We start from the raw sequence: 108,037 nt of genomic DNA, 5'->3' as shown, positions 1-108,037 counted from the left end.
GCCCATAGAGTTAGCTGCTTCAGGTATGGAGTACCCTTGATCAAGAACCAAACTTACAGCATCTAGTTTAAACTCAGTAGAAAATGTACGTCGTTGTCGTTTTGTCATTGAACACCTCATTTATGGTGGAGACTTTACCACCTAATTTGGTGTCCGGGATCATTAGACCACTACAATTGTTTGTAGATGTAGGTGAGTTTTGGGGTAGACAGGGAAGCGATTTTCCAGAATTCGAGGATGTGACAAATTTTATGAAAGCCATGGCGCGTGAATAAACTTAATCCCGAGTGTTGAACAAGTCTGATTCTTCTATATGAAATTATGCGATCATATTTAGTGGTAACTTCGCCTTAGCTATATTCTTAAAGCAAGTGTCATCATTAGACTGTGTAAGTGATTAGCCCGGTTCTGGGTAGGTCGAAAAACGAGTAAAACTTCATTTGCCATACTTGAAGTTATTCATGGGTTGCTAATATTCAATTTTCCGAAACTGATTTATGTCCAACTACGAGTTAGCCTTTGCAGCTCATTTATCCAATATCAACCGCTTTACTCAGTACAGATGTAATGTTGGAAGATGGAAACGACAACGACTTAACCACGCTCCCAGCGTCGTTAAGTCGTTATTGGTTTAAGGGCAGAGACTAGTTGAGTGCTTTGATCAGAGTGATTTCGCGTTTGATTTGCTTACTCTCTTGCTCAGTTGCCTGTGCTAGTTTCTTTTCGCGTGTGGTTATGGCTGCTTGTTTGGCTTCGTCAGATTTGAACATCAGCTCTTTTACGTTGATAGAAGCGATGTTTGTGTAGCGGCCATCGTCACTGGTTGGGATTGATATGGTTTCATCATTAATCAATGACTTTACGATCTCACGCTGTTCGTTGTAGCGGCTTTCTAAACCAGAAAGTGCCCAACGCTGCTGAGGTTTGCCTTCATACTGGCCGTTCTTTTCTTCTTTAAGATACTTGATGGTCATGTTACGGATTGTGCCTGCTTCTTCTCCATACTCGGCTTCAGTATCAAAGAGTACAGGGAACGATTCACCCTCTAGCACGCCGCCTTTCTTGGTTAGATGACCCATTCGATAGCTATTCATACCAATGCGGATTTCTGTTTCATCTTTTACCGGTGTGCCATCAGCAAACGCGAGGTTGGTGATGCGTGTACCTGCAGGCTGAGTGAGGTCGATGGTATAAGTTACGCCCGCGAAGAAGTCATTGGTCGAATATTTTGAAGCTCTACGTTCAGGGTTAAAGCTGTAGGTCACATCGCCAGGTTGTACTGAGTTGAAGTAGCCCGCAGACCATTCCATGTAGGTTCTTAACTCTTTGCCTGTCATCTGGTAGACAGTGATTTCGCCACCTGCGTATTGGTAGTTGTACGCGATGTCTTTGGCTTTGATTGGGCCAACATCAAGCTCTGCATTATCGTTGTCTATTTGAAGTGCGATGACATTGGCTTTGGGTGCATAGAAGAAGCTCGCTTCTTGGTATAGCGCACTGATGCCTGTGTCTTGAACATGGACTTGAGGGATACCGCGGATTTCGTTTTCAGGGACTAAATCAACGCCGGTAAGCTGAGCGACAGGTCTGTTCGCCATTTCTCGGAGTTTTTTATGATAAGGCTGGTATAGCTCGTCCATATTCTCATCAGAATCGATACCTTTGATTTTATAAGTGAAGCTGTCTTTGTTGACGAGAGTGAATGTGCCATCGCGCTCTTCAAATTGAAGATCGATACGAGATAGGGCTCGGCCATATTTGTCGGGCTCAGTAATAATAACGCCATTCACAACGGCCTTATCGATGCGAGTGTGCATGTGACCAGCGACGATGGCATCAAGCTCTGGGTTTGCATTGGCAATGTCGGTGACACCGGTGTCGGCAATGTCATTCTCGTTCTCAATCCCCATATGGGCAACCAATACGATAGCATCCACTTTATCATCAATCTCTTTGACGATTTTCTTCACTTCCAAGGTTGGATTAGTGAAAGTGACGCCTTCTAAACGGTTTGTACCTTGCGCAAAGACCTCCGTCATTGGGGTATCCATTCCGATCACGCCGATCTTAATGCCACCGCGTTCTAGAATGGTGTAACCCGGTAAGAATGGATTTCCGTTTTTGTTCTTGATGTTGCCACCGAGAGACTGCCCTTTAAATTGGGTAACGGCTCTGTTGAGCGTTTTAAGGCCAAAGTCGAATTCGTGGTTACCTAAAACCCATACATCGTATTTCATGTGATTAAAGCCCAGCATCATTGGATCAACGGGTTCGTCTTTGAAGGTTTCAACGAAGTTGCCTTGGATGGTGTCGCCAGCATCGACAAGGATAATGTTAGATTGCTCTTTGCGGATCTCACCAACCTTGGTCGCGATTTGGCTCAAGCTACCACGAGTGTTGAGTTTATCTGCCGCGTAATCCCACGCCATAAAATGACCGTGGATATCTGAAGTACCCAGTATCGTGACATCGTGTATGTCGCCATCAGCTGCAAAGGTGGGAAAGGCTAGAGAGAGTAGGATGGCGCTTGATAGTATGTGTCTTTTCATAAGTATGTTCACATCGTGGTTTTAAGTATGACGCTACCATATAGAATCGAGATTACCTTATGGGTGAACAGTGTCATATTTACAGTGATATAACTTACTGATGTTTCAAATAAATGTGATTCATGACCATCTCGTAACCACTTAAGTTATGGAGAAACGCATTACAACTCTTTACTGCGTTCTCAATACTCAATTCCTTGAATCAAACTTCCTAAGCGAATCATTTTCCGTAAACACTTCTGCCTTTGTTCAAGGTGATTGGGTTATCCCGCTATTTCCAATGCTTCTTAGCGCGGTCTTAATATTTCTATTATTAACTATATCCTTAACTTATTGTTATGTTATAACATAATAATAAGTGTTGTTTTTGGATGCTCGGTGGGAATTTGAATAAACCTGTATTGTCTGTGCGCGGGCTCTGCGCTGATGGTTTGGCTAACTGGAGAGCCGTCTCCGACGTGACATTTGATGTGAACGATGGTGAATGCGTTGCCATCATTGGGCCCAATGGAAGTGGAAAGTCCAGTTTGCTGAAAGGCATTACAGGCGAATATAAAACCGTCGCGGGTGAGTTGATGTTGTCTGGTATTGCGCTTGGAAGTCTTGAGCGGCAGCAGGTAGCCAAGCAAGTCGCGGTGGTTACTCAGCATGAGCATGTTGACCCTCGTTTGAGTGTTGCTGAGTATGTTGGCTTAGGCCGTACTCCTCATACGTTTTGTTGTAGCGCAAAAGAGCACAAACGAGCGGTTCAGCAGGCGATGCAAGATGTCGGACTTCTTCACAAAAGCCAGCGGTGCTTTGGTGAGCTATCCGGTGGTGAACAGCAACGTGCAAGTATTGCTCGCGCCTTCACACAAGAGCCGAGGCTTTTACTCTTAGATGAACCCACAAACCACCTTGATCCTCTCGCTCGCCTTGAACTTCTGAGCCTAATTAAACAACGTGGCATTGCGTCTGTTGTTGTGTTGCACGATTTACCTTTGGTGGCGCCATTCGCTGATAAAGTCCTGTTGATGTCAGGCCAAAAAATGGTGGCGTTCTCTGCCCCAGATACGGTGATGCAAGACCGATACATGATCCCTGTTTTTGGATTGCGCGTTCTTACGTTCAACCATCCTGTTATATGCAGCACCATCCATCATTTTGAAGCTGCATCAACTTACTCAACTCACTTAACTCTCTCTAATCACTCTTTAATAGGAGCAGCCCAATGAAGTGGCCTGTAATTTCCAGTCTTTTGTTTCTTTTACCTTTCTCTTTTGCGCATGCGACAAGCACTCAATACCCAGTGACGGTTGATAATTGCGGGAGCCCACTGACCATTGAAAAGCGCCCCTCGCGTACGGTTGTGCACGACACCAATATGACCGAGATGGCGTTTGCTCTTGGTCTTCAAAAGGAGATGGTGGGCGTTACAGGTATTACTGGTTGGTACAAGATGTCGAGTTTGTTCGAAGAACGTTTAGGAGACATTCCTGAGCTAGCACCTAAGTATCCTTCATTAGAAACATTGATTGCTGCTGATGCTGACTTCTTTTTCGCTGGCTGGAATTACGGAATGAAAGTGGGTGGTGAAGTGACACCTCAAACACTGAAGCCATACGGGATTGATACCTTGGTACTTTCTGAAAGCTGTATTCATACCCAGAGTCAAAAGGAAGGCGCGACAATGGATCTGCTTTATGGCGACATGCAAAAGCTAGGCGTTATTTTCGACAAGCAAGCAGAAGCCGAGGCTTTGGTAAGCAGCTGGAAAGAGAGAGTTGAAAAAGTAGCAGAAAAGCAGAAAGCATCAGGTAAGCCGAGCCCAAAAGTGTTCTTGTTTGATTCGGGTGAAGACAAGCCTTTCACCGCGGGTAAGTACGGAATGCCAAACGCAATGATTGAAGCAGCTGGTGGTCAAAATATCACAGGCAATATGGAAGCTAGTTGGGCTCGAACCTCTTGGGAGAATGTCGCTCGTGAAAACCCAGATGTGATTATCCTTCTGGATTACCAATCGGCGAGTGGTGCCGATTCGTTGCAACGTTTCCTCGAAGCCCATCCGTTAATGAAATACACCAATGCGGTCACTTCTGGTCGCTATGTCAAACTGCGTTATGAGCAACTCACCCCTGGGCCTGCCAATATCGATGCTATTGAGAAACTTGCAGAGGCGTTCGTTTCTGAGTGATCGGGAAGGTTGTTATATGAAATCTTGTTATTGATAAGAGTAGTAGTCCGTTGATTTTATTTGATAAATATCGAGCAGCATGGCTAACAGGTATCACTGCCATGCTGCTCGCCTTCATGATGAGTTTACAATTTGGCTCAGTCCCTTTGTCTTTTAAGGAAGTGATTGTAGGGCTGAGCTCTTTCACTGATCCAACGCCGGATATGACCAGTCGAATACTGATCGATCTAAGGTTACCTAGAGCATTGTTAGCGGTTATCGCGGGTGCAGGGCTGGCGATGGTTGGGGCGTTGCTTCAAACCTCGACACGAAATGATCTGGCGGATCCGTTTCTGTTTGGCTTGTCATCTGGCGCGTCTGCTGGTGCGGTGTTGGTGATCACCAAAGTGGGAGACGCTCTGGGTGTTTGGTCACTCCCACTGGCTGCATTCTCGGGTGGTATTGTGTCGGCGACGGCCGTTCTGATTCTGTTTTCGATGCAGAAGAAAAAAGGTAATGACAACTTGATCTTGTGTGGTTTGGCGATCTCATTTCTATTCGGAGCCATCACGAGTTTTTTGATTTATTCAGGCGACCAGAGAGCGGCGAGTTCGATTTTGTTCTGGACGATGGGAGGCTTAGGGCTCGCACGTTGGGATAATTTGATTTTTGCCTTGGCGGGCGTGTTGTGTCTTATTGCGTTGATTTTCAAACGTTATCGCGAGCTCGATACTTTGTTGGTGAGTGAACAGACGACAAGCTCATTGGGGATCAATGTGCACCGCCTACAAAGCGAGATTTTTCTTTGTTGTGCGTTTTGCACTGCGTCGATTGTATCGATGACCGGAGTGGTCGGTTTTATTGGCTTGATGGTACCCCACTTAGTTCGACCATTTTCAGGTGTCACTCACAAGCGAGCTCTGCCTTTGGTTGCCTTATGGGGCGCGGTTCTTTTACTGTTTGGGGATGTGATTAGCCGAACCATATTAGCGCCACAAGAACTGCCTGTAGGGATTGTGACGGCAGCTCTTGGCGGGTTGTTCGTTTTGTATCTTGTTTGGCGTAAATAGTGTGTGCTCAATTCCACCAAACTACACAGGCAGTAAGATGATCTTGCCGTTCAAGCGTGTGGTTTTCGATTCAATGAGATCAATCGCGGTTTGCACTTCATCGAATGGCAGATAGCGGTCGACGTCGAGCTGAATGTCGTTTGTGATGAAGTGATCTAGCATGCTTGTGAATTTAGCACGGCGAACATCTTTACCTTCGGCTTCTTCCCAATAGCGTAAGAAGAAGGTGCTGAAATCGATGCCTTGGCTTTTCGCGTGCTTAAAAAAGCGTGGTTCGTAAAAATCCAGCGACAGCGTTCCATAGTTGATAAAGCGCCCATTGTTGCCAAGGGTGTGAATAAGATCGGTTCCGGGTGAACCGCCAATCGCATCAAAGGCAACGGTTGGCATAGGCAAGCCTAACTCCTTGATTTGAGAAACTAGATCAGCGTTCGAATCTAACGCCCAACTAGAAGTGGCTGGGTATTGTTCCGGCTGTGATGTAACGACAATGATTTTGAAGCCGAGTGATGCTGATAACTGGGAAAAGATCTTACCGATGGCAGAGCTGCCTGCGTTGATGATCAACACATCTTCTTGGGTTAGCTTCGCTACTTCTGTCGTCAATACCCATGCGGTTAGCGCATTAATGTACAACTGACAGGCGTAGCCATTATCTAGATGCTGAGGAATTTGGAACAGGTCATCTGGTGATACATCGACGTAGTTCTGCCATGTTCCACTGGTTGCTACGAGCACTCGCTGATCCATTGCAAACTCAGCATTGCAGGACTCTACAACCCTTCCTACCGCTTCAAATCCCGGTACTCTCGGCGGCTGGTGGCTATGTTTGTATTGGCCCACACCATAAATCGACAACAGATCACTAGGGTTGATGTTAGTCGCTTTAATTTGTACGCGAACTTTATCTTTGTCTAGTGCCCCTAAAGCGACATGTTCTAACTTGAGAGATTCTTTTGGCTGACCGAAACGGAACTGGCTAATTCGGGCATTTTGCTTAGTGTCAGTCATAGTTCGGATACCTTTATGGGTTATGAGTACTGCATTGATTTTAAGTGTAGCGTGTTCATAAACAATCTTGGGTCGCTAATATTGCTCAACATAGCTGGTGTTGGTAAACAGTCGTCATCAACGTAGTCGACATAGTCTGCCGCCGAATCGAAGATCAAAATATCCAAAGCCAAACGATCCAAGCCATAACGGCCTCGGTGGATCATATCCGCTGAAAACACCAATAAGTCCCCGGCTGCTAATGGTATTTGCTTACCGCCAGATATGTCATCGCTGCTCACTTTGCCGTTTTCTTCTTGGCGAACATTGTACTCTTCTTCGTTGTCCCAGCGTTTGTGAGTGCCGGGGATAAGCTCCATACCGGGCTCGTCAAAAATAGGGATTCGCAGGTGCAATATTTGGGTTTCCATGATGACTTTCATCTGGTCATCAATGTCATAGTCGTATTGACAGTCGCGATGCCAGAAGTCTTTTTGTTGCGGGTTCACAGGGTTGAAGAACAGCTGCGTGTTCATGAATGCCGGTTTGTTCGGTATTACCGCATCAACCACTTCCATCACTTGTTTTGAGCTGATGAAGTCAAAAAGTACGCTTCTATCACCGGCAGGCAAATATTCGCTTCCGGTAATTAAAGACGAGTTAAATGCTTCTTCTTTATAGAATTCTTCGTTGTCTGCTTTCCATGATTCATGGAATTTCAGCACGACTTTTCTAAGCGATGCAATTTGAGCTTCATCGAAATAATTTCTGATAACAAAGTAACCATGTTCGTTGTAACGGTCACTTAATTGTTGGCTGTTTTCTACCACTGACTACCTTCATTCATTCTTTACTGTGTAATAACTAGGGGCTGTTGACCTTTCGTGGTTAAGTTTTGTTCGGATGGGGACGTCTAGTCAAAATCGTTTTAGGCGCGGCGAAGAGTATGTAGCCTAGTCATTCTAAGCAAATATTCTTCAACAAAGCATAAAACGATTTTTGTGGGGGCGCCTAGCCGAACCCTTCGGGCAGCTCTTGTGGTTCATTTCTACTGCGTTATCGGCTTTTCATGTAGGCCAGCTACACGTCAAAGCCTCTTCCTTGTATAAATTTTCCACAAGATGCTGCAAAACCCAGCTCGAAAGGTCAACAGCCCCTAGAGATTTCTTGGGCGCATAATGCCAGACAGTCGTCATTCAACCAAGTAACGAGTGCAGAAGCCTGTAAATCCCGTGATGCTATGAAGCCATGTGTGGACGAGTTTTACATGCCGATCCATGTAATGAACTCATGCGATACAGAACTCCCTATATGTGACACATCCCCTATTTTACAAAGTGTAATGATTCATGTGGTGAATAAATTCATGATTTCGATAACTATTGACCATATTGTGATTTGATTGGCTTAGGGAAGAGAGTAAATCATGGATGGTTTTTCGCTGGATATGAGAACACTTAATTTCATTATTATTTTGTTCTCTTTCATTTACTGTATTGGCTTATTGTTATTTCAATTCACTCAACAGCCGATTAAAGGGCTTTCAATTTTTTCCATTTCAATATTTGTTATCGGAAGTGGACCTTTGATGTTGAGTCTAAGAGGGGATCTCCCTGATTGGATCACTGTTATTAGCGCCAACATGGTCATTGCGCTTGGCTTTCATCTCGCCTTGTATAGCTTATGCTTATTCCGAGAATATTCCTTAAAATGCACCTACCTCAGCAGTCTGATGATGTTGGCTCTTTTGCCATGTTTTATTTATTTCACTTACTACGAACCTTCCATCAAGGCTCGAATTATCCTCATTAGTTTATATCTGGCTTTTGTGACTCTTTGCACTGCCTTTGCGGTATTGAAGGGTCAACGTGATGACTTGATCTTAGCAACTCGGATGATGGCCTTGTCATTTACGATATATGGCGGGTTTATGGCTTTCCGAGTAATGGTGACGTTATTTTCAGCTGAGCTGCAGGATTTCATGGAGGCCGCACTCATTCATCAACTTGCCTTTTTAGTGAGCATCGTTCTTATCGTGTCGATGAGCTTTACAATGCTTTGGCTGATTAACGCAAGGTTGCTTAGTTCTATTCACGAGCTGTCCTACAGCGATCCTTTAACGGCACTTGGAAACCGCAGAGCATTAGATGAAATGGTACCAGTTATCATGAAGCAGGCGGGTACTACGCCTGTCAGTGCCATTATGATGGATATTGATAATTTTAAGTCGATCAATGATCAACACGGGCACATTGTGGGTGATCTCGTCATCAAGTCTTTTGCTGAAATGGTTCAAAGTGCGATAAAAACATCGGCCAAAGCCAGTGCGTTTCGTTTTGGCGGAGACGAGATAATGATTTTATTGCCTAATATCGATTTCCAACAAGCTCATGTTATTGCCTGCAAGTTACGATTGTCTATTTCAGAGGTATCAGTAGTACAAGGACATGAGATGTTTCTTACATCGAGTTTTGGTGTTGCTCAGCTTCACCCGCATGAGAGTTGGAATGGGTTTATTAGCCGAGCCGACAAAGCGTTATATCAAGCGAAAACAAACGGTCGCAATATGACTTCAATTTGTCCTAGTCATATTAATCAACTCGCTACTGCTTGATGAGTACAGATCTCTAAGCGGTAGTTTGATGAGATCACTAGTTTGATGCGGTTCACTGTTTTGACTCGGCCATTATATTGTTGGCTGTGGCGCTGAGTCTGTTTTTTGGCTTTGTGTTAACTTCTGAGGGGGAGTGGCTTCAGTTTCTTCTGCAGACGTAAAATGCTTATCCGTTAGCGTCACGGTCATTGCTTCATGTTTCACCGTTGTGGTTGCCGTTTCTGACTGGGCTTGGTCTGTAGTCACAGGTTCTGCGAATGCCATCATTGAGGTTGTAAAAATGATTGTTGCTAGTGCGATTTGAGCGAGTGTTTTCATTGGGCTGTATCCTATTGGGCAAGAGGGAATTACTAATAGCTGATACGTGCACTATAAAAATTATCTGGAGGTCGTTCTTATCATTTTACGCCACCGTAAAACTTATACGGTGGATGAATATTTTGCTTGGCATGATTTGCTCGTTCTTATTTGCCAACACCCAAGCATGACGACGTTCAACTTACTGCCACATCACTAAGACCGCTGCGATAGAAAGCAAAATGAGCGCAAGAATGTCTTTGCGCGCGATGCTTTGCCCTAACCAAAAGTAGGATATCAACACCATGAAGATCACTTCGACTTGACCGAGTGTCTTTACGTACGGCACGGCTTGAAGTGACATTGCACTAAACCAGCCAAGAGAGCCAATCACACTGGCTAGGCTAGTCATCACAACCAATCTCGACTTCTTGAAGATCTGGCGTAATGTGTCGCGCTCTTTGAGGAAGAGATAAGTACAGATGATGAATGTCTGAAGGGTAATCACCAGAAACAGAACCCAAGCAGCGCTATGAGGGAAGGGTAGTCCAATGCTTAAACTGGCTTCTCGCACCCAAAGAGAGGTTAAAGCAAAGGCGGTACTGCAAGCCATGCCCAACAAAAAGACTTTGGGAGATAGGCTTCGCCATCCTGAAGCGCTACTCATGATGAGCACACCCAAGGTACCGATTAACACGCCTATCCAGCCTGTTACGGTTAATGCCGTACCAAAGAAGAGTACCGAAAGTACTGCCGAAACGGGAGCCTCACACTTGGCAAGCCCAGCACCAATCGCATAGTTTTCTAGCTTAAACAGCATCACCATCAAGCCGGTCGCAAGGATCTGCATAATAGCGGCGGCTACTATGTAGAAAACAAACTCACTGGAAAAATTAGGCGCGGAGACTGGCTGCCATTGGTATAAAGCGTAGAGGTAGAGAAGTGCAATTGGTCCTGCCCAAATAAAGCGAGCCAGTGTCACGCCAGCCACGCTCATTGTGCCGGCTAGCTTGCTTTGAAAGGCATTACGCCAAGATTGGCTGAAGGCAGCAAGCAGGGTAAAGGCGATCCAACTAAAAGACATGACGCTTCCATGAGTGATGTAATTTGATGGTGATACTAACAAAAAATTACATGATAAGAAGTGTCATGATCTGTTTATAACCATAGGCTCACCTTTATTCTTTATTCAGTAGTAGAGAGATTTTTAATAGTTCGACGCTTTCTTCAGAAGATCGGCTGTTTCTTGTTTTTGAAATAGAACAACGCGCTAATCAAAACGAACAATAAAGCGAAGTAATAGCAAAACGAAGATAGCGATGCTAGGAAAGCAAGGTTCTGTTCTATTTCTTGCTCGGTGTAATTATTAGAGACCAACTTGTAGTAGTAAGCATATAAAATACCGATCAGTCCGTATCCGAGGTTAAACATCAAACCTTTGAAACTAAGAACCGTGGCTCGGTTGTGTGATTCGGTTTTTTTATTCAGATGGTAGCTGATGAAAATGTTCATCGTCATGATGATAAAGATTAACACCAACGCCGGAATGACCCCGTAAATCGACCAACCTAAACTGATCCAGTAATAAGTCGCCATGCTTGCCAATCCCATAACTACAATGAAGGTTTTAGCCTCCATGCTCTCTGCTAATCTTCGGCTTTGCCCTGCCAATATAATCTTAAGCAAGCTTATACCCGCGCCAATAAAACCAAAGTAGATAATTGGAATATCAATGGCCAGATAGTATTGGCTGTTCATGGTTAAGAACATGCGTGAGGTGTGTTCGAATAGGCTGTAGTAGAGCAAAATGAACAGCACGTAAGGCGTAGCGAATACCCATTTACCCGCATCGATCGTCAATTTGAGACTTGAGATGGTGGTTGCTAATTTGGTTTGGTCACTTGGCATCACCTTTTTCTCTTCGCGCATATTAATCGCGGCATAGATGGCGATCATCGCTACAAATAGGGTGGCGAACACAGGAATACGCATCAGATCTTTAGTGCTTTCTGGTTCGACTAGTCCAAGGAAATGAAAGATGTTCGTCATAAAGTTCACATCGTACATCGCCGCACCAATCAGCGTAACAAAGATACCGACCGTTGAGGCGACACGAAGCTGAATTTGCAGCACTCGAGGCCACAACTCTTCATTGCCTTGTTCTTTTAAGGTGTCGTAAGCCAATGCCTCGTCGGCGCCGCTGGCCAGTGCCATCGCTAAGCCACTGAGAATCCGGTTAATCAGAAAGACAATGAACACCAAGTCGGGGTTGCCGGTTGGTACTAGCGCGATCATTGCGATCTCAACAAACATCACAATCGAAGACAACACCACCAGTTTCTTGCGGCCCAAGGTGTCGGCGAACGCGCCCGACGGCACTTCAGCAAGTACAATAGTGGCTGCCCAAACTACATTGAGCATCGCGAATTGAGAAAGGGTTAGCCCGTAATCTAAATAGAGTAGGGTGAATATAGGGTAGTAAAAACGCGCAAAGTAGCTGCTTCGAAACATTAAGAAGTAGCGGACATTGGGAATGTTAAGGATCTCTTTGAGCGTCATGATAATTTCAGTATTTTAGATAACACATCATTATGTATAACCCTTTTACTCTTTTAAATCATGGAATTGTTGTCAAATCCCTAAAATATCTGGTTTGGGTGATCTTCGAGATCATGGTTCATAGTCGGTTATAGGCTTCTGTTCTTCAAATCACTTCCCCCATTCATTTAGTTTGTGGTGCTCGTTTCAACTTGCTTGACTGATTTTGGTGCAAGATCGAACTTCTACAACGTCGCTCTCGCATTTACATCTTATTGTATGATTTAATTATTGGTAGTAATGATACGCAATGAATCCAATGTAATTGAGGAAGCGAGCATGATCTTAGAGTCATTCAGTCTGGAAGGTAAAGTAGCGATAGTGACTGGCTGCAACACGGGGCTTGGGCAAGGTATTGCATTAGGCCTAGCGGAAGCTGGTTGTAAGGTTGTCGGTGTTAACCGAACAGAACCTGAAGAGACTATTGAGAAAATGAGTGCAGCAGGTCATTCGTTCCTAAACGTGAGTGCTGATCTTCTCGATCAAGCGTGCATTCCAGAGGTTATAGAGCGCACTTTGGCTGAGTTTGGCCAAGTCGACATTCTCGTGAACAATGCAGGAATTATTCGCCGCCAAGATGCTATTGAGTTCTCAGAGCAAGATTGGGATGACGTAATGAACGTGAACACTAAGACTGTCTTCTTTATGTCTCAGGCTGTTGCAAAGCAGTTTAAGGCTCAAGGCACTGGCGGAAAGATCATTAATATTGCATCGATGCTCTCATTCCAAGGTGGCATTCGAGTTCCTTCCTATACGGCTTCAAAAAGTGCTGTGATGGGAGTGACACGTGCGATGGCGAACGAATGGGCGCGCGACAATATCAATGTGAATGCGATAGCACCCGGTTATATGGAAACGAACAATACTCAAGCTCTGCGTGAAGATGCGGTGCGCAATCAAGCGATTCTTGAGCGTATTCCGGCTGAACGTTGGGGTAAACCGCAAGATATCGCAGGTCCTTGTGTGTTCTTAGCCTCATCAGCATCGGATTACATTAACGGCTATACCATTGCTGTTGATGGTGGTTGGTTAGCTCGTTAACTGACCTTGTAACAAACACGGTTAAGAATTTTAAATTTGCAGCAATCTTGCAGGAGAACATAAATGAAAATCGCTTTAATGATGGAAAACAGTCAGGCAGGTAAAAATGCCATGGTTGCAACTGAGCTAGAGTCAGTGGCGGGTGGTATTGGTCATGATGTTTTTAATCTAGGTATGACCGACGAGAATGATCACCACTTAACGTATATCCACTTAGGTGTCATGGCTAGTATTCTCATCAACTCAAAGGCTGTGGACTTTGTTGTGACGGGATGTGGAACAGGGCAAGGTGCTTTGATGTCACTGAACCTGCATCCGGGTGTGGTGTGTGGTTACTGCCTAGAACCATCTGATGCGTTCTTGTTTAATCAAATCAACAACGGCAATGCTATCGCTCTTGCTTTTGCTAAAGGCTTTGGCTGGGCTGGTGAGCTGAATATCCGTTACATATTCGAAAAGGCTTTCACTGGTGAGCGTGGCCAAGGTTACCCACTGGAGCGTGCAGAGCCACAGCAGCGTAATGCAGCAATTTTGAATGAAGTAAAAGCGGCGGTGGTAAAAGACAACTTTATTGATTCGCTAAGAGCAATCGACCAAGATCTCGTGAAAACAGCGGTTGGCAGCGAGCGTTTTCAACAATGCTTCTTTGAGCATTGCCAAAACCCAGACATTGCAGACTACGTTCGTTCACTTTTAGATTAACTTTATCAAGAGCTTACTTAGCTGCTAGATGAAGATAGAAGATAGAAGATAGAAGATAGAAAAGAGGAGCCCTGAGGCTCCTCTTTTGTTTTGCTCTGTGAACCTGATAACTATTTTTGGCGTGAACAGGTCATATGTGACTCGCTTTAGATGATCAGTTCACACGCTTGAAGTTAGGCAATAAGGTTTCTGGCTGCTGCGTTACAAACGCTTTACTTGGTGAGTAGGCACGGAAGTAAACAAACCAGTTTTCGTCTTCTCGGGTTTGCACCCAGTTAGCCTCATTCACACCTGCTGGTTTAGTTGGCGAGAAGTGGAAGGTGTAATTACCTTGTGCGTCTTTGACCGTTCCTTCGATGTTTGAACCTACATCGGCACGCTCAATGTCGTTGTCGATGATGGCGCGGTTCTCAACGTTATAAACAGTGATTGTCCAGAACAAATCGGCGAAATTAACATCGCCATCCAACGTCAAAGTATAGTGATTGCTGCCATTAAGCCCATTTGCATTGTCATCACGGTAGTTGTCTAGGTAGATCTGACCCCAACCGCCGTTTTCGAAACCGTGCATCGCAATATCGTTGGTCACCGCTTCATAAAACCAAGCCGCACGTCCATCGAGATCCATACCGTAGTCACGATCTTGGTTCGGAGTCGAAGCTGTTGCTATTTCCCACGAATTACCTTCATTACCGTAAGCTGCGTGTGGCAAGCGTTCCGTTTTGTTGAAGTCGATGTTCTTAACCATAGCTTCACCCATGACGACAGCTTGCTCTAAGATGTCACGCTGCTGAACTGATGGCGTAAACGCTTTACCTTTTTCAATACCTAATGGACGTAGCATGTCGTGCATCATACGATCGCGCTCTGCTACTGGCTCAGCTTGAATGGCTTCATTCAACGTATTCCAAAATGCCATGCCTCTTGGGTGCTTGGCGTCTTCACCACGCTCAGGGAAGTTTACGCCGTTATCACTCAGTGGCTTACCGTTGAGGTCTGTAATTTTGAGAGCCTCTAAGTCTTTCATACGTTGCTTATCTGACTCTGCCATTAAGCGAACACCGAAGAAAACATAGTTGGTGTCCGACTCAAAAACCTTAGCGCCTTTTGGCAGATTACTCGGTGTTTCTGCTCCTTTGGCTTTTACCACGTAGACGCCCGGTTCGGTCATCTGAGAAATACCGATTTGCCACATGGTGTGTACTGCGCCGCGCAATTCATCTGTGGGAATTTCTATAACAACGGGCTCTTTCTCGACGTTAAACCAAGTAATCGCGTAAGGTGTAGATGTGTTGTAAGTTAAGCCTCCTAGCTTAGATTCGTGAGACTCAACATAAGTAATTTGGCCGTCCTCAGCACCCATATCAGCATAGGCTTGTTTCCATGCGTAGTTTGAAACTAAAGGTACCGACCAAATGTAAGCTTGTGACGCACGTTGATAGTCCATCAGTTCAAACAACTTTGCTGAGCTTTCTTGTGTTGGAATACCATGAAGAAAGTCGGTTTCGAAAGTGAAGTCTCCCGCGCGTGTTTGAAGAGTTTCTGTTGGGTTATCGTTTCCTGCAATCGCTGTTGCTGAAAACAAGGCCGTTACGGAAATGAGCATCGCTGTCGATCGTAGTGGGCAAGTGAGAGTGCCGGCTATTGCTTTAGATAAAATGTTCATGTTGTGTCCTCAAAAATTCGAAGCTTATTTTTTAATTTGAAGCTTCTCGCTGAATTTAAAACCGTTCGTTAGAAATGCTCAGTTAAAACTGCTTTGTTAGAAATGCTTAGTTAAAACTGATAGTTAAATTCGATGCGGTGATCACCGTCTTCGATACTGGTGTTTTCAGTCCAGTTTGCAAAATAACGAACGTTGGCTCTTGGAGAGATCTGATAGCTCGCTGCAAATTCATGTGCGAATACTGAATCACTGCCCTCAAAGCCAAAATCTTTGAATGTTGAAGACCCCGACATTGTGCCTAAATACATTGGGTTATAGTTCAGCCAAATCTTGTCAGTTAGTTGCATCTTGGCGTACATACCTGCGACGTAGAAAGTACCGTGCATGTTGTAGCGGTCGCGAAGCTGATCGGCGTCGAGATCGCCTCCAGTGCCTTCAACCAACTCTTCACCTGCAGCAACACCGACACCCGCAAGCGGGTAGAAGTTAAACATGCCCATTTGTGGTAATGCTTGAATAAAGCTGTAAGACGCACTGCCTTGGTTGCTATCGAAATCCCAAGACATATCAACTTGAGTGCCTCGGCCATTAATTAGGTCTACACCAAAGTTTCTAAAGCGGATGGAATCAACACTGTTGTCTGCATCTCGACCGTTCCAACCAATAGCCTCACCAGCGATACCTTTGATTTCAAACACATTCATGCCCATGGTGGTATCACTACCAGTGTCGTAGGTTTGTCCAACTTTTAGGTTTAAGCCCTTGTCGGTGTAGCCGAAGCCGGCTTGTGTGTAGACCGCCAATGGGTCTGACATATCTTGAACTTCTGTCTCTTCAGCGATAGCACCGCTAGCCAACAAAAGAGGGGTTAGAGAAAGGATCGAACGTTGTAATAACATAGCTGCCTCATAGAGTTATTTCACTACATCCGTGTACTTCGTGAAGGTGGGATAACTATACAAAGTGGACTTTGTTAAGTTAATTCATATAAACTTAACCATTCGTTAAGCAATGCTTTATGGTGTCTCATGAAACTGAACAATGTCGATCTGAACTTATTGAAAGTGTTTGTGGTGGTGTATCAAGAGAAGAGCTTGCGAAAAGCGGCTGAGAAGTTGTTTGTCTCGACACCTGCAGTTAGCCAAAGCATCAAGAAACTTAAGGAATCCTTAAGTGAAGAATTGTTTGTGTTGTCACACCAGAAGTTTTTGCCGACACCTTATTCAGACGACCTTTATCAGCGCGTTTTCCCGCTATTGGACGGATTGGTGACGGCGATAGAAGAAGGAAAACAGTTTAATCCCACGGACCTCAGTGAAGATTTTAAGATTGAGGCGAATCCTCATGTTCTGCCTTGGTTGACTCCGGCTCTGTTTCATCAGCTATCAATAGAAAGTCCACTTTCAAGATTGATCAGCCATACGAGCTCCCAAAACTCTTTAGAAAGGCTTAAGAGTGACGAGATTGATTTTGTCATTCATTTCGAAGCTAGGAATTTGCCTGCTGAGATCATTGCCGTACCTCTCGTGAACTTAAAGTTTGTATTGGCAGTGAGAGAAGATCATCCTTTCAAGGCATCCATCGCAACGATTGATGATTTGTTGTCGTTTCCATTTGCTCACGTCGACCTTGCTTATTTCGACCAAAACAAACATTCACGGTTGGAAGAGGAAGTATTGAGCCAAGGTAAGACAATTAACATGGCACTGCGAACGACTTCTATTGTCGGGTTAATTGAAACGATCAAGCACTCTAATATTATCGCCCCTTGCATGCCTCCGGTGATTGAACAACACAAAGGCGTATTGCGCTCAATCGTGATTGAAGGACTGGAAGAGGGAACTGAGGAGATGGAGGTGTTCGCTTATCTTCATAAGAAAAATCAGCACTCAGCCAAATACAAATGGCTGTTGGATTTGATTGAAACGGCGATGGTGGATGCTAATCACTCGTAAAAGCTAGTCTGGTTTGTCTTTGTCGGTTATAACAAGCACATCGTTATCTTGTGAACACTTCTTCAATACACGATTCAAGCCAGCGTATTTTGGATTGGTTACGGTGCTTACGTCCAATGGTCATGCCAATATCACTGTTCGGCATGTTGGGTATGTGAGGGAATTTCACAAATGAAAACTCATCAGATAGTGAGTTCGCTAGTAATTTAGAGCAAGGGAACAACACATCACTCTGTTTTACGATTGACAATAAACTGTGTAGATAGGTCGATCGTATTTTCACTTCAGTATTGATTCCAACGTCCGCTAGCACGTTAGGGGCAAGTGCAATATTCTCGTTCCAATCACTCACGACTAAGCTTGCTAATTGAAGCGGCTCTTCCTGATCTTGTGGTAACAATGAGTCAGCAAGCGGATGCCCAGAGCGGCAGATCAAGACAAAGTCATCACTCGCTATTCGTTTTTGGTATACCTGCTTAGATAATTCTAATGGGTAGTAGTTGATTCCTAAGTCGATTTCACCAGAGGTCATCAAGTCCGATGTATTTACTCCCCAATCGACTATGTTCACTTTCACCTTCGGGGCTTGTGCTAACAGAATATTAATCAGCTTCGCCGAGATGCTATTGGCAATGAATCCATTGATAGCAATGTTCACGGTGCCATCAAATTGAGCGACATCAAACTCAGATTCTGGTTCAAGCACTTGTTCTAATTGTAGTAACACTGGCATCAAGGTTTGTTTAATTTCAAGTAATTTAGCGGTTGGCTCTAAACCATGTTGTGAGCGTATAAACAACTCATCGTCAAAGTAGTCGCGTAGCTTTTGTAATGAACGACTGATTGAGGGTTGGCTCGTAAACAGGAGTTCTGACGCCTTTCGAGTGTTTTTCACCTCGATCAACACCTTCAATACTTTAAGTAAGTTGAGGTCTAAGCGCTTAAAGCGGTTACTTATTATCATTGTGGGACCCAGAACAAAGATGATTAGATATACCTAAAGTGTATATCTTGTTTTCATATAATCAATTGGAGTATATCACGGCGCATCTACATACTGAGCTCATCGAAACAAACACGAGAAACCATCATGAATAAAACGACGTTAGCGACGCTACTAGCATTAACCGCATTTGCTGTAACGGCAGAGGACAACAATCGTTCATCTACCTATGACCATGCTGCCGTTGGTGGTGTTAACTGGGATAACTACCCTGAAGCCGAGTCTGATTGGAACTTCCTTGGATTACAAAACAAAGTGGGCGTAAACCATTGGCTGCACGCAGACCCAGTATCCAAAGACGCACAAACGGTGATTCGCTCAAATCGTGATGTCGTTTACTCGACGATGGTGGTTGACGTATCAGAAGGTGCAACGTTCCATGTACCAAAAGAAGATAACGATTATTTCCAGATCATTCATATCATGGACGAAAATCATCTTCTGCATAAAGTGGTTCGCCGTGGCGAAACGCTAACTCTAACCGTTGATGATCTGACGAAGGGTACTCATGTTCATGTGCTAGCAAGAACACGTATAGCTGATTCTATTGAAGACACTAAGCGCCGCCAGAGTCTACTCTCTATAAAAGCGAACTCAGCCAAGCCTTATCAAGGCAAAGGTTACAACCCAAGCGACGTTGAAGATTACCGTTTAAAACTCATCAACAACGTCATGAAACATGGCGCACCGATTGAGGGCTTGAAAGGGTTTGGCGCCACGTTAGATGACGTGGAAGATCACCATTTCAAATATGTGACGGCGTTTGGCTATGCAGGGCTACCGGCAGATACAGCGCAATATTTGGAGCGTGTTCCCGGCCAAGGTAAAACTACCTGCCAAGAGTGGACGATTCCAACACCAAACCTAGACTTTGAAGGTCGTGGCGGTTATTACTCTTTGACCACTTATGGCGCAAACGGTTGGATTGATTCTGAGCAATTCTATGCGTCTGGCGAGTCCATGCGTGACAACGGTGATGGTACCGTTTCGGTCACGTTCAACTGTGATACTGGTGCTGAATATGACTTTGAAGTTTCTGAAGGTTGGGCGGGAGTACTGCGCTTATACGAACCAATCGATGTAAACGAGACTCTAGAGTACATGGAAGCATTGCGCCAAATCGAGATTAAAGAGCTTTAGTCAATTATTGATACCGAGCCCTTTGAATTTTAAAATCCCCTCAAGAAAGGCTCTTGCGGGGATTTTTGATTAATCACTGGGTTGTCCAATTGCTGGTTTACTTATCGAGTCGTTGTTCTCATAGGATCAGCGACTTTATTGAATCTAGTCTTCACTTTGTGTTTCTTTAGAAACGTTCGATCTCATGTCTTTCTTCAGCCAGTTATCGAGTACATGTTGCAGTGCTTTCAAAGAGGTTGGCTTCTCTAGGCGACCATCCATCAGTTTGTTGATCATATCTAACTCGTGTTGTCCCGACTCCCCAGACAAAGCAATGATGGGTGTTTGAGGTGAACGCGCCTTGATGATCTGGCTTGCGTCAAAACCATTCATTATCGGCATTTGTACGTCCATTAAGATCAAATCAACTTTGTGTGATCTGAACAGATCGACAGCATTTTCCCCGTTTTTGGCTTGCAAGCTATTTACGCCAAGTCGGCTCAGGTACATCTGAACAAGCGTGCGTTGTACCTCTTTGTCGTCGACGATGAGCACGGTGGGTGCGAGGTGGTCTAATTGTTCTTGAACGCTACTTGGAGCATGTTGACTCGTTTGTAAACCTGCTTGTATATCCGCTTTGGTTTTATCTTCACTCGTTGATTGGCTTTGCTTCCAATCATTGAAATCAGGCGTACGAAGCGCGTCTGCTTTGGGCGCATTAGGTACCACTGGGAAATACAGGTGGAATTCAGTAAATTCATCCAGTTTAGAGTGGCACTCAACTCGACCGCCAAATGAGCGCATTACGCGTTGGCAATAACCTAATCCTAAGCCGCTACCACCACTTTTTTGATACGAGAAAAAGTCATCGAAAATCTTATGTGCAATGGCTTCTCCAATGCCTGGGCCGGTATCTCGGAATATCAGAACGTTCTCGTAAGGTCCTGTGTTGGTGCTGATCTCAATTTGGCTTTCTGGGTAAGAATCAAAGTAATAGATTGCATTACGTATCAGGTTGAAAATGACGAAGTTGAATAAGGTTTCATTCAGCTTTGCTACAAAATCAGCGTGTTGTGGTAAACGAATGCGTTCAATGATCTTTTCATTCTCAAAACCATAGTGGCTTACGGCTTGATCTACGGCTTTGTGGATAGAGGTCATGGTCACAGGTCCGTGTTCAGGCGTACTGTCACTGACTTCGCGCAGGATGATATCAATCAGTTGTCGCCCGCGTTGAATCGCCGCTTGGCCATTCTCAATATCCTTTAGGATTTGTTTGGCTGGGGCTTGGTTATCAATGTGCTGCTTTAGCACCTCAAAATGCAGCTGCACTTGAGCCAGCGGGTTACGCATTTCGTGTGCGATAGAATTAGCAAGCGCGCGACTTTGGCGAATGCGTCTATCGGCTTCAATGGTGCTTTGTACACGAGTTAACAAGATTTGCAGGGCAGAGATCTCTTCGTTAGAGAACATCTTATCGTTGCTCTTGTGTGACGAGACCAATAAGTGCGTGACCGATTTCCCCTGACCAAATAAAGGCATCACCAAAGCGGTGTCGTTTGAACTCATCTTGTCATACAGGGCTTTTATCGAGCGCTTGGCTGGTGCGGTGTAATCAAGCTCCTGAGACAGCTCATCGAACACTAAAACGGACTTGTTGGTAGACAGATAATCTTCGTAGAAGGTTTCGTTGTAGTTGCTGTTCACCAGACGCAGCTTGTCTTCTGGGATCTGCAGTAGGCTGCCTAATCGACGCATTGCATCATCAATCGACAGCTTGAAATCGTCTTCGAGTGAGAGGATCTGCTGTACTGGCGTTTTCTTGTTGCCGTAGACAAAGAAGGAGGCGTAGTGGCTTACGCGTTTGTAGAGAACATGCCAAGTGATGCCGATAATTGCACAGATTGGGATAGCAACAAGCCATTGACTGTCGTCTGTCAGCGGGATAAATATCGCGCCAAAAGGGATCACCAAAATAGCACAAACCAACATCGCATTTAGGCTCATGTATGCCAGGTATTTCACGCTGTAGAAGCGCGAGGTTAGCAGGGCATAGCCAACGAACAACATTTCACTTATCGACAAAGCTGGTGGCAGCCAAGTGAGCGAGAAATCACGCAAGAAGTAGGTCATGCCTAGGTGGATTGTCGCAGTCGACAGCATGAAGACTAAAATGCCTGCGATCATGTAGTTAGTTTTAGCTAAGGTTAGCTTGCTGCTGTTGGCGCGCATGGCCACCAGGTTGAGTAGTGTTAGCACTACAAAGCTTATCATTCCAATGAAGAAGTACGGCGTGTGTGGGCCAAACTCAATCACGAACTGGCTTGGGCCTGCAATGGTGACGTGTTCAACGGTTAACCCCGGACTTAAATTGATAAAGAAGGAGTAGACGGTTAAGGTGACGAAAATGGCTTGTTGCCACACATGAACTTTACCATTACGTTGTTCGGCGGCGAGCTGACATGAGAAGTAGTAGGCGAAGGCAAACGCAAAGAAAGAGGCGAGGTTGGCAAACTTTGCGGCGAACACGGCGGCCGAGGCCCCAAGTTCCAGTAATAAGTCAGTATGGAAATAAGCGTTACTGCTGATCCACGCAACAATGCAGATCGAATACGCGATGTAAGAGGCATGGTGTGTCCCTGCGATCACTTCGTTTTTTTGTTTCAGGCGATAGCAGTAATAGAACAACCACATGACAACCACTGCCACGGTTGCAAGCAGTGTGATTGCTTTTGCATAGATGATCGCCTCGAGGCCGAAATCAAACATGTTCATCCTTTTTTACCGAGCTAGTTTTTCCTGCCGAGCACGACTTTTCTAATGGCTTTCTGCCCTCTCGCACTGCGCGTTTGTAGCTCCGGGAATCGACATTATTGAATGCTTTTACCATCATCTCGAAATTCCAAAACCCACGATAAATTGTTGTGCCATCATCATTTAATTCGCAATACCCAGAATGGAAGTATGCATTGGAATCAATGGCTTGATAAAAATGAAGCATGAAAGGTTGCTCGATAATCGTGAAGCCGACTTTGTACTCTGTTTGATGTAAGGCATTCATCAACTCTTTCTGAGCAAGGTAGAGAAAATAGAGTTTTTGTTGAGTATTGCCACTTACTGTCAAGCGCAACACTTCACACACAGCGCTTTTGTCAGACAATTGTAACTGGAAGTGATTATCAAATTCTACGAGAGAATGACATTTCGGCAATTTTGGTGGTGTGAAAAGTTGTACCCCTTCGAGCTCATCGTAGCCGTAATCGGGTAAACAGTATTGCCAGTGCTCATTGCTGAACGTTGGTGTGTAACTTAGCCAAGTGTCGTTCTTAGACCAATCTTGAATCAGCGCAGAGGAAACCAGTGTCGGAAAGGCTTCATCGATTGGGTGTTTGAGCAGAATAAAATGCTTACCTGCCTGGGAAAGGTGTAATAAAGGCAGCATCTCAAACCATTTCTCACCCTTGATGAACACCTCAAGATTGCTTAAAGCAATGGCATCGTTAATTGGCATTCCTTGTGGGTGACTCGGTGTTTGTACCAAAAGTGGCTCATGTTCTATTTGTTCGATGATCGCACCGTAATAAGCACTGTCATTGATAGGGAGGTCGACATGAGAAATGGAGCTTGAATTTAATGGTGATTTGGCTTTGATCACAGCAATTTCACACTCGCACCAGAAATCTAGCCAATGCATATAGCACTGCCCTACGGCCTGCTCTAGAAGAGCAATCTCTGCAGATAGTGTATATGGATAGCGTAGAATCAGATCGCGGTAGTCCACCACCTCAAACAATACAGAGTAGCTTTTGTTTTGATGCTCTGGGAAAAGCAATTCTAATTGGCTTCTACGATATTCAGTCACGTTTTGAAAAAACTCAGTGCGCTCATGTGGCTGATAAGTGCTGATGACGAGCTCTGTCAGCGCTCGCTGTTTTATTTCGATAGACAGACTGCTAGCCAACAGTGAGCCTAAAGACGACGTTAATTTCATGTTTAACCTAGCCTAGGTTTATATAATTATTTTTATTTGATCTGCACTATTTATAGGACACTGATTTTAGGTATGTGTTTGAAGTTGCGTTACTTTGAGAGAGCTAATCGTAACTTGACTTGTGTCCATGGTGTGAGACGTAAGTTGCACAATCTGGCGAGATTTTACTACTTGCGCTCACCCTTAACAATAAAGATTTACCATATCTGAATGAATTTATAGATGAGTAAAATACATTGTTATCAACAACTTGTAGGGTATGTATTACAGTTTAAAATCAGGCATGATTAAGCCGAGCATAAACTTTTGAATTTATAAAATAATCTCAAATATCTATTTTTTGAACCAATATCATAATCCACATCAAGACGAGATCATCTTGTTAATCGCGATATGAATACCTTGAGTGTAAAGTATGCAATTAACTGATGGATTATACCTGTCTTATACTCATTTATTCCTTCGCTACACATTTTAATGATTTAAATATCTGGTGGATAAAAGCAGGGCTCCAGTGCTCAGCTTTGTTTTTCTTACAATCTTCTGTGTTTGTAGAGTATTTACACCATAATCTCTGATGAAGTAATGACATTTAAGGTCTAAGCTTGCCTGCATATGAAACATCATTGCGAGTAATCTCTCGTAAATGACTGAATGAACGATGTAGAGAGGATTCATGAAAAAAGTACGATTAACATCATTACTTGGATTAGCAACCGTGTTTAGTGTCGCTGCGTTTGCTGGATGTAGTCAGGAATCTGATGTTTCTGCTCAACCGCAAGAGAAAGCGAATCCGATCTGTAGCACTAAAAACCTGACAGGTGGTTGGTCACAAAGTGATATCACGCCAGAAGCAAAACAAGCTTTAGATGTGGTTTTGGGACAAATGAATACCGCTGCGAAGCTTGAGAAAATCTTGAGCGTTCGAACTCAGGTTGTCAGTGGTTTGAACTATGCTATCGATTTTGAGATGGATAATGGCGAAGTTTGGAATACCATTGTGTATCGTTCGTTGCAGGGTGAGATGACAATGACTCAAGCTGCACAACAAGGTCGCTTGTGCCCATTGATCAACTAACCCATTGATTAACTAGCATGTAAATAACATCGCACACATAAAAATGGCTCCTACTTAAGAGCCATTTTTTATTCTGAATAGTGCTTACGTAATGAACCTGATTAACTGGCCAGTTCCGGCTCTGACAGCTCTTGTACACAAGCTCGGCTGATGTCTTCATCAATGTAAGCCATTCCCAGCTTGTTCAAGTAATCCATACGATCAGCAGTACGAAGTTCAATATCAGGGCCTGCGATGTTGTTCTCTTGGTAAACCTTAGCCATGTGAGCCATGAATTGCTCGCCCACACTCATCATTAACAGGCTCATCGCACCCACGTCTGGTCTTACTTTAGCTCGTTGTTTTTCAGACAGGTTTACCGCTAACACGACAGGTAGTTCTTCCCCTTCGAAACGAACACTGCGCTCACGAACGGTTTGTTGCGCCCAGTAATACGCCAGTTCTTTGCTTTGAGTTAGGAATACAGGTTCAACCGACTCGGTGTAGTTATTGCCAATCGTTGCCATGGTTTTTGAAGCGGCTTCATTGAGTGCTTTGTCTCCAGAACGTTTCAGTCCTTGGCCTTTGATTGAAGCAAGCAAGGCTGAAGACGTGCCGTGATACCAAGTATCACCCGTTGCGAAACCATTTTCTGATAGCAGCATTTTTGCATCTTGTAGGTGTTTAGGTATTGAAGTCATAGGCACTCTCAATCAAAAGAAATATCAACAAACAGGAATCTCAACAATATGAATACAGTTAGCTTAAACAGGTGTTGCTTAGCTGACCGTGGTGTAGAACACAAATCTTAGACTTTGAGATAAAGCCGGCAGTACAAGCTTTATCTCAAAGCCTTCCCCCGGATCTTACCGAAGTAAGAGAGAAGGGCGGGGGAGGCTTTAGTTCTAGCGATTAATCAAGATTAATCAAATTGGTTAGACGTATTCGCTTCGCCCGCTGCTTTCAGTGCATTCTCACCAGCGAAGTACTCTTTGTGGTCATCACCGATGTCTGAACCAGACATGTTTTGGTGTTTAACACATGCGATGCCTTGGCGGATCTCTTTACGTTGAACATTTGCAACGTAACCCAACATGCCTTGGTCGCCGAAGTACTCTTTCGCAAGGTTGTCGGTAGACAGCGCTGAAGTGTGGTAAGTCGGTAGCGTAATCAAGTGGTGGAAGATACCCGCTTCACGAGATGCGTCCGCTTGGAATGTACGAATCTTCTCGTCAGCACTTGCAGACAGTTCAGTTTCGTCGTATTCCGCGCTCATTAGGTTTGCACGGTCGTAAGCTGATACGTCTTTACCTTCTGCAACCAATGCATCGTAAGCTTGCTGACGGAAGTTTAGCGTCCAGTTGAATGATGGAGAGTTGTTGTAAACCAGTTTCGCGTTAGGGTGAACTTCGCGAACGCCGTCCATCATCTCTTTGATTTGACCAATGTGTGGCTTCTCAGTCTCAATCCAAAGTAGGTCAGCACCCGCGTTGATTGCTTCAATACAGTCGAATACACAACGGTCTTCACCAGTACCTTGGCGGAATTGGTATAAACCTGAAGGTAGACGCTTAGGTCGAACTAGCTTGCCATCACGGTTAAAGCAAACGTCGCCTTCTGCCATATCTGCAACGTCGATCTCTTCAACATCTAGGTATGAGTTGTAGATATCACCTTGGTCGCCCGGCTCTTTCACTACTGCGATTTCTTTTGTTAGGCCAGCACCTTGAGAATCGGTACGAGCAACAATAACGCCGTTGTCGATGCCTAGTTCAAGGAAAGCGTAACGAAGTGCGCGAAGTTTTGCGTGGAAGTCAGCGTGTGGAACCGTTACTTTGCCGTCTTGGTGACCACATTGCTTCTCATCGGCAACTTGGTTTTCAATTTGTAGACAACATGCGCCCGCTTCAATCATTTGCTTAGCCATTAGGTAAGTCGCTTCTGCGTTACCGAAACCTGCATCGATATCCGCGATGATTGGCACCACGTGTGTTACGTGATTGTCGATTTTGTCTTGGATAAGGTCTTGTTGGTTAACGTCGCCCGCTTCACGTGCAGCGTCTAGCTCACGGAATAAACCACCCAGTTCACGTGCATCAGCTTGGCGCAGGAATGTGTATAGTTCTTCTACTAGGCCTGCAACCGATGTTTTCTCATGCATTGATTGGTCTGGAAGTGGACCAAAGTCTGAGCGAAGTGCAGCAACCATCCAACCTGAAAGGTATAGGTAGCGTCGGTCTGTCTTGCCATCAAAGTGCTTCTTAATAGAAATCAACTTTTGTTGGCCGATAAAACCATGCCAGCAACCTAAAGACTGAGTGTATTGAGAACTGTCTTTATCGTAAGCCTCCATATCCGCACGCATGATATCTGCCGTGTATTGCGCGATATCTAGACCTGTTTTGAATTTGTTTTGAGCTCGCATACGAGCAGCAGATTCAGCATTGATTGCATCCCATGGAGCACCTGCAGCGCTTTTTGCAACTTCTATCATTTCGATATCTTGTGTAATTTGCGACATAACTATTCCTTAGTTTCACGTGGGGTATGGTTGCCAAATTGGCTTGGATTAAAACTTTGCTATGGACAAAGAATAACCACGCATGTGATAATTTTGTTAATTTATAGTTATTATATTCGGTATTTTTCTTATGAATATTGCTCGTATAGACCTTAATTTACTTGTGTATTTAGACATGTTGCTACGTGAAAGAAACGTTACACGAGCGGCAAATCAATTAGGAATAACTCAACCAGCTATGAGTAATGGACTGCGCCGACTGCGTGATCTGTTTGAAGATCCACTATTGGTGAGAACCAGTGAAGGGATGGTGCCGACCGAGCGCGCGCAAAAGTTGCAACCACTGATCCGCAACATCTTGGCGAATGTAGAAAAGACACTTCAGCCGACCACAGAGTTTAATGCAGAAGACAGTGAACGCGTGTTTCGTATCATGGCGAGTGACTATGCTGAGTCGACCATTATTCAGCCGCTATTGAAAAAACTGAGCGAGATAGCACCGAAAATACGACTGGATATAATGACGCCAAGTGATGTGAGCTATCAGGATGTAGAACAAGGCACTGTTGATATTATCATCAACCGTTTTGATGACATTCCACAGTCCTTTCACCAGATGAGCCTTTGGCACGACGGGTTCTCTTGCCTATTCAGCTGTGATAATCCAATAGCTGATAACTTTGATATTTTGTCTTATTTAAAGGCGCAACATATTTGGGTAAGTAAGACGGGGATGGGAACCGGAGTCGGGATCAACCCAAGTGAAGCTCAAAAGCTCGGTTGGATAGATGAAGCATTAATGCGCATTGGTAAAACCCGCAACATCACGGTATTTACCCGACATTACCTGTCTGCGATCCTCTTCGCTCAGCAGAAAAACCTTATCCTTACTATTCCAACCAAAGCCGCGCAATTGCAGCGCAACAACCCTAATTTGTTAATCAAACCAGCCCCATTTGCGATTGAACCTTTTGAGGTGAAGATGGCGTGGAGCCCATTGTTACAAACCAATCCAGATCACCAGTGGATGCGTCGCTTGATCAAAAGTGTCGCCAATGAAATCGAAAGTGGTGTGACGGGATAACACAGTTTTTGTGGTATTTCTTTTGTGAATATCCAATATAAACGGCATAAATTAGCTAAATTTTCGTCAGTTACGTAAATTTATTTAGTAGTCAGCGGTTAATTTGAGAGAGATTTTATGAGCAGTCGTATTCAACAGGGAAGCTTGAGCATTGATAGCACCCTCTACCAATTAATTAATGAGCAGGTCATTCCTGGAACAGGCATTGTCGCAGAGGACTTTTGGCAATCTTTCGCAGCCATCCTTAAAGATCTGGCACCAAAGAATCGTGCACTGCTTATCAAACGTGAAGATCTTCAACATCAAATCGATGTGTGGCATCAAGAGCGTGCTGGTCAAACACTGGATGCAGCAGAGTACAAACAGTTCCTACAGCAGATTGGCTACCTAGTGCCTGAAGGCGAAGACTTTCAAGTGACCACTGCAAGCGTAGAGCCTGAAATCGCAACACAAGCTGGGCCGCAGCTTGTTGTGCCTATCATGAATGCACGTTTTGCACTTAACGCAGCAAACGCGCGCTGGGGCAGTTTATACGATGCGCTCTACGGCACCGATGTGATCAGCGAAAGCGACGGAGCCGAGAAAGGTGGAAGCTTTAACCCTGTTCGTGGCGCTAAAGTAGTGAGCTATGCTCGTGGTTTCCTTGATGACGCCGCACCGTTGAATGGTGTTTCTCATAAAGACGTGACCAAATACAGCATCAGCAATGTGAGCATTGGCAACACGCTGACGGCAACGCTAGATAATGGTGAAGAAGTTACTCTCATTGATCGTAACCAGTTTATTGGTTATCAAGGAGACGCAAGCTCGCCTTCTTGTATCCTGCTTAAACACAACAATCTCCATATCGAAATTCAAATCGACCCGAGCGCGCCAATTGGTAGCGTCGATGTTGCGGGTATTAAAGATGTGCTGGTGGAATCGGCACTGACCACGATTATGGATTGCGAAGATTCCGTTGCCGCAGTTGACGGTGAAGACAAAGCATTAGCTTACCGAAACTGGTTAGGCTTAATGAAGGGTGACCTGCAAGAATCGCTAGAGAAAAACGGCAAGACCATTGTTCGTAACCTGAACCCTGATCGCCAATACACCAGTGTGACGGGGGGGGAAATCTCACTTAAAGGTCGCAGCATGTTGTTCATACGCAATGTGGGCCACCTAATGACAAACCCTGCGATTATTGATGCGGATGGTAATGAAGTACCTGAAGGTATCATGGATGGCATGGTGACATCGCTTATCGCAATGCACGATTTAAAGGGTAATAGCCCTTACCAAAACTCGACCGCGAACAGCATCAATATTGTTAAACCTAAGATGCATGGCCCTGAAGAAGTGGCTTTCACCAATGAGTTGTTTGGCCGTATTGAGGATGCACTAGGTTTAGACCGCTTCACCATCAAAGTCGGCATCATGGACGAAGAGCGTCGTACCTCTGTGAACTTGAAAGAGTGTATTCGCGCCGCCAAAGACCGTGTCGTGTTCATCAACACAGGTTTCCTAGACCGAACGGGTGATGAGATCCACACCAGTATGGAAGCGGGTCCTTTTGCTCCTAAAACACAGCTTAAAACCATGACTTGGATTGGCGCATACGAAGATCAAAACGTTGATCTTGGCTTAGCTTGTGGCCTGCAAGGTAAAGCCCAGATTGGTAAAGGTATGTGGCCAGAGCCAGATAACATGGCCAAGATGATGGACGCGAAAATCGGACACCCACAAGCGGGTGCGAATACCGCTTGGGTTCCTTCTCCAACGGCGGCGACTCTGCATGCCTTGCATTATCACAAGGTGAGTGTTCCTAGCCGTCAGAAAGAGCTGCGTGAGCGTGTGAGAGCAAATGTTGACGATATTCTTACTATCCCGCTGTTAGGCAATCAAAAGCTGACAGCTCAAGATATCCAAAATGAACTGGACAATAATACGCAAGGCATTCTTGGTTACGTAGTTCGTTGGATTGACCAAGGCGTAGGTTGTTCGAAAGTGCCTGATATTAACGATGTAGGACTAATGGAAGACCGCGCGACGCTGCGTATTTCAAGCCAACACATCGCTAACTGGTTACGTCACGGTATTTGCGAGGAAGCCCAAGTAATGAAAACCATGAAGCGCATGGCCGCTGTGGTGGACGAGCAAAACGCTAGCGACCCGAGCTACCGCAATATGGCACCTGACTTTGAAAACAGCATCGCATTTTCAGCAGCGTGTCAGTTGGTATTCGAAGGCTGCGCTCAACCTAGTGGTTACACCGAGCCAGTGCTGCATGCTATGCGTCTAAAACTGAAAGCGCAGGGATAGAGAAGCAACCCAATAACAAAAACAGAGAATGTAAAATACTAAAAAAAAGAAACCCCCTTTAACCGAGCCCAAGGTGCCGCGTTTTTATAGCGCGGCTTTTTTTTGATTCATTTTTGTGGTGGGAAAGGTGGAAAGTGGGGCAGGTTAGTGATCACTAAGACTTAATTATTTCCGAGCCCTAATCACTGCCGAAACCTAGTTACTACCAAAGCACAGATACTTAATATCCATGTACTCATCGATGCCTTCTTTAGCGCCTTCACGGCCAATGCCTGACTGTTTAACTCCACCGAAAGGTGCTACCTCAGTTGAGGTCATGCCGTCATTAATGCCAACCATACCGTACTCAAGTGCTTCTGCTACCTTCCATACTCGGTGGATATTCTGGCTGTAGAAGTAAGACGCTAAACCATAAATGGTGTCGTTTGCCATTTCGATCAGCTCTTGATCGCTGTCAAACTTCATAACCGGAGCGACAGGGCCAAAGATCTCTTGTTGAACTATGTCCATATCGTGCTTCACGTCTTTAAGAATGACAGGCTGAATGAACAATCCCGCAAGCTCTTGAGTTGGGGTGACAGGCTGTGCGCCTTGTTCAATGGCGCGGTCAATCAAACCTTGGATGTTCTGTTTTGCTCTTTCACTGATCACGGGGCCAATGTTGACGCTAGCGTCTAAGCCGTTGCCAATTTTAAGTTGCTGCACCGCTTGGTCGAATTTAGCCACAAACTCATCGTGCACTTTGCTGTGAATATAGAATCGGTTAGCACAAACACAGGTTTGGCCTGCATTACGGAATTTCGAAGCCATTGCGCCTTGAACCGCAGCATCGATATCGGCATCGTCAAATACGATAAACGGAGCATTACCGCCAAGTTCCATCGAGGTGCGTTTGATGCCTTTTGCCGCTTGAGCCATCAAGATACTGCCGACGCGAGTAGAGCCAGTAAAAGAGATCTTCTTGATTAATGGGTGTGATGTGAATAGCTCACCAATCTGTTCTGGGCTGTCACCTAATACCACTTGAAGCAGATCTTTAGGGACACCCGCTTGGTAAGCCAACTCAACAACAGCAAACGCTGAAAGTGGCGTTTCGTCAGAAGGCTTCACAATAAAACTACAGCCAGCCGCTAGAGCAGGTGCGGCTTTACGAGTGATCATCGCAATAGGGAAATTCCACGGTGTGATGGCACATGCAACGCCAATCGGCTGCTTGATTGTCACTAAACGCTTATCTCCGGCGGTGCTTGGAATCGAGTCACCATATGTGCGCTTGGCTTCTTCGGCGAACCATTCAATAAAGCTTGCACCATAAACCACTTCGCCCGCGGCTTCTGCCAACGGCTTGCCTTGTTCGATCGTCATTAAGTGAGCAAGGTCATCCCTGTTTTCAAGGAGCAGTTGATGCCAAGCCTTCAGTATCGCAGAGCGAGATTTAGCAGGAATTTTCGCCCACTCTTTTTGTGCAATATGAGCTCGTTCGATAGCACTGTCCAATTCCTCCTCAGATGAGATAGGCGCATGCCCAATAAGCTCACCTGTTGCTGGATTGCTCACGGCAACCGCGTTATTCGCTTCTGTCACCATAAAAGAGAGTAAGCGCTGGTTATTAATTTCTAGCATGTGATTCCTTTTCGATGATTACTTAACACGTGTTGGTGCTGTTATTGAGTTGATGTCTATGGCAGTGCTGATGATTCGCTCTAGCCTATCAAAGTTATTCTTGCGCCCAGTTGTCTGCTTCTATCTTTGCCAGTGCTTTCGCGGCTTTTTGTAGAGCAGGTAGGAACTTAATCGCTTCATCTGGCTTTAATCGAATCACAGGTGCTTGAATTGCTAACCCGAGATTAGATTGGCCCGTTGGCGATGGAATGAGTACTGCAATACACACCAAACCCGGCAGAAACTCTTCGTCATCAATCGCAAAGCCTTGGATCTTCGCTTCTTCGATGTCTTGCTCTAACACTGAGTAGTCAGTGATGGTTTTGACTGTGTACTGAGTCAGTGGCACGTTTTCAATCAGTCTTCTGCGCTGTGATTTCGACATGTGAGCCAAAAACAGTTTACCTGTCGCAGAGCAGTGAACAGGAACGCGAGAGCCGGGTTGTAGGTGGAAGCGAAGTGGCGCTTCGGTTTCTGCACGGTCAAGGTAGATGATCTCACCGCTCGATAGCGCGGTTAGGTTGCAGCTTTCGCCGACTTCTGCTCGAAGGTTTTCAAGAATCGTGCGTCTTGCACTGTGCATGGTGCTGTTGAACAGTAGGTTTTCAGCCAACTTTCTGAGTCGAATGCCAGAGCTGTAATGCTTTTCATCACCGTCTCTTTGAATGATGCCTGCGGATTCTAGTTGTTGCAGCATACGGTGCAGAGTGGGTTTCGGTAGTCCTGTTTCTTCGACGAGCCCTTGAAGGGAAATAAACTCGTCTTTTTGCGCTATCACCTCTAATAGTGCAAAAAGTCGCAGAGTGGGCGTATCTCCTTGAACTTGTGGTGTTTCTGTTTGCATACAGTGATTCATCCTTGCGATATGTCTATGTGTAAGAGTGTACATACCAAATCAATATTCTTCAATTATCTGAATAAAGTTTGACCTTTTTTATTATTTCAATAATATAAATATAAATTATGGAACAATTAATCTCAATAAATGGAATTTTAAAATGAAAGCGATTGAACGGATTATTGATAAGGCGCACTTAGATCGTAAGCGTGTGGTTTTAAGTGAAGCTGAAGACCCTCGTGTACTGAAAGCGGCACGATTAGCGATAGATAAACAGCTCGCTTATATCACGCTAGTAGGCGACGAAAAGGCGATTATCGAAGCCGCTCAGTTGCATCATATTAACCTAGCGGGCATTCATATTGTTTCACCACAAACATCAGCACTTAAAGCTGTGTTGGCTGAACGTCTGTATGAGTTAAGAAAAGCCAAAGGCATGACTTATGAAGATGCATTGGAGAAGGTTAAAGACCCACTGATTTTTGCCAACTTGATGGTAAGGGAAGGGCTGGTCGACGGCACGGTTAATGGCGCGGTTTATACCACGTCTGATGTGGTGCGAGCTGCGCTGCAGATCATCGGGCCAGCACCAGACAGTGAATTGGTATCGAGCTTTTTTTTAATGATGTTGTGCGAGCCTTTCCATAACCTTAAAGGTGGCATGATTTTCAGTGATTGTGGCTTGGTGATTAACCCCAATGAAACTGAACTTGCATCAATTGCAGTGGCTGCATCAAACAGTGCTCAAACACTATTGATGGAAGAACCGAAAGTGGCAATGTTGTCGTTTTCTACCAATGGCAGTGCCAAGCATGAATCGGTCGATAAGGTGCGTAATGCCGCCCAGTTAGTGAAGCAACGTTGCCCCGGAATTGCGGTTGATCAGGATGTTCAACTCGACGCGGCGATTGTCACTGAAATAGCAGCGAAAAAATTGCCCGATTCCGAGGTGAAGGGCGAGTCTAACGTGTTGATATTTCCTAACTTAGAAGCTGGCAATATCGGTTACAAACTTGCTGAAAGGCTAGGTGGTGCAGTCGCGATTGGTCCGTTGTTGCAAGGGCTGAATCAACCCGCCAATGACTTATCCAGAGGGTGCAGTGCCGAAGATATCTTTAATGTAATCGCAGTGACAGCCGTGCAAGCACAACAAAGTAAAACGGCAAATCCAACGATGGATGTTGAAGCTGATGCTCAAGAAGATAAAAACGCTACAGAAGATCTAGAAGCTAAAGAAAGAGAAGAATCAGAATTTGAGTTTAGATACTGAGGCTCACACTTAAAGCTCGCACTCATACTAAGTGAAAAACACCTAATTAGGATCGCCAATGGAGTTACCTGCTTTACTCGCCATTCTTGCCACCATTGCGGTAGGTACCTATTTCCAAACCGTCACGGGGTTTGGACTCGGCATTATCGTGATTGGTCTTACGGTCAGCCTTAATCTGGTTTCGTTGCCTGTGATTGCTGCCGTGGTCAGTATTGTGACCTTGTTTAATTGTTTGGTCGCGTTGATGGGCAAGCCACTGCTTGGGGAACTCAAGATTCTGGTGGTGTTAGTGATCGGGATTATCCCCGGCGTGTCGTTGGGAGTTTTCTTGCTGGACGAATTGAGTGAGTCGGCAACGCATATCCTGAGAGGGTTACTGGGGGCAATGGTATTATTTGCAGGTCTTAGCTTTATGTTCAAACCTAAAACCAGAAAAGACCGCTCGGCAACCGTGTCCTTCTTGGTGTCTGGCTTTAGTTCTGGCCTAGCGGGAGGGTTGTTTGGTATGGCCGGCCCCCCGATTGTTTATCACCTCTATCGACAGCCTTTTACGCTCGATCTGGTACGAAGCACACTGTTGATGGTGTTCGCTTGTACGTCGATGTCTCGTACCGTCAATGTCTACGCAGCAGGTGACATGGAAGCGAGCATTCTGTGGTTATCCGCTATTGCTGTTCCCTTGGTGGCGCTTGTGACTATGTTTGCTCGGCGCTTCCCGCCGCCGTTGTCGAATGACCAACTCAGAAAGTTAGTATTTATGGTGTTGATGTTGATTGGTGGGTATTTGATGGCCGTATCGACATGGTCGTTGCTTGGCTCTTCCTAAACCATTCTCGACAAAGGAGGCTAGTGATTCGCTAGCCTAAGCCTCTCTGTTTAAACACGCTTTAGCATCTCAAAAATGCTCCTAGATAATCCAAACAAACAGCTTTCCTGTACATCTAAAGTGATGTTACTGCGGTAGTACGGGCTCAAGTCCACTCCCATTCCCACTCCATGAATCTCAATACCGTTTTTGGTCGACTCACGTTCAATCACTTGTTTGAGATGATTATCCAAATAGAACTGATCATTGGCTGTGCTGGTGGCAGTATCCATCGGACAACCGTCTGAGAACACAACCAAAACCTTTCTTTGTGCATTGTGCTGTTGCAACCGCTGGCTAGCGAACTGAACCGCTTCGCCATCAATTCCTTCTTTAAAGATGTCAGCCTTGCGAAGGCTAGCAATACCGAGTCGAGCGCGTCGCCAATGGGTATCAAAATCCTTAAACACAATGTGTCGAACCTCGTTTAAGCGGCCTGGGTGTTTCGGTTGACCTTGCTTGAGCCACTGTCGGTAAACTTTGCCACCATTCCAGTTGTTGGTGGTGAAGCCGATAATTTCGAAAGGGACGTTTGCTAGCCCGACGGATTTGAGAATCGTATCCATCAGTAGGCTGAGTTTGTGACTGTGTTTTTGCATCGAGCCTGAGCAGTCCATCAAAAACGTGATGGCACATTGATGAGATGCGCTAATCTCTGGCTGATAAAAGACAGTACGCTCCAGCGGGGAAGTGATGAGCTTAGTGATGGCGGTGGCGTTAACAATGCCTTCTTCCAAATGATCCTGACGTCGATTCCTTTGGGGCGTCGCAACAAAGCGGGTGAGCATAGCGGCCAAGCGGCGAGTGTTCACTTGTCTCGCCATAATGTCATCGGTGAGCTTTTGCCTCAGTTCGAGTAACAGGGCGCGCCTGACGAGCTTATCTGCGGCAACCACTTGGTCAAATTCCGAATTAAAGATCTGATAATTGGCGCCCGACAGTTCAAACACCTTGCTGCTGCCTGTGATATCGATATCGATGTCTTCATCTTGAATGTCGCCATCAACGATAAGAGCAAGCTGCGCGAGGATTTTGATGTCTTCTTCAACCGTAGGTGTCGGCGAGTTATTACTCTCTTGTTCTTGGTTGATGAGTTCTTGTGCTAAAGAGGCGAGTTCATTGGCGCAGTGAGCAAACTGTAGTTGGTTTGCTCTATATTCCTTCAAGCGTTTCAGGCTGCTTCCGAAAATAGGCACGATGCCCGCACGAGTTGATTCAATGGTTTCAGCAATCGGCTCAGAAACTGGGACACTGGTTAATCGAGTATGGATGACCTGCATCAGCGTGAAGAGCAACATGCCGATTCGTGATTCAGTAAAGCCATTTTGATGGTACTGATCGCTCCAATACGCAAAGTTGAACTGAATGCTCTTAGTCACGCCTTTTAGGTAAGACGGGACTTGTGATTCGATTCGTACTTGTTCGCAGAAATCATATAACAGACGTTCGACTTCGTTTTTCGGTCGCAGTGAATAGTGAAGATCAGTATCTGACAACAAGAGTCGCAGCGCCGATGAATCGATCTTGCCTTGCATTGAGAGCTTGCTGTTTGTTAACTCATGGCGAGAAACAAAGGTGAGATCGTTGGTGTGTGCAGACTGATAATAGCAGGGGCTATTACCGTTATATAGACGCTCTCCCCGGTAATTTAGGTTCAATTCACCGCTGATCGCTCTGGCAACCGACACGCCAATATCGAGGATCTTTTTCTGTTGGGAGGAAATATTAGCCATCGATTAGGACTCCGGCTGAGCATAGCTCTGAGTAGGCGTTTCTAGGGCCTCACCAAAGCAGCGGAAGTAATATTCGCTTACCAACTCTTTCTCTTCATCTTCACAACGGTTGAGGAATGAAAGCCTAAATGCCGTCGCTACGTTATCGAATATTCGAATGTTTTCAGCCCATGTGATCACGGTTCTCGGAGACATTACCGTCGACAAATCACATGCTCTAAAACCATTTCGCGTTAAACCAGCAGTAGCGATCATTTTCTCAACTAACTGCTGACCACTTTCATTGTTCAGCTCTGGGCGCTTGGATAACACGATCTTGGTTTCATGTTGCGGATCTAAATAGTTAAGTGTTGCGATGATGTTCCATCGGTCAAGCTGGCTATGGTTAAGTACCTGAGTACCGGAATACAACCCCGAGAAATTGCCTAACCCCAACGTGTTACAGGTAGCAAATAGGCGGAAAGAGGGGTGAGGCGTGATCACTCGGTTTTGCTCTAAAGAGGTGTATTTGCCGTCTTGCTCTAAGAGTTGTTGGATCACAAACATCACATCAGGTCGTCCTGCATCGTATTCGTCTAATACCAAAGCGATGGGTTGCTGGATGCTTTGCGGAAGAATGCCTTCTTTAAACTCTGTCACCTGCATTCCATCTTTAATGACGATGCTGTCCTTTCCGATGAAATCTAATCTGCTTAAGTGTCCGTCTAGGTTGATCCTCAAACACGGCCAGTTCAACCTCGCGGCAATTTGCTCAATGTGGGAAGACTTGCCCGTTCCGTGTGTACCTTGTATCAAGGTGCGGCGATTAGAGGTGAAACCCGCCAATATCGCTAGCGTTACTTCAGGATCAAAACAGTAGTTAGGATCGACCTTGGGTACATACTCTCCCGCATGTTCAAACGCCAGTACGGTTAGGTTGCTGTCGATGCCAAAACACTCTCTCACACTTACAGGTTGTGTTGGTATCAATTCCGCATCATTCATTTCTTTTCCCTCTCAATAGCTTCCATGACTGCCGCGATGGGCGATATGTCATCGATTATTAACAGCTCACTCTAAGTTAACGGCACTTTTTGTACGAAAAACTATCAATAATGTGATCCAGTTTTATTAATTAGAATGAATTATTCCAATTTAATATAAAAAGTTGACGCGCAAAAAATCTACTACTAAGGTGAAAATGAATTCAAAAAAGAGACAATTCATTCCGAAAAATGAAATTTTGGTTAACTCAAGGAGAATGGAAGAATGAGTGAGCAAGAAAAACGTACGGTTGTTTCCGGCACAGTAACAATGACACCATCAGAAGCGTTCGTTGAAACTATGGTTGCTAATGATGTTACCGACATGTTCGGCATCATGGGGTCAGCATTTATGGACGCAATGGATATCTTTGCTCCTGCTGGCATTCGATTGGTCCCAGTGGTACACGAGCAAGGTGCTGCTCACATGGCAGATGGCTACTCTCGTGTATCTGGTCGCCATGGTGTGGTTATCGGGCAGAATGGCCCAGGTATTAGTAACTGTGTAACTGCGATTGCAGCGGCATTCTGGGCACACAGCCCGGTCGTTATTGTGACGCCAGAGACTGGCACTAAAACAATGGGATTAGGTGGTTTCCAAGAGTGTAACCAACTTCCAATGTTCCAAGAGTTTACTAAGTATCAAGGACACGTAACGCACCCAGACCGTATGGCGGAATACACAGGTCGATGCTTTGACCGCGCAATGAGCGAAATGGGTCCGACTCAACTGAATATCCCACGTGACTATTTCTACGGTGAAACTCAAACCGAGATCCCGAAACCCGCGCGTTTAGACCGTGGTCCGGGTGGTGAGAAGTCTCTGAATGAAGCGGCAGACCTGATTGCTGAAGCGAAATTCCCAGTCATCATTTCTGGTGGCGGCGTGGTAATGGCTGACGCAGTTCAAGAGTGTGCGGCACTGGCAGAACGACTAGGCGCACCGGTTGTAAATAGCTACCTACACAATGACTCTTTCCCTGCTAGTCACCCATTATGGTGTGGTCCTTTAGGCTACCAAGGTTCGAAAGCAGCAATGAAGTTGATGGCTCAAGCGGATGTGGTTATCGCGTTGGGTACACGTCTTGGTCCATTCGGTACCTTGCCTCAACATGGCATGGATTACTGGCCAAAAGACGCAAAAATCATTCAGATCGATGCAGACAACAAGATGCTTGGCCTCGTTAAGAAGATCTCTGTTGGTATCTGTGGCGACGCAAAAGCAGCGGCTGTGGCATTGGCTGAAAGACTAGAAGGTCGTGCACTGTTGTGTGATGACAACAAAGGCGCTCGCCAAGACACCGTGGCAACAGAAAAAGCGTTGTGGGAAAAAGAGCTTGATGAGTGGACGCACGAACGTGACTCGTTCAGCTTGGATATGATTGAAGAAAACTCACACGAGACTCCGTTCTCTGGTGGTGAATATCTTCACCCACGCCAAGTACTTCGTGAACTAGAAAAAGCGATGCCAGAAGACGTTATGGTCTCAACGGATATCGGGAACATCAACTCAGTGGCAAACAGCTACTTACGCTTTGAAAAACCACGCAGCTTCTTTGCAGCAATGAGTTTCGGTAACTGTGGCTACGCGTTCCCAACCATCATTGGTGCGAAAGCGGCAGCACCTCATCGTCCTGCTATCTCTTATGCAGGTGACGGTGCGTGGGGTATGAGCTTGATGGAGACCATGACATGTGTTCGTCATAACATTCCAGTGACAGCCGTGGTATTCCACAACCGTCAATGGGGTGCAGAGAAGAAGAACCAAGTCGACTTCTACAACCGACGCTTTGTTGCCGGTGAACTTGAAAACCAAAGCTTTGCAGAAATTGCACGAGCAATGGGTGCTGAAGGTATCACGGTTGATAAGCTAGAAGATGTAGGTCCAACCTTGCAAAAAGCCATCGACATGCAGATGAACGAAGGCAAAACAACCATCATTGAAATCATGTGTACTCAGGAATTGGGCGACCCGTTCCGCCGAGATGCACTATCAACACCAGTTCGTTTCCTAGATAAATACAAAGATTACGTATAAGTCATAGGAAGTTTGTCCGGCCACAGAAATCTCGAGAGTGTTAGAGAAAGTGCTATCGAGAATGTGGTCGGGCAATACGAGCGGGCATTGGCAAAGTACTTAGGTGAAGAACGTAAACGCTTAGTTCAATAATTTCCAGTTAAACATTAGAACACTAATTAAATGTTTATTAGGAACATAAGTGGTTCTAGCTATATAAAATTTGTTACTCGTTATTATTAATCGACCATTAACTCATAGCTCCTTAGTGAATGGTTCTATTACTGATACTTGTTTATGAAGATATATACTTATTGTCATTTTAGAAAAATACAATAACGACACTCGTTGACTATTGGTTAATCGTTATTATTGGTTGGTTTTTATCATAGATTGATAGGGTTGTTGATATTTGGATTTTACCGGATTTAAATTAAGTGAATCGTAGTATGCATGTTGTGAAAAATAAACGTTATATAAGCTCACTCGAAGAGCTGTATGAAATAATCGATTCACTCATTGCTGAGTGTAGTGGACATCGTGATTTGATTTATAACGTGTGTGATTATGAAAATAATAACTTGATGCCGAGCTTAGGCCGATCAAATCGAAAGAATATTCGCCGTGTCGAACAAGAGCTTCTCTCGACCGTGAGAGTTTATGGTGGGCATTCGTTGAGTGCACACGAGATAAACGATTGGTTACTGATGTGTTTAGCCAAGAAACAGGGGTTTCCAACCCGTTTACTTGAATGGACAGATAACCTGATTAATGCGCTGTGGTCTGTATGTCATAGCCAAAGTAAAGACTGTATCAATATTATTAAAGCCATTGATTATCATAAAGTTAGTGTTTTCAACTCACCATGTGACCTCAATAGGACTCAGATATTCAATGTGGCTGATTGTGATCAGCAAGAGCAACGAAAAGATAAGTGGTATTCCATTCACCCATTTAAGGAAGGTGGCAATGATGCCATTCAGCCTTTGTACGATGAAAAAGAATATTCAAACGGTCTAGTATCCGTTCATATTCTTCCATCAGCGAAAGTAAACCTGATAAAGGAATTAATCTCCATGAATGTTTTAAATGAACCGACAGAATATATTGAAGAGAAACTGGCTGATTTGAAAAATGAAGCCCATATAGACAGCAATCAAGCAATTAATAAAGGCGAGGGTAATATCGAGTTACAAGTTAATACTCATGATCGCCAGCTTGAGCAGTATGGCCGAAAGTACCATCAAGATTTTGATTTCGACTAAAGTCTAATATTTCTAATGATTTTATTTAGACCTCATATAAATCTAGTGATTACGAGATAAATAAAATCAGAACACTAATTAATTTATAAAAAGATGAAATCTGTGAGCTTAAAGATTGTTTATAAAGTAACTCGAAGTTAGAGTGGTGAATCTTGTTATCAAGTTGTTAAATTTTCACAGATCTAGTTTAAACACTCTAATAAAAAAGTGGCGCAAAGCTACTGAAATTTAAACCAATAACGAAAACATAAAGGATTCTGGAATATGAATATGCAAACCAATGCAGCGACATTCGTGCTGGAAAACCAAGTCGACACCGCCTTTTTACAGTCTTTTAGTGATGCATGGAATAACCATGATATTGAAGCGCTAATGTCGTTTATGACCGAAGACTGTGTCTTCCACACCGTGGCAGGAGAAGGCGAACTTGGAAACACTATCGAAGGGTACGAAGCCGTTCGTAATAGCTTTGAATTGGTTTGGCAGAACTTTCCAGATGCAGCCTGGAGCGACCCTGTCCACTTTGTGTGTGGCGACCGCGCGGTAAGCGAATCAACGTTCTCTGCGACTAACCCTGATGGCACCGTCATCGAAGCTCGTATGGTTGATGTGTTTACCCTGAAAGAGGGAAAAATCAGCGTAAAAAATGCCTTCCGTAAAACACGACCTCTTTTGACTCCTAACAACACTCCCAAGAGCTAGACACGAAACCACAACCCGTTCACGTGTTATGACTAGGAGAGTCGAATTATGAGTTTAGTAATGGAACAACCGGCAGCCGATGTGCCACCAAAGGTGAAAAGCACCCGAGCACAAGAAAGTACCCAAGCAAAAGAAAGATACGATCCAAAATACGACCCACTTAAAGACAAGAGCCCAGGTCACGGCAAGGAATACGCCCCGACTTATTGGGTAGATACCGCAGGCGTGCCACCTGAAGATGATGGCCCAATTACATCGGATATGGATGTCGATGTGGCGATAATCGGTTCAGGCTACACAGGCCTAAGTACTGCGATACACCTTGCTGAAATGTACGGCATTAAAGCGATTGTGATTGAAGCTAACCGTATGAGTTGGGGCTGCAGTACCCGAAATGGTGGTCAGGCTCAGTGTGCGTCAGGACGTTTGAAGCGTTCTCAGTGGATTGAACGCTGGGGATTAGAAACCGCGCTAAAAATGCACCGCGAATGCGTCGATGGCATGAACACATTTAAGTCTCTAATCAAAGACATTGATTGTGACCCGCAGCCGGGTGGTCACTTATATGTTGCTCACCGTCCAAAAGTGATGGCAACACTCGAGAAAGAAGCCAAGTTGCTGCGTGACACGTTTGATTACGATGCGCAGATCTTAGATGCGGAAACCGTAAAGCGTGATTACGTCGGCGACCAAGAAGCAGCAGGCGCAATGCATGAGCCAGAAGGTATTGGCATCCATGCAGGGAAACTGGCGTTTGGTTATCTAAGAAAGGCGCGAGCACTCGGCGTAAAAGTTCACCCAGCAAGCCCTGTGATGGGATGGGAAACTCGCAACGGTGTGCATTACCTGAAAACGCCTGGTGGTGTGGTTAAGGCTCGTTCTGTCGGTGTTTGTACCGGTGGATACACCAGCCAAGGTTTGCATTCAGAGCTTAAGAATCGCTTATTACCCGTACTTTCTAACTCGATGGTGACGCGTCCGTTAACTCAAGACGAAATCGCTGCGTGTAACTTCAAAACTAATCAGGTGATTACTGATACCAGAATTTTGCGTCATTACTACCGTTTGTTACCCGATAACCGAGTGCAGATCGGTACACGCAGTGCCATCAGTGGCAAGAATGCACCTGACAAGAAATACGAAGACATGTTGAGAGCGGATTTAACTCGAAAATTCCCTTCTCTCGATCAGATCAAAATCGATTATTCATGGTGGGGGTGGGTAGATGTTAGCCACGACATGATGCCAAGAATCTATCAGCCGAATCCAAAGCAATCCATATTCTACGCACTAGGGTATGGCGGCAATGGTGTGATGTACTCCGCTCAAGCAGGCAAGCGCCTCGCTCAGTGGATCGCAGGTGAAGGTCATAAGCTTGACTTGCCAATATTTGAATCAAAACTTCCGTTCCCCAACGTGAGGGAAGTGGTGGAATCTGAGATGTTTGCACCATTTCGAAGAGTAGGGCAACAGTTCCTTTATCAGTGGTATTCGCTAAAAGATGAAGTGCTTTAGCTACTCGAACATTGTTTCCAAAATAGGGAAATAGAACTACGACCAGGAAAGTTGTACCAGGTCACCTTGTGAGCAAAGTACAGGCAGGAAGTCTGTATGATATGAAAGGTTAAGACTATGAAATTGATTAAAAATAAAATTATTGCTGGCGTCACAATTGTAGCAACAGCGATGCTATCTCATACCGCGGCAGCAGCAAATTTTAAAATGGCTATCGGAGATGCTGCTGGTGGTACTCAGTGGGAATTAGCGACCTCATTTTCTGAATTGATGGAGCAAAAAACAGACGGCAAAGTCAAAATCGACCTGTTCCCGAATGGTCAATTGGGCAACGAGCAAGACACCGTTAACGACGCGGCAATCGGCCTTCTCGACTTCTCAGTATTGGCGATCAACAACGTGACGCCTTTCTCTCCAACGGTTGGTCTATTGACCATGCCTTATGTCATTCAAAGTGCAGAAGAAGCGGTGCTATTAACTCAAGGCCAAGTGGGTCAAGACCTTGTCGATAACACCATTCGTGATGCTGGCGTTCGTATCGTTGGCTGGGCTTATTCTGGTTTTAGGGTTCTGACTAACTCTAAAAAATCAGTGGCTTCACCAGCGGATCTAAAAGGACTAGTGATTCGTGTTCCTCGTAACGAAATCATGATTGCTTCCTACCAAGCATGGGGCGTAAACCCAACACCAATGGCATGGTCAGAAACATTTACTGGCCTGCAGCAAGGTGTGGTTGATGGACAAGACAACCCATACATCACTGTGCATGCGATGAAGTTCAATGAAGTACAAAAGTACGTCACAAACCTTCGTTATATCTTCTCTCTTGAGCCGCTAATCGTCAGTGAAACAGTCTTCCAACAACAGACGCCTGAAATGCAAAAAATCATTCTTGAAGCGGGTCAGGAAGCGACAGAGCACAGCTTTGCATACTTAGAAAATACTGAAAACAAGATCCGTGAAGAACTGCAAGCAAAAGGCATGGTCTTCACTGACCCTGCAGACAACGAGCAAGAGTGGATCAGCAAAGTCACTAAGTCAGTTTGGCCTAAGTTCTATTCAAGCATTGGAGGCAAAGACAAGCTAGACGACGTTCTTGAGTTACTAGGTAGAAAGTAACGATTAGATTCGCCCTATCTGCTGTTCTTCGCGACTTAATCACCTAGCGATAGAACGGTTAGGTAGGGCATTTACATGGCTTTACTCGTTGATCTGTCCAGTACCTGATCTTTTTAGTACCGCGAGCGACTGGTTGTCATGTGGAAATCAACATTGGAGGTTATATGTCAGTCGCTAAAACAATAAAAAAGCACCTTAACAACATTGAGGAATATACATGTTGTTTGTTGCTAGCAAGCTTTGTCCTATTGCTGTTCACACAAATCCTTACTCGTCAGCTTTTCGATTACTCAATACCTTGGGGTGATGAAGTCGCTACTTACATGTTTGTTTGGTTTGCCTATCTAGGGGCTGTTGTTGCGGCCAAGATGTCGGCGCATAACCGAGTCAGTTTTCACTTCAAGTTCTTCCCCCCGATTGTTCAGACCGTCTGTGAAACCATTGCTGACTTCTTATGGCTGCTGTTTAACGGCTACTTTGTTTATCTCAGCTACGATTTCGTGTTCAACAAAATGAATTTGTTCTGGAAGTCTCAGACGACAGGCATCCCAATGAAATACTTCTATATGATTTTGCCAATCGCATTTTCTCTAATGATGCTGCGCATTATCTGGAACAACTACGAGCGCTTATTTAAGGGCGCTAAGAACGAAGATCCTGAAGTCAAAGAACTGCGCAAAATGACGGCACAAAAGTCATCACAGTAGTCGTCACAGAGAATAGCCGTAATAGAGAGATGTAATAATGGAATCCTATTTAACTCTAATTTTATTTGGTGGTTTCTTAACCCTGTTAATTCTGGGTGCACCAATCACAGTATCACTGGCCGGCGCTTCAATGGCGGCCTATATGTTGCTCGACAAAAACCCCATCGCTTTAGTACAAATCGCGTTCACTTCGGTGGGTAACTTCCCATTAATGGCGCTGCCAGCCTTTGTTCTTGCTGGCGCATTAATGGAGGCGGCGGGTATCTCCAAACGTCTGGTGGATATTGCAGAGAGCTTAGCCGGACCCGTGACGGGTGGCCTTGGCGCTGCAACCGTGATGGCGTGTTTGTTTTTTGGTGCTATCTCAGGTTCAGGCCCTGCAACCACAGCAGCGGTAGGCATGCTAATGGTGCCTGCAATGGTTAAGCGAGATTACGATAAGAGTTACGCATCGGCAGTAACGGCTGCATCAGGGGGCTTGGGGATCATTATTCCGCCATCCATCCCGTTAGTTATTTTCGGCATCTCAGCAATGGGATTAATGGCACCGCCTGAAGCCATCGCTCAACACGGGCAATTTGCTTCTTTATCTATTCCTAAATTGTTTGTTGCAGGCGTTGTTCCTGGCTTCATCATGGCATCTACACTCGTTGTCACTAACTACTTCATTGCCAAGCGAGAAGGCTATAAAGGGCTGTCTGAGAATTGGTCATTTGGCGAAGTAAGACATGCTTTACGCCGTGGCATATGGTCGATACTGGCTCCATTTTTGATTCTCGGAGGTATCTACAGCGGTATGTTCACACCAACAGAGTCAGCGGTTGTGGCAATTTTCTATTCGCTGTTTGTCGGTGTGTTTATTCACCGAGAGTTATCGTTTAAAAGCACCATCAAATCATTATCGACAACCACATGGATTACCGGGCGTGTGTTGCTGATTCTATTCGCTGCAACGGTATTTGGTCGCTTGTTAATCGAACAAAAAATTCCGGTCGTGGTGGCTGAGTCATTACTAGGTTTCACTGACAATATGTATATGGTGTGGGCACTGACTATTGTGCTATTGCTTTTCGTCGGCATGTTCATGGAAACGTTAGCCGCGATCATGATTATCGTGCCAGTGCTGTTGCCAATTATGTATATGCTAGGCGCGGATCCAACCCACGTAGGTATTGTGGTGGTGTGTACGTTGTCGATAGGTTTTGCTACGCCTCCGCTCGGTGAGAATATTTTTGTCGCCTCGGGGATAGGCGGGGCCACGGTCGAGCAGATCACCGCGAAGATCCACCCCTTTGTTCTTGCATCCGTAGTGGGCGTGTTCGTTATCGCTTTCTTCCCACAAATTACGCTTTGGCTACCGTCCTTAGTGGGCTATTAGGAGAAGTCACTATGAATATATCAAGAATTATCCTTATTGGTTGTGCCGTATTTGCAGTGATCAGTGGTATTGGATTACGTGCCGAACATTCAGAAACAGCGAAAGAAAATGAGCCAGTCAATGTGCTCGAAATTTCAGAGCCACATGTGGTCAGTGACGCTGAAAGAAGAGCCAAAACCCTGCTTGCTAAAGCGGTTGTCCATGTACAAAAAGAAGGCGATGAGAGCGTAAAAGACTTTATGAGTAGCGCCGAATATATAGACGGTGAGCTCTATGTATTTGCGCTTGGTATTGATGGTCAATTCCTTGCCAGTGGTGGCTCTTCAATGGTGTTGGTGGGCGACAGTGTTTTGGATACCCAAGACGTCTACGGTAATCCTTTTTTTAGAGAAATGATCACTAAAGCTGTGCACAACGGGTTTGGCGAAGTTCAGTACCATTGGACTAACCCTACTGATCGCATGGGCGAACCTAAAACGACCTTCTTTGAGCGTGTCGGTGACGTGATTGTTGCCGTGGGGTATTACCCAGAACGCTCCAGTGCAACAGAAGCTAAGCGGTTATTGGCAAGAGCCATGACCGCGATGGTAGAGTCTGAGCAAGACAGCATTGCCGAGTTCAATAATAGTGAAGGCAGCTTTGTTGAAGGAGACCTGTATGTGTTTGTGATAGACATGAACTCCGGGAAACTGCTCGCTCATGGCGTGTCTCCTGAGCTTGTCGGACGGTCACACAATGAAATTCTAAGCCCTGACAATAAGCCAATTCTTACTGAGATGCTGAATCTCGCTAAAGAAAATGGTCGTGGCGTTTACACCTATCAATGGTTAAACCCGCTGTCGAGAAAAGTGGAAACCAAACACACTTACTATCGAGTGATCGACAATAAGCTGGTTGGTGTTGGTTACTACACTAATTCAAACAGCACGTAAAAGTGTTTCTACTGAGCCCTCAACCCCATCAGTTAAAGGCTGAGGACTCGAAATACCGGTTTGTGTAAAAAAGCAATTTAGTAAAATTCACACTGTGAAATTTTTGTTGTGAAATTGTTTAGAAAATACAAGTAGTATGAAATACATGGAAGCAACACAGTAAAGAACAATTTTGAAAAGGGTCAATCAGGATTTTTGACCTACATGAAATTCAAAGCCGTAAGAGGGAAAAACTATGAATATGCTGACACTAGACAAAACAGAACTTCACAGAAACCATTCAACATTTATTGCTGAAGCTGTCTTTGCCGTTGAAATGGTGAAAGCAGACAAGCAACTCGAAAAGCAGAGAATGGCGAAACAGTTGCTTGATACTCTATTTCCTCTTGAGGCGGGTTCACACGAAGACGTGGTGAGCTACGAGATTGATTACCGACATGTTCAGGTTTACTTCAAAAACGGTGAGCACACCGGCCTAAAACGCGCTAAACACTTTGTGGCTTACACTGGTGATAAGTCAAACCCTTCAGCAATATTATTCCGTGACGAAAGCGGTACACACGTTGAAGTGACAATCGGTGCTCGTAAAGGTACTGGCCATTTGGAGTTGGTTGATATTCAAGATATCCAACTTGAGACGTGCACTACGTTTGGCCAAACAGAGGCTAGCCGCTCTTCAGGAATCCGTCACTGGGTGAGCTTAGTGAAAGGCGATGAAAGCGGTCGACCGAATGCATCGAGCGAAGACAAAGAGTTCACAGCGAAGAATGGCGAAGACTACAACCTAGGGTTTTGCTACGCGATTTAATGTCGCTTCTCGATTTTGTATAGCGTCACGATCTAACAGTACTTCGTGATTGAACGCATAACTAATGCCGCGCCACTGTAAGAAGTAGCGCCGCCATCGAGATACCGATTTCTCTTTTACCTTTGGTAACTTTCCCCGCCCCTATAGCGGGGCTTTTTTGTTAGAGCTATAAGTAAATTGGGTGGTTATTAAAATTATCTGTAGAAACTTTGAATGATATTTTACGGTGCGTTATTTTAATTTAATACACTGTATTTAAAGGTTTTTATTTGTTTATTTTATTCTGTTTTTATTGCCTCAACTATCATGATTGACGGTGGTTTGTGTGACTATTGAGCGAAAACTCAGTCAAAATGCTTCGTGCTGTGCTATTATGCGCGTCCTGGGATTGAGCCAGTAAGTCCATTTATCACCTTGCTCGGTGGTTTTTATCACGTTTTATTTTTGTGAAATGGCGAGCCAATCAAGTAGTAGTTGGATATGGAGAGCGTCCTTATATTCGTTGATTCGGATATGCGAACATCATAATTTATGAGTTTTAAATCAAAAAAATACAGTATCGATTCTACTGACTATCAAGTTGGTCAAGATAACGTCAGTAAATGGGGCATGGATGTCCATAACACCGTCTTCGTAGCCTCAGTAGGCTTATCTCTTCTCTTCATCATCACTCTTCTTGCTCTTCCTCCTGCAGATGCTAAAGCTGCAATTGATTCTATTAAGGGTGCTGTTCTATCAAAGTTTGACTTCCTGTTTATGTGGGGAGCCAACATCATGCTAGCGTTTGCTGTTGTTCTTGCTTTTTCACCGTTGGGTAAAATCCGTTTAGGTGGCGAAGACGCGACGGCGGACTATTCAATGTCATCGTGGATTGCGATGTTGTTCGCAGCAGGTATGGGTATTGGACTTATCTTCTGGGGTGTTGCAGAGCCAACTGCGTTCTTCACGAACTGGTTCGGAACGCCATTAGACGCAGAACCTTTCACAGCCGCTGGTCGTGAACTAGCGCTAGGCGCAACCGTATTCCACTGGGGTTTTCATGCATGGGCTATCTATGGCATGACGGCGCTTTGTCTAGCGTACTTTGTTTATAACAAAGGCTTACCGCTATCAATGCGTTCTGTGTTTTACCCAATTCTGGGTGAGCGTGTGTGGGGCAAAACCGGTGATGTAATCGATGTACTAACGGTACTGGTTACTCTGTTTGGTCTTGCGACTTCATTGGGCTTAGGTGGTACGCAAGCAGCAAGTGGTATCAGTCACGTGTTCGGCTTGGAAAACAACATCTTCCTTCAGCAATCTATTATCGTTTTGATTATGGGTTTGGCGATCATCTCTGTTATGCGTGGCATGGACGGTGGTGTTAAGTTCCTAAGTAACCTGAACATGGTTATTGCGTTCGTATTCCTTGGTCTTATCGCTGTATTGAACTTTACGACAGTGCTTGATTCTGTGGCGACTGCGGCAACGGGCTATGTGAAAAACATCGTAGCTTTGAGCCAAAGTGCGGGTCGTGAAGACACAACATGGCTGCATGGCTGGACTGTGTTCTACTGGGCATGGTGGGTAGCGTATGCACCTTTCTTCGGTATGTTCGTAGCGCGTATTTCTAAGGGTCGTACGGTTCGAGAGTTCCTACTTTGCGTACTGATTATCCCAACATTGGTAACGTCGGCTTGGATGTCGATCTTCGGTGGCGTGGCTATCGAGCAAGTAATTAACCATGTGGGACAACTTGGCCTCGACCAAGGCATTACAGACGTATCTCTAAGCTTGTTCTACATGCTAGATGCATACTCGTTCGGTAGCATTCTGTCAGTTCTCGCAGTCGCACTGATCATTGTGTTCTTCGTAACAACGCTAGACTCAGGCTCTATCGTGATCGATGGCATGACTGCTGGTGGTAAACTTGAAGTTCCAGTGAAACAAAAAGTAGTTTGGGCTGTTATCTCGGGTGCTATCGCAATGGTGATGCTGTGGATTGGTGGTACTCAATCTATCCAAGCACTTCAATCTATTACGATTATTGCAGCACTGCCGTTTACGATCATTCTTCTGATTGGTTGTGTGAGCTTGTTGAAAGGTCTACTTACTGAGGTAGATAAAGGACAAGCAAACGTTAGCGAAACAGCGAAATAAAGTAACTAAGCCGTTGAGTAAGTCATTAGGTAATTAACGACTTATTCCAGAGGAAGCGTTATTTCAAAGCTCTCTTGTACTGCAAGGGAGCTTTTTTATGCCTGAGAAGAAATGACAGGTAAGAGAAAGAGACAAAAAAAGAGCCACAAGCGAATCGTCACTTGTGGCTCTTTTCTAGTTTTAGGGATTAGTTCTAGGGAACTAGCTATTAGCTTACGCGTTTAATTCGTGTTGAATTACGTAATCCAAAGCACCGACTACCGCTGCAACCTGAGCATCATTACACTCTTCGTCTGTTACTTTGTCGCTGTCTGGGTAAACCTCTGTGGTTGTACCGTACTTACAGTCAGTCACGCCGCCACATAAGCCAAGCTTCTTCATTGGGTAGTTGATCACGCCGTGTTGAGTGACGTCTGAACCAATGATCTTGCCTTCGTCATCCGCAGGCGCAATGTGAGTGACTTTTTCAACTGAAGCGATGACAGCAGCTTGGAATTCTGGTTGTGGGTTTTCAGTATCACCCACAGTGTAGAAACCGTCTGGGATCATACCTTCGATGTACTCAATACCATCACGAGCTGCGAGTGCAGGTCGGAATTCAGTTTCATCAGAGTCAGTCGTCTCATGCAGGTCAACGTGAACCAATACTTCTGGTAGAGACGCTACTAGAGATCGTAGGTTTGCTGATTCTTCTGCTGGCGTACCGTCGTAGAAAGAGCGATTTGGATCAACAGCATTTGGGTTCCAGCGATTGATCACTTCGTAGCCCCAAGGGCTCACACAAGGTGCTACAACAATGTTGAAGTGCGCCGTGTATTTTTCTGCTTGAGTCGCAGCGAATTTGATCGCGCCATGCACACCGCTGGTTTCGTAACCGTGAACACCACCAGTTACCATAATCGTCGGCTTTGACTCGTCCCAGTTTTTGCTCTTGATAGCGAAGAGTGGGAAGCGAGCTTCGTCGTAGCTCAGTGCGCCGTATTGTTCGATGTCGAAGCGGTCTGCAAGTGCTTTAATCTTTGGTACAACTTCTTGCTGGTATTCACGCTTAACCGTTCGTTGAGCTAACCATGCTTCACGTTCTGCTTGTTGCCATTTTTGCCCTGGCTTACCAATCGGGTAGGTAGATTCACTTTTCATCTATACTTTTTCTTTTATGTTCGTGAAAGATTAAGACAGATTATTCCTGTCTAACAGAGACAGCAATAGAAAACACAACTTGTGACTTTATTTTTTACAGACTCATAACTTTGATGAGTGAATTGATGGTGTTACATTTTATCGATGGTTCAATTCTTTATAAAGAGACAACAAAATGGCTGGAGCAAGTTTACTAACACTGCTAGATGACATTGCAACCGTGTTGGATGATGTCGCACTGATGTCTAAGGTGGCAGCTAAAAAAACCGCGGGTGTATTGGGTGACGATTTAGCCCTTAACGCTCAGCAGGTATCCGGTGTTTCTGCTGAAAGAGAAATTCCTGTGGTGTGGGCGGTCGCAAAAGGCTCATTTAAAAATAAGCTGATTTTGGTTCCGGCGGCATTATTGATCAGTGCGTTCATCCCTTGGTTGATCATGCCACTTCTCGTGATTGGTGGTCTGTTTCTTTGTTTTGAAGGGGCGGAGAAAATCTTAGAGAAGCTCTTTCCTCATGCCCATCAACATGACGAGAAGGAAGAGGATACGAGTACTGGCGAATCCATAGAGGAATATGAGAAGAGAAAGGTCTCAGGCGCGATTCGTACCGACTTCATATTATCTGCGGAAATCATTGTGATTGCGCTAGGTACCGTAACGGGTACAAGTATCGTGACTCAGATTCTTGTGGTGAGTTTGATAGCGGTTGTGATGACGATTGGTGTTTATGGCTTAGTGGCAGGGATCGTGAAGCTGGATGATTTAGGTTTCTATCTCCAACGCACATCGAATGGGAGTGCTATTAAAACCAGATTGGGCAATGGGCTAGTCGCCTTTGCACCAAAGCTAATGAAGATGCTTGCGGTTGTCGGCACGGCTGCCATGTTCTTGGTTGGCGGCGGTATTGTGGTACACAACGTTCCTGCAATTCATCACTTAATTGAACCGATTATTATGGACTTCAGTGGACATTCGATTGCAACCGTGGTGGTACCAACGCTGTTGAATGGTGTGATTGGGGTTTTAGCTGGATTGATCGTTGTTGCTGTTTGGACTGTGGTTGGAAAAATTCGCGGTAAGTAATAGCTCATTATTGGTCTTAATAAAACCCTCTCTCCACGAAACGAAAAAGGGGCACCATAATCATTATGGCGCCCCTTTTAATCTAATGAGTCGTGTTTAATTAACACCACGCTCTTATTTTGCAATATAAGCGCTTATTTACCGACTAAGCGTTATTTTACAGACCAAGCAATCGTCTCGCCGCCACGGATTGGCACAACGATGTCTGAACCGAAAGGCATTGTTTCAGCAACATTCCACTCTTCTTTAACGAGTGTGATTGTGTCTGAGTTACGCGGCATGCCGTAGAAGTCCGGACCATTGTGGCTCGCGAATGCTTCTAGGTTCTCAATCTTGCCTTCTAAATCGAATACTTCAGCGTACAGTTCAACCGCAGCGTGCGCTGTGTAAGAACCTGCACAACCACATGCTGACTCTTTAGCACCTTTAGCGTGTGGCGCAGAGTCTGTACCCAAGAAGAACTTCTTGCTACCGCTTGTTGCCGCTTCGATAAGTGCTAACTGGTGCGTGTTGCGCTTAAGGATAGGTAGGCAGTAGAAATGTGGCTTAATGCCGCCAACCAACATGTGGTTACGGTTGTAAAGCAAGTGGTGAGCTGTGATGGTTGCCGCTACGTTCTCGTTAGCGTTCTTAACGAAAGTCGCAGCATCTGCCGTCGTGATGTGCTCTAGAACGATCTTCAGGTTAGGGAAGTCGTTAACAATCGGTGCTAGAACCGTGTCTAGGAACTCTTTTTCACGGTCAAAGATATCAACATCGTGAGCCGTTACTTCACCGTGTACAAGCAGCAACATACCCACTTCTTGCATCGCTTCTAATACGTGGTAAATCTTTTGAGCTGAAGTTACGCCTGAATCCGAGTTTGTCGTTGCGCCAGCAGGGTATAGCTTCGCTGCTACAACAGCGCCAGATTCTTTCGCTTTGCGAATTTCATCAGGTGTTGTGTTGTCTGTTAGGTAAAGTGCCATTAGAGGCTGGAACTGTTCACTTGGCTGCTCTGCCATGATGCGTTCACGGTAAGCAAGAGCCATTTCGGTATCGGTTACCGGTGGGATGGTGTTTGGCATGATTAACGCTCGACCATTGTAGCGGCTGATATCGCGGACTGTATCTTTTAATACTTCGCCATCGCGTAGATGAACGTGCCAGTCGTCAGGACGAGTAATCGTAAGTTGTGTCATTGAAGGCTCCCACCATTTGAAGTGTTATGTAGTTGGAGCCTAAACTCAGCGAAATCTGTGAAAGCAATCGCTTACGTTTAGGCGACAGGATGATAGTGGAAAAGCACTTTCATTTCATCCTATTTTTAACTCTTCAGGGTTAGGAGCTTGTTTTTATGGATATTTTATTCGGTATCTATTTGTTAATAAGGGTTAGCGGGTGGCTACCCACAGACCATGGATCATTCCTGGAACCCAGAAGAAGAAAGTAAGAATGATATTAATCAGCAAATCTTTCCCGGCGCCGCGAGCGAAGAACACACCAACAGGTGGAAGCAGTACACATAAGATGATAATGACGAGTTTGTTCATGATAAATCCTTTTTATTCAATGAAAGTTCAATGCGGTAATCGTGTTCATATTATAGAACGTCTGGAGAGTGTTACTGCATTGCTGCCTTAATGTATCAAGATAGAAAGCTAAACATCTCAAGATACTAGCTTAGTATCAAGTGTTTAATGCTTGCCAGTTTATCTATTTATAACCATTTGTTAGCATTGGGACAAACAACAAAACATTGGAATCGTTATGTCGCAGCTACCTTCAAATGGAAAGGCTTTTGAGCAAGAGCCTTCAGGTCAACAGCCCTCCTTATCTCAAATTAATGTATTTCCGGTTAAGTCAGTGGGCGGCATCTCGCTCTCTTCTGCTTGGGTCGAAAAACAAGGTCTTACTTTCGACAGACGTTTTATGTTGGCACTGGCTGACGGCTCGATGATCACGGCGCGTAAGTATCCGAAAATGGTGAAGGTATCTTCAAGCTTGCAACCTGACGGTTTGATCTTCACTTATGAAGGCAAAGAGCCTTTACGTCTAAAATATGCGAATTTCAAGATGCAAGAAGCACCAGCAACGGTATGGAAAGACAGTTTTACTGCTTACACCACCAATGATGAAGCCGATGATTGGTTCAGCGATGTGTTAGGTGTTCGCGTTGAGTTATTGTTCTCTGGTGAGCAATCCAATCGTGTTCGTGAAAAGCTCGGCCAGAATGTCAGTTTCGCTGATGGCTACCCAATGTTGGTGATCAGCCAAGCATCGCTAGATGAACTTAATCGTCGCAGCCCTGAAGTGCATTCAATGGATCAGTTCCGCACTAACTTCGTGGTTTCTAATACCGAAGCCTTTGCTGAAGACAGCTGGAAGCGTATTCGTATTGGTGAGGTTGAATTCGAAGCGGTTAAGCCTTGTGAGCGTTGTATCCTGACGACCGTTGATGTTGAGCGTGGCGAATTTAGAGCAACAAAAGAGCCGCTTAATACCTTCTCTACATTCCGAGCTAATGAACGCGGTGGTGTTTTCTTTGGTCAGAATCTTGTGGCTAAAAATGAAGGTTTAGTCAAAGCCGGTGATGTGGTTGAAGTGCTCGAAACCAAAGAGAAAGAGTACTATGAAGACACTTGGGTTGAGTCGTTACATTTAACGTGTGTTGAACGCGAAGAGATCGCTCGTGACTTCACAACCTTTTGGTTAGAACCTGCCAAAGAGAACCACTCACTACCAAGTTACCAGCCTGGGCAACATCTACCGATTGAGATGGTGATTAATGGCGAGAAGGTTTCTCGTCGTTACACGTTATCTTCTAGCCCTTCACGAGCGGGTCGTTTAGCAATTTCAGTGAAGCGTGTCGATGATGGCCAAATCTCTAATTGGTTAAATGATCACTTCCAAGTAGGTGATACCTTAGTCGCTCAAAATCCAGATGGCGCGTTCTATTTGGAAGACAACCCAACACATCCATTACTGCTGTTATCAGCGGGAAGCGGTATCACACCAATGTTGTCGATGCTTCGTTACTTGGCCGACCACGGTCAAATTGATGATGTGGTGTTCTATCACCAATGCAGCAGCGAAGAAGATATCCCTTATCAAGCTGAGATTGATAAGATCGCCAGTGAGCACGCGGGTCTTCGTGTGATTTATTCATTAAGCCAACCAACCAAAGAGTGGGATGGTCTGTCTGGACGTTTGAGCGTGTCTCATGTCGCTAAAATTAATGAGTTACACAAGCGCCAAGCGTTTGTGTGTGGCCCTGACGGTTTTATGGATAATGCCAAGAAACTGCTGATTCAAATGGGTCTTAACCCTCAGCATTATCATCAAGAAGCGTTTGGCGTTGCTCAGTCTACCGAAGAGGCAGTGAAGCAACTGCAGTTGAGTGTCAACGGCTACCTGTTCGAAGGTAATAACCAATCAACATTACTAGAACAAGCTGAGTTGGCGGGTGTGTCTATTGCATCAAGCTGTCGCGCGGGTTTCTGTGGTGCTTGTAAAGTGACCCTTGAGTCTGGGCAAGTTCATCAACCTGACGTACCAGCGCTGCAAGAACATGAACGTAACATGGGACAGATACTGGCGTGTTGCAGTGTGCCTCAAACCGATATCGAAGTCGTAGACTAACTCGTTAGGCCGGAAGGCAGGAAAGAAAAGCGCATTTAATAGAAAAGGCCGGAAGTTCACTGAAATGAACTTCCGGCCTTTTTGATTCCAAGACTAATTCAGTAAATTAATCGTAGATCGTTGGGATCGGTTGACGCTTGTGTTGTGTTGCTTTGTAGATACCCACTAAGCGGTCAGACACGTCTTGAGGGACTTCTTTACCTTCAAGGAAATCATCGATTTGGTCGTAAGAAAGGTTCAATGCTGCTTCGTCGGCTTTCTGTGGATCAAGCTCTTCTAGATCAGCGGTAGGTACTTTCTTAACCAGTAGCTCTGGAGCACCTAGAGTTGCTGCTAGTTCACGAACTTGACGCTTGTTCAGGCCAAATAAAGGTGCCAAATCACATGCGCCGTCACCGTGCTTGGTGTAGAAACCAGTGATATTTTCCGCTGAGTGGTCAGTACCGATTACAAGGCCGCCAACGTAACCTGCAATTTCGTATTGTGCGATCATGCGAGCGCGAGCCTTCACATTACCTTTCACAAAATCTATTTTTGCTGAATCTGTTGGTAGCAAGCCTGTGCCTTCTAAAGCAACGTGAGATGCAGCGTGAAGCCCATCAACACCCGCTTTAATGTTTACAGAAACAGATTGAGAAGGCTGAATGAAAGATAGAGCAAGTTGCGCTTCGTCTTCATCTTTTTGTTCACCGTAAGGTAGGCGAACCGCGATGAATTGGTAGTCGTTGCTACCAGCGCTTTCATTTAGGCTATCAACGGCCATCTGTGCTAAGCGGCCACAAGTTGTCGAATCCACACCGCCACTGATACCAAGGATCAGAGACTTGCAGCCTGACTGCTGAAGTTTCGTTTTGATAAAGTCCACACGACGAGTCACTTCGAAGTGAGGGTCAATTGAAGGTAGTACGCGCATTTCGTCACGAATTAACTGTTCCATTCGTATTCCTTTCCTGCAAGCAAATTAAAAATCTAGTGTTATCATACCTAAATCATCCGATTTAAAAACCTCTTTGCACAAGCTTAGAAAGAGAAGGCAGTAATTAATAATGGAAAAAATAGCCATTTTCGGTAGTGCGTTTAATCCGCCGAGCTTAGGGCACAAAAGTGTGATTGATTCGTTGGCTCACTTTGACAAAATTCTACTTGTTCCAAGTATTGCCCATGCTTGGGGAAAAGAGATGCTAGACTTTGATACGAGATGTCAGTTAGTTAACGCATTTATTAGCGATCTTTCACTGGATCAAGTGGAGCTTTCTTTGATCGAAAAGAGCCTATTTACTCCAGGTGAAAGCGTCACGACTTATGCAGTGCTCAGTGAACTGCAAAAGTTACATCGTGACGCGGAACTCACGTTTGTCATTGGCCCTGACAACTTCTTTAAGTTCTCATCTTTCTATAAATCAGATGAGATTACCGAGCGATGGTCTGTAATGGCGTGCCCTGAAAAAGTCAAAATCCGTAGTACAGACATACGTAATGCACTGATAAGTGGGATCGATGTTGCAAAACTGAGCACTAAGTCAGTTACAAAAATATTGCAAGATAGTAGTCTGTATACAATAATGTAGGTTGACTAATTCAAGGGATTTGATGGCTATGCTAAAGTGCGCGATACCTGCGACGATGATCATGGCAGCATGCAGTATGCCTGCGTATGCTGAATGTGATTTTTTTAGCTTAGATTCGATCATGCTGACTTCTGATGAAGACGTCAGCTGTTTAGATTTATCCTCGAGCATCGAGTCTTTTGGCCAACGCATGATGGAAATCAGTGGATTGAGTGAAGAAGAAGCCGAAAACACGCCCGACTATTGGTCTGATTGGGTTCTTCAAACTAAAGACTCACCGTTGCTGACACAGAGCATTGAATCAAACTATATTGGTTTGGGTATGTGGTTTCCAGAAGACCTCGAAGATGAACAGTACGATATGTCCACAGAAGAATGGTTGATGAATCACGGCCTTCAACTCAGCATCGGTTTTGGCGAGAAGGTTGACGGGCAGCCGCGTATGCGCTTTGATTATCGTTGGCATGACTCAAGAGACGCTGACCTAATGATGCAGGTCGAATTGCCTTTTTAGACGGGTGAATACACAGATAGATTACTATCTACGTCTAAAATACTAAGAATTAAAAAAGCCGCAAAAAACTCATTTTTTGCGGCTTTTTAGTCTCTGGCTTGTTGCTTTCAATATTATCTATAACTTATCGTAAAGCTATAAATCCTCACCAAAAACAAGCATGCACAGCTGTTCAAACTCTTCTTCTTTACCTGAGAACAAATCATCGATTACAACAGCTCGTTTCTGACCTGACTGCATGCGCTTTTTCGCTTCACGCATTACCATCACCAAGGTGTGCTCTTGTGGAAGGTTAGAATCATCAATGTTCCATTGATTGAATCGCTGAGACAGGGCACTTTCACAAAGCAGTGGCTTAAACGACAACACTTCTTGCTTTAATACCGAAAGCATATCTTTAAACGCTTGTTCCGTGTTATTGGCATTGGAAGTGCGAGCTTTGGTTTGTTCTAGCTTTTCCAGTAGCGCCGAAGAGAGGTTAGTTTGCGTGATGTAACCCGCTTGTCTTGGGAATGAATCCGTCAAACGAACAGAAAAGTCGACACGGTTAACCTGAGTGTTTGGAAAGTAGGTCAGTGATGTTAGGCAGTCGTGTGGAATCCAGACGCTTTGTCCTGGTTCAACGGCATACTCTTGTTTGCCCAGCTTAATCAAAACCAAGCCACTTTGAACCGATACAAGGCTATGTTTAAGTACTTTCTTGCGTGGTGTGATCACCAAGTGTGAAAAGTAAGCCGATGTATATTCAATAGCGAAGTTCATAGATAGTACCTTAATTTTGGGGCGTCAAGATTACCGTTAATCTTGAAGAATGCCAACAATAACAGGGGATTTTCAATGTTTCTGGTCTGACCTTGTCAAAAGTATGGGCTCTGTAGCTGCGAGAAGTCAAAACAACGCGTAGAATGAACCAGCTTTTTATTATATGAATTAAAAAATGACCTCTCCAAGCGATCCATATGTTGATATTCGTCCTTACGACGATGATGAAATTCCTGCGGCACTAAACCGTCTTATTAATGATGAAGAATTTATCAGTGCGATTCTGCACTACCGTTTTTCAAACCATGCGTCTTGGTTTAAAGCATTAATGAGCCCGATCTTACGCGTTTACTTGAAAATGAAATGGAGCAAGCTGACCAGCGTTGAATCCATTCAGATTGAAGTTAAAAAGTACTTACGCGACACGCTAGCTAAGACGACCAATGGTGTTACATACACTGGCGTAGAGTCACTGGATGCGAATCAAGCTTATTTGTTTGTTTCTAACCATCGTGATATCGCTATGGATCCTGCACTTGTTAACTACGCTCTGCATCAAAATAACCACCAGACTTGTCGCATTGCTATTGGTGACAACCTGCTAAAGAAGCCATGTGCGACTGAACTGATGCGTTTGAACAAGAGCTTCATCGTAAAGCGTTCTTTGAAAGGACCGCGTGAGATGATGAAAGCGCTAGGGCAGTTGTCTTCTTACATTAAGCACTCTCTAGAAACGGGCAACTCAATTTGGATTGCTCAAAAGGAAGGTCGTGCTAAAGATGGTAACGATTTTACTGAGCCAGCAATCTTAAAAATGTTCCACGTTGAAGGACGTAAGCAAAAAATTGCTTTCCCTGAATACGTGAAGTCATTGAAGATTGTTCCTGTGGCAATTTCTTACGAGAACGACCCATGTGACACGGCTAAAGCGATAGAGCTTTTCGAAAAAGACGTAAACGGTAGTTACGAAAAGGGTGAGTTTGAAGATATCGAAAGTATCATTCAAGGCATCATCGGTAATAAAGGACGCGTTCACGTTGGCTTCGGTCAGGTTATCGACCAAGATTTTGATACCCCTGAAGCGCTTGCTGAAGAGATCGATCGTCAGATCCACGGTAACTATAAACTGTTCCCTGTAAACTTGCTGGCAGCAGAAAAAGAAGATGAGTCGATTACAGCGGCAGTTAAACAAGAGTTTGAAGCTAAACTATCGAGCCTGCCACAAGGCGCGCGTCAGTACTTAATCGATAGCTACGCGAACCCAGTGAAGAACATTGGTTAACGAGTGTTAGTTAGCTTGTTAGTTGATTAGCAACTTGATTGAATTGAAAAAGGAGCCTTAGGCTCCTTTTTTGTTTCTGAATCGCTACTTGCTACTGTGATCTAGCATTAACGTATTAGAGCAATAGAGCAATAGAGCAATAGAGTAATAGAGCTTTAGCCTGAATTATCGAGCGACTGCGCCACCGAGCTCTAGATTGGTCGGCCATGTGGTTACAGTGTTGCCGCCCAGATAGATGTTGCCTTTGATTGTCATAGTCTCGGGGAATGCAGTAATCCCAGAACCGCCTATATATAAGTCACCATCAATCACGATCCCATTAGGTAGCTCAGTTAAAGGAGTGCGGATCACGCTCAGATCGCCTTTCACCCTAAAGCCATTCGGTAGCCTTTCCAGTGGAGTATCGGTGAGGTTGATAAAACCGCCCACTCTTACACCTCTTGGCCAGCTGGTAATTTGGCTGCCAATCAAGTCGGCGTAACCTTTTATCTTAACCCCGCTCGGGACTCGAGTGAGTTGGCTGTTAGAGCCTTTCAGGCTGCCGTTCACTTCTAACCCTTTGGGTAGGCGTGTGATCGCAGTGTTCTCTATATTGAGATTACCATCGACCACCAAGCCAGTTGGAAGTGATGTATAAGGCTTATTTCGTAGATATAAGTTTCCGTAATTATCGAGATGGTTCAATATTTGATAGTGATCGAGTGGTTCAGCTCTGACATTTGTTATGGTTAAGGAACCAATAATAAGTGCAATTATTCTGAGCATAACAGGCTTCTTATTACGATAGACGCTAACACTATAATGGAAAAATTAATCTCGCATAGTGTTTTACCCATTTGGCGGTAGATTAACGAGGAATAGAGCAAAGATGATAGGTAAATCAATGATTAGAGTAAATATACGAATTATTAAGGTCTTTTTGATAGCGGCTTCAATGTTTGGCTCAATGTCTGCGAGTGCCAACAAAGTAATTTCAACGCCCGGTAAAGCTGCAGTGGTTGTCACACAAGGGGGTCAACCGCAACGAGTTTGTTATTACGATGACAAGGCTTATAGCATTGGGGCAGTGTTAGAGGTGGGGGGCGTAGCGATTCAGTGCGCTGCAGAAAACGATTTTGAGCAAAATGGTTCACTGGCTTGGGTTCAATTAAAAAAAGACGAGTAATTCAACTCGTCTTTTAATAAAAATATAAATGCTTATATTAACGCGCTAGAGAGCGAGTCTTAAGTTCAAAAATAATCTTCTCAGCGCTAACTTCAAATTTAAAGCGAGCGTGCAACTCTGTGCTTTCTTCTGTCATCTCTGATGCTTCAAATTCAACGTTGCTAGACACTTGTTTAGCAAGTTCAACGTACTTAGCAAACTCAGCTTCAATAAGTGCTTTTGAGTTTCCGTAAACCGTTACTTCAGCAACATCGTCGCCTTCTTTGATGATGAACCCGATTTCGCCTGCACAGCCGCAAGCTTCACATACATCGTTGTTACCAATATCTTGGCTCATATAAATAATCCTCTTACAAAGTCTGAGGTTATTCTAACGAGCAATTTGAACTGTATCTACAAAAATTAAAATCTTTGAACTAATTTGTACTGGTATGCTATGTTGTTTGTTGAAGGGGTTAAATGAATGTGTACATTCGCGTCACTAAATATGTATGTGATCTATCTCATGTTTTGTTGATAAGCAGTGTCATTAATTTGTTAGAATATCATTCAGTTAGTTGCGTCGTAACTAATTTTATAAGACTATCTATTGCTTGATAGGTATTTATACAATGAATTTATTGTTGGGTATTTGATATTCTAAGTTGTTATTTTAGATTAACCACTTAGAGAGGTAAGGTGACTTTTGAAGGATAATTAGACAAAGTGCCCAAAGAGGCAGCACTGTAAAATTGTTCGTACAAAGTATTTGTTGGTATTTAATGGAAATACTTGCGAAAAAATACCTTGCTCACATAATGCTGATAACGATTTTCATTCTGACTTCATTTGATTGAGTTAGATGGATTTACAAAGAGAAGAGCCTGAATATGCCAAAGCGTAGTAAAGAAGATACAGAAATCACGATCCAGAAAATCATGGATGCCGTTGTAGACCAGCTGCTAAGATTGGGTTACGACAAGATGTCATACACGACGTTGAGTCAACAAACGGGTGTTTCTCGTACAGGTATAAGTCATCACTTTCCAAAGAAAACGGATTTTACTGCTGCTCTAGACGGTCGTATTTTCAAGATGTTCATGGAACACATTGACTTCGAAAATGGCCTTGACGCATTTTCAGCTAGCTGGGTTGCAGCACTTGAAGACGCAGAGTTCCTAGCAATCTTACGTTTACTTTTCCATCATATCGTTACTGCAGAGAGCGCACATGAGTTCGCTGCAAACGGTATTGATCGTCTATACAAGCTGACTGAAACTCAGTTTGGCGATACTAGCGGTAAAGAACTAGAGTGGTTGATTGGTAAATCATTGATTCGTATGAGCCAATAATCAGCACTCAATAAAAGAAGCTCCTGCGGGGGCTTTTTTTGTGCCTGTAGTTTCACTTCTTGTGCGTTTTTCTCTCAATCCCCCACACCGATGTCGCTGTATTACTGATGTGTTGAATGATGTTGAATCAAGTTATTTCTTTTCTTTTTATGTGCTTACGTTCAAGCCTTATTTCCCTTTCCAGAGTTAAAAGCTAAGTAACTCTAACGGGTAATGTTCATTTACAGAACCTCAAACGCTCAAGGTGAGACGTTTTGGTGTTTATTGCTATGGTAGTTAATAAAATTGAATATAAGCCGAGAGAGTAGCTTTGAGCCAATAAGAAAGCCTCGAAAAAATCGAGGCTTAAGATTACGTCATTGTTATTAAGAACGAATACTCAAAATGAGTCGATCCTTAATCGGACTTATTGTGCGGGGTGAACCTGAGGGAAGCTCATGGTTGGGTGTTTTTCTACGATACTTTTGTAACCATACACATCTTCTATCATCGAAGGTTTCAGCGCATCCCAAGGCTTGCCATCACACACTAAATTGCCATCTTTTAATACCACTAATCGATCGGAATACTGCGCGGCTAAGTTGAGATCATGCAAAACCACGATAACCGCGGCATTGTGGTTATCGGCTAATTCTCTCGCAATCTTTAAGGTGTTGTGTTGGTGGGCGAGATCCAGTGCTGATGTCGGTTCATCAAGCATTAAGATACATTGGTCGCCAGAGTGGTGAAGCTGGGTTAACACTCGAGCTAAGTGAACACGTTGTTTTTCACCGCCAGACAGGGAAGGGTAGAGCCTTTCACTCAGGTGAGTGACATCGGCAACATCCATTTTTTGGCAAGCGATACTAGTGAGCTGTTTGTTTGATTCTTGCAGAGGAATACCACCAAGCTCAACAACTTCGTGCGCCAGAAATGGGAAGGTCAACGTACTGTGCTGAGGTAGCATAGCCAGATGCTTCGCCAATTTTTGAGAAGGCCACTTGTCTTTGGTGTGTCCAAAATACTGGATATCACCTGTGCTCGATATCTCCTGACATAGAGCTTTCAGCAGCGTGCTTTTTCCCGCGCCGTTTGGCCCAAGCAGTGTGGTTACCTTTCCTGCTTCAATCTCAATAGAAACGCCATCTAAAATCACTTTACTGCCGAACTTCACTTCGATGTCGGTTGCTTTTAACGCTGCAGGAAACATTAAAGGATTCTCCCTTTCTGTTGGAATAATAGATACAAGAAGAATGGAGCGCCGATGATTGCAGTGACAATACCCACTGGCAACTCAGCTGGTGCCAGAGCCACGCGAGAGAACATGTCTGCAGCCGTTAGCAGTAATGCGCCTAGAACCGCTGATAGGGGAAGTAAGACTCGATGATCTGGGCCCGCTAACATGCGACCTAAATGAGGGATCACAAGCCCGATAAAGCCAATCATGCCTGATAGGCTCACTGTGATACCAACGCCCGCAGCTGTTAGTAGAATCAGCTTTCGTTTAAGTTTCTGTACTGGAATGCCAAGGTGTTGCGCTTCTGATTCACCCAGTAATAGGGCATTCAAAGACATCGCTTGGCGGTAGAACACAACAAACAGACCCACGAGCGTAACTGCAGCAAGCAAAATACCCGACCACTTTGCTCCTGCCAGTGAACCCATCGACCATAGTGAAAGATCACGCAGCATTTGGTCATCAGCAATGAAGTTTAAGAAGCCAATACCTGCGCCTGATAGTGCGCTGATCGCCACACCTGCCAGCAACATGATGGTTACTGAAGTGCCGAATTTGCCAGTACCAAGCTTGTAAACCAGCAGCGTGGTTAAGGCGCCGCCCAAAAAGGCAAACACAGGTACCGCTGCAAAGTTCATGAAGGCAGGGTATTGAAGTGAAAGCTCAGAGAACAAAACGATAGCCAGTGCAGCACCTAATGCTGCGCCCGCAGACACACCGATGATGCCAGGTTCTGCAAGTGGGTTTCGAAACAAACCCTGCATCACTGCGCCACACAAGGCGAGGATCGCACCAATCAGCATGCACAAGATGGTTCTAGGTAAGCGAATTTCTTGAATCACCAAGTTGATGTGAGGTGCTAAGTCATTGTTTGGTTGAATTAAGCTTGTAGCGCTGTCCGCTAAGCTAATGTTCATTGGCCCAACAGTGATCGAATACAGTGCGACAAAGGCTAGGGTAGCACCTAGGCCTAACATCGACGTTTTTAGTGGGACGGAGCGTAACAACATAAAGGGCCTCAATATCTATCGCTAACTTTAATCCCTTTACCAACAACGTGAGTCAGTTGGTGAAGAGAAGCGAATTAGCGATAGCAGAAATAGGATGGTCGAGTTATAGCGGGTAGATAAGTGCGTTTAAACGCTTAGCTTCAGAGAGACTTTCTAGGCCAAGCCCGCCAACCAAAGCACTGCCATTTACGGTAATGATTTGCTTGTTCATACCTGCAGGCGTTGCCGCTAGCATAGGTAGTGATTTCAGGATGGCATCTGCGCCGCCCATTTTTTGATAACTACGGCCGCTTACTAAAATGACATCAGGTTGCATCTCAACGAGTGATTCCATTGAAAGTGGCTTGTAAGACCTTAAGCTCTGAGCGGCAGGGTTGATGCCGCCAGCTAATTCGATGATTGCGTTTGGTGATGTTTCACCGCCAGCAACGTTCGCAGGGCGACCTTCATGCAGTAACAGGAACAGAACTTTCTTCGCTTCATTGCTTGGTACTTGGTTCGCTTTCAGTGCTGCAATTTTTTGATTCACTTCGGCTTTCACTTGCTGTGAGTGGTCTTCGGTATGGGTGATCTTTGCGATTTGGTCGATACGCTTTAATAGTCCTTCCACGTTTGCTTCAGTGTTCACGATCTCCACATCGACGCCTGCCGATTTTAATTGAGAAATCGCGTTGTCTGGTCCCATTTCATCCGACCCAATCAGAGTGGTTGGCTCTAGGGCAAGTAAGCCTTCAGCAGAAAGGTTTCTGTGGTAGCCAATCTTTGGTAGCTTTTCAGACTGAGGGAAGCGACTGGTTACATCAATACCTACTAACTGTTCTTCTGCGCCAAGCGCTAAAACTAATTCTGTAACGGCACTACCGGCACTGATGATGCGAGGTTGCTCAACGTCGTTTGCCATCGCGGCTGGAGCAGTCAATGCCAAGCTCATAGCGGCCATTGAAAGGAGATGTGTCTTGGTCTTTAATTTATTGAGCACGTTTAAGTTGTTCATAATAAGTTCTTTATATTTTCTTTTTGTATCGCGAAGATACTCAGTGAGCAGTCCGTTCGCATTGTGAGTTCGAATCGATAGAGAGGCTTAGCTCTGATTGTTTAGTCTTATCGGTCAGAAGCTAAACCTCGTGAAAATTGAGTGTTGTTCTAGCCATCTTCAGTGAGTAATTGAGTCGCTGGTATTCCGTTCTCCTGAAGGAATGAAAGCAGCTTCACTAGGTTCTCCACGTTAGCGGCTTTATCTGCACCAATGATGATCGGCTTCTTGTATGATGTGCCTGTTTCTTCTAGCAATGCAATCTTGAAGTTTTCCCAGTCGATGTACTCTTGGCCGTTAATCGCCCAGTAGGGTTCGTGATCTAAGATATTGACGCTAATCGAATCTTTATGAACTTCAGAAACGTTCTTAATATCAGAGCTCGGCAGTTCGACTTCTAATGACTCCAACTTCACCGATGCTGTCAGCAGCAGGAATACCATCACGATAAAAATGATGTCGAGCAGCGGTGTTAAGTCCGGAGCCAAACTTTGTGTTTGAGATGAGTGGGGCGTTTTAATCATGCTTGTCTCGCATCACCGACAGCGACTTTGTTTAATGATGAATCTTTAGTTTCGTCAGACTGATTAGTTTGAATCGACATGCCTTCTAACCACACATTCACATAATTCAAAGTATGTTCTAGCTGCGCCAAAACCCTATCGGCCCAAAGTCCAAGCAGTTGAGACCCTGAGATCGCAGGCAGTGCAATCATCAAACCTGCCGCAGTGGTTCTCATTGCTAAGCCAAGGCCGTCAGCTAGATCATTTGGTGTAATACTTCCGGTGGTAGCAGCTACACCTTTGAACATCTCAATAAGACCAAGCACCGTACCAAGCAAGCCAATGAGTGGACTGATCACGCCGATTAAACCAAGCAACCTTAAACCTGCGTGCAGCTGGTGGCGTTTTTCTTGTAGCCAGATGCCTGCTGCATCTTCACGTAGTCCTTTCGAAAAAGAGTGGTGAGCAAGCAACATCGACACACCCTTGTACAGTAGCGGTCGTTTACCTGAAATCGATTGAGCGAGCGCTTCAATCTCTTTACTGTTGGTTGGTGAGATTTGGTTTAACTCGCGACGAATGGCACGTTTGCCAACGCCGATGCTTAACATAACTTGGAAGATACGTTCTGCGATGATCATTGCTGTTAATGCTGAGCAGATAAGAAGAGGCCAAGTCATTAAGCCCAGTTGATCTTGTAAGTAACTGATTTGTTGCATGATTAATCCAACCTAAAACGAACAGGTATTTGTACTCGGTGAGCAATCGCTCGACCATTGACAGTATGAGGTGAGAATTTCCATTGTTTAATGGCGTCTAAAGCGGCGTTATCGAGCATTAGTGCGCCTGATGAATTTACTAATGCTTGTTTAATTTGTTTGCCTTCAGCGTCTAACCAGATCTCATAAGTTGCGACACCTTCAACGCCACGACGTCTGGCTTGGCGAGGATAATTCGGCGGTGTAGGGCGTGCAGAGAAAGAAGGCTTAGTTACTAGCACCGGTTCTTGGTTTGATACGCCTTGGTTTACTTCCTGAGGTTGGTTGGCAGACTCGTCCATATTCTTATCGACTTTCTTGTCGGCCAGCTTCTCTGGTTTAGTGGCTGGTTCTGGGCGTTCTTTCTTCACGGCCTTTTTCTCAGTCACCGGCTTCTTTTGAACCGGCTTCTTCTCGACTTTCTTTTCAACAACCTTTTTCTCTACTTTCTTCGGTTGAGGCTTATTGGTGATCGCTTTTTTCTTTGGTGTCGGTTTGGCTTGCTTTGGCTTAACGGCCTTCGGCTCGACAGGTTTAGGTTCAGCTTGTGAGACGGTTTCCTCAATTGGTTTGGGTTCAACGGGTTCTGTAACCGTTTTTTGCTGAGCTTGAGAAGGAGCGCTTTTAGGCGTGAAGTTGATCGATACCGTGTTCGATTGGCTACCTGCAGGCATCGCAAATACTTTGGATTCTTGAGCGACAAACAATAGCGCCGCATGAATCACCAACGATGCACCGCCTGCAATAACATATCTAGGAACGTTCACAATCAATCCTTTACCAAATCAAAATTCTGTATCGGATTATTGCTTAGAATCTAAATAAGATCAATTATCAATTGCATTATCATTTAGCTCTATTTATGATTCTCTCAGTTTTTAGCGAATAGTCTTCCAGACTTTGCTATGTAAGTGTTTAGAGAGATTATATGAGTCTTAATATTTATAAATTTGACGAATCAATCTTGGGTGTTTCTAGCCCTGATCCGCTTCGTTTTGCGTTTGCGAAAAAGCATTCTGCACATGCCGGAGGAAGTTCAATTCCGGTCGACCCGAGCAAGAAGTTGGAGCTCTTTGATGAACTGATGTTAAGCGAAGGGAGGAAACAGGATAAGCGTTGCTTGTATATCCACATTCCTTTCTGCCGTGTGCGCTGTACGTTCTGTAACTTCTTCCAAAATGCTGCAAGCCGCAAATTAGTGGATGAGTACTTCGATGCTCTGATGGTTGAGTTGAAGCAAAAAGCCAAAACGCCTTGGGCTCAGTCTGGATTATTTCACGCCGTCTACATTGGTGGTGGAACACCTACCGATCTATCGCCTCTGCAGGTAGAGCAACTAGGTAAGGCGATTCGCCAATACTTCCCGTTAGCAAACGATGTGGAAATGACTTTAGAAGGGCGCATCAATCGCTTTGGCGACGAGATGTTTGATCGTGCGCTTGAAGGTGGTTTCAACCGTTTCTCCTTTGGTATTCAAAGTTTCAACACTCAAGTTCGACGCAGTGCTAAGCGCCTAGATGACCGAGAGGTTGTGCTAGAACGTATCAGTTCACTAAGTCGTACAGAGCAAGCACCAATCGTTCTTGATTTGTTATACGGATTACCGCACCAGTCTATGGAAGTGTTCCAACAAGATTTAGAAGACTACATGTCTACTGGCGCACACGGTATTGACCTCTACCAACTGATCGTTGCAGGCAATGCACCTATGCTTAATCTTGTTGAGAAAGGAAAAATCCCACCACCGGCCAATACGCCTGATAAGGCGAGTATGTACTTGGCGGGTGTTGAGTTCATGGCTAAGCACAAGGTTAAACAGCTGAGCGTGAATCACTGGACTCGCGATAACCGCGAACGTAGCATTTACAACAGCTTAGCGAAAACCTATGCCGAAGTGCTTCCAATTGGTTGTGGTGCTGGTGGCAACATTGGTGGTCATGGCGTGATGCAACATCGAACTTTAGACAGCTACATGGAGTCTATAAAACAAGGTCAGTTGCCGATTGCGATGATGACGAAGCAAAGCTCATTAGAGCCAATCTTCTCGACATTGAAGGCAGGCTTTGATTCTGGTGTTGTTAGAAGAAGCACGTTGCCGACCTTTATGGGACAAGACACGTTCGACTACCTAAAACCTCTGTTCGCGCATTGGGGAAATAACGGTTTAGTTGAGCTTTCGGAAGATTATCTGAGCCTGACTATTGCTGGCAGCTTTTGGGCGGTAAGCCTTGCACAGAGTGTAATTCAAGTGCTTAACGCTGAATACCAAGCTATGCATCCTGCGCCTAAAGCATCAGTTTCGGGCGCACATCCGCATGCAAGTTTGAAGCACGCTTAATATCGAATTTTTAGTTTATAACTTACGTAAATTACTCGTTTATACGGAACATATTCAATGACAGATACAACATTAGAAATGACAGAAACTCTAGATCAACGTGTCGCTCGAATTTTGGAAGAAGAGCCAAAACTACTGCCAACAGCAATTGCTGAGAAGCTAGGTGTTTCAGAGGTTGAAGTGGTTGCTGCTTTTCCAAACGACATGGCGGTAATGCTAGATGGCAGCCGTGCTCAAGAGATTCTAGAAGGTTTAGTGGGTTGGGGCCCTGTGACCACTATCGTGCATTCATTTGGTTCTATCTTTGAAGTAAAAGCACCATTCCCGAAAGGTAAAGTAGCGCGTGGTTACTACAACCTGATGGGCAAAGAGGGCGAGCTTCATGGCCACCTAAAACTGGACAACGTTAAACATATCGGTTTGGTGAGCAAGGCGTTCATGGGTCGTGAAAGTCATTACTTCGGCTTCTTCAGTGAAACCGGTGAGAACATTTTTAAGATTTACCTAGGCCGCAACGAAAAGCGTGAGCTTATTGCCGACCAAGTAGCACGCTTTAAAGCGCTAAAAGAACAAGCTTAATCAATAGTAAATAATCAGCAGCAATCTTACATAGGGTTGTCAACTGGTTTAAACAAGACATCAATGCTCGAGGATCGTTTAGTTCGCTAATGATCGCTCAACCTCGGGCAAAAATAATAAATCAGAGAAAGTGAAGAAAGGAATTACCCATGGAACAGCAAGTAAAACAAGAACGTCTACAAGGTCGCCTAGGTCCAGAAATTAAAGAGTTTCGCCAAGAGCGCCGTACCCTTCAACTTGCAACGGTTGATGAAGAAGGCCGCCCGAACGTAAGTTACGCACCTTTCGTTCAGAACCAAGAAGGTTACTTTGTTCTAATTTCTGATATTGCTCGTCATGCTCGTAACTTGAAAGCGAACCCTCAGGTCTCTTTGATGATGATTGAAGACGAAGAGAGCTCGAAGCAGCTTTACGCACGTAAGCGTTTAACGTTTGATGCTCAAGCAAGTGTTGTGGAGCGTGAAACGGAACTTTGGACTCAAGTGATCGGCCAGATGCAAGAGCGTTTTGGTGAAATCATTGATGGTTTGAGCCAACTTCAAGATTTCTCTCTGTTCAACCTTAAAGCAGAGAACGGCCTGTTCGTTAAAGGCTTTGGTCAAGCATACCAAGTGTCAGGCGACGATCTGGTGGATTTCGTTCACCTACAAGAAGGCCACAAAAAAGTGTCTAACGAGTAATCTCGTTTAACCGGTTTCTTCAGGAGCCCTCCAATGTGAGGGCTTTTTTATGTCTAAATCAAAGAGTTTGGTATATTGGCGTCTGATTATATTTATGTGTAAGGATCGCTACGTGAAACCAGTAAGTCGAGATTGGGACGAGTTCTGCTACCCGTTTATTTATGAAGACAGTCCTATCTGTGATTTTGAGATTTTGTCGGATGAACTTTGTTGCCGAGTGGGCTTGGTATTGTCTTTAGATCTAGAGCCTCAGGTTCGTGAGATCCTGCAACGCTTGCAGCCAAACATCTACCATTTGAATGGCTCTGTGCGCGGTAAGCTTGCCATCACCGAGTCTGAATTGGTCGAGCTCAAGCAAGACTATCATCGTATCCGCGATCAGCTAGAAGGTGGTTTCAAAGGTTTTGTCTTACCCGGTGGGCACCGAGTGTCTAGTGAACTTCACTTGTGTCGTTGTCAGGCTAAAAAGGTCGTGCGAGCTTTGGTGAGCATTGAGCACCATGAAAGCAAAAAGTCACCGGATCCGATTCTTTTTAAATACGCTAACTTAGTGGCGAACACTCTCTATGCATTGGCCTCTTTTACCAATCATGTCAATGAAGTCGAGGAAGTGGAATTTGTAAGTAAGAGCTACTCTATGCCGAAAAAGTCTAAGCCAGAAAACAAAGACTAACGGTTAGCTCTATTCTTATTAAGATTTGCAGAAATAAGAGATTAAGAAGCTAAACCATTGAGCACTATGCTAGGTTTAGCTTCTAAACAGAGCCTAAGCAGCCGTAGAGGCGCCGTTTAAGACTTTTGCACCGCGTAGCATTGCTTCGATTAATTCACCCGCATTGAACTTCTCAAGCGCTTCATGTGCCCCCACCTGATTGGCACGGTCAACACAGATCTCACTGGATAGTGAGGTATGTAAAATACAGTAAGCGTGACTTAAAGCGCTGTCGTTTTGTACTTCAAATGCAAGCTCATAACCATCTAATCCCGGCATCTCAATATCACTCACCAGAAGATCAATGGCATTGCCAGTGCTGGCTTGGCGTCGCATCAGGTCGATGGCATCTAAGCCGTTGTTACAAATGCTGTAAGGGATGTTGATGCTCTCTAAGGCATCTGATAACTGTTTACGCGCAATCAAGGAATCATCCACCAATAAGATGTTCAACGCTTTGAGGCGTTCCCTTTCTACATCGGTCAGCATCGGGATATGAGCATTCTCATAAGCTGGGTAGATCTTAGAAAGCAGCAGTTCCACATCGAGCATTTGCACAATACGGTCTTCGAAACGTGTAATACCCGTTACAAACACATTGCGACCCACACTGGTGGGTGGAGATTCAATACTCTTCCAGTCGCATTCAATGATTTTATCAATTGAACGAACCAAGAATGCCACAACTGTTCTTAAACAATCAGTAACGATGAGTACACAATCTTGGTATTCAGCGGGTGTTATCGGGCGGAAGCCAATCGCAGCGGACATATCAATAACTGGAACCGTAAGGTCGCGGATAGTCACTGTACCAATCACGTGATGATGGGAGTAGGGGATCTGAGTCATCGGCTGAAAAGGGACGATTTCTCTGACCTTAAGCGTGCCAATCGCAAAACTTTGAGTGAGGGATAACTTGAACATCAACATTCCCTGTGACTGACTCGCTTTACTGATCGGTTTGGCCATAAGTGGCTCCTACTTAATACGCGCTTAATTTATAAGGATTAATTTAAAGGGAAATGGAAGCCGCAGCAAGTCGCGATGCGGTTTTTAGTGGTCTTTAAGGCAGTTGTTTTCGGTTATAGAGTGAAGAATAGCGGTTCTTGGGTTAAAATCACGTCAAACGCTGGCTGTCGATGAATTTATGTCGATACGCCGTTAGCGGTAAACAGATTTACAACAGTCAGTTCATTAGCGATGTTCTAAGCAATCGTCGTAAGTACACTGGCAGCAACAAACTGAGAATTATCATGGCAAGAACAGCAGCAGCGCTTCATATTTTGGTGAAGCATAAAGAACTAGCAGAAGACATCATGACGCAGCTTAAAAAGGGCGCTAAATTTCAAACGCTAGCGAAGAAACATTCAACCTGTCCATCTGGTAAAAAGGGCGGCGACCTAGGCGAGTTCAAAAAAGGTCAAATGGTGCCTCAGTTTGATAAGGTTTGTTTCTCTGGCGAGACGCTTGTACCACACCTTGTGAAAACAAAATTTGGCTGGCACGTCGTGAAGGTTCTTTACAGAACTTAATGATAATTATGTGTTAGATTGAATAAAAGGAGCGTATATACGCTCCTTTTTTGTGACTTTTTTGCGCGTTTTAAAGCACTACGGTTGAGTGTTCATCCCAGACGTTATGCGATAATTGGTGCTACGCCCTTAACTATCCGCCGTGACTAATCAGTGGGAGGATGAGGGGTTTTAATGAGTAACTCATATAATAAATACCATTCTTAAGGAAATTTATGCAGCTTTGCCTTTTAGCCTTTGTATTTATCTAGAAAGCTGTAAACGAGTTTGGTAGGAGAACAACATGGAGAGTTCAGCTATGTTAAGCAACCCAGCGACAGATGTCATATTGCATGCCTTTGACTGGTGCTACGCTGACGTAATGAAGAACGCCCCACTGATCCAAGAGTTGGGTTATAAATCTGTTTTAGTATCACCGGCGATGAAATCGCTGCGCGGGCCTAAAGGTTGCGACCGAAATTCTGGCACCCAATGGTGGCAACGCTATCAACCCCAAGATTACCGTGTGATCGATAATCAACTTGGTGACACGCAAGACTTCACTGCGATGGTGAACACGTTAAAGCAACACGGGCTTCGTACCTATGTAGATGTTGTGTTCAACCACATGGCCAACGAATCGGGTATCCGCGGTGATCTAACGTATCCCAATCAGCAAGACATGGCGTCTTATCAAAAAGATGCTGACTATTATGAATCCATACGTTTGTTTGGTGACCTTTCTGAGCCTTTATTTGATGAGAACGACTTCGTGGAAGCGTTTGGTATCAAGAACTGGAAAGACACTTGGGAAGTGCAAAACGGGCGTATTACTGGCGGCGCTAGCGATCCTGGCCTGCCAACGCTGTTGGACAACGATAATGTCGTGGCACAGCAAAGAGCCTACCTAAAAGCACTGAAAGCCATTGGTGTGAAAGGGTTTCGCATTGATGCGGCAAAGCACATGACACTGGCACACCTTCGCAAGGTATGGACTGATGATATCTGTGAAGAAATGCACATCTTTGGCGAGATCATTACCGATGGCGGTGCGACGGAAGAAGAGTACGAGCTGTTCCTTGAGCCGTACCTGAAACACACGCGTTTAGGTGCGTACGATTTTCCTCTGTTCAATACCATTTTCAAGGCCTTTGAAGAGCAGGGCAGCTTTAAGTCTCTGATCAACCCTTACTGTTTTGGTCAGGCTCTATCGAACATGAGAGCTATCACCTTTGCCGTGACTCATGACATTCCAAACAACGAGGTGTTTTTGGAACATGTGATGGATGAAGTGGACGAGCGATTGGCTCATGCCTTTATTCTTGGTCGTGATGGCGGTGTACCACTGGTTTACAGTGAATTAAGCACGAGCGGTATTTTGGATCAGAATGGTCAGCCTCGTTGGCTTAACGACTGGCAAGCGCCTTACATGAAAAGCATGATTCAATTCCATAATCATGTTCATGGCGAAGCGATGCGTGTGGTTGAAGCGAATGATGACTTGCTGGTATTTGTCCGCGGTGACAAAGGCATTGTGGTGATTAACAAGTCGAAACGCAGCAAAACCGCCTCATTAAATTGGACAGGTGCGGTAACCGATTTAATGTCGGGTGATGTGTTTGAATGTGTGGGTAAGGATTTAACCATCAAGGTGGAATCGAACCAATGCATGATGTTGACGACGAATGAATTGAAACCTGTCACGAGTTAACTCGGATAGGTTAGAAAGAGAAGCCCCGCTTACTGGCAATCAGTAAGCGGGGCTTTTTATTTTAAGCTATTGCTCGATAACTAAACCGAACCGTGGCTAGACCGTGAACTTATTCAATAGCTCGTCTTGTTGGCGAACATTGTCAGTTTGCTGCTGCATTGCGGTATTCGCTTCTTGAGCCGCTGTAGATACTTGTGTTGAAAGGTCTTTGATCTTAACTGTGTTGTTGTTGATCTCTTCCGCTACTAAGCTCTGCTCTTCTGCTGCTGAAGCAATCTGGATGTTCATATCAGAGATACGCTGAATCGCGTCACGGATGCGGTCAAGTGAAGAGTTAGCTTGCTGAGCACGTTCAACGGCGTCAGTTGCGGTGTCTTTACTTTGGTTCATCGCATTCGATACTGAGCTTGCGCCTGCTTGAAGCTGCTCGATCATGTTACGAATTTCAGTGGTCGATTCTTGAGTACGTTGCGCCAGAGTACGAACTTCATCGGCTACGACTGCGAAACCACGACCCGATTCACCCGCACGCGCTGCTTCAATCGCTGCGTTTAGTGCTAGTAGGTTGGTTTGGTCAGCAATGTCGTTGATTACCTTAAGAATCGTTTCGATGTTTGCGGTTGCTGATTCAAGTACTTGTACTTCTGCAACGGCTTGGTCGATACGCTCAGATAAGTTATCAATCGCTTGAGTGGTTTCACTAACTACAGAGGTACCGTCTAGCGTTGCTTCATCAGCTTCACGAGCCGCAGCCGCAGCGCCTTGAGCGTTGTTTGCTACTTCTGTTGCGGTAACCGCCATCTCGTTCATTGCGGTCGCTAGCTGCTCAAGCTCTTGCAGTTGCGTGTTCATCGCATTCGCAGATTCGCCAGCACCTTTCACTGTGAATTCCGTACCACGCTTAATCTCAACGCCAATCGCTTTCGATTGAATGATTTGATTTTGCAGGTTTTCGGTAAAGGTGTTGAAGCCTTTCGCTAGGTCAGAGAACTCCTGGTCTGTATTGGTATCCAGACGCTTAGTTAAGTCACCTTGTCCGCTCGCTACATCTTGAATCGCTTGGTTAAGTGCATCCAATGGACGCATCAACACGCGGATCAGAACCGTTAGTGCAACGATACTAAGAATTACAGCAAGCAAAGAGTAGATCATTGAGCTGTTTTTCAGGTCTTCGACGGTTTGGTAAGCGATCTCTTCATCTAGGATTGCGCCGATGTACCAATCTTCACTTGGGATGTGTGTGAAGTTAACAAGGAACATTTTGCCGTCGACTTCAATCTCTTGAGAGCCTTCACGAATAGTCGCTTGTGGCATGTAGCTTGAAAGCGTTTCACCGTTGTTTTTAGCATTTGGGTGAGCAATCGTTGTACCGTCGGCTGTCACTAGGAATAGGTAGCCCGCATCGAACAAGTTCACTTGGTTGACTAAGGTCGCAAGGTTGGTCAGTTCTAGGTCGTAGAACATACCTGCAGTAAAGCGGCCGTTGTCTTTAACTGGCGTACCGACTGAGATGATGACTTTCTTACTTGATGCATCCACATAAGGCGCGGTAACAACTAAACTGTTTTTAGATTTAGCATCAATGTACCAAGGGCGGATTCGTGGGTCGTAATCTGGACCGGCTTCCCAACCATCATCATTCTCAATGACGAAACCGTTTGCTTCATAACCAAAGCCAACCGCTAGGAAGCTGTTTTTAAGCTTTGGTTTTTCTAGGATTTCTTTTACGTAAGTGCGATCTTGAGGGTTAATCTCGATGACTTCAGTAGTCGATTGAGCCAACGCTTTCTTGGCATTCATTTCTGATACGACTGTATTTTTTACGCCAGAGACCATCTCTTTTAGGCTCGCATTGACGTGGTTTTCTACAGCACTTCTTACGGTGTAAAGTTGTTGTATTGAAAGCAATGATACTGTCACTAGCAGCAAGGCTGATGATGCAGCAACCACCTTATGGCTAAATTTCATTGAGTGTTCCCCTTCTCACAGGCTTTGCGAAGTCTAAAGTTAATCGTGTTTTTCTAATTATATATCGACGAGATTGGAATTTACTTGAATGTAATTTCACAAAATAGACTACAAAAATACAACAACCTAAACAATACAAAATTCACTAAATCACATATTTGTTACTTTTAGTATTTGGTTCAATGAGTTGAAGATACACGCGAGCCTAGAGCCTACGGGTATTGATAATTTATTAATTAGACGTTTATGTGTGTGGTTTTCTATTAAAAAGCGATGGAGAGGATAAGTAGATATGAAATTAAATGAACTGCCTATTTTATATATTGATTGAGTTTTGAACGGGAAGGTGAATATGTTAAGCGGAAATAAAAAGCCTCACAAAAGTGAGGCTTTATAAATGGGTTCTTTATTTTTTATATAAGTATAATCTAATTTAGAATATTAGGTGAGCTACACCAGCGATAACTGGAAGCGTAATTAGAGTACGCAGAATAAAGATAATAAACAGTTCCAAGATGTTCACTGGAATCTTACTGCCTAGAAGCAGAGCGCCAACCTCAGACATGTAGATCAGCTGAGTTACCGACATTGCTGCAATAACAAAGCGAGTCATCTCGTTGTCGATAGAAGCAGCAAGGATTGCTGGGATAAACATATCCGCAAAACCAACAACAATCGTTTCAGACGCTGCAACCGCTTCAGGAACACCAAGTAGCTCTAGGAATGGAATGAAAGGCTGGCCTAGGAATGAGAATACAGATGTGTATTCCGCAATAACCAGTGCCATCGTACCAAGACCCATAACCACTGGCAGTACACCAAATACCATATCAACAGCGTTACGAACGCCTTCGCCAAACACAGACTTAGCAGACTTTACTTGTGATGCTTTGTTTAATGCTAGCTCAAGACCCCAAGAGAATGTTGAGTGACCTGCAGGAATCGCGTCAGCGTCTTTGTGCGGCTTGCTACCATCAATGAAGGTGTCTTTCTTCATGCTTAGTGGTGGAAGGCGAGGGATGATTACCGCTGCCACAATACCCGCTAGACAGATTGCTGCGTAGAAAGGTAGGAACAAGTGCTCTAACTCTACTTGTGCAATGACCACCAGGCTGAACGTAATCGATACTGCCGAGAAAGTCGTACCAACAACAGCAGCTTCACGCTGAGTGTAGAACTTCTTCTCGTACTGCTTGCTGGTAAGAAGGATACCAACGCTGCCATCACCTAACCAAGAAGCCATACAGTCGATAGCACTACGACCTGGTAGGTTGAAGATTGGGCGCATGATTTTACTTAACAGGGTGCCAAACAACTCTAGTAAACCGAAGTTAAGTAGAAGAGGCAGTAGCAAACCCGCAAAGATAAATACTGAGAACAGTGTAGGAAGCAGGCCTTCTAACACTAAACCACCGGTGTTTTCTTCCCAAATAAACTCTGGACCTACTTGGAAGAACGCCATAAATGCCGCAGCACCACCAATCAAACGAACCAACAACCACAGTGGCGATGGGTTGAAAAGGCCGTTTAAAAATGAATTCGATGTAATGAATGTAGGCTTGAAAATGGTGCTTAAAACGGAAGCTACAGACATGAAAGCGACGATCGCAGTGATGATAGAGACTAGGTACTCACCGAAAACCGCTTGAATTGACTTGGCTAAGATCGCTACAGGGATGGTGAGATCGCCTTGGTAGCTGATTGGTGCCATGAAAAGGAATAAACCAATCAATGATGGGATTAAGAAAACCCAGAAACTGCCTTTAGATTTCTCTGTTTGAGCAGTATTCGTGTTGTTAGACATGTTATTGTTCTCGAATTTCTACACGTAAAAAAGCCACATCCTTGGCATTTTTATTCACTAAACGTCCGTATTTTCTCATTGGGTGCAAGATTACCCAGTATTAATATCGCTTGCAATACTATTCATCAAATATCGCTAAGTATTCACACTGGTTATTCTGCAACTCCTTAAGAGTTTAGAATAAAGTGTTGCAGATGTTACGTAGTTTGAGGATATATTGCCAGGCATTTATAAATTTACTGGAGTTTCAGTTCGATAGGTCAAGTATAGCCAATAGCTAAACGCAATGATGAAGGCGAAAGAGGCAGGGAACGCCAGAGCTAATATTTCGAAGCGTTGGAACAAGCAAGCGCCCGTTAAGCCTCCAAATAGAAAACCGACAACGATGAACATCAGCAGTTTGGCTTTGCGGCGGTCAAAGGGCATGCCTTTGAGGCGAGCACCAATCATGATCCCAAGATCCGTGATGATCCCGCTCATGTGAGTGGTACGAATGATCGCGCCGCTATAAGTCGTGATCATCGCGTTCTGCAACCCACATGCGGCTGAAGCGAAGTATTGGCCGGACATGTAACCTTGTAATAGTGCCCAAAGCGCCAAGAACAACAACCCACCTTCAATACATAGCGCGACACCGTAGCGGCGCCCGAGCTTCAGTGCTTGGTTATCAATAAAGAATCCACTGAAGGCTGCGCCTAACATAAAGCTCATGATCACCAATAAAAGGTGCACGGAAGCCGAAGTTGGGGTGAGTAGGCTGCTGCCGAGTAAAGACATGGTGCCAGAGATGTGTGAGATGGCTTGATGTTGGAAACCAAGTAAACCAATAGCATTTACGCTGCCAGCAAGGCCTGCTAGCAGTAGTGCGCCGTATTCAACCCAGCGTGGTAGCTTAGAAATCATGTTGTTCACCTTGGGTTGAAAAAGAGGAGCAGATTATAACGCTAGCGAAAAGATACGCTAGCGTTGCGGGGCTTTCATATTTGATCTTGGGCAACAGTATTGCAGTTTGTTTCTTTACAGGTGTTATCGCAATACTAGAGGGAAGTAGCCACTAATTATAGTGACTCATTTGATGGTCAAATTTGACCCAACCATGTTTGCGCTCTTCGTAAACGGAAAAACTTGGCAATGGAAAATCTTGTTCTTTAAACAGCCCGAGAGGGACGATATAAAAATCGGCGGCGGCAACAGATTGTAAAAGCATAGTGGTGCCACATTGAGGACAAAACTGATAGGTGACTTCATTGCCTGTATCGCTGATGCGTGAAAAAGAGGTGACCTCTCCGCTGAGTGTGACTTGTTCAATTGGGAACCGAGCTTGAACGCCGAACACGCTTCCTGTGCGTTTTTGACACTCATAGCAATGACACACAGAGGTACGTTGAGGCTCACCGCGACATACTAGGTTGACGGCTCCACAGCGGCATTCGCAACTTCTGATATTTCTGTCTTTAATATGATTGATATCCATCCATGCTCCACTTCTGGCTAACCCTGTATTGATAATTATACTAAAGCCCTTTATGGTCTGCACAACTGGATGAAAACAAAAGAATACAATTGCCCATGAAAAAGAAAATTTTACCTATTCCTCTGATTCTACTTATTCCAATTGTCATGCTGGTTGTGGTGATAGTAGCGGGTATTTATCGCTTTAGCTTAAGTGATGAAGAGATCTTGGCGAAGTTTCCTTCTGCTCAAGTGAGTTATGACCCAGTCGTAGAAACCGTTTTTGATTTGAAGACGACCAACCCATGGACAATTAAAGTGCCTGAAACCAATGCATTTGCTTTTATTAAAGAATTGGACACAACAAGATCAATTGCTTTTGGTCGTTACGATTCTGGAGCAGAACGTGGCGTGGTGACAGTAGATACTAAAAATCTTTCAGGTGTTACGCTAGGGCAGGCGAACTTCTTTGTTTCTCCTATATGGGTGTCGAATCAAGGCAGTGGTGTTTTCTATTACCTTGGTCTGTTTAAACACGATCAACAACGAAGCCGTATCGTGTTAGTCGACCAGCTTTTACTGGGTGACCGCATACAAATTCAAACTTTAGATGTCGTTCAACAGCCAGATTCGCAATCACAGAGTAAACTCACTGGGGGAGGTTTTATCGGCTTTACTCAGCATTCTGCGGAACAATCATTTGCAGAACCCCCTTCTGAAAAGGTGTTAATGAGTTTTTCTTTTGATACGCAATCAATTGGTAAGCAATAACGTTTTCGTGAATGCAAGGATCTGTTGTTTATGTGAGCCAAATTACATATTATCTTAGTTAGATGAATGAAATTTAGACACACTTAGCTTTGTGTCTGCTTATTTTTACAAATGGAGCTTGCGAATGATTAATAAACGTTTTTTTAAGACGAAAGATGAAGTTGAAGTGACTTTCGAGCTAGAAGCTCAGGAAGCGAACTCTGTATCCATCGTTGCTGACTTTCTTGATTGGAAAGCCACCCCAATGAAAAAACTGGCCAAAGGGAAGGTTTACAAGTTTAAAACTCGTCTGCCGAAAGATGGCGAGTTTCAATTCCGCTACCTAGTTAATGACCAACAATGGGTGAACGATGCGAATGCTGACCGTTACATCCCAAATGAGTTTGGTGAAGACAACTGCTTAGTGTCGACGGTCAACGCATAGTCTTTTTCTTAAAACCAGCGACTAATTCGCTTCGTTTATTAATTATTCGAAACGGAATAACGTCAACCAATAGAAAGCAGAAACTAGCCGTTTCTGCTTTTTTATTTTCAAATTTAGCGGTTAATTTTATTTCTTGTTTAATGGCCCTTCACCTACGACAACTCAATGACTTAGGTTAAGTTGGGCTGATTCACATCATATTATGACAATGCATTGATGATTTATGCGTTTGAAAAGCATATCCTATGCCTTTATATCGTAGAAAGACCTGTTTACCGTGTATTCAAAAATATTTTCCTCTCCGTTTGCCGAGCTTTCACCTGTAAAAAAAGTAGCTATTTTAGGACTGCCACTTATTGCAGCGATTGGAGTTGCTCTGCAATCTTCGCAATCAAATCTGACGAAAACGATCGAGCTTGATCTACCAGACTCAACCGTTATTGAGTCCATTCTGTCACCATCTTCTGTTACCGTTATTGAGCCGCCGACATTTGAGTATCAAATTCAAACGGGCGATAACTTGAGTAGCATCTTCACGCAACTTGGATTTTCTTATAAATCGATGATGAGCGTGATGGAAACCGATTTGAACTTCCTTGCTCTAGATACGCTTCGTCCGGGTAATACATTACGCTTTTGGCGTGATGAAGCGACCGGCGACCTTTCTAAAATGGAACTTCAATTTAGCGTCGCGGACAAAGTGGTTTACCGACTGCTTGATGACGACAGCTACGAATTTGAAGACATCTCTATTCCTGGTGAATGGAAACAAAAGCCTCTCGTGGGTGATATTCAAGGCAGTTTCTCGATGTCGGCGAACAAGGTTGGCCTGAGCAGTCTTGAGATTGACCATATTGTGACTCTGCTTAAAGACAAGCTGAACTTTAGCCGAGACCTACGTGCTGGCGATCAGTTTGAAGTACTTCAAAAAGTGCAATATGTTGATGGTGCTGCAACCGGAAAACGTGAAATTGAAGCGATTAAAATCATGAATCGTAACCGCGTTGTGTCAGCGTACTTACACACTGACGGACAATATTACGATGCTAATGGCGATAGCTTACAACGTGCTTTCCAACGCTACCCAGTGAGCAGTAGTTGGCGTCAGAGTTCTCAGTTTAATCCTAAGCGCTTACACCCCGTGACAGGCCGAGTCTCACCGCATAACGGTACAGACTTCGCGACGCCAGTTGGTACGCCGGTTCAAGCAACGGGTGATGGTAAAGTGATTATGACGCGTAAGCACCCATACGCGGGTAACTACGTGGTCATTCAGCACGGCAGCACGTACAAAACACGTTACCTACATTTGAGTAAGATTCTGGTTCGTAAAGGACAAACGGTATCTCGTGGTCAGCGTATTGGTTTGTCAGGTAAAACTGGCCGAGTGACAGGAGCACATTTGCACTACGAACTGATTGAACGTGGTCGTCCTGTCAATGCAATGACAGCAAATATCCCAATGGCAGATTCTGTGCCTAAAAAGGAAAAAGCGACATTTGTAGCAGCAAGAGATGAAGCTGATAAGTTGTTAAAGGTCGCTTTAGCCCAATCTAATAACAGCTAGTTAGATTCTTTGAGATAACCCTGAATAAGGCTGTTACTCATCAAGTAGCTAATTAAAACCGCGAGAGCATCACTCCGAGTAGAGTCATGTTCTCGCGGTTTTTTTGATCCTAGGTTAAAACAAAGATAGCGGTCTAAGCCAAGGGCTCCGAATGTGTAACATAGCTGACGATAGCCTCAGGTCGCATTGGTGGTGAGTAGAGGTATCCTTGTATCTTGTCACACCCCATTGCGTGCAGCTTTTCTAGCTGTTCACGCTTCTCTACGCCTTCCGCAACCAATGACACATCGAGCCTATGAGCAAGCTGAATAATTAGCCAAACAACGCTTTCTGATGTTGAATTAGTCAACAAATTACGGATAAAGGTGGCATCAATTTTAATGCAGTCGATGGGGTAGCTGTGAATATAGTTCAAACTAGAGTAACCAGTACCGAAATCGTCTAATGCAATAGTGAAGCCTTGCCCTCTCAAAAAGTTTAGTGCCGATTTTGTCTCTTGAGTTGGAGACAACAACACCGTTTCGGTTAACTCAATAACAAACTCATCAGCTTTAAAGTGATGTTCTTCAATGGTTCTAGTGAGATAAGATATATAGCGCTTAGAATCGGTAAGCTCATGAGCAGAGCAGTTTATCCCAAGCTTAACCTTGTAACCTAAGCCTTGTTCTAAGATGGTTTTAGCGCGGCATACTAACTCAATAATACGCTCACCTAGCTCGACAATCAGCCCGGACTCTTCAGCCACTTGAATGAACTCCATTGGCGATATGTCACCGTGTCTGACGGTCTTCCAGCGAGTCAGCACCTCGAAGTATTCCCACGGTGTGTCGCCTTGACTGACAATGGGTTGTACAACTACGTACATTCCATTGCTGTCGGGGGTATAGCTTTGTGAAATCGGGTTTTCGAGTTCATTTCGCAGTGCGGCAATTAGCTCGGTTTTTCTTTGGTAGCGAGACCTCAAGTGGGTGTCATAACATTGAATATGGGTATCTTGGCTGTGTTTACACTCTTTAAGTGCCAAGCTACTGTTGAATATGATCTGTTCTACGTCTTTGTTGTCTCCATCCGAACTGGCAATTCCAATACTGAGGTCTAAATCTATCTTAATATCAACGCTGCTATAACCTTGTCTAATTTTGGCCAGTATCTGTTCGCACACTGTTATTGGGTCTGAGTGGTAAGTAATGAAGGCGAATTCATTGCCAGCTGTACGAAAAGTCAGGTTGCTCTCGGGTAAGGTTCTCCGCAACGTTTCAGCGACAAATTGAAGAACTTTATCGCCAGTATAATTGCCGTACATGTCATTAATGGCTTTGAAGCTATTGATATCAAGCAAGGCTAATGTAAACGGAGTGACACTTTGTTGAGTGATAGACTCCAAGGTATCTGATAAACAGCTTCGGTTTAGCAGTCCAGTCAAACTGTCGTGTGATACCTCATAACTTAGTTGATTTACCAGTTGTTCAGAACGATCGTTGAACCACATCTCTCTCAACGTATGGATGATGATGTCGGAAAACAATTGGTGGTGCTTTATCACGTCTTGTTGCTGATCTGGACTAAGAGGCGAGGTAAACGTTGAAAACAGCACGCCCATCACTTCACCACTTTGAGTTCGAGTCGGGATCGCGATGGAATTTTGTGATGTGATTTCCTGCCTAAATGCCGATGTCGGTAATGACTGGACGACGTATTGAGCGAAAGAGCAATCTGGGTGTCTTTGATTGACCGCTTGTTGGTAGATTTGACCATGACGTGCATTGATTTTGTCATGCAAGACATGGCCAGAATGGGCGATCACCAAAGGAACGATTTGGTCAGGGAAGTGCTTCTTCTCAATGATGCTAGTGTATTGAGTATCAAAGGCCTGATGTAAAGTAAGCACGGCTGACTCTAAAAGGTCGATACCTTCCAACTTAAGTAAACGGCCAATGCGCTCTGTGTCGATCATGTTGTTGTGCGTATGTTGAGTCATAGTCACCATCCCTAGTTAACCAGATTCACTGTGTAAGCTGTATACGTATTATCTTGTATATGTGCGAACTTGTATAATCTATATGCGTCAAGTTTATTATTGGCCGTGTTGTATAACTTTTCAAATTAAAATGTGACTTATTTCACAGAGCTTGCGTGCTACGCTCTTTGTTTAGCCTATCTTTCAGATGGTCCAAAAAAAGCTTGGTTCGCGTGTGTGAGTAATCAAGCTTAGGGTAGTACGCGTAAACCATCACTTCGTCGGCAGTAATATTTGGCAATACTGGAACTAATGTCCCTTGTTTTAGATCCTCTTTGATCATCGCTTTGATGGTTAACAGTATGCCCATTCCTCGCTTCGCAGCATGAAATAAAGCCTCTGGATTGGTGGTAGCAAAGTTACCATTGAGAGTGATGCGTTGCCCTTTGGTGAGTGTAACTTCACGGATAGGACGTTCCCCCCAAATCAAAGAGTTGTGCTGTTCTAAGTCTTGCTCGTTGGTGGGGTAACCATGTTTAGCCAAATAGCTTGGCGCCGCATAGAAGCTGGCTTTGTGCTCAAACAGTGGTGTTTTCTTGAAGCTTAAAGAGTTGAGTTGCTCCAGTTCACGACTGATCACCAGATCTAAGCTAAGTTCAGGTAATTGCCCTGGCGTGGTCGTGATCAGCTGTACCTTAATGTCCGGGTATTTTTCTAAGAAGTCGTCCATGTATTGCACGAGAAACTTAGAGCCAACCGCAATCGTTGCACCTATCTTTAACAGGCCTGCTGGGGTTTGGTTTACCGAGCGAGTCTCATCAATAATGGACTGCCAATTATCAAGCTGATCTTTGGCTCGCAGGTAAAAGAGCGCGCCGGCTTCGGTTTGGCTAATTGAGCGCGTGGTGCGCTTTAATAGTTGAGTGCCGATGCGCTCTTCTAACCAGTTCACTCTTTTACTGATCGCTGAGCTGGTGGTGTTAAGTTTTCGAGCAGCACCATTGAAGCTACCTTCTTCGACTACTCTGACGTAGCTTTTTACGTTAAGAATCCAATCCATATTATTTCCTGTTAGGACTTAATAAAATTCCAATTTAGCTAATTATCAATTATTGGTTTTGAATGTAAACTCATCTAATGAACAAATATCAAACGAATAGGGAATTTTTTGAGCCAATCGACCTTTAAAAAAACGCCGTTACTCTTAGCTATGATGATTATTGCTACGGGACAAGTAGGTGTGAGCATCTATTTGCCAGCATTGCCGTTAATTGCTTCTGACTTAGGTGCTACTCAAGTAGATGTACAGCTGCTCGTCACGCTGTTTCTGGTGGGTTTTGGTTTGTCTCAGCTATTTTACGGACCGATGTCCGATGCGGTGGGAAGAAGACCTATTTTCTTGTTAGGTCAGGGTGTTTATTTGATTGGTACAGTCGTTTGTGTTGTGTTTTCTGACAATATGACAGCGCTAGAAGTTGGTCGCTTGCTGCAAGGTTTAGGAGCGGGTAGTGCCTCGGTTCTTGGGCGAAGTGTGCTTCGTGACAGCTATGATGGTTCGCAGCTTACTAAAGCGTTGTCTTATATCTCGATCACCGCTTCGATCATGCCTATCATTGCGCCGGTATTCGGTGGTTGGATTTCATTTCACCTTGGTTGGCAGGCGGTGTTCCTGTTCGTTTTATTGTACTTATTAGCAATATTTACGCTGGGTTACTTTGTTCTTCATGAAACTTTGCCATACGGAAAGAGCCGCTTTGATGCCTGCCAGGTGGTGAAGAACTACGGGCGCTTGTTGACCAATCGCCAAGTGTTGACCAGTGCCAGTTATAACTGGATGAGCTATATGGCGAGTTTGGTTTCGTTGTCGTTGTTTCCATTCTTAATGCAAGAGCAATTGGGGTTGACCGCCGCTGAATATGGCTCATTGATGATTGTCCCTTCGGCAGGTTTACTGATAGGTAGCGTCGCTTTAAACTTGCTCAATCGTCGGTTTAGTACGCCTCAACTGATGAGCCTAGCTATCTTAATTATTTTGGTATCGGGAAGTTGGCTGCTTACTCATGAGTTATCCATCTTTAACTTAGTTTTGGCATTTACTTGGTTGGCGATAGCACAAGGCATCTCGTTCCCACTATCAATCAGCATGTTATTAGAACCTCATAAGAAACAAGCGGGTGCAGTATCTGCGTTGTCGGGTTCAATTCAGATGTGTTTAGCGGGTTTATTGGGTGGGTATCTAGTAGAGAGTTGGGTCACGACTCATCTACAATTAGGCGTGTTCTATCTCATTATTGGCGCAGCTATGGGGGGAGTGCTTTGGTCTTCAACCAAAATGAACAAGAAAGGCGATACTGTTGAAGTGGAATATAGCTAAATGCCAAATGCACTATCGTCTAACACACTATCGTTAATACGTTGTATTTGTGCTGATGGTTTTCTACAATGCTTCGGTCCATTGAATAGGTAAAAACAAAATGCAGCAAAATGAATTTGAAGTACTGGTAAAAGCTATCTGCGCACTAGATGGCTTACCTCAAGCGCTTGAGCTATTGAAATCCAATGAGGATACAGAAGTCGCTGAGGCTGCTGCATCACTGACTGGTCAATTCGCACTAGCTGAAGTGGAAGGCGAAAAGCGTATTTACCATGTGACGCTTCAAGAAAATGAACAAGGCGAAGAGCAAGAGTACATCGAGCATGTCATGAATGAAGGCGATGACTTAATCAAATTTGCAGCTTGGTTCTTTGAAACGATGTTTGAATTAAAGCAAAAAGACACATACCAAATTGCCGGTAAAACTTACAGACAGCCAAAGCGCAGCTAGGTTTCTCAGTAAAGTATTTTAGAAAGCAGCTCTCTTGAGCTGCTTTTTTTATAAGTGTCTAAACCAATGTCAATGTCTTGGATTGTTATTAGGAATGAAGTATGAAGGTTAAATCAAACTTGAGGTTAACTTATTGATATACATATATCATTCTGATTTTCGCAGAGCCAGAAGTAGGTTAATTACAATCAAATTATCAGAATTACACCAAAGTGTGACTTATGTCTTGTTTTTGAGGGTTTTACGTGTAGAATCCGCACACAAGAAAAGTAGATGATGTGCGGAGATAAGCATGAATTACGAACTAGGCCACGCATACCTTGGCCAAATGGCAGCAAAAAACATGATGCACGAAGCATTGTACGGCACTTCAAAGCCAAAAAAAGTTTCATTCTTTAAGCGAATGATGAAGAAAATGGCTAAGTAAGCATTTTCCAAAACGGATTTTAAAAGGCCTTAAACTTATTGAAGTTTAAGGCCTTTTTCGTTTTAGCGATTGATGACTTATATCGCTCTGTTTTGTTGTGGATGGACACAAAAAACACTAATTAAACTTCTGACTAATAGCTCTTAATGGATTCAGCCAGCAGATTGATTGGATAAGTCGACCACATTATTAGGGATGCTATCTAAGCCATTCTCTTTCATCCACGCTTCTAAGTTGTCGGCGCCACCGATGTACTTACCATCAAGCCAGATCTGAGGAACAGTCACGGGTGTTTTTTCACCAATGTGCGCTTTTACCTCTGGTATCATGCGATACAAAGCGGCGCTGTCTTTTACGACATCGTGATAGGTATATTCGACCCCCGCTTCATCAAGCATCTTCTTAGCTTTAACACAGAATGGGCAGGTCGCCTTACCATAAACGATGTTGCCTTTTAGGCTGTCTCTTTTGGTCCACTCTTTAATCACCGATTGAACCAACACTCCGCGATTGAGTGCTTCGCCTTGGCTTACTACTTTGCCTTCAACAACAAGGATCGGGGCATGCCAAGAGCCTAGTTTTAGCGGCTCCCACCAGTGAGACAACCAATCTTTCACCTCTAGTTCGACATCGACATCGGCTAGTTCATTCTCAAAAGTATCCTTCAGAATGTCTTTGGTAAGGGTACATTCCCCACATGGGATATTGACTTTAAATGGACCCCAGCTGCCTGCCCAACGGTATAGTGTAATCTTGACTGGTTTCTTCATGGTTACGGCCTCGTTTGAATTCTCTTATCCATATAGAACGGACAGTCGAACTATTTATTTCATCAACCTGAAACTTTCTTCACTTTCGACGGTTTTTTGGTTTCCCAGTGCGTTATAAATGCAACTGACGCAATAATAATAGCAGCACCTAGCCATAAACGACCCGGTGGAACCCAACTAAACACAATCCAACCTGCTAAAACATTTAGCGGTAATTTCGCGTGGTCAAATGGTTGTACAAACGAAGCATCAGCGACCGAGTAGGCTTTTACAATCGCCCATTGAGCGAGTGCCGTCATAACACCGATAACAATCAAGATAGCCCAAATTGTACCGCCGCTTGGCGTCTGCCAATCTGGCGCGGCAAGCAGGATGTTAAATGGCGTGATTAATAGCAGAAGATAAACCACCATGGTTGAAGGACTGTCTTGCGAAGAGAGTTTTTTCACCATGAGTGAGTAGCATGCCCAGAAGAACGCCGCACCAACGGGTAACAGTGTTGCCCAGTTAAAGTCTTCAGCCCATGGCTCTAGAATCACCATCGCACCCACGAAGCCTGCTAAAGTCGCGCCCCAGCGAGCTGCCCCAACTTTCTCTTTGAGAAATAACCCTGAACCTATGGTTGCAAACAATGGCGACGTCATGAGAAGGGCAATGCCTTGCCAAATAGGAACAGGGTAAGCCAGCGCCCATATCCAAAGTTGAATACCAATCACCGATAAGAAGACGCGGAATACGTGCAACTTTAAGTTGTCGGTTTTTAGCGCACGGCGAATGCCCAGCGTTTTTAGGTAAGGAAGAATAGCGAACAACGCGACGGCGTATTGAATGACGGCAACGGTGGTAGAAGTAAGTCCGAAATGAATGCTAGCAATTTGAGTTAGGCTGTTAATAACGGCAAAGGCTAGGCCTGCGGTTAGCATCCAGCTAGCGCCTTGGATCGGATGGTGTTGTGACATGATGCTTCTAATTATTTGATGTGGTTCACCTATGATACGGATTTAACACCACTTAACCAGAAAAAGCATTGATGAAGTTAGTCAGAATATTTGAATATGAAAAAGGTTGAGCGATTGCCCAACCTTTTAGTCTGCATCTAAAGCCGATTTAGATTAGAAGTCGTAGCGAATACCAGCTTGTAGTTGGTCATCTAGGTCGTCTAGCTGTTCAAATTTGTAGCCTGCATATGTACGGATGTGGCCGTTGAATTTGTACACAGCTTCGATAGCAAAGTTGTTTGCTTTCTCTTCATCGGCTTTATCTAACTCACCGTAGTTGTATACACCAATTAATGATAGCTGTTTAGTTGCTTTGAAGATGGCTGAAAGCTCGTAGCCTGTGTAATCGTCATCTGCAACTGAAGCCATTGTGTATAGGCCACCAACAGTAAACGCGTCCATCGAGAACTGAGCTACAAGGTTGATTTGATCGTCATCGAAGTTACCATTCTTTTGAGAAACATAACCAGCACCAAGGTCAAAAGCGCCTAGGTTGTACATAGCAGCGAGGCCAAAACTATCTGCATCTTTCTCGTTTGCAGCAATGTAGTTCGCTTGAACTGTCAAAGCGTCAAACTCGCCTGAGTATAGGAAGTTGTTTTCGCGTTTATCTTTGTTACCATCAACCGCATCAGCTGCGTCTGCACCAAATGTTGCCATTGTATCTGTAATGTCAGTCAGCATTACTTGAGCAGAGTCTTGCTTACCGTAAGAGAACTCACCGAAGTTTGTACCGAGACCCGCATAGAAATAACGGTTAGTAAGAGAGTCTGTTTTCTCTCCATTTACACCTTCAGCTGTATCTCCAGTAAATTCAGCTTCATATTTACCAAAGCCGTATAGCTCATCTGAAACTTGAGTTTTACCAGATATATTTAGACGAGCACGTGATTTGTCTTTGAAAGAACTATCAGATGCACTTTCTTCATTGTTGTCAGAGATGTTGAAGCGAGCTTCAGCACGACCACCAATCTTAAGCTCAGTACCGTCAGAGCTGTAAACTGTTGCTGCTAGAGATGAACCTGAAACTAGTGCTGCTACCACTGCAGAAGCTAGAACTGCCTTTTTCATAATCACTTACCTTGTATTTTAAAATCCGTGAGCAATGCGCTCTCCGTTTCGATATGAAGCTAATTTAGAGCAGATAAATTAAGCTTTCATTTCTATAAAATTACATTTTCGTGAATAGGGAACTTTTTTAAATGTTGATTTTATTGCACTTTTATTTCAGTGGACTGAGTAGTTAGTGAATAGTTATACAAATTCAGGCGCTTTTCTATTGGTCCGTTTAAGTTTTGACTAGCGGTTTCTTCGCGGTAGTTGAACAGCAATGAAGGTAGATGGTGAACTCTCGTCGCCGAATAACAGTTTGTGCTGATGGTTATATCCTCTATGATGCAAAAACTTAGAAGAGAATAGATTTTGCTCAACAAGATGGAGACGTTGGATGAAAACAGAGTACTTAGGCGATGTTTTACAAGGTAGGCAGGTTATTGGCTCCTTGAATGTTGAAGACCTACCCGTTGGAGAGCACCAGTTTTGGTTTCAAGTAACCAGTGATGGGCTAGGGCAACCCAAGAACATGCCGGTTTCTGTTTTCAAAGGCAGTCAAGCAGGTCCTAAGTTGATGATCACCGCTGGTATTCACGGTGATGAGCTCAACGGTGTGTTGGCTGCTCAGCAAATTATCAGAGACTTAGTCGGTAAAACTCTCAAAGGCACGGTAACGATAGTGCCTACTGTGAATTTGTCGGGTTTGCTTAACCACAGCCGCGATTTTATCTCTTCGGATCCGGGCTCTTGCCCTGCCAACCTTAATCGACTATTTCCGGGTGATGCGAATGGCTTAGCGGCAGAGCGCTTTGTTGCGTCTTTGTGGGATCGCTTACTCAAACACAATGCGACATTCGCCGTTGACCTGCATACCCAAACTCGTGGCGCTGTCTACCCACTTTATGTTTTTGCTGACTACCGAATTGAACAATGCCTTGAAATGGCAAGGTTGATGACGCCAGATTGTGTTCTCAATGATCCTGGCGATCCGGGGATTCTCGAAACGGTTTGGAATCGAAGTGGAATTCCGAGCATTACGGTGGAAGTGGGGATGGGTAAGTTTACTCAGCCTGACATGATTCAACGAGCCGTGGACGGTGTTTTTAATATGCTGTCTTACTACGAGATGCTTAATGGTGAAGACCCGTTTGAGGCAAAGCAGCTGCCAAGTATGGACTGGATAGAAGGAAACAACGTCGTGTCTATCCGCGCCGATATTGGTGGCTTTGTGCTGCCTCAGGTCGAACTTTTGCAAAGTGTCGAACAAGATGATCTGCTCGCCATCCAATATGATGCGTTCGGCAATGAATGTCGTCGTTATCACGCACCATCTTCTGGGCGTGTACTCAGCTATAACGTGGATGCATTAAGGGAGCCGGGCGCGCTTGTTTGTCGCTTGCTGAGTTAAGCAAAAAAAGACCGAGCAAGGCTCGGTCAAAGGACAGTTGTCTTGAGTTAACACGTCTTTGACTCATCGACAGAACTGCTTTTAGCGTAGCGAGGGTAAATTAAGAATCCATTGCAAGATAGTGACACTTCGATTGCTTTTCTGTTTCAAAAGTAATATTGAAAACATTATCTCAAGCTCATTAAAAAGCCGACGGCGAGTGACGCGAGTCGGCTTTTATTCACTTCTCTTTCGAGTCTTTATCTCTATCTACACTCGATTAAAAAGCGTCATCCACGATATCTTTAAGTCGGTCGTAAGGCACATATCCTGGTAAAACATTTCCGTTCATCATCATGGTTGGAGTGCCCGTTAAGCCGAGTGCACTGAACGTTTGGTGGTTAGTGGTTAGAACCTGGTTTTGTTCTTTAGTTGTTTTTAGTTCCGCCTCTGTTCCCGTCTTCTTGGCAACGGCTTCTAGTGAGCTTTTCGAGTGAATACCGCTTTTGGCCATCAGCAATCTATTAACTTCAGGGAATGCTTCTGGGTTATCTTTCCATACTTTCATCGCGTATAGCGCCGCGTTGGTGTCTAGCCCTGCAACTTGTTGTTGTTTAAACGATAAGTACACGTTGATCACTTTGATGTCGCTATTTTCAGAGGCTAATTGAACTAAGCCTTTTTCCAAGCGCTTACAGTAAGGACAGTTATAGTCGGTAAAGTTAATGATGACTGATTTGCCATCCGGGTTGCCCGTGATTGGGTGAGCGTCATTGTTGTATAACCAATCATGGCTTCCTGCTTGAGCTTTCTTCGACTGTTCTTGCCCTGCTACGTACTGCTCTAAGCTGGTATGTAAGCCAGAGATCGTAGAAGGGTTCTCTTTCAGAAATTGGTTAATCTCTTCAAGTTGCTGGGTTTGTTCTGTACTTAACTCAGCGAAGGCAGTGCTGCTCATTAGTGAGCCTAAAATCAGTGTACTAATCAGATGCTTTTTCATGCTATTTGTTCTCTAATTCTTGATAATCGTGAGCGCTTATTGGGTCGCGCTCACGGTAATGCTGTTCGTTAAACGGGCTAAATCGAGTTATTCGCCTTGCTTTGCTCAGTTTTTCTTTGTAAGCGAGTTATGCAAAGTAGGTTCTTAACCAGAGCCCTATCGGGGAAGTAACGCCTGTTGCGATACTGCTAATCTTTCCATCTTTGATGATGACGATGCTTGGCGTAACATTGACTCCCCAACTTCTGCTGATCGATCCAGAGAGATCATTGATCACAGGGAAGTCATACTCTTTTGCCTCTAAGTAGCGCTGAACACGTTCGTCTGGGCCCGATGACAGAGCGACCGAAACCACTTGATGGGAGTCGTTGAAGCTATTGACGGTTGGGCTCACAAATTTGCAGGCGCCACACCAAGTTGCCCAAAAATAGACAATGACTGGCTTACCATTTTTGCTTAGCTCGATTACATCAATATCTTTGCCTTTGAGTGATTGACCCACAATTGGAATCGCGTCGCCCTGAGGCATGCTTCTGCTGTGATAAAAGTCCATCGCAAATGAAACCACGCCAACGATCAATATCATTGAAACCAGTTCCTTTCCCCACTTCTTAAGACGACTTGGCTTTTTGGTTTCACCCTTTACAACAGCACTGTCTTCAGTCGTGCTAGATTTATCTTCATTGTTGGGAGTCTTCATCAATTATCTCGCAGCGTTGATGGCTTGAACGACAGTGTCACTGTCGAGAATAACAGGCAGTGGAATACCGCTTTTATAGCTTGGGCCGTAGACGATATTAAATGGCACACCAAATCGACCATTACTTTGTAGGTATTGAGTGACACTTTCACTTGGTGTTGTCCAATCGCCTTTCATCAAAACAATGTTTTCTTGCTGTAGGTGGCTGTAGACAGGGTCTTGGAGAACGACGCCGATCTTGTTGGCCTTACAGGTTATACACCAATCAGCGGTCACATCGACAAATACCGTTTTGCCTTGCTCAACCAATTGAGGGATTTGTTTTGCATCTAGCTTTTGCCAAGCGAGATCGTCAACAATCGGTGTCGCCCAGTTATCAGCGGTAACACTACCGACGATCAATGCAGCACCAAACACCAAGGTTGTGGTTGCGACGATAGGAATAAGTACCTTGCGGCCCAACTTACGGCCAATCCAAATCAATACTGTAATCACGATAAACAGTGACAACAGGATCGTCGGGAATTTACCAATGAATGGGCTCATTAGGCTTGCTAACCATAGACTGGTAATGAACATCATTAAGCCAAATACCAGCTTAACTCTGAACATCCATGCCCCAGGTTTTGGAAGCAGTTTTGTAAGACTTGGGAACAGCGCGAAAATCAACCAAGGTGCACTCATACCGATGCCGAGTGCGATAAAGATACCCCACAACTCTTGGTAGCTTGCCCCAAGTGCATAAGCGACTGCGGTCCCTAGGAATGGAGCGCTACACGGTGTTGCCAACAGCGTAGCAAACATGCCTTGAATAAAGTGGCCTGAATGTGAGTCGTCGCCTTTAGTCGCCATCCAAGTGTTTAAGCCTGATGGTAGTCTGAATTCGAATAACCCAAGTAGGTTAATCGAGAACAGCAAAGTGATGATCAGCATGAACCCGATGAACCAAACATTTTGGAACTGGATTCCCCAACCAATCGCATTGCCACCCATTTTTAGAGCGGTCATGCTAAGGGCTAGGAGTGCAAATGACGTAATGACACCTGACGCAGAAGCTAAGAATGAGAGTCGGATATGTCGATTGGATGCACCTTGATTTTGAATGATGCTGTTTAACTTCATTCCTAATACAGGCAACACACATGGCATAATATTGAGGATCAAACCGCCAATCAAAGCAAAGCCGATCATTGCAAGAAAACCGTTGTTACTTGCTTGATAAGCAATAGGTTCTGAGCCGACTTGAGCCGTCATCTCTTCGGCAAAATTAGTGTCTGAAACCGTGACACTAACGGTGCGATCCGTTAAGTCGACTTCGCCTATCCAGTTGCTGACGTCAAATACCGCGGTCATCGTATTGCCGGTGATATGGACGGTTGGTTGAGCAAAGAAGTCATCGATGACTTCTTGCCCGTCAATCAACACCATCGGCTTATCCCAGCCTTCGTTACTGGTTAGTTGAGTGACCAGTTGTTGCTTGCTTTTGTCCCAAAATAGACCGTTCACTGAAGTCCGGCTCGCTTCTCTTGGAGATTGGCTCATGCCTTGGTTGAACAAGAACATCGCTTCTTCATCGAACTTCAATTGCTGTGTGTCGATAGGGAGTTCGATGTCATAGTCAGTCAAAACACAAATATTGGTGCACGACGGGAACGAGAGAGAAGCCCTAAATACAGCGGGTTGCGTTTTGTCTTTCAACGTTAGGGTGACAGGAAAGCTTACGTGCTTTTTGTATCCCAGCGTCATTACGTCTAGCTGCTCGTAGTACTTAGGTATAGGCCAGTGCCACTCTACTGACTCAATGTTTGTTGAACCAGACCAGTCCCAGCTTGGCGGAATGCCACCTTCGCCTGGGCTACGCCAATAGGTTTTCCAGTCGCCGTCGAGCACGACATCGAGCACGGTTTGGATCTTAGAGCCGTCATCCGACTGTTCACCCGTCGACATCATTCGCATCTTTACAGGCGGATGCTCAGGCACACTAAGCCAGCCCGTAGTCTGTGCTAAGGCGGTAAATGACGTCATAACCAAAAGGGCAGTGACTAAGGTTTTCGCGCATGTACGCATAGAGAATGCCAATGAATCGACAAACTTAGTTAGTAGTGTGTTGTACACAAATGTATCTCCAAAAAATAAATAAAAGGGTGTAGTAGCCCGGTTATTTACTCTCTAAATATACAGTGCTTTAAATGCAATCGGTGTTTTGTCGGTCGAGTAGAGCGATGATTGTCTCTAGATAATCTCGATATGTGAGGAGGTAAGTTAAACGCAATAGCAATAATAAGTACGAATGGGATCAGCCAACCGGTTTTTGGGGCGGCAAAGGTCAGCATTTTAGAACTCAGGCTGCATGAACTTGAATTAGGGGACGTTAACATTTTCGAGGCTTCTAAGCCGAAAACGCTGGCGTATAGAGCAGACATTTTTTCTGAAGAAGCAATGTCGGTTTGGGGATTACTGGTCTCTGTATGAGTTTGTGCGCCAACTAGGACTGATTTACTATTGGTGGGTGCAGATAACGATACTTTCTTTACGGCCAGGGTGCTCGCCAGACAAGTTACGATAACCAGTCCGGTAAGGAAGAGCGCCCAAAGCGAATGCTTTTGTCGGCGGTTCTGTGTGGATAAGAAAAGTAGCGATGTGTTCAGCAAATTAGTCAGTAATCAAATCTGTTAGTCGTTAAAGCGAGCTCATTGAATTGTGGCTAGCTTAGATAAGTTCTCTTCGCGTCACAAGTCATAAAATGGTTAAAGTGAAACTATGTATAAACGCGGGAAACTGCAGATACACGATAAACGACGCATAACCCCCAACTCATGCGAATACGACATTGAGCTATAGCTAAAGTTCACAACAACTGAAAGTTATCGCTAATTTATTCTGTATCGAGTGGTTTATTCGCGATGAGGCGATACAAAAAAGCCCAACAGATCTTATATGAACGTGTTGGACTTTAATCATTGGTGCTTTAGGAAAGGCTTAGTGAGTGCGGCGAGGGCCGTTACGTACTAAATCTTTGCCGTTATCAAACACTTCTTTGGTGATCCAGCGAGCGAGCAGAACTTTGTGGCTGCTGTTGAATACAGCAACGAAGTGACGACCATCTGAATTATTGGTTGCCATGCCTACACCTTCAACGCCTTCAAGACCCAAACCGCCAGCTTCCACTGAGATTAGGAACTTTTCTAGTTCTTCTAAGGATTCGATAATATCAAGTTCGTTGTTCATTTCTATGCTCTCTTGCTGTTAGCTAACATCGGATTTAAGGCGTTTTTGTGCATGTGCTTAAGTGACGATATTGGCTGTTGTTCTTTGTTGGTTGCGTACTCTACAGATCATAAGAGGGGATTGGAACTCTCAAATATTAGATACGTACTGATATTTTGCGAATTTTTAACACAACATACGTTTAAATGCTTGTTATCCATATTCTTTTTACTACTATTTAAGGGGTCAATTTAGACATTCATAGGAATTAACATGATAAAGGTTTGGCGTTGTCTATTTTTAATGTTGGCGTTTGTTGCATCAGGGAGTTTTGCACAAAGTGTCGATAAAATAGCAGAAGTACAAGACCAGCTAATGCTGGACCTAACAACATTAGAAACAGCGCACGATGCTGAGAAGCCGTTTCTAGAAGATATATTAAGACGAAAGAACCAAGCACTACGTAAAGAGATTTCCTCGCAATTATCATCCGATAAGAAGGAAGGCTTAGACGCTGTTCTTGCCCAACAGGTAGATCTTTTACAACATTTACTGTCATTGAACGAAGTCAAAATTGTCTCTATGAGCAAAGACAACCGCTCGGCTGAGGGGGATTCAAAAAAGCGTCTTGAATTGTTGATTCAAAAACGTATCGGAATGATGGATGATTACTATCAGCAACTCTCTAAAACCTTAAGTTGGTCAAAAGATCGAGGCGTTGATGTATCGGCTGCGGAAAGTCAGTTAAAAACCGCATTGGTTTCTCGTTCTCAATATCTGACCAATGCGATCCTGTATACAGACACACAGCGTCAAGACTTAGAAGCGCGTTTGTCTTTCGTGAATGAAGAAGAGAAAGCGATCATTAAAAAGGAGCTTGAACGCTTTAGCGAGCGAACCAGTGTTATGGTTGCGAGCTTGGAAGAGACCATCACGCTAATGGAACCGTACGGCGTGGATGTGACTTCTTACAAGCGCGTACTTTTAGCAACGACGGGTGATATCAACGCTGACGTGTTGGATGTTGATGTCGCACTCGAACTGCTAGATGGTTGGTTACGTTCGTTCAGCTCATGGGCTTTCGAAAATACCCCTTCTTTTATCGTTAAACTCGCTCTGTTTCTCGGTATTTTGTATATAACTCGTCTTATTGCTAACGTCGCTCGTAAGACCGTTCGTAAGAGTGTCTCGCACTCTAAAATGGACTTCAGCGTATTGATGCAGGAGTTCTTTGTATCTATTGCATCTAAAGCGGTCGTGTTTATTGGTTTGCTTATCGCCCTGTCTCAAATTGGGATTGAGCTAGCGCCACTACTAACGGGTTTCGGTGTTGCGGGTGTCATCATTGGTTTCGCATTGCAAGATACGCTGTCTAACTTTGCGTCAGGCTTGATGATCTTGATCTATCGCCCTTATGATGTTGGCGATATGGTTAAAGTGGCGGGTGTGCAAGGCACAGTAAAAGACATGAGTTTAGTGTCGACAACCGTTCAAACCATTGATAACCAACGCTTGGTGATTCCGAACAACAAGATTTGGGGTGACGTGATCAACAACATTACGGCAGAACGTGTGAGACGTGTGGACATGGTGTTTGGCATTGGTTATTCCGATGACATCGATAAAGCAAAAGCGGTATTAAACGACATCATCATTGCTCACCCTCTAGTACTTAAAAAGCCAGAACATATGATCAAGCTTCATACCTTGAATACGTCATCTGTTGATTTCGTAGTAAGACCTTGGGTTAAAACCGACGATTACTGGGATGTGTATTGGGATGTGACGGAAACCGTGAAGAAACGCTTCGATGAAGAAGGCATCACGATTCCATTCCCTCAACGAGATGTGCATATTTACAATCACGAAGAGACCTAAGCGAAAGAGCTAGTATGAAAAGCAATTTCGAATAGAGCTATTACGAAAAAAGCCAATACGAAAAAGCTAAGCGTGGCTTCGAGCCATCATTCTTAATGTGATATTAAATGGACGCTGAATACGCGTCCATTTTTATTGGTCGCCGTTTATATTGAGCTTCATTCTTTTATGTAACTCAACCACCTTAGAATTAAGTTATGATGGGGTAGGCTTAGTTTGGACAGTTGAAAGCGAATGGATGATTCACAGCAAAAAACGAACAGTAGAAATACAACAGTAAGAAAAGCAACACGAATTGAAAGCGTTATGAACTCTGCGATGTGGCATTTGACCCAGAGAGACATGACGGAAAGCGAGTTGATTGCGAAGCTCAAAGTGAAAACCGACAATCAAGAATGGATCGATGAAACTTTAGGGACTCTGAAAGGCTTTGGGTATCTCAAGTCTGACCAAGTGTTTGCAGAACAATTCGTGGAACAAGCTTTTTCTGGTGAATTCGGTTCTATATACATTGTCGAAAAACTGAAGAAGAAGGGCCTGACCGATTCAGTGATTTCTGATGCAATCCATAAAGTGTCGTTCGAAAAGTCTATCGATGAACAAACCATCTTGATAGACCGAATCAACCATTATTACACCAGCTTTACCATGAGCCGTGAAAAGCTGGTTGCGACACTGCAAAAGCGTGGTTTTAGCTATCAACAAGTTAAAGTGGCGATTGATCAGCACCCGCAAGCCCATGAACTTATGAGTAACATGCAAATTAAAGCAGAGAAGGCTGACTTAGAGAAAGAAGTGCTTAAGTATGCTCGTAAAGGCAAAGGCTTGACTGCTATTCAGCAAGAGCTCAGACAGCGACAAATCGACACCAGCGAGTTGTCATCGTTGGTCGACCGATTAACTAATGAGGAGCAACTGGATTTCTATTCATCTTGTTTGGAACAGCTGCAGAAGAAATCATATGACCTCAACGATCACAAAGAGCGTTCAAAGGCGTACGCAATGTTAAGTCGAAAAGGCTTTTCGTCGGATGAAATCAAATTTGCTCTGAGTGAAGGCAATGAGTAGCGCGCGTAATTGAACTCAAAAAGTTGAGTTCCAGAAACATCGAACGTTAAAATATAAACAGAAGAAGGGCACCGGAAGCCTTGTTTTAACGTGTCGTGTGCACGTTCTCTGCAATACCTAAACCATTGCGCAAAGCGAATTGAATAAGGTCATTGTGGCTGTTTAGATTCAGCAAACCTAACATGCGGTATTTGTGCGACTCAATGGTTCTCGAGCTTAAGTGAAGCTTATCAGCACACTCTTTTGCACTAAAGCCTTGAGCAATCAGCGCCAGAACCTTGGTTTGTTTTTTGGTGAGTAACAATAGCTTCTCACTGTCATCTTCTAATAAATTTTCGTTTTGTTTTAGTGTTCTGGCTAACGTTGAATGTTGCCAATAACAGAGCCAAAGTTCACAGACTAACTTTAAGCGTTGGATGTCTTCAAGAGCGAAGGTGGTGTCGTTGTCGTGAAAGTTAGTAAAAGACAATGCACCCCAGCGTTGGTTAAACAGCTGCAAAGGAATGATGCAGTGCCACCTTCCCCCTTCTTTATAGAGCTTCTTTAACACGTAGTTTTTGCTTGAAACGAGTTCGTTGCTGGTAAAAGCGAGATAAGTTTCATTGGTTTTTAAAAGTTTGAGGTAATCAAGGTAGTTACCACCGACCATACTCTTTATATCAACAGGAGGTATGTGTGCTTTGGAAACTGAGCACGTTTTTCCTTCTTCAAGTAAGACCATTGAATTGGGGTAAAGTGTTAAACGATCAATCCCAAACCAATCGAGTACATCAAAGCTTGCTTCTGACCAAGTTGTTTGAAAGTTTTTTGGATCGCTATTAATGAGAGATGTCGATTGTTTCATTAACAGTTGTTCAAAACTAAGGTTTAAAGCAGACACATTTTTCCTTTATAGATACATTCATTTGGTCAATGCACAAAAGATATTCGTTCGAGTAGCTCAGTGCAAGATAAGATTCTTATATATATCATAGGTTCTAATCTAAAGTTTTTTATAACTCTTAGTTCTATAACGTTGAGTGATAAGCAGTACATATACTGCATCAATTGAACGGTGTTTTTTAATAAGATCGGGCATTTCTATAGCCGAGTAAACACTGTGATAAGTTTAAGGACATTGCTGCCTATTTCAGTCTCGATGTTGAGCTTTTTTCATCCGACTACACACGCAAATAATTCTCCAATGTTTGTGTATGCTCAATCACCCATTCATTCAAATGTACTTTCAACACAACTTCGTTCTGCTCAACCCAATCGAGCGGGAACCGTTGAATTCAAGTCCTCTTATACTCAGGCTAGTATTTGGGCGCACACGAGTGCCTATTCGCTCGATTACTATCAGAACCAGTCAAATATTGCTGTTCAGTGGCAAGCTTCTCCTGTCTGGAAATCCGAGCTGGATTACCGAGTTTTGACTGCAAAAAATAATGGTTTAGACAATTTTGTGATGGGGTTTCATGACCTGTTTCGCATTGGCCAGAATGGTCGCGATCAAGTGGCTGAAGATCAGTTCACCATGGATTTTCATAATGCAGGTGTGCATGTGTCTGGTTTTGAAGGTGATGATTTAACCAACGCACTGACGTTCTACAATGAGATTCTGCTTTATTCTAGGGGGCCAATGTCGCTCTCTGCTGGTGGCTCTTTGTTTTACAACAACGTAAGAAGCGGGCAATTTGCCAGAACAAGCTTCGAACAAGGCGTTCAACTCAATTACAGCTATATCACATCAAGGCATAACTTTTTTTCTACGGTAGGCTTGGTTCACCGTAACGGTGATGACTACTTAGTTGGTTTAGAGGATTTCAGCGCTAGTTGGGCGGTGGGGTATGAGTATGTATTTAACGCTCGGCACAGTTTGTTACTTGAGTCTTTAAATTATCAAGGGTGGGCAAAGGATGACCCCGATTTCTCAGAACCTTCCAATGAAGTGGTTGTGGGTTATCGATATCGTTTTAACCAATTCGCCATCGAAGCCTTGATGATTGAAAACATTCGTAACATGGACAACAGTACTGACATCGGGTTTACGATCGGCTTGCGTTTCTCAATATAAAAGCCATATCAACATATCATTATGTAATTTAATTCATCATGGCTATAAAATTTGAGTAAATTTACGGTATATCAATAACGTAATTTTTTGAACAATAGCGCCACTCCAAAAGGCCGGACTAACAAGGCCGAATCAATATATACAGGTAGTGGTTATCATGAAAAAGACATTAGTAGCACTTGCGATTGCAAGCATTTCAAGTTCAGCTTTTGCTGTAAACACAAGCAGCCAAAACAGCCAGAACGAAGATATGTTTGCTTTTAACCCAATGCATAAAGATCAGTTCTCAGTATCTGGCTCTTTCGGTGTTGGTGGTTACTACGACACGGGCTCTAAAGCTTTTTACGATGACTGGGCTACAGGCCTTACTCTTGCAGTTAACTACCGTAACAACCGTATTGTTGGTTACTTCGAAACTGACTTAATGGTGAACTACACGACAGACAACAACGTATCTGCGAATGACGCAGCAACAGCTGGTTGGACAAACGGTATCGATACTGGTCCAGCAACAGATGTAGATAAAGCATGGCTAGGTTTCGATACTGGTTTCGGTATCGCTTCATTCGGTTGGGAAAACGACACAGCACTAGACAAAGTGGATGGCGCTGGCGATAACACTTACGAGTTTGGCGCTTCTGCTGGCGATGCTTCTGATGCATTCAACGTAGTTAAATTCCAAGGTGCAACTAATGGTATTGCTTACGCAATCTCTTACTTTGAGACTGATGACGATCATAACGACGCAGACAAAGGTGTGAACGGTTACGTTGGTATCGAGCAGGAAGTATTTAGTGTATACGCAGGTTACGAAGCTCGTGACGATGAGAAAGATTACGAAGTATACACTGTAACCGGTAGCATGAAGTTGGGATCAATGAAGTTAGGTCTTAACTCTTGGATCGATCAGGATGATGAAATGAAGAATACTGGTTTCTACTTCTCTGGTGGGTACTCACTGAGTGATGATCTGACCATCGCAGCAGGTTACGCTTTCAATACTAACGAAGAAGACAATCTATCAGACGTAGACTCTTCGTACATCAACGTCGCAGCTATGTACCGTATTGCCGATAACGCAGACATGGGTATCGATATCAAGCAAGACATTGAAGGCGCACGTTCAACTGGTAACACGCAATACGACGAAGAAACACACGTATTCGCTGCTGCATACTACTACTTCTAAGAACTTGAACTCGCGAGAGTTTAAGAATTTATAAGACATTTGATGATAATGGTGTAATAGCTTGCCCGGTCGTTACACCATGCTCTCTTCTTTTTGCAGTGTAAGCATCCACAGTTCGGCATGTGGTATGTCACTCAAGTGCTACGAGTGGAATTATTATCTGGAGAAATGTAATGATTAAAAGCATTACAGCCAAGGGTGTTATTTATGGAAATGATACCCTGTTTACGTGTAAACCGAATCGTAATGGATTATTTGAATTGGCGCGTAAACATGGAAGAGTCGCAGGTACTCGCCCACAAGATCTCAAGAATAAGGTTTATACTGAATCTCTTGATGAAGCTTGGAATCTACTCAAAACAGAGAAGTTTTATATTGTTTTGACGGGGCAAGTATTTGGCATTCATCGAAAATCATTGCGAAGTGCTGATTCTGTTGATGTTGAGTTTGATACTGAAATTCGCTCGACATGTGTCACGGTATAGATCCAAAGCTGAATACAAAAAGGACGATAAACTATCGTCCTTTTTTCGTTTTAGTTTTGGCTAAACCTTGGCTACAAAGGCTCAAACACAATCTATCAACTGTTGTTATCGGTCGTAGTTATCGCCCGTATTGCCCAACGATGAATTGCTCAAACTCATCACACATCTGATGGTTTGATTTGTCATTATTCGTTAACTCGCTTGTCCCATCAACGATCGATATCTTCGCATTCAAATCAGCAACTGGCGCACGCTCTCTTGTCGACAGTTGTTTGATTTTTTGCTCCTCAATACCCCAAGCTTCATCTGGCGATAAGTTGCACTCGTCTGCGAGGTATTTGGCATTAAAACCTTCCCCTGTCAGGTTTTCGATTGTCCCATTATGATCCACGCTATTTCCTTGGTGCCAATAGTGCTTAGCTAACAAAGGCCCGATCTCTGGGTTATCCGTTAAGTATCCAAACTTATCGGTGAAATACGCACGAGTTTGATATACCGCCATATGAGCCAACAGGTAACCTTGATACGCGCAAGAGGCTTCATCCGACAATAGGTGCGGGATCGCCATTAATGGGCGAGGGCTACAAGCCAATCCAAGAATCTTTTTCTCACTGCTACGAGCAAGAGCTGTAATTTTTTCAGGTGTCAGATCTTCATCCGCCAATTCGTAAAGTGCTCGCTCGAAATACGGAACCACTAAAATGCTGCGTTCTTGATAAGCTCTGAAGGGTTGTTTGTTATCGATGATTGCTTTGATTAACTCATCTGGTACTGCTTGGCCATCTGCATTGAGCGCGTATTGTTTGAGCCAATCGGCGTCATTCAACAAGCTGTCACAAAACATGGATTGTGTTTCGGCATAAGCCATCGAGGTTGGTGCAAACTCTTGAGAGAAACACGGTGCATTCATTTTTACGTTAGCAAAGTGCGCAGCGTGACCACCTTCGTGAAATAGTGTATTGATGCCATCATAACCGCTGCCAACTTGATCGGGCTTTGCGTTGCTTGTGAAGTTAACTTGAGCGGCTACCCAAGTGTCTTGATCGTAGAAAGAAGGGATAGGCCCATGGCAGAAGCCATTAGGGTACTTACCTTTGCGATCAAGCAGATCCAATTTTAATGTAGCTTGAGAGTATTCTATGTTGAGGCGGCCAAAAGATTCAATCCAGCGTCGAAGGGACTTTGAGAATGGAACATAAGGATCGAGATCATTCATAACGTCACCTGCAAAAGAGTAGGTAAAGTTGTGGGCTTGAAGTGCATTCTCTCCTTTCTGCTCTGTCAAATTGACTAGGCTTTGCTTATGGCTATCACGCGTACGTGCTTCGAAGTCGTCCAGAATTGCAAAAAGTTGCTCTGTCGTCATCTGTTCGGTTTTCACCACTGAGTAATCAAAGAAGGTTTTAAAGCCCAGTGATTGAGCAAATTGGTTACGTTTTTTGATCAGCTCAATAAATCCGTTAACCAGCAACCATTGCTCCAAATCTAAAAGTGCTTGATGTGCAGAAAGCCTAACTTGTTCATTACCATTACTTCTAACTGCTGAGCCCAAAACGGGCAGTGAACCTTCTGTTTCATCACCCGTTTCATTTACATAAGTCATGACATGATTCTGTTTTTTCTCAAACAGTTCAGCCTCAAACTTTATGAGATCGGCTTTAAGCTTTTGTGACTGTTCAGACTCAATCGCGTGAGATTTAAAGGTTGTTAGCCAACCATTCAATCCTGTTAGCGTACTCTCTTTTTCTTGGGGGTCTTGAATCTCATCGATAGCAGAAAGCTGGGCTTCGATAGCAGTAATTTTCTCGGCAGAACTAAGAAACTCAGTCCACTGGGTTTGTGCAAATGTTGACCCATCGTGGTCATCACTTATTCCCATGTAAGTATCCCAAAAGAAGTCTTCTTTTGCTTTGTGAGTCGCAAGATAATCTTGATTTAATTGGTTGAGATAGTTCGTTGCAGTCATGATGTTCCTTGAAAAATAACGCCTGATTTTCAAGATTATGACACATTCATAGGACGTATTTTGTGACGTTGCATATAACGGAATGTAAGTCACAATATCTCGGTTTACATTACGGCGTATGTGTGTAATGTAATTAACTGTTAATGATTTGTTGTTTGCTAGTATTGATTTTAAATAGTTCGCTGATTTCTCCAACCTTTAATTGAGTAAATTGATGTACTCAAGGTCAGCGCTTTTGTAAGGAAGAGGTTTAGGATGGATCCTATTTTATATATCGAAGTTGGTGGTGTTGTTTGGCAAGTATTTCCTGATGGTACTTGGCTTCAATTACCTGCTACGCAGTCAAAAGTTGAAGGCGTGCAAGTCGTCAATATTGAACCTCAGAATTTGCAAGAGGCTCAGCCCTTAACTGAACCACAAATAGAAGCTGTAGAGCAACAGTTGGAAGAGGTTGTCAGTCAACTCGTCAATAACATCGGAAGCACTCCTCAGCAACAGAATTCTGCGAACGATCAGCCTAGTTCTAGCGCTTCCTTTATTGCTTATGTCCGCTCCACATTAGATGAAACCCTCGCAGATGCGGGCTTTGATACTCGTCCCACTGAATATGAAGAGGAAGACACCACTTCAAACGATGGGAATCTAGATGCGCTGTTACCTAGTGCAGAACTGACCGTAGATATACTTGATGGCGGCGACGGTTACGAAAACCAGTTTGAAGTACCAGGTGTCACTATTAAGGGTACGGCTGTGGATGTTCGTGATGGACGAACAGTTGCAATTACCATCACCGATGTTAACGGCAACACATTAACTACCACCGCGATCACAACTAACGAAACCTATGTTGTGAATGGTGTCGATCTTACTTCTCTGGCTGAAGGCGATCTCCAAGTTGATGCGATCATTGCCGATGATTTTGGTAATAGTATCACTGCCAATGACTCCACAATCAAAGATACGCTAGCGACAATCGATGTCGACTTTGATGGCTTTGGTGATGAGTTTTATAACAAATTCGAAGTCAATAACGGTGCCTTAGTAGGTACAGTAACTAATGTTGAAGATGGTCAAACTATCTCCATCACGATTACGGATAGTAAAGGCCTGTCTGTGAGTTACTCAACAATAGTGTCTGGAAATAGCTGGACGCTCGAAAACCAAGATTATTCCAATTTCGCCGAAGGTGAACTCACTGTTGTTGCAAGTACCATCGATATTGCCGGAAACCCAACGTCAGCTAGCGATACCATTGTTAAAGATACGATTGACCGAATCCTTGTCAGATTCGATGGATTTGGCGATAACTATTATAACGAAAATGAAGTTAGCAAAGGCGCACTGATTGGTGCGATCTTCAATGTCGAAGATGGCCAAGCTATTGATATTACGATTACAGATAGTAATGGTTTGTCTGTTGACTACACCACAGTTGTTTTTGGCAATTTTTGGAGTATGAAAGACCAAGATTACTCTGGCTTCGCGGAAGGTGAGTTGACGGTTGTCGCTAGCACGACGGATGTAGCTGGCAATACGATTTCGTCTACCGACACAATTATTAAAGATACCTTAGTGAACATTGGTGTTGATTTCTCTGCATCTGATGATGAGTTTTATAATCAAGCAGAAGTCTCCAATGGGGCGTTGGTTGGTACTGTGGCAAATGTGGAAGACGGTCAAACTATATCTATCACGATCACAGATGCTAATGGCAAGTCGGTTGATTATTCAACTGCGGTATCTGGTGGTAACTGGACTCTGACTGGCCAAGATTACTCAGGTTTTGCAGACGGCGAGCTAACGGTTGAAGCTACGGTTACGGACATTGCCGGTAATACTGCTACTTCTAGCGATACTATCGTCAAAGATACACTGGCGGATATCAGTG

Annotated in this window: 96 protein-coding genes; 49 read left to right on the top strand and 47 right to left on the bottom strand. The window is 44.3% G+C overall.

All coding sequences use genetic code 11. The features are described from left to right. Together OQJ75_RS15260 and OQJ75_RS15255 are read right to left on the bottom strand one after the other, a co-directional pair. Positions 1-108: transposase (locus OQJ75_RS15260; RefSeq protein WP_266067222.1), on the bottom strand; the 108-nt coding region annotated here is incomplete at its 3' end. A gap of 536 nt (positions 109-644) precedes the next feature. Then, positions 645-2,549, bottom strand: coding sequence for a bifunctional metallophosphatase/5'-nucleotidase (locus OQJ75_RS15255; RefSeq protein WP_265973912.1), 1,905 nt, complete (start codon positions 2,547-2,549; stop codon positions 645-647). A 371-nt stretch (positions 2,550-2,920) separates the two neighbouring features. On the opposite strand from OQJ75_RS15255, the gene OQJ75_RS15250 reads away from it, so the two are divergent. The 3 genes from OQJ75_RS15250 to OQJ75_RS15240 all read left to right on the top strand — a co-directional run bounded on the left by OQJ75_RS15250 (position 2,921) and on the right by OQJ75_RS15240 (position 5,771). Then, complete coding sequence (locus tag OQJ75_RS15250; protein WP_265973913.1) at positions 2,921-3,763, top strand: ABC transporter ATP-binding protein; 843 nt, start codon at positions 2,921-2,923, stop codon at positions 3,761-3,763. Further along, a complete protein-coding gene (locus OQJ75_RS15245; RefSeq protein ID WP_265973914.1) occupies positions 3,760-4,722 on the top strand; it encodes an ABC transporter substrate-binding protein in 963 nt (320 codons plus the stop codon). The genes OQJ75_RS15250 and OQJ75_RS15245 overlap by 4 nt, the downstream gene beginning before the upstream one ends. Positions 4,723-4,823: 101 nt before the next feature. Continuing rightward, positions 4,824-5,771 carry a FecCD family ABC transporter permease gene (locus OQJ75_RS15240; RefSeq protein WP_017081412.1) on the top strand — a complete coding sequence of 316 codons (948 nt, stop codon included), beginning with the start codon at positions 4,824-4,826 and terminating at the stop codon, positions 5,769-5,771. A gap of 21 nt (positions 5,772-5,792) precedes the next feature. Here the strand turns inward: OQJ75_RS15240 and OQJ75_RS15235 are convergent, their stop codons facing one another. Beyond that, positions 5,793-6,782: a zinc-dependent alcohol dehydrogenase family protein gene (locus OQJ75_RS15235; RefSeq protein ID WP_265973915.1), complete on the bottom strand. Its 990-nt coding sequence runs from the start codon at positions 6,780-6,782 to the stop codon at positions 5,793-5,795. Between the two features lie 20 nt (positions 6,783-6,802). Further along, a complete protein-coding gene (locus tag OQJ75_RS15230; protein ID WP_265973916.1) occupies positions 6,803-7,591 on the bottom strand; it encodes a phytanoyl-CoA dioxygenase family protein in 789 nt (262 codons plus the stop codon). Positions 7,592-8,187: 596 nt separating this feature from the next. Here OQJ75_RS15230 and OQJ75_RS15225 point away from each other — a divergent pair. Next, positions 8,188-9,375 (top strand): GGDEF domain-containing protein, encoded by a 1,188-nt coding sequence (locus OQJ75_RS15225; protein ID WP_265973917.1) that lies wholly within the window; start codon positions 8,188-8,190, stop codon positions 9,373-9,375. 72 nt (positions 9,376-9,447) lie between these two features. On the opposite strand, the gene OQJ75_RS15220 is transcribed toward OQJ75_RS15225, so the two are convergent. The 3 genes from OQJ75_RS15220 to OQJ75_RS15210 form a co-directional block, all read right to left on the bottom strand. After that, positions 9,448-9,693, bottom strand: coding sequence for a hypothetical protein (locus OQJ75_RS15220; protein WP_265973918.1), 246 nt, complete (start codon positions 9,691-9,693; stop codon positions 9,448-9,450). 181 nt (positions 9,694-9,874) lie between these two features. After that, on the bottom strand, positions 9,875-10,756 hold the full coding sequence (locus OQJ75_RS15215) for a DMT family transporter (protein WP_265973919.1): 882 nt from the start codon (positions 10,754-10,756) through the stop codon (positions 9,875-9,877). 143 nt (positions 10,757-10,899) lie between these two features. Beyond that, on the bottom strand, positions 10,900-12,231 hold the full coding sequence (locus OQJ75_RS15210; protein WP_265973920.1) for an MFS transporter: 1,332 nt from the start codon (positions 12,229-12,231) through the stop codon (positions 10,900-10,902). 318 nt (positions 12,232-12,549) lie between these two features. On the opposite strand from OQJ75_RS15210, the gene kduD reads away from it, so the two are divergent. Both kduD and OQJ75_RS15200 read left to right on the top strand, forming a co-directional pair. Then, positions 12,550-13,311 carry a 2-dehydro-3-deoxy-D-gluconate 5-dehydrogenase KduD gene (kduD, locus tag OQJ75_RS15205; RefSeq protein WP_017077347.1) on the top strand — a complete coding sequence of 254 codons (762 nt, stop codon included), beginning with the start codon at positions 12,550-12,552 and terminating at the stop codon, positions 13,309-13,311. A 63-nt stretch (positions 13,312-13,374) separates the two neighbouring features. After that, positions 13,375-14,013, top strand: coding sequence for an RpiB/LacA/LacB family sugar-phosphate isomerase (locus OQJ75_RS15200; RefSeq protein ID WP_265973921.1), 639 nt, complete (start codon positions 13,375-13,377; stop codon positions 14,011-14,013). A 154-nt stretch (positions 14,014-14,167) separates the two neighbouring features. Here the strand turns inward: OQJ75_RS15200 and OQJ75_RS15195 are convergent, their stop codons facing one another. Then, a complete protein-coding gene (locus tag OQJ75_RS15195; protein WP_016767883.1) occupies positions 14,168-15,679 on the bottom strand; it encodes a DUF1214 domain-containing protein in 1,512 nt (503 codons plus the stop codon). 110 nt (positions 15,680-15,789) lie between these two features. Further along, positions 15,790-16,578, bottom strand: coding sequence for a hypothetical protein (locus OQJ75_RS15190; protein WP_065100732.1), 789 nt, complete (start codon positions 16,576-16,578; stop codon positions 15,790-15,792). 129 nt (positions 16,579-16,707) lie between these two features. On the opposite strand from OQJ75_RS15190, the gene OQJ75_RS15185 reads away from it, so the two are divergent. Then, the gene (locus OQJ75_RS15185; protein WP_265973922.1) at positions 16,708-17,634 is read left to right on the top strand and encodes a LysR family transcriptional regulator; all 927 of its coding nucleotides are present in this window, start codon (positions 16,708-16,710) and stop codon (positions 17,632-17,634) included. A 43-nt stretch (positions 17,635-17,677) separates the two neighbouring features. Here the strand turns inward: OQJ75_RS15185 and OQJ75_RS15180 are convergent, their stop codons facing one another. Further along, positions 17,678-18,598: a LysR family transcriptional regulator gene (locus OQJ75_RS15180; RefSeq protein WP_054545793.1), complete on the bottom strand. Its 921-nt coding sequence runs from the start codon at positions 18,596-18,598 to the stop codon at positions 17,678-17,680. Positions 18,599-19,486: 888 nt separating this feature from the next. On the opposite strand from OQJ75_RS15180, the gene OQJ75_RS22535 reads away from it, so the two are divergent. After that, entirely contained in the window at positions 19,487-19,777 is a 291-nt protein-coding gene (locus OQJ75_RS22535; protein ID WP_029225018.1) for a hypothetical protein, read from the top strand. A gap of 144 nt (positions 19,778-19,921) precedes the next feature. Here OQJ75_RS22535 and luxN read toward each other — a convergent pair whose 3' ends face one another. Both luxN and OQJ75_RS15165 read right to left on the bottom strand, forming a co-directional pair. Beyond that, a complete protein-coding gene (gene luxN, locus OQJ75_RS15170; protein ID WP_265973924.1) occupies positions 19,922-22,525 on the bottom strand; it encodes a quorum-sensing autoinducer 1 sensor kinase/phosphatase LuxN in 2,604 nt (867 codons plus the stop codon). After that, positions 22,518-23,747, bottom strand: coding sequence for an acyl-homoserine-lactone synthase (locus tag OQJ75_RS15165; RefSeq protein ID WP_265973925.1), 1,230 nt, complete (start codon positions 23,745-23,747; stop codon positions 22,518-22,520). Before OQJ75_RS15165 ends, luxN begins: the two co-directional genes overlap by 8 nt. A gap of 676 nt (positions 23,748-24,423) precedes the next feature. On the opposite strand from OQJ75_RS15165, the gene OQJ75_RS15160 reads away from it, so the two are divergent. Beyond that, complete coding sequence (locus OQJ75_RS15160) at positions 24,424-24,825, top strand: cystatin domain-containing protein (protein WP_265973926.1); 402 nt, start codon at positions 24,424-24,426, stop codon at positions 24,823-24,825. A gap of 101 nt (positions 24,826-24,926) precedes the next feature. On the opposite strand, the gene OQJ75_RS15155 is transcribed toward OQJ75_RS15160, so the two are convergent. Together OQJ75_RS15155 and OQJ75_RS15150 are read right to left on the bottom strand one after the other, a co-directional pair. Further along, the gene (locus OQJ75_RS15155; protein ID WP_265973927.1) at positions 24,927-25,505 is read right to left on the bottom strand and encodes a hypothetical protein; all 579 of its coding nucleotides are present in this window, start codon (positions 25,503-25,505) and stop codon (positions 24,927-24,929) included. A gap of 221 nt (positions 25,506-25,726) precedes the next feature. Next, the gene (locus tag OQJ75_RS15150; protein ID WP_265973928.1) at positions 25,727-27,325 is read right to left on the bottom strand and encodes an isocitrate lyase; all 1,599 of its coding nucleotides are present in this window, start codon (positions 27,323-27,325) and stop codon (positions 25,727-25,729) included. Positions 27,326-27,455: 130 nt separating this feature from the next. Here OQJ75_RS15150 and OQJ75_RS15145 point away from each other — a divergent pair, with 130 nt between their 5' ends. Further along, positions 27,456-28,409, top strand: a complete 954-nt coding sequence (locus OQJ75_RS15145; protein ID WP_061038005.1) for a LysR family transcriptional regulator — start codon at positions 27,456-27,458, stop codon at positions 28,407-28,409. 117 nt (positions 28,410-28,526) lie between these two features. Next, entirely contained in the window at positions 28,527-30,710 is a 2,184-nt protein-coding gene (locus tag OQJ75_RS15140) for a malate synthase G (RefSeq protein ID WP_265973929.1), read from the top strand. 195 nt (positions 30,711-30,905) lie between these two features. On the opposite strand, the gene OQJ75_RS15135 is transcribed toward OQJ75_RS15140, so the two are convergent. Together OQJ75_RS15135 and OQJ75_RS15130 are read right to left on the bottom strand one after the other, a co-directional pair. After that, positions 30,906-32,333: an NAD-dependent succinate-semialdehyde dehydrogenase gene (locus tag OQJ75_RS15135; protein ID WP_265973930.1), complete on the bottom strand. Its 1,428-nt coding sequence runs from the start codon at positions 32,331-32,333 to the stop codon at positions 30,906-30,908. Positions 32,334-32,427: 94 nt separating this feature from the next. Next, positions 32,428-33,216 (bottom strand): IclR family transcriptional regulator, encoded by a 789-nt coding sequence (locus tag OQJ75_RS15130; protein ID WP_265973931.1) that lies wholly within the window; start codon positions 33,214-33,216, stop codon positions 32,428-32,430. A gap of 154 nt (positions 33,217-33,370) precedes the next feature. On the opposite strand from OQJ75_RS15130, the gene pta reads away from it, so the two are divergent. Both pta and OQJ75_RS15120 read left to right on the top strand, forming a co-directional pair. Further along, complete coding sequence (gene pta, locus OQJ75_RS15125; protein WP_265973932.1) at positions 33,371-34,480, top strand: phosphate acetyltransferase; 1,110 nt, start codon at positions 33,371-33,373, stop codon at positions 34,478-34,480. A 58-nt stretch (positions 34,481-34,538) separates the two neighbouring features. Further along, a complete protein-coding gene (locus OQJ75_RS15120) occupies positions 34,539-35,306 on the top strand; it encodes a sulfite exporter TauE/SafE family protein (RefSeq protein ID WP_265973933.1) in 768 nt (255 codons plus the stop codon). A 50-nt stretch (positions 35,307-35,356) separates the two neighbouring features. Here the strand turns inward: OQJ75_RS15120 and OQJ75_RS15115 are convergent, their stop codons facing one another. Together OQJ75_RS15115 and OQJ75_RS15110 are read right to left on the bottom strand one after the other, a co-directional pair. Beyond that, complete coding sequence (locus tag OQJ75_RS15115) at positions 35,357-37,078, bottom strand: cobaltochelatase CobT-related protein (protein WP_265973934.1); 1,722 nt, start codon at positions 37,076-37,078, stop codon at positions 35,357-35,359. A 3-nt stretch (positions 37,079-37,081) separates the two neighbouring features. Beyond that, positions 37,082-38,062, bottom strand: coding sequence for an AAA family ATPase (locus OQJ75_RS15110; RefSeq protein ID WP_265973935.1), 981 nt, complete (start codon positions 38,060-38,062; stop codon positions 37,082-37,084). Positions 38,063-38,326: 264 nt separating this feature from the next. Between OQJ75_RS15110 and xsc the strand changes: the two genes are divergently transcribed. The 10 genes from xsc (at position 38,327) to OQJ75_RS15060 (ending at position 50,682) form a co-directional block, all read left to right on the top strand. After that, positions 38,327-40,138, top strand: coding sequence for a sulfoacetaldehyde acetyltransferase (gene xsc, locus OQJ75_RS15105; protein WP_102349957.1), 1,812 nt, complete (start codon positions 38,327-38,329; stop codon positions 40,136-40,138). A 428-nt stretch (positions 40,139-40,566) separates the two neighbouring features. After that, positions 40,567-41,382: an FRG domain-containing protein gene (locus tag OQJ75_RS15100; RefSeq protein WP_265973936.1), complete on the top strand. Its 816-nt coding sequence runs from the start codon at positions 40,567-40,569 to the stop codon at positions 41,380-41,382. Between the two features lie 264 nt (positions 41,383-41,646). Continuing rightward, complete coding sequence (locus tag OQJ75_RS15095; protein WP_016767899.1) at positions 41,647-42,084, top strand: nuclear transport factor 2 family protein; 438 nt, start codon at positions 41,647-41,649, stop codon at positions 42,082-42,084. A 48-nt stretch (positions 42,085-42,132) separates the two neighbouring features. Further along, the gene (locus tag OQJ75_RS15090) at positions 42,133-43,599 is read left to right on the top strand and encodes an NAD(P)/FAD-dependent oxidoreductase (RefSeq protein WP_016767900.1); all 1,467 of its coding nucleotides are present in this window, start codon (positions 42,133-42,135) and stop codon (positions 43,597-43,599) included. Positions 43,600-43,716: 117 nt separating this feature from the next. Next, positions 43,717-44,718 (top strand): TRAP transporter substrate-binding protein, encoded by a 1,002-nt coding sequence (locus OQJ75_RS15085; RefSeq protein ID WP_010431300.1) that lies wholly within the window; start codon positions 43,717-43,719, stop codon positions 44,716-44,718. 164 nt (positions 44,719-44,882) lie between these two features. Beyond that, on the top strand, positions 44,883-45,425 hold the full coding sequence (locus OQJ75_RS15080; protein WP_009845769.1) for a TRAP transporter small permease: 543 nt from the start codon (positions 44,883-44,885) through the stop codon (positions 45,423-45,425). A gap of 37 nt (positions 45,426-45,462) precedes the next feature. Then, positions 45,463-46,803: a TRAP transporter large permease gene (locus OQJ75_RS15075; protein ID WP_009845768.1), complete on the top strand. Its 1,341-nt coding sequence runs from the start codon at positions 45,463-45,465 to the stop codon at positions 46,801-46,803. Between the two features lie 11 nt (positions 46,804-46,814). Further along, the gene (locus OQJ75_RS15070) at positions 46,815-47,735 is read left to right on the top strand and encodes a cache domain-containing protein (protein WP_016793780.1); all 921 of its coding nucleotides are present in this window, start codon (positions 46,815-46,817) and stop codon (positions 47,733-47,735) included. 235 nt (positions 47,736-47,970) lie between these two features. Then, the gene (locus OQJ75_RS15065; protein WP_265973937.1) at positions 47,971-48,543 is read left to right on the top strand and encodes a hypothetical protein; all 573 of its coding nucleotides are present in this window, start codon (positions 47,971-47,973) and stop codon (positions 48,541-48,543) included. Positions 48,544-49,074: 531 nt separating this feature from the next. Then, complete coding sequence (locus OQJ75_RS15060) at positions 49,075-50,682, top strand: BCCT family transporter (protein ID WP_265973938.1); 1,608 nt, start codon at positions 49,075-49,077, stop codon at positions 50,680-50,682. Positions 50,683-50,895: 213 nt separating this feature from the next. On the opposite strand, the gene OQJ75_RS15055 is transcribed toward OQJ75_RS15060, so the two are convergent. Next, a complete protein-coding gene (locus OQJ75_RS15055; RefSeq protein ID WP_265973939.1) occupies positions 50,896-51,822 on the bottom strand; it encodes a M14 family metallocarboxypeptidase in 927 nt (308 codons plus the stop codon). Positions 51,823-51,997: 175 nt separating this feature from the next. On the opposite strand from OQJ75_RS15055, the gene OQJ75_RS15050 reads away from it, so the two are divergent. After that, the gene (locus OQJ75_RS15050; RefSeq protein WP_265973940.1) at positions 51,998-52,903 is read left to right on the top strand and encodes a DUF808 domain-containing protein; all 906 of its coding nucleotides are present in this window, start codon (positions 51,998-52,000) and stop codon (positions 52,901-52,903) included. Positions 52,904-53,055: 152 nt separating this feature from the next. Here the strand turns inward: OQJ75_RS15050 and pyrC are convergent, their stop codons facing one another. Together pyrC and OQJ75_RS15040 are read right to left on the bottom strand one after the other, a co-directional pair. Then, on the bottom strand, positions 53,056-54,084 hold the full coding sequence (gene pyrC / locus OQJ75_RS15045) for a dihydroorotase (protein ID WP_108194321.1): 1,029 nt from the start codon (positions 54,082-54,084) through the stop codon (positions 53,056-53,058). Between the two features lie 192 nt (positions 54,085-54,276). After that, a complete protein-coding gene (locus OQJ75_RS15040; RefSeq protein ID WP_004731890.1) occupies positions 54,277-54,435 on the bottom strand; it encodes a YqaE/Pmp3 family membrane protein in 159 nt (52 codons plus the stop codon). A gap of 217 nt (positions 54,436-54,652) precedes the next feature. On the opposite strand from OQJ75_RS15040, the gene OQJ75_RS15035 reads away from it, so the two are divergent. Then, positions 54,653-56,524, top strand: a complete 1,872-nt coding sequence (locus OQJ75_RS15035) for a hybrid-cluster NAD(P)-dependent oxidoreductase (protein WP_265973944.1) — start codon at positions 54,653-54,655, stop codon at positions 56,522-56,524. Between the two features lie 106 nt (positions 56,525-56,630). Here OQJ75_RS15035 and nadE read toward each other — a convergent pair whose 3' ends face one another. Next, positions 56,631-57,461 carry an ammonia-dependent NAD(+) synthetase gene (nadE, locus tag OQJ75_RS15030; protein ID WP_265973945.1) on the bottom strand — a complete coding sequence of 277 codons (831 nt, stop codon included), beginning with the start codon at positions 57,459-57,461 and terminating at the stop codon, positions 56,631-56,633. 109 nt (positions 57,462-57,570) lie between these two features. On the opposite strand from nadE, the gene OQJ75_RS15025 reads away from it, so the two are divergent. Continuing rightward, positions 57,571-58,092: a nicotinate-nicotinamide nucleotide adenylyltransferase gene (locus OQJ75_RS15025; protein ID WP_265973946.1), complete on the top strand. Its 522-nt coding sequence runs from the start codon at positions 57,571-57,573 to the stop codon at positions 58,090-58,092. Positions 58,093-58,114: 22 nt separating this feature from the next. Continuing rightward, positions 58,115-58,606, top strand: a complete 492-nt coding sequence (locus OQJ75_RS15020; protein WP_265973947.1) for a hypothetical protein — start codon at positions 58,115-58,117, stop codon at positions 58,604-58,606. A 135-nt stretch (positions 58,607-58,741) separates the two neighbouring features. On the opposite strand, the gene OQJ75_RS15015 is transcribed toward OQJ75_RS15020, so the two are convergent. Then, positions 58,742-59,368 carry an AraC family transcriptional regulator gene (locus OQJ75_RS15015; protein WP_265973948.1) on the bottom strand — a complete coding sequence of 209 codons (627 nt, stop codon included), beginning with the start codon at positions 59,366-59,368 and terminating at the stop codon, positions 58,742-58,744. Between the two features lie 175 nt (positions 59,369-59,543). On the opposite strand from OQJ75_RS15015, the gene OQJ75_RS15010 reads away from it, so the two are divergent. Continuing rightward, positions 59,544-60,650 carry a 1-acyl-sn-glycerol-3-phosphate acyltransferase gene (locus OQJ75_RS15010; RefSeq protein ID WP_265973949.1) on the top strand — a complete coding sequence of 369 codons (1,107 nt, stop codon included), beginning with the start codon at positions 59,544-59,546 and terminating at the stop codon, positions 60,648-60,650. Between the two features lie 165 nt (positions 60,651-60,815). Here OQJ75_RS15010 and OQJ75_RS15005 read toward each other — a convergent pair whose 3' ends face one another. Continuing rightward, positions 60,816-61,415 carry a hypothetical protein gene (locus OQJ75_RS15005; protein WP_265973950.1) on the bottom strand — a complete coding sequence of 200 codons (600 nt, stop codon included), beginning with the start codon at positions 61,413-61,415 and terminating at the stop codon, positions 60,816-60,818. A 103-nt stretch (positions 61,416-61,518) separates the two neighbouring features. Between OQJ75_RS15005 and OQJ75_RS15000 the strand changes: the two genes are divergently transcribed. Further along, positions 61,519-61,815 carry a YnjH family protein gene (locus tag OQJ75_RS15000; RefSeq protein ID WP_265973951.1) on the top strand — a complete coding sequence of 99 codons (297 nt, stop codon included), beginning with the start codon at positions 61,519-61,521 and terminating at the stop codon, positions 61,813-61,815. Between the two features lie 37 nt (positions 61,816-61,852). Here OQJ75_RS15000 and OQJ75_RS14995 read toward each other — a convergent pair whose 3' ends face one another. Further along, complete coding sequence (locus OQJ75_RS14995) at positions 61,853-62,152, bottom strand: YfcZ/YiiS family protein (protein ID WP_017062761.1); 300 nt, start codon at positions 62,150-62,152, stop codon at positions 61,853-61,855. A 532-nt stretch (positions 62,153-62,684) separates the two neighbouring features. Here OQJ75_RS14995 and OQJ75_RS14990 point away from each other — a divergent pair. Then, entirely contained in the window at positions 62,685-63,146 is a 462-nt protein-coding gene (locus OQJ75_RS14990; protein ID WP_004731875.1) for a TetR/AcrR family transcriptional regulator, read from the top strand. 406 nt (positions 63,147-63,552) lie between these two features. Here the strand turns inward: OQJ75_RS14990 and OQJ75_RS14985 are convergent, their stop codons facing one another. The 6 genes from OQJ75_RS14985 to OQJ75_RS14960 all read right to left on the bottom strand — a co-directional run bounded on the left by OQJ75_RS14985 (position 63,553) and on the right by OQJ75_RS14960 (position 68,433). Further along, positions 63,553-64,335: a heme ABC transporter ATP-binding protein gene (locus tag OQJ75_RS14985; RefSeq protein ID WP_265973953.1), complete on the bottom strand. Its 783-nt coding sequence runs from the start codon at positions 64,333-64,335 to the stop codon at positions 63,553-63,555. Beyond that, positions 64,335-65,372 (bottom strand): FecCD family ABC transporter permease, encoded by a 1,038-nt coding sequence (locus OQJ75_RS14980; protein ID WP_086712827.1) that lies wholly within the window; start codon positions 65,370-65,372, stop codon positions 64,335-64,337. Before OQJ75_RS14980 ends, OQJ75_RS14985 begins: the two co-directional genes overlap by 1 nt. A 103-nt stretch (positions 65,373-65,475) precedes the next feature. Continuing rightward, positions 65,476-66,366: a heme/hemin ABC transporter substrate-binding protein gene (locus tag OQJ75_RS14975; protein WP_265973954.1), complete on the bottom strand. Its 891-nt coding sequence runs from the start codon at positions 66,364-66,366 to the stop codon at positions 65,476-65,478. A gap of 149 nt (positions 66,367-66,515) precedes the next feature. Next, entirely contained in the window at positions 66,516-66,929 is a 414-nt protein-coding gene (locus OQJ75_RS14970) for an ExbD/TolR family protein (protein ID WP_265973955.1), read from the bottom strand. Beyond that, positions 66,926-67,627 carry a MotA/TolQ/ExbB proton channel family protein gene (locus OQJ75_RS14965; protein ID WP_265973956.1) on the bottom strand — a complete coding sequence of 234 codons (702 nt, stop codon included), beginning with the start codon at positions 67,625-67,627 and terminating at the stop codon, positions 66,926-66,928. Before OQJ75_RS14965 ends, OQJ75_RS14970 begins: the two co-directional genes overlap by 4 nt. A 2-nt stretch (positions 67,628-67,629) precedes the next feature. Further along, positions 67,630-68,433 (bottom strand): energy transducer TonB, encoded by an 804-nt coding sequence (locus tag OQJ75_RS14960; RefSeq protein WP_265973957.1) that lies wholly within the window; start codon positions 68,431-68,433, stop codon positions 67,630-67,632. Between the two features lie 161 nt (positions 68,434-68,594). On the opposite strand from OQJ75_RS14960, the gene hutW reads away from it, so the two are divergent. The 4 genes from hutW to OQJ75_RS14940 all read left to right on the top strand — a co-directional run bounded on the left by hutW (position 68,595) and on the right by OQJ75_RS14940 (position 71,936). Continuing rightward, on the top strand, positions 68,595-70,004 hold the full coding sequence (gene hutW, locus OQJ75_RS14955; RefSeq protein ID WP_265973958.1) for a heme anaerobic degradation radical SAM methyltransferase ChuW/HutW: 1,410 nt from the start codon (positions 68,595-68,597) through the stop codon (positions 70,002-70,004). 57 nt (positions 70,005-70,061) lie between these two features. Then, positions 70,062-70,583: a heme utilization cystosolic carrier protein HutX gene (gene hutX / locus OQJ75_RS14950; protein ID WP_265973959.1), complete on the top strand. Its 522-nt coding sequence runs from the start codon at positions 70,062-70,064 to the stop codon at positions 70,581-70,583. Positions 70,584-70,732: 149 nt separating this feature from the next. Further along, positions 70,733-71,263, top strand: a complete 531-nt coding sequence (gene hutZ / locus OQJ75_RS14945) for a heme utilization protein HutZ (protein ID WP_004731858.1) — start codon at positions 70,733-70,735, stop codon at positions 71,261-71,263. Positions 71,264-71,375: 112 nt separating this feature from the next. After that, positions 71,376-71,936, top strand: a complete 561-nt coding sequence (locus OQJ75_RS14940) for an ATP:cob(I)alamin adenosyltransferase (protein ID WP_265973965.1) — start codon at positions 71,376-71,378, stop codon at positions 71,934-71,936. Between the two features lie 93 nt (positions 71,937-72,029). Here the strand turns inward: OQJ75_RS14940 and OQJ75_RS14935 are convergent, their stop codons facing one another. Beyond that, on the bottom strand, positions 72,030-72,944 hold the full coding sequence (locus OQJ75_RS14935) for a chemotaxis protein (RefSeq protein WP_265973966.1): 915 nt from the start codon (positions 72,942-72,944) through the stop codon (positions 72,030-72,032). A gap of 170 nt (positions 72,945-73,114) precedes the next feature. Between OQJ75_RS14935 and ppiC the strand changes: the two genes are divergently transcribed. Both ppiC and OQJ75_RS14925 read left to right on the top strand, forming a co-directional pair. Further along, positions 73,115-73,507 (top strand): peptidylprolyl isomerase PpiC, encoded by a 393-nt coding sequence (ppiC, locus tag OQJ75_RS14930; protein WP_265973967.1) that lies wholly within the window; start codon positions 73,115-73,117, stop codon positions 73,505-73,507. Positions 73,508-73,790: 283 nt separating this feature from the next. Further along, positions 73,791-75,197 carry an alpha-amylase family glycosyl hydrolase gene (locus OQJ75_RS14925; protein WP_265973968.1) on the top strand — a complete coding sequence of 469 codons (1,407 nt, stop codon included), beginning with the start codon at positions 73,791-73,793 and terminating at the stop codon, positions 75,195-75,197. 96 nt (positions 75,198-75,293) lie between these two features. Here OQJ75_RS14925 and OQJ75_RS14920 read toward each other — a convergent pair whose 3' ends face one another. The 4 genes from OQJ75_RS14920 to OQJ75_RS14905 form a co-directional block, all read right to left on the bottom strand. Then, on the bottom strand, positions 75,294-77,165 hold the full coding sequence (locus OQJ75_RS14920) for a methyl-accepting chemotaxis protein (protein ID WP_265973969.1): 1,872 nt from the start codon (positions 77,163-77,165) through the stop codon (positions 75,294-75,296). A 433-nt stretch (positions 77,166-77,598) separates the two neighbouring features. Beyond that, positions 77,599-78,969, bottom strand: a complete 1,371-nt coding sequence (locus OQJ75_RS14915) for a YjiH family protein (RefSeq protein WP_265973970.1) — start codon at positions 78,967-78,969, stop codon at positions 77,599-77,601. Between the two features lie 228 nt (positions 78,970-79,197). After that, entirely contained in the window at positions 79,198-79,872 is a 675-nt protein-coding gene (locus tag OQJ75_RS14910; protein ID WP_265973971.1) for a YoaK family protein, read from the bottom strand. Between the two features lie 151 nt (positions 79,873-80,023). Next, a complete protein-coding gene (locus OQJ75_RS14905; RefSeq protein ID WP_265973972.1) occupies positions 80,024-80,506 on the bottom strand; it encodes a GFA family protein in 483 nt (160 codons plus the stop codon). A 32-nt stretch (positions 80,507-80,538) separates the two neighbouring features. On the opposite strand from OQJ75_RS14905, the gene OQJ75_RS14900 reads away from it, so the two are divergent. From OQJ75_RS14900 to OQJ75_RS14890, 3 genes are all read left to right on the top strand, one after another. Then, a complete protein-coding gene (locus OQJ75_RS14900; RefSeq protein WP_265973973.1) occupies positions 80,539-81,192 on the top strand; it encodes a hypothetical protein in 654 nt (217 codons plus the stop codon). Between the two features lie 124 nt (positions 81,193-81,316). Further along, positions 81,317-81,616: an isoamylase early set domain-containing protein gene (locus OQJ75_RS14895; protein WP_004731838.1), complete on the top strand. Its 300-nt coding sequence runs from the start codon at positions 81,317-81,319 to the stop codon at positions 81,614-81,616. Positions 81,617-81,893: 277 nt separating this feature from the next. After that, the gene (locus tag OQJ75_RS14890) at positions 81,894-83,183 is read left to right on the top strand and encodes a peptidoglycan DD-metalloendopeptidase family protein (protein WP_265973974.1); all 1,290 of its coding nucleotides are present in this window, start codon (positions 81,894-81,896) and stop codon (positions 83,181-83,183) included. A gap of 133 nt (positions 83,184-83,316) precedes the next feature. Here OQJ75_RS14890 and OQJ75_RS14885 read toward each other — a convergent pair whose 3' ends face one another. Continuing rightward, the gene (locus OQJ75_RS14885) at positions 83,317-85,161 is read right to left on the bottom strand and encodes a putative bifunctional diguanylate cyclase/phosphodiesterase (RefSeq protein ID WP_265973975.1); all 1,845 of its coding nucleotides are present in this window, start codon (positions 85,159-85,161) and stop codon (positions 83,317-83,319) included. Between the two features lie 142 nt (positions 85,162-85,303). Continuing rightward, positions 85,304-86,200 (bottom strand): LysR family transcriptional regulator, encoded by an 897-nt coding sequence (locus tag OQJ75_RS14880; protein WP_265973976.1) that lies wholly within the window; start codon positions 86,198-86,200, stop codon positions 85,304-85,306. Positions 86,201-86,308: 108 nt separating this feature from the next. On the opposite strand from OQJ75_RS14880, the gene OQJ75_RS14875 reads away from it, so the two are divergent. The 3 genes from OQJ75_RS14875 (at position 86,309) to OQJ75_RS14865 (ending at position 88,392) form a co-directional block, all read left to right on the top strand. Then, positions 86,309-87,514, top strand: coding sequence for a multidrug effflux MFS transporter (locus OQJ75_RS14875; protein ID WP_265973977.1), 1,206 nt, complete (start codon positions 86,309-86,311; stop codon positions 87,512-87,514). Positions 87,515-87,614: 100 nt separating this feature from the next. Next, positions 87,615-87,965, top strand: a complete 351-nt coding sequence (locus tag OQJ75_RS14870; RefSeq protein ID WP_017057980.1) for a hypothetical protein — start codon at positions 87,615-87,617, stop codon at positions 87,963-87,965. A 292-nt stretch (positions 87,966-88,257) separates the two neighbouring features. After that, complete coding sequence (locus tag OQJ75_RS14865; RefSeq protein WP_260811937.1) at positions 88,258-88,392, top strand: hypothetical protein; 135 nt, start codon at positions 88,258-88,260, stop codon at positions 88,390-88,392. Between the two features lie 152 nt (positions 88,393-88,544). Here OQJ75_RS14865 and OQJ75_RS14860 read toward each other — a convergent pair whose 3' ends face one another. The 3 genes from OQJ75_RS14860 to OQJ75_RS14850 all read right to left on the bottom strand — a co-directional run bounded on the left by OQJ75_RS14860 (position 88,545) and on the right by OQJ75_RS14850 (position 91,231). Then, positions 88,545-89,162, bottom strand: a complete 618-nt coding sequence (locus tag OQJ75_RS14860) for a glutaredoxin domain-containing protein (protein WP_132763959.1) — start codon at positions 89,160-89,162, stop codon at positions 88,545-88,547. Positions 89,163-89,224: 62 nt separating this feature from the next. Next, the gene (locus OQJ75_RS14855) at positions 89,225-90,121 is read right to left on the bottom strand and encodes a DMT family transporter (protein WP_248374933.1); all 897 of its coding nucleotides are present in this window, start codon (positions 90,119-90,121) and stop codon (positions 89,225-89,227) included. A 153-nt stretch (positions 90,122-90,274) separates the two neighbouring features. Next, complete coding sequence (locus OQJ75_RS14850) at positions 90,275-91,231, bottom strand: porin (RefSeq protein WP_265973978.1); 957 nt, start codon at positions 91,229-91,231, stop codon at positions 90,275-90,277. Between the two features lie 376 nt (positions 91,232-91,607). Here OQJ75_RS14850 and OQJ75_RS14845 point away from each other — a divergent pair, with 376 nt between their 5' ends. Next, positions 91,608-92,621 (top strand): succinylglutamate desuccinylase/aspartoacylase family protein, encoded by a 1,014-nt coding sequence (locus OQJ75_RS14845; RefSeq protein ID WP_265973979.1) that lies wholly within the window; start codon positions 91,608-91,610, stop codon positions 92,619-92,621. A 259-nt stretch (positions 92,622-92,880) separates the two neighbouring features. Here OQJ75_RS14845 and OQJ75_RS14840 read toward each other — a convergent pair whose 3' ends face one another. From OQJ75_RS14840 to OQJ75_RS14825, 4 genes are all read right to left on the bottom strand, one after another. Further along, on the bottom strand, positions 92,881-93,600 hold the full coding sequence (locus tag OQJ75_RS14840; protein WP_265973980.1) for a DsbA family protein: 720 nt from the start codon (positions 93,598-93,600) through the stop codon (positions 92,881-92,883). A gap of 127 nt (positions 93,601-93,727) precedes the next feature. Next, positions 93,728-94,300: a protein disulfide oxidoreductase gene (locus tag OQJ75_RS14835; protein ID WP_265973981.1), complete on the bottom strand. Its 573-nt coding sequence runs from the start codon at positions 94,298-94,300 to the stop codon at positions 93,728-93,730. A gap of 3 nt (positions 94,301-94,303) precedes the next feature. Then, entirely contained in the window at positions 94,304-96,367 is a 2,064-nt protein-coding gene (locus tag OQJ75_RS14830; protein ID WP_265973986.1) for a protein-disulfide reductase DsbD family protein, read from the bottom strand. Between the two features lie 912 nt (positions 96,368-97,279). Then, on the bottom strand, positions 97,280-97,528 hold the full coding sequence (locus OQJ75_RS14825) for a hypothetical protein (RefSeq protein WP_248374926.1): 249 nt from the start codon (positions 97,526-97,528) through the stop codon (positions 97,280-97,282). A gap of 252 nt (positions 97,529-97,780) precedes the next feature. Between OQJ75_RS14825 and OQJ75_RS14820 the strand changes: the two genes are divergently transcribed. Next, positions 97,781-99,385, top strand: a complete 1,605-nt coding sequence (locus OQJ75_RS14820) for a mechanosensitive ion channel family protein (protein ID WP_265973982.1) — start codon at positions 97,781-97,783, stop codon at positions 99,383-99,385. Between the two features lie 234 nt (positions 99,386-99,619). Then, positions 99,620-100,453, top strand: a complete 834-nt coding sequence (locus OQJ75_RS14815) for a RecX family transcriptional regulator (RefSeq protein ID WP_265973983.1) — start codon at positions 99,620-99,622, stop codon at positions 100,451-100,453. Between the two features lie 85 nt (positions 100,454-100,538). Here OQJ75_RS14815 and OQJ75_RS14810 read toward each other — a convergent pair whose 3' ends face one another. Then, entirely contained in the window at positions 100,539-101,333 is a 795-nt protein-coding gene (locus OQJ75_RS14810) for a response regulator transcription factor (protein WP_248374923.1), read from the bottom strand. Positions 101,334-101,591: 258 nt separating this feature from the next. On the opposite strand from OQJ75_RS14810, the gene OQJ75_RS14805 reads away from it, so the two are divergent. From OQJ75_RS14805 to OQJ75_RS14795, 3 genes are all read left to right on the top strand, one after another. Further along, positions 101,592-102,509, top strand: a complete 918-nt coding sequence (locus OQJ75_RS14805; RefSeq protein WP_416340680.1) for a DUF3187 family protein — start codon at positions 101,592-101,594, stop codon at positions 102,507-102,509. A 157-nt stretch (positions 102,510-102,666) separates the two neighbouring features. Next, positions 102,667-103,698, top strand: coding sequence for a porin (locus OQJ75_RS14800; protein ID WP_248374921.1), 1,032 nt, complete (start codon positions 102,667-102,669; stop codon positions 103,696-103,698). Positions 103,699-103,871: 173 nt separating this feature from the next. Next, a complete protein-coding gene (locus OQJ75_RS14795; RefSeq protein ID WP_248374920.1) occupies positions 103,872-104,183 on the top strand; it encodes a hypothetical protein in 312 nt (103 codons plus the stop codon). A 118-nt stretch (positions 104,184-104,301) separates the two neighbouring features. Here OQJ75_RS14795 and OQJ75_RS14790 read toward each other — a convergent pair whose 3' ends face one another. Further along, the gene (locus OQJ75_RS14790) at positions 104,302-106,149 is read right to left on the bottom strand and encodes a M3 family metallopeptidase (RefSeq protein ID WP_265973984.1); all 1,848 of its coding nucleotides are present in this window, start codon (positions 106,147-106,149) and stop codon (positions 104,302-104,304) included. Positions 106,150-106,404: 255 nt separating this feature from the next. Here OQJ75_RS14790 and OQJ75_RS14785 point away from each other — a divergent pair. Continuing rightward, positions 106,405-108,037: Ig-like domain-containing protein (locus tag OQJ75_RS14785; protein WP_266067217.1), on the top strand; the 1,633-nt coding region annotated here is incomplete at its 3' end.

The organism is Vibrio sp. 14G-20, assembly GCF_026241515.1.
Lineage (GTDB): Bacteria > Pseudomonadota > Gammaproteobacteria > Enterobacterales > Vibrionaceae > Vibrio.
This window is presented reverse-complemented; position numbering and strand designations above follow the sequence as displayed.

What these genes read in the sequence shown, in the direction of transcription:
- OQJ75_RS15050 (WP_265973940.1), top strand. Translation starts at nt 51,998, where the DNA reads ATGGCTGGAGCAAGTTTACTAACACTGCTAGATGACATTGCAACCGTG.
- OQJ75_RS14830 (WP_265973986.1), bottom strand. Translation starts at nt 96,367, where the DNA reads ATGCGTACATGCGCGAAAACCTTAGTCACTGCCCTTTTGGTTATGACG.
- OQJ75_RS14845 (WP_265973979.1), top strand. Translation starts at nt 91,608, where the DNA reads ATGAAAACAGAGTACTTAGGCGATGTTTTACAAGGTAGGCAGGTTATT.
- OQJ75_RS15195 (WP_016767883.1), bottom strand. Translation starts at nt 15,679, where the DNA reads ATGAACATTTTATCTAAAGCAATAGCCGGCACTCTCACTTGCCCACTA.
- OQJ75_RS14990 (WP_004731875.1), top strand. Translation starts at nt 62,685, where the DNA reads ATGCCAAAGCGTAGTAAAGAAGATACAGAAATCACGATCCAGAAAATC.
- OQJ75_RS15165 (WP_265973925.1), bottom strand. Translation starts at nt 23,747, where the DNA reads ATGAAATTAACGTCGTCTTTAGGCTCACTGTTGGCTAGCAGTCTGTCT.
- OQJ75_RS15200 (WP_265973921.1), top strand. Translation starts at nt 13,375, where the DNA reads ATGAAAATCGCTTTAATGATGGAAAACAGTCAGGCAGGTAAAAATGCC.
- OQJ75_RS14895 (WP_004731838.1), top strand. Translation starts at nt 81,317, where the DNA reads ATGATTAATAAACGTTTTTTTAAGACGAAAGATGAAGTTGAAGTGACT.
- OQJ75_RS15040 (WP_004731890.1), bottom strand. Translation starts at nt 54,435, where the DNA reads ATGAACAAACTCGTCATTATCATCTTATGTGTACTGCTTCCACCTGTT.
- OQJ75_RS15065 (WP_265973937.1), top strand. Translation starts at nt 47,971, where the DNA reads ATGAATATGCTGACACTAGACAAAACAGAACTTCACAGAAACCATTCA.
- OQJ75_RS14790 (WP_265973984.1), bottom strand. Translation starts at nt 106,149, where the DNA reads ATGACTGCAACGAACTATCTCAACCAATTAAATCAAGATTATCTTGCG.
- OQJ75_RS14835 (WP_265973981.1), bottom strand. Translation starts at nt 94,300, where the DNA reads ATGAAGACTCCCAACAATGAAGATAAATCTAGCACGACTGAAGACAGT.
- OQJ75_RS15240 (WP_017081412.1), top strand. Translation starts at nt 4,824, where the DNA reads ATGCTGCTCGCCTTCATGATGAGTTTACAATTTGGCTCAGTCCCTTTG.
- OQJ75_RS14795 (WP_248374920.1), top strand. Translation starts at nt 103,872, where the DNA reads ATGATTAAAAGCATTACAGCCAAGGGTGTTATTTATGGAAATGATACC.
- OQJ75_RS15250 (WP_265973913.1), top strand. Translation starts at nt 2,921, where the DNA reads ATGCTCGGTGGGAATTTGAATAAACCTGTATTGTCTGTGCGCGGGCTC.
- OQJ75_RS15115 (WP_265973934.1), bottom strand. Translation starts at nt 37,078, where the DNA reads ATGGCTAATATTTCCTCCCAACAGAAAAAGATCCTCGATATTGGCGTG.
- OQJ75_RS14975 (WP_265973954.1), bottom strand. Translation starts at nt 66,366, where the DNA reads ATGAACAACTTAAACGTGCTCAATAAATTAAAGACCAAGACACATCTC.
- hutX (WP_265973959.1), top strand. Translation starts at nt 70,062, where the DNA reads ATGACAGATACAACATTAGAAATGACAGAAACTCTAGATCAACGTGTC.
- OQJ75_RS14850 (WP_265973978.1), bottom strand. Translation starts at nt 91,231, where the DNA reads ATGAAAAAGGCAGTTCTAGCTTCTGCAGTGGTAGCAGCACTAGTTTCA.
- OQJ75_RS14910 (WP_265973971.1), bottom strand. Translation starts at nt 79,872, where the DNA reads ATGATTTCTAAGCTACCACGCTGGGTTGAATACGGCGCACTACTGCTA.
- OQJ75_RS14820 (WP_265973982.1), top strand. Translation starts at nt 97,781, where the DNA reads ATGATAAAGGTTTGGCGTTGTCTATTTTTAATGTTGGCGTTTGTTGCA.
- OQJ75_RS14860 (WP_132763959.1), bottom strand. Translation starts at nt 89,162, where the DNA reads ATGAAGAAACCAGTCAAGATTACACTATACCGTTGGGCAGGCAGCTGG.
- nadE (WP_265973945.1), bottom strand. Translation starts at nt 57,461, where the DNA reads ATGGAACAGTTAATTCGTGACGAAATGCGCGTACTACCTTCAATTGAC.
- OQJ75_RS15155 (WP_265973927.1), bottom strand. Translation starts at nt 25,505, where the DNA reads ATGACTTCAATACCTAAACACCTACAAGATGCAAAAATGCTGCTATCA.
- OQJ75_RS15245 (WP_265973914.1), top strand. Translation starts at nt 3,760, where the DNA reads ATGAAGTGGCCTGTAATTTCCAGTCTTTTGTTTCTTTTACCTTTCTCT.
- OQJ75_RS15035 (WP_265973944.1), top strand. Translation starts at nt 54,653, where the DNA reads ATGTCGCAGCTACCTTCAAATGGAAAGGCTTTTGAGCAAGAGCCTTCA.
- OQJ75_RS14900 (WP_265973973.1), top strand. Translation starts at nt 80,539, where the DNA reads ATGAAAAAGAAAATTTTACCTATTCCTCTGATTCTACTTATTCCAATT.
- OQJ75_RS14885 (WP_265973975.1), bottom strand. Translation starts at nt 85,161, where the DNA reads ATGACTCAACATACGCACAACAACATGATCGACACAGAGCGCATTGGC.
- OQJ75_RS15080 (WP_009845769.1), top strand. Translation starts at nt 44,883, where the DNA reads ATGTCAGTCGCTAAAACAATAAAAAAGCACCTTAACAACATTGAGGAA.
- OQJ75_RS15140 (WP_265973929.1), top strand. Translation starts at nt 28,527, where the DNA reads ATGAGCAGTCGTATTCAACAGGGAAGCTTGAGCATTGATAGCACCCTC.
- OQJ75_RS15025 (WP_265973946.1), top strand. Translation starts at nt 57,571, where the DNA reads ATGGAAAAAATAGCCATTTTCGGTAGTGCGTTTAATCCGCCGAGCTTA.
- OQJ75_RS15060 (WP_265973938.1), top strand. Translation starts at nt 49,075, where the DNA reads ATGAGTTTTAAATCAAAAAAATACAGTATCGATTCTACTGACTATCAA.
- OQJ75_RS14865 (WP_260811937.1), top strand. Translation starts at nt 88,258, where the DNA reads ATGAATTACGAACTAGGCCACGCATACCTTGGCCAAATGGCAGCAAAA.
- OQJ75_RS14925 (WP_265973968.1), top strand. Translation starts at nt 73,791, where the DNA reads ATGGAGAGTTCAGCTATGTTAAGCAACCCAGCGACAGATGTCATATTG.
- pyrC (WP_108194321.1), bottom strand. Translation starts at nt 54,084, where the DNA reads ATGACACAACTTACGATTACTCGTCCTGACGACTGGCACGTTCATCTA.
- OQJ75_RS15185 (WP_265973922.1), top strand. Translation starts at nt 16,708, where the DNA reads ATGAAACTGAACAATGTCGATCTGAACTTATTGAAAGTGTTTGTGGTG.
- OQJ75_RS15020 (WP_265973947.1), top strand. Translation starts at nt 58,115, where the DNA reads ATGGCTATGCTAAAGTGCGCGATACCTGCGACGATGATCATGGCAGCA.
- OQJ75_RS14880 (WP_265973976.1), bottom strand. Translation starts at nt 86,200, where the DNA reads ATGGATTGGATTCTTAACGTAAAAAGCTACGTCAGAGTAGTCGAAGAA.
- OQJ75_RS15235 (WP_265973915.1), bottom strand. Translation starts at nt 6,782, where the DNA reads ATGACTGACACTAAGCAAAATGCCCGAATTAGCCAGTTCCGTTTCGGT.
- OQJ75_RS15145 (WP_061038005.1), top strand. Translation starts at nt 27,456, where the DNA reads ATGAATATTGCTCGTATAGACCTTAATTTACTTGTGTATTTAGACATG.
- OQJ75_RS15180 (WP_054545793.1), bottom strand. Translation starts at nt 18,598, where the DNA reads ATGATAATAAGTAACCGCTTTAAGCGCTTAGACCTCAACTTACTTAAA.
- OQJ75_RS14855 (WP_248374933.1), bottom strand. Translation starts at nt 90,121, where the DNA reads ATGTCACAACACCATCCGATCCAAGGCGCTAGCTGGATGCTAACCGCA.
- OQJ75_RS15070 (WP_016793780.1), top strand. Translation starts at nt 46,815, where the DNA reads ATGAATATATCAAGAATTATCCTTATTGGTTGTGCCGTATTTGCAGTG.
- OQJ75_RS14935 (WP_265973966.1), bottom strand. Translation starts at nt 72,944, where the DNA reads ATGGCCAAACCGATCAGTAAAGCGAGTCAGTCACAGGGAATGTTGATG.
- OQJ75_RS14840 (WP_265973980.1), bottom strand. Translation starts at nt 93,600, where the DNA reads ATGAAAAAGCATCTGATTAGTACACTGATTTTAGGCTCACTAATGAGC.
- xsc (WP_102349957.1), top strand. Translation starts at nt 38,327, where the DNA reads ATGAGTGAGCAAGAAAAACGTACGGTTGTTTCCGGCACAGTAACAATG.
- ppiC (WP_265973967.1), top strand. Translation starts at nt 73,115, where the DNA reads ATGAATTTATGTCGATACGCCGTTAGCGGTAAACAGATTTACAACAGT.
- OQJ75_RS15220 (WP_265973918.1), bottom strand. Translation starts at nt 9,693, where the DNA reads ATGAAAACACTCGCTCAAATCGCACTAGCAACAATCATTTTTACAACC.
- OQJ75_RS14815 (WP_265973983.1), top strand. Translation starts at nt 99,620, where the DNA reads ATGGATGATTCACAGCAAAAAACGAACAGTAGAAATACAACAGTAAGA.
- OQJ75_RS14995 (WP_017062761.1), bottom strand. Translation starts at nt 62,152, where the DNA reads ATGAGCCAAGATATTGGTAACAACGATGTATGTGAAGCTTGCGGCTGT.
- OQJ75_RS15110 (WP_265973935.1), bottom strand. Translation starts at nt 38,062, where the DNA reads ATGAATGATGCGGAATTGATACCAACACAACCTGTAAGTGTGAGAGAG.
- OQJ75_RS15120 (WP_265973933.1), top strand. Translation starts at nt 34,539, where the DNA reads ATGGAGTTACCTGCTTTACTCGCCATTCTTGCCACCATTGCGGTAGGT.
- kduD (WP_017077347.1), top strand. Translation starts at nt 12,550, where the DNA reads ATGATCTTAGAGTCATTCAGTCTGGAAGGTAAAGTAGCGATAGTGACT.
- OQJ75_RS15135 (WP_265973930.1), bottom strand. Translation starts at nt 32,333, where the DNA reads ATGCTAGAAATTAATAACCAGCGCTTACTCTCTTTTATGGTGACAGAA.
- OQJ75_RS15210 (WP_265973920.1), bottom strand. Translation starts at nt 12,231, where the DNA reads ATGACGCTCAAAGAGATCCTTAACATTCCCAATGTCCGCTACTTCTTA.
- OQJ75_RS15150 (WP_265973928.1), bottom strand. Translation starts at nt 27,325, where the DNA reads ATGTCGCAAATTACACAAGATATCGAAATGATAGAAGTTGCAAAAAGC.
- OQJ75_RS15130 (WP_265973931.1), bottom strand. Translation starts at nt 33,216, where the DNA reads ATGCAAACAGAAACACCACAAGTTCAAGGAGATACGCCCACTCTGCGA.
- OQJ75_RS15100 (WP_265973936.1), top strand. Translation starts at nt 40,567, where the DNA reads ATGCATGTTGTGAAAAATAAACGTTATATAAGCTCACTCGAAGAGCTG.
- OQJ75_RS14805 (WP_416340680.1), top strand. Translation starts at nt 101,592, where the DNA reads ATGTTGAGCTTTTTTCATCCGACTACACACGCAAATAATTCTCCAATG.
- OQJ75_RS15160 (WP_265973926.1), top strand. Translation starts at nt 24,424, where the DNA reads ATGAAAAAAGTACGATTAACATCATTACTTGGATTAGCAACCGTGTTT.
- OQJ75_RS14970 (WP_265973955.1), bottom strand. Translation starts at nt 66,929, where the DNA reads ATGATTAAAACGCCCCACTCATCTCAAACACAAAGTTTGGCTCCGGAC.
- OQJ75_RS15090 (WP_016767900.1), top strand. Translation starts at nt 42,133, where the DNA reads ATGAGTTTAGTAATGGAACAACCGGCAGCCGATGTGCCACCAAAGGTG.
- OQJ75_RS15005 (WP_265973950.1), bottom strand. Translation starts at nt 61,415, where the DNA reads ATGCTCAGAATAATTGCACTTATTATTGGTTCCTTAACCATAACAAAT.
- OQJ75_RS15225 (WP_265973917.1), top strand. Translation starts at nt 8,188, where the DNA reads ATGGATGGTTTTTCGCTGGATATGAGAACACTTAATTTCATTATTATT.
- OQJ75_RS14920 (WP_265973969.1), bottom strand. Translation starts at nt 77,165, where the DNA reads ATGAAATTTAGCCATAAGGTGGTTGCTGCATCATCAGCCTTGCTGCTA.
- OQJ75_RS14825 (WP_248374926.1), bottom strand. Translation starts at nt 97,528, where the DNA reads ATGAACAACGAACTTGATATTATCGAATCCTTAGAAGAACTAGAAAAG.
- OQJ75_RS14980 (WP_086712827.1), bottom strand. Translation starts at nt 65,372, where the DNA reads ATGTTGTTACGCTCCGTCCCACTAAAAACGTCGATGTTAGGCCTAGGT.
- OQJ75_RS14915 (WP_265973970.1), bottom strand. Translation starts at nt 78,969, where the DNA reads ATGTCTAACAACACGAATACTGCTCAAACAGAGAAATCTAAAGGCAGT.
- OQJ75_RS14985 (WP_265973953.1), bottom strand. Translation starts at nt 64,335, where the DNA reads ATGTTTCCTGCAGCGTTAAAAGCAACCGACATCGAAGTGAAGTTCGGC.
- OQJ75_RS14800 (WP_248374921.1), top strand. Translation starts at nt 102,667, where the DNA reads ATGAAAAAGACATTAGTAGCACTTGCGATTGCAAGCATTTCAAGTTCA.
- OQJ75_RS14870 (WP_017057980.1), top strand. Translation starts at nt 87,615, where the DNA reads ATGCAGCAAAATGAATTTGAAGTACTGGTAAAAGCTATCTGCGCACTA.
- OQJ75_RS15055 (WP_265973939.1), bottom strand. Translation starts at nt 51,822, where the DNA reads ATGAAAAGTGAATCTACCTACCCGATTGGTAAGCCAGGGCAAAAATGG.
- OQJ75_RS15215 (WP_265973919.1), bottom strand. Translation starts at nt 10,756, where the DNA reads ATGTCTTTTAGTTGGATCGCCTTTACCCTGCTTGCTGCCTTCAGCCAA.
- hutW (WP_265973958.1), top strand. Translation starts at nt 68,595, where the DNA reads ATGAGTCTTAATATTTATAAATTTGACGAATCAATCTTGGGTGTTTCT.
- luxN (WP_265973924.1), bottom strand. Translation starts at nt 22,525, where the DNA reads ATGTTTGATTTCGGCCTCGAGGCGATCATCTATGCAAAAGCAATCACA.
- hutZ (WP_004731858.1), top strand. Translation starts at nt 70,733, where the DNA reads ATGGAACAGCAAGTAAAACAAGAACGTCTACAAGGTCGCCTAGGTCCA.
- OQJ75_RS15010 (WP_265973949.1), top strand. Translation starts at nt 59,544, where the DNA reads ATGACCTCTCCAAGCGATCCATATGTTGATATTCGTCCTTACGACGAT.
- OQJ75_RS15255 (WP_265973912.1), bottom strand. Translation starts at nt 2,549, where the DNA reads ATGAAAAGACACATACTATCAAGCGCCATCCTACTCTCTCTAGCCTTT.
- OQJ75_RS15015 (WP_265973948.1), bottom strand. Translation starts at nt 59,368, where the DNA reads ATGAACTTCGCTATTGAATATACATCGGCTTACTTTTCACACTTGGTG.
- OQJ75_RS15000 (WP_265973951.1), top strand. Translation starts at nt 61,519, where the DNA reads ATGATAGGTAAATCAATGATTAGAGTAAATATACGAATTATTAAGGTC.
- OQJ75_RS15190 (WP_065100732.1), bottom strand. Translation starts at nt 16,578, where the DNA reads ATGTTATTACAACGTTCGATCCTTTCTCTAACCCCTCTTTTGTTGGCT.
- OQJ75_RS14965 (WP_265973956.1), bottom strand. Translation starts at nt 67,627, where the DNA reads ATGCAACAAATCAGTTACTTACAAGATCAACTGGGCTTAATGACTTGG.
- pta (WP_265973932.1), top strand. Translation starts at nt 33,371, where the DNA reads ATGAAAGCGATTGAACGGATTATTGATAAGGCGCACTTAGATCGTAAG.
- OQJ75_RS15075 (WP_009845768.1), top strand. Translation starts at nt 45,463, where the DNA reads ATGGAATCCTATTTAACTCTAATTTTATTTGGTGGTTTCTTAACCCTG.
- OQJ75_RS15085 (WP_010431300.1), top strand. Translation starts at nt 43,717, where the DNA reads ATGAAATTGATTAAAAATAAAATTATTGCTGGCGTCACAATTGTAGCA.
- OQJ75_RS15095 (WP_016767899.1), top strand. Translation starts at nt 41,647, where the DNA reads ATGAATATGCAAACCAATGCAGCGACATTCGTGCTGGAAAACCAAGTC.